This is a genomic window from Pseudacidovorax intermedius (assembly GCF_003350475.1).
Taxonomy (GTDB): Bacteria; Pseudomonadota; Gammaproteobacteria; order Burkholderiales; family Burkholderiaceae_C; genus Xenophilus; species Xenophilus intermedius.
In genome coordinates, this window is sequence record NZ_QQAV01000012.1 from 1 (window position 1) to 109,976 (window position 109,976).

Annotated in this window: 111 protein-coding genes and 1 other RNA gene (1 of these 112 running past the window's edge); 58 read left to right on the plus strand and 54 right to left on the minus strand. The window is 69.3% G+C overall.

From position 1 onward, the window contains the following. Positions 1-157: 157 nt before the first annotated feature. The gene (locus DFR41_RS22610) at positions 158-496 is read right to left on the minus strand and encodes a P-II family nitrogen regulator (RefSeq protein WP_017757297.1); all 339 of its coding nucleotides are present in this window, start codon (positions 494-496) and stop codon (positions 158-160) included. A gap of 184 nt (positions 497-680) precedes the next feature. On the opposite strand from DFR41_RS22610, the gene DFR41_RS22615 reads away from it, so the two are divergent. The 3 genes from DFR41_RS22615 to DFR41_RS22625 all read left to right on the plus strand — a co-directional run bounded on the left by DFR41_RS22615 (position 681) and on the right by DFR41_RS22625 (position 3,538). Then, positions 681-1,628, plus strand: coding sequence for a DMT family transporter (locus tag DFR41_RS22615; RefSeq protein ID WP_081682386.1), 948 nt, complete (start codon positions 681-683; stop codon positions 1,626-1,628). A gap of 7 nt (positions 1,629-1,635) precedes the next feature. Next, on the plus strand, positions 1,636-2,820 hold the full coding sequence (locus DFR41_RS22620; protein ID WP_114804387.1) for a GNAT family N-acetyltransferase: 1,185 nt from the start codon (positions 1,636-1,638) through the stop codon (positions 2,818-2,820). Positions 2,821-2,905: 85 nt separating this feature from the next. Next, positions 2,906-3,538 (plus strand): YitT family protein, encoded by a 633-nt coding sequence (locus DFR41_RS22625; RefSeq protein WP_114804388.1) that lies wholly within the window; start codon positions 2,906-2,908, stop codon positions 3,536-3,538. 85 nt (positions 3,539-3,623) lie between these two features. Here the strand turns inward: DFR41_RS22625 and ppa are convergent, their stop codons facing one another. Then, entirely contained in the window at positions 3,624-4,151 is a 528-nt protein-coding gene (gene ppa / locus DFR41_RS22630) for an inorganic diphosphatase (RefSeq protein WP_017757292.1), read from the minus strand. A gap of 234 nt (positions 4,152-4,385) precedes the next feature. On the opposite strand from ppa, the gene DFR41_RS22635 reads away from it, so the two are divergent. After that, entirely contained in the window at positions 4,386-6,530 is a 2,145-nt protein-coding gene (locus tag DFR41_RS22635) for a sodium-translocating pyrophosphatase (protein WP_244917843.1), read from the plus strand. Between the two features lie 3 nt (positions 6,531-6,533). On the opposite strand, the gene DFR41_RS22640 is transcribed toward DFR41_RS22635, so the two are convergent. Beyond that, positions 6,534-7,124 (minus strand): TetR/AcrR family transcriptional regulator, encoded by a 591-nt coding sequence (locus DFR41_RS22640; protein ID WP_211322645.1) that lies wholly within the window; start codon positions 7,122-7,124, stop codon positions 6,534-6,536. A gap of 137 nt (positions 7,125-7,261) precedes the next feature. Here DFR41_RS22640 and DFR41_RS22645 point away from each other — a divergent pair, with 137 nt between their 5' ends. Continuing rightward, entirely contained in the window at positions 7,262-8,083 is an 822-nt protein-coding gene (locus DFR41_RS22645; RefSeq protein ID WP_114804389.1) for a metal-dependent hydrolase, read from the plus strand. 95 nt (positions 8,084-8,178) lie between these two features. On the opposite strand, the gene DFR41_RS22650 is transcribed toward DFR41_RS22645, so the two are convergent. Then, positions 8,179-8,418, minus strand: coding sequence for a hypothetical protein (locus tag DFR41_RS22650; protein WP_017757288.1), 240 nt, complete (start codon positions 8,416-8,418; stop codon positions 8,179-8,181). Here DFR41_RS22650 and DFR41_RS27790 point away from each other — a divergent pair. Together DFR41_RS27790 and DFR41_RS22655 are read left to right on the plus strand one after the other, a co-directional pair. Next, positions 8,417-8,587 (plus strand): hypothetical protein, encoded by a 171-nt coding sequence (locus DFR41_RS27790; protein ID WP_170159443.1) that lies wholly within the window; start codon positions 8,417-8,419, stop codon positions 8,585-8,587. The two genes, DFR41_RS22650 and DFR41_RS27790, sit on opposite strands and share 2 nt — an antisense overlap. Further along, positions 8,578-10,011 carry an aldehyde dehydrogenase family protein gene (locus tag DFR41_RS22655; RefSeq protein WP_017757287.1) on the plus strand — a complete coding sequence of 478 codons (1,434 nt, stop codon included), beginning with the start codon at positions 8,578-8,580 and terminating at the stop codon, positions 10,009-10,011. Before DFR41_RS27790 ends, DFR41_RS22655 begins: the two co-directional genes overlap by 10 nt. A gap of 21 nt (positions 10,012-10,032) precedes the next feature. Here DFR41_RS22655 and DFR41_RS22660 read toward each other — a convergent pair whose 3' ends face one another. Next, positions 10,033-10,959, minus strand: a complete 927-nt coding sequence (locus DFR41_RS22660) for a ZIP family metal transporter (RefSeq protein WP_017757286.1) — start codon at positions 10,957-10,959, stop codon at positions 10,033-10,035. A gap of 301 nt (positions 10,960-11,260) precedes the next feature. Here DFR41_RS22660 and moaA point away from each other — a divergent pair, with 301 nt between their 5' ends. The 3 genes from moaA to moeA are packed head-to-tail and all read left to right on the plus strand — an operon-like array spanning position 11,261 to position 14,448. Then, the gene (moaA, locus tag DFR41_RS22665) at positions 11,261-12,394 is read left to right on the plus strand and encodes a GTP 3',8-cyclase MoaA (protein ID WP_114804390.1); all 1,134 of its coding nucleotides are present in this window, start codon (positions 11,261-11,263) and stop codon (positions 12,392-12,394) included. A 58-nt stretch (positions 12,395-12,452) separates the two neighbouring features. Continuing rightward, positions 12,453-13,106 (plus strand): molybdenum cofactor guanylyltransferase MobA, encoded by a 654-nt coding sequence (mobA, locus tag DFR41_RS22670; RefSeq protein ID WP_425326724.1) that lies wholly within the window; start codon positions 12,453-12,455, stop codon positions 13,104-13,106. Positions 13,107-13,152: 46 nt separating this feature from the next. Then, on the plus strand, positions 13,153-14,448 hold the full coding sequence (moeA, locus tag DFR41_RS22675; RefSeq protein WP_114804391.1) for a molybdopterin molybdotransferase MoeA: 1,296 nt from the start codon (positions 13,153-13,155) through the stop codon (positions 14,446-14,448). 51 nt (positions 14,449-14,499) lie between these two features. Here the strand turns inward: moeA and rnhA are convergent, their stop codons facing one another. Beyond that, entirely contained in the window at positions 14,500-14,949 is a 450-nt protein-coding gene (gene rnhA / locus DFR41_RS22680; protein ID WP_017761721.1) for a ribonuclease HI, read from the minus strand. After that, positions 14,946-15,722: a class I SAM-dependent methyltransferase gene (locus DFR41_RS22685; RefSeq protein ID WP_211322646.1), complete on the minus strand. Its 777-nt coding sequence runs from the start codon at positions 15,720-15,722 to the stop codon at positions 14,946-14,948. Before DFR41_RS22685 ends, rnhA begins: the two co-directional genes overlap by 4 nt. Between DFR41_RS22685 and gloB the strand changes: the two genes are divergently transcribed. Both gloB and DFR41_RS22695 read left to right on the plus strand, forming a co-directional pair. Continuing rightward, positions 15,721-16,509 (plus strand): hydroxyacylglutathione hydrolase, encoded by a 789-nt coding sequence (gloB, locus tag DFR41_RS22690; protein WP_114804393.1) that lies wholly within the window; start codon positions 15,721-15,723, stop codon positions 16,507-16,509. The genes DFR41_RS22685 and gloB overlap by 2 nt on opposite strands. Then, positions 16,506-18,098 (plus strand): transglycosylase SLT domain-containing protein, encoded by a 1,593-nt coding sequence (locus DFR41_RS22695; RefSeq protein WP_114804394.1) that lies wholly within the window; start codon positions 16,506-16,508, stop codon positions 18,096-18,098. The genes gloB and DFR41_RS22695 overlap by 4 nt, the downstream gene beginning before the upstream one ends. Positions 18,099-18,156: 58 nt before the next feature. On the opposite strand, the gene DFR41_RS22700 is transcribed toward DFR41_RS22695, so the two are convergent. The 5 genes from DFR41_RS22700 to dnaX all read right to left on the minus strand — a co-directional run bounded on the left by DFR41_RS22700 (position 18,157) and on the right by dnaX (position 22,767). Next, entirely contained in the window at positions 18,157-19,191 is a 1,035-nt protein-coding gene (locus tag DFR41_RS22700) for an ABC transporter substrate-binding protein (RefSeq protein ID WP_017759411.1), read from the minus strand. 213 nt (positions 19,192-19,404) lie between these two features. Then, positions 19,405-19,797: an MAPEG family protein gene (locus DFR41_RS22705; RefSeq protein ID WP_043118994.1), complete on the minus strand. Its 393-nt coding sequence runs from the start codon at positions 19,795-19,797 to the stop codon at positions 19,405-19,407. Between the two features lie 10 nt (positions 19,798-19,807). After that, positions 19,808-20,398: a recombination mediator RecR gene (recR, locus tag DFR41_RS22710; RefSeq protein ID WP_017759409.1), complete on the minus strand. Its 591-nt coding sequence runs from the start codon at positions 20,396-20,398 to the stop codon at positions 19,808-19,810. A 22-nt stretch (positions 20,399-20,420) separates the two neighbouring features. Next, the gene (locus DFR41_RS22715; RefSeq protein WP_017759408.1) at positions 20,421-20,753 is read right to left on the minus strand and encodes a YbaB/EbfC family nucleoid-associated protein; all 333 of its coding nucleotides are present in this window, start codon (positions 20,751-20,753) and stop codon (positions 20,421-20,423) included. 49 nt (positions 20,754-20,802) lie between these two features. Beyond that, entirely contained in the window at positions 20,803-22,767 is a 1,965-nt protein-coding gene (gene dnaX, locus DFR41_RS22720; protein ID WP_114804395.1) for a DNA polymerase III subunit gamma/tau, read from the minus strand. Between the two features lie 87 nt (positions 22,768-22,854). Between dnaX and ffs the strand changes: the two genes are divergently transcribed. After that, positions 22,855-22,951: signal recognition particle sRNA small type (gene ffs / locus DFR41_RS22725), an RNA gene on the plus strand. 246 nt (positions 22,952-23,197) lie between these two features. After that, a complete protein-coding gene (locus tag DFR41_RS22730; RefSeq protein WP_114804396.1) occupies positions 23,198-23,509 on the plus strand; it encodes a hypothetical protein in 312 nt (103 codons plus the stop codon). A gap of 39 nt (positions 23,510-23,548) precedes the next feature. Here the strand turns inward: DFR41_RS22730 and fliR are convergent, their stop codons facing one another. The 13 genes from fliR to fliF form a co-directional block, all read right to left on the minus strand. Then, positions 23,549-24,319: a flagellar biosynthetic protein FliR gene (fliR, locus tag DFR41_RS22735; protein WP_017757547.1), complete on the minus strand. Its 771-nt coding sequence runs from the start codon at positions 24,317-24,319 to the stop codon at positions 23,549-23,551. Positions 24,320-24,365: 46 nt separating this feature from the next. Then, positions 24,366-24,635, minus strand: a complete 270-nt coding sequence (gene fliQ, locus DFR41_RS22740) for a flagellar biosynthesis protein FliQ (protein ID WP_017757546.1) — start codon at positions 24,633-24,635, stop codon at positions 24,366-24,368. A gap of 20 nt (positions 24,636-24,655) precedes the next feature. Further along, positions 24,656-25,405 (minus strand): flagellar type III secretion system pore protein FliP, encoded by a 750-nt coding sequence (fliP, locus tag DFR41_RS22745; RefSeq protein ID WP_043115081.1) that lies wholly within the window; start codon positions 25,403-25,405, stop codon positions 24,656-24,658. After that, positions 25,398-25,691: a FliO/MopB family protein gene (locus DFR41_RS22750; protein WP_017757544.1), complete on the minus strand. Its 294-nt coding sequence runs from the start codon at positions 25,689-25,691 to the stop codon at positions 25,398-25,400. Before DFR41_RS22750 ends, fliP begins: the two co-directional genes overlap by 8 nt. Before the next feature lie 36 nt (positions 25,692-25,727). Further along, entirely contained in the window at positions 25,728-26,093 is a 366-nt protein-coding gene (gene fliN, locus DFR41_RS22755) for a flagellar motor switch protein FliN (protein WP_017757543.1), read from the minus strand. Beyond that, positions 26,083-27,024 (minus strand): flagellar motor switch protein FliM, encoded by a 942-nt coding sequence (fliM, locus tag DFR41_RS22760; RefSeq protein ID WP_017757542.1) that lies wholly within the window; start codon positions 27,022-27,024, stop codon positions 26,083-26,085. Before fliM ends, fliN begins: the two co-directional genes overlap by 11 nt. Before the next feature lie 27 nt (positions 27,025-27,051). Beyond that, positions 27,052-27,642 carry a flagellar basal body-associated FliL family protein gene (locus DFR41_RS22765; protein WP_114804397.1) on the minus strand — a complete coding sequence of 197 codons (591 nt, stop codon included), beginning with the start codon at positions 27,640-27,642 and terminating at the stop codon, positions 27,052-27,054. A 113-nt stretch (positions 27,643-27,755) separates the two neighbouring features. After that, on the minus strand, positions 27,756-29,189 hold the full coding sequence (locus DFR41_RS27510) for a flagellar hook-length control protein FliK (protein WP_147284415.1): 1,434 nt from the start codon (positions 29,187-29,189) through the stop codon (positions 27,756-27,758). Between the two features lie 80 nt (positions 29,190-29,269). Then, on the minus strand, positions 29,270-29,737 hold the full coding sequence (locus DFR41_RS22775) for a flagellar export protein FliJ (RefSeq protein ID WP_114804399.1): 468 nt from the start codon (positions 29,735-29,737) through the stop codon (positions 29,270-29,272). Between the two features lie 31 nt (positions 29,738-29,768). Then, on the minus strand, positions 29,769-31,142 hold the full coding sequence (gene fliI / locus DFR41_RS22780) for a flagellar protein export ATPase FliI (RefSeq protein ID WP_244917855.1): 1,374 nt from the start codon (positions 31,140-31,142) through the stop codon (positions 29,769-29,771). A 22-nt stretch (positions 31,143-31,164) separates the two neighbouring features. Next, complete coding sequence (locus DFR41_RS22785; protein ID WP_170159444.1) at positions 31,165-31,908, minus strand: FliH/SctL family protein; 744 nt, start codon at positions 31,906-31,908, stop codon at positions 31,165-31,167. A 40-nt stretch (positions 31,909-31,948) separates the two neighbouring features. Beyond that, positions 31,949-32,938, minus strand: coding sequence for a flagellar motor switch protein FliG (gene fliG, locus DFR41_RS22790; RefSeq protein ID WP_114804402.1), 990 nt, complete (start codon positions 32,936-32,938; stop codon positions 31,949-31,951). 6 nt (positions 32,939-32,944) lie between these two features. Next, on the minus strand, positions 32,945-34,762 hold the full coding sequence (gene fliF / locus DFR41_RS22795; RefSeq protein WP_114804403.1) for a flagellar basal-body MS-ring/collar protein FliF: 1,818 nt from the start codon (positions 34,760-34,762) through the stop codon (positions 32,945-32,947). A 159-nt stretch (positions 34,763-34,921) separates the two neighbouring features. Here fliF and fliE point away from each other — a divergent pair, with 159 nt between their 5' ends. Beyond that, positions 34,922-35,239, plus strand: a complete 318-nt coding sequence (gene fliE / locus DFR41_RS22800) for a flagellar hook-basal body complex protein FliE (RefSeq protein WP_114804480.1) — start codon at positions 34,922-34,924, stop codon at positions 35,237-35,239. A gap of 20 nt (positions 35,240-35,259) precedes the next feature. On the opposite strand, the gene DFR41_RS22805 is transcribed toward fliE, so the two are convergent. The 4 genes from DFR41_RS22805 to DFR41_RS22820 form a co-directional block, all read right to left on the minus strand. Then, the gene (locus DFR41_RS22805; protein WP_043114550.1) at positions 35,260-35,559 is read right to left on the minus strand and encodes a flagellar protein FliT; all 300 of its coding nucleotides are present in this window, start codon (positions 35,557-35,559) and stop codon (positions 35,260-35,262) included. Positions 35,560-35,581: 22 nt separating this feature from the next. Beyond that, positions 35,582-36,007: a flagellar export chaperone FliS gene (gene fliS / locus DFR41_RS22810; protein ID WP_017759946.1), complete on the minus strand. Its 426-nt coding sequence runs from the start codon at positions 36,005-36,007 to the stop codon at positions 35,582-35,584. A 68-nt stretch (positions 36,008-36,075) separates the two neighbouring features. Further along, the gene (gene fliD, locus DFR41_RS22815; RefSeq protein WP_114804404.1) at positions 36,076-37,527 is read right to left on the minus strand and encodes a flagellar filament capping protein FliD; all 1,452 of its coding nucleotides are present in this window, start codon (positions 37,525-37,527) and stop codon (positions 36,076-36,078) included. A 103-nt stretch (positions 37,528-37,630) separates the two neighbouring features. Further along, positions 37,631-38,533 carry a flagellin N-terminal helical domain-containing protein gene (locus tag DFR41_RS22820; protein ID WP_114804405.1) on the minus strand — a complete coding sequence of 301 codons (903 nt, stop codon included), beginning with the start codon at positions 38,531-38,533 and terminating at the stop codon, positions 37,631-37,633. Between the two features lie 552 nt (positions 38,534-39,085). Here DFR41_RS22820 and flhD point away from each other — a divergent pair. The 10 genes from flhD (at position 39,086) to DFR41_RS22870 (ending at position 52,885) form a co-directional block, all read left to right on the plus strand. Next, a complete protein-coding gene (gene flhD, locus DFR41_RS22825; RefSeq protein ID WP_017760131.1) occupies positions 39,086-39,418 on the plus strand; it encodes a flagellar transcriptional regulator FlhD in 333 nt (110 codons plus the stop codon). A 27-nt stretch (positions 39,419-39,445) separates the two neighbouring features. Beyond that, positions 39,446-39,991, plus strand: a complete 546-nt coding sequence (gene flhC / locus DFR41_RS22830; RefSeq protein WP_043114554.1) for a flagellar transcriptional regulator FlhC — start codon at positions 39,446-39,448, stop codon at positions 39,989-39,991. Positions 39,992-40,112: 121 nt separating this feature from the next. Further along, on the plus strand, positions 40,113-40,976 hold the full coding sequence (gene motA / locus DFR41_RS22835; protein ID WP_114804406.1) for a flagellar motor stator protein MotA: 864 nt from the start codon (positions 40,113-40,115) through the stop codon (positions 40,974-40,976). A 46-nt stretch (positions 40,977-41,022) separates the two neighbouring features. Then, complete coding sequence (motB, locus tag DFR41_RS22840) at positions 41,023-42,018, plus strand: flagellar motor protein MotB (RefSeq protein WP_017760134.1); 996 nt, start codon at positions 41,023-41,025, stop codon at positions 42,016-42,018. 130 nt (positions 42,019-42,148) lie between these two features. After that, a complete protein-coding gene (locus DFR41_RS22845; protein WP_147284416.1) occupies positions 42,149-44,587 on the plus strand; it encodes an HAD family hydrolase in 2,439 nt (812 codons plus the stop codon). Beyond that, a complete protein-coding gene (locus tag DFR41_RS22850) occupies positions 44,584-47,184 on the plus strand; it encodes a class I SAM-dependent methyltransferase (RefSeq protein ID WP_114804407.1) in 2,601 nt (866 codons plus the stop codon). The genes DFR41_RS22845 and DFR41_RS22850 overlap by 4 nt, the downstream gene beginning before the upstream one ends. Before the next feature lie 88 nt (positions 47,185-47,272). Then, a complete protein-coding gene (locus DFR41_RS22855; protein ID WP_114804408.1) occupies positions 47,273-48,439 on the plus strand; it encodes an EscU/YscU/HrcU family type III secretion system export apparatus switch protein in 1,167 nt (388 codons plus the stop codon). Positions 48,440-48,456: 17 nt separating this feature from the next. Further along, on the plus strand, positions 48,457-50,529 hold the full coding sequence (gene flhA / locus DFR41_RS22860; protein ID WP_114804481.1) for a flagellar biosynthesis protein FlhA: 2,073 nt from the start codon (positions 48,457-48,459) through the stop codon (positions 50,527-50,529). A gap of 62 nt (positions 50,530-50,591) precedes the next feature. Continuing rightward, positions 50,592-52,118 (plus strand): flagellar biosynthesis GTPase FlhF, encoded by a 1,527-nt coding sequence (gene flhF / locus DFR41_RS22865; RefSeq protein WP_114804409.1) that lies wholly within the window; start codon positions 50,592-50,594, stop codon positions 52,116-52,118. A 47-nt stretch (positions 52,119-52,165) separates the two neighbouring features. After that, positions 52,166-52,885, plus strand: a complete 720-nt coding sequence (locus DFR41_RS22870) for an RNA polymerase sigma factor FliA (protein WP_017759682.1) — start codon at positions 52,166-52,168, stop codon at positions 52,883-52,885. A gap of 111 nt (positions 52,886-52,996) precedes the next feature. Here DFR41_RS22870 and DFR41_RS22875 read toward each other — a convergent pair whose 3' ends face one another. The 3 genes from DFR41_RS22875 to flgA form a co-directional block, all read right to left on the minus strand. Continuing rightward, positions 52,997-53,398: a hypothetical protein gene (locus DFR41_RS22875; protein WP_114804410.1), complete on the minus strand. Its 402-nt coding sequence runs from the start codon at positions 53,396-53,398 to the stop codon at positions 52,997-52,999. 5 nt (positions 53,399-53,403) lie between these two features. Beyond that, positions 53,404-53,703 carry a flagellar biosynthesis anti-sigma factor FlgM gene (gene flgM, locus DFR41_RS22880; RefSeq protein WP_017757966.1) on the minus strand — a complete coding sequence of 100 codons (300 nt, stop codon included), beginning with the start codon at positions 53,701-53,703 and terminating at the stop codon, positions 53,404-53,406. A 108-nt stretch (positions 53,704-53,811) separates the two neighbouring features. Further along, a complete protein-coding gene (flgA, locus tag DFR41_RS22885; RefSeq protein ID WP_114804411.1) occupies positions 53,812-54,588 on the minus strand; it encodes a flagellar basal body P-ring formation chaperone FlgA in 777 nt (258 codons plus the stop codon). Between the two features lie 297 nt (positions 54,589-54,885). Between flgA and flgB the strand changes: the two genes are divergently transcribed. The 12 genes from flgB to DFR41_RS22945 all read left to right on the plus strand — a co-directional run bounded on the left by flgB (position 54,886) and on the right by DFR41_RS22945 (position 66,516). Continuing rightward, positions 54,886-55,323 (plus strand): flagellar basal body rod protein FlgB, encoded by a 438-nt coding sequence (flgB, locus tag DFR41_RS22890; protein ID WP_114804412.1) that lies wholly within the window; start codon positions 54,886-54,888, stop codon positions 55,321-55,323. A 160-nt stretch (positions 55,324-55,483) separates the two neighbouring features. Continuing rightward, positions 55,484-55,924: a flagellar basal body rod protein FlgC gene (gene flgC, locus DFR41_RS22895; protein WP_114804413.1), complete on the plus strand. Its 441-nt coding sequence runs from the start codon at positions 55,484-55,486 to the stop codon at positions 55,922-55,924. A 43-nt stretch (positions 55,925-55,967) separates the two neighbouring features. Beyond that, positions 55,968-56,633, plus strand: a complete 666-nt coding sequence (locus tag DFR41_RS22900) for a flagellar hook assembly protein FlgD (protein WP_114804414.1) — start codon at positions 55,968-55,970, stop codon at positions 56,631-56,633. 14 nt (positions 56,634-56,647) lie between these two features. Then, a complete protein-coding gene (flgE, locus tag DFR41_RS22905; protein WP_114804415.1) occupies positions 56,648-57,847 on the plus strand; it encodes a flagellar hook protein FlgE in 1,200 nt (399 codons plus the stop codon). A 22-nt stretch (positions 57,848-57,869) separates the two neighbouring features. Next, positions 57,870-58,604 (plus strand): flagellar basal-body rod protein FlgF, encoded by a 735-nt coding sequence (flgF, locus tag DFR41_RS22910; RefSeq protein WP_114804416.1) that lies wholly within the window; start codon positions 57,870-57,872, stop codon positions 58,602-58,604. 28 nt (positions 58,605-58,632) lie between these two features. Next, the gene (gene flgG, locus DFR41_RS22915) at positions 58,633-59,415 is read left to right on the plus strand and encodes a flagellar basal-body rod protein FlgG (protein ID WP_017757315.1); all 783 of its coding nucleotides are present in this window, start codon (positions 58,633-58,635) and stop codon (positions 59,413-59,415) included. Continuing rightward, the gene (locus tag DFR41_RS22920) at positions 59,415-60,101 is read left to right on the plus strand and encodes a flagellar basal body L-ring protein FlgH (protein WP_017757316.1); all 687 of its coding nucleotides are present in this window, start codon (positions 59,415-59,417) and stop codon (positions 60,099-60,101) included. The genes flgG and DFR41_RS22920 overlap by 1 nt, the downstream gene beginning before the upstream one ends. A 57-nt stretch (positions 60,102-60,158) precedes the next feature. Further along, a complete protein-coding gene (locus tag DFR41_RS22925) occupies positions 60,159-61,274 on the plus strand; it encodes a flagellar basal body P-ring protein FlgI (RefSeq protein ID WP_211322648.1) in 1,116 nt (371 codons plus the stop codon). 16 nt (positions 61,275-61,290) lie between these two features. Beyond that, positions 61,291-62,145 carry a glucosaminidase domain-containing protein gene (locus DFR41_RS27515; RefSeq protein ID WP_147284417.1) on the plus strand — a complete coding sequence of 285 codons (855 nt, stop codon included), beginning with the start codon at positions 61,291-61,293 and terminating at the stop codon, positions 62,143-62,145. Continuing rightward, the gene (gene flgK, locus DFR41_RS22935; RefSeq protein ID WP_170159445.1) at positions 62,142-64,025 is read left to right on the plus strand and encodes a flagellar hook-associated protein FlgK; all 1,884 of its coding nucleotides are present in this window, start codon (positions 62,142-62,144) and stop codon (positions 64,023-64,025) included. Before DFR41_RS27515 ends, flgK begins: the two co-directional genes overlap by 4 nt. Before the next feature lie 17 nt (positions 64,026-64,042). After that, the gene (gene flgL, locus DFR41_RS22940) at positions 64,043-65,239 is read left to right on the plus strand and encodes a flagellar hook-associated protein FlgL (protein ID WP_114804419.1); all 1,197 of its coding nucleotides are present in this window, start codon (positions 64,043-64,045) and stop codon (positions 65,237-65,239) included. A 101-nt stretch (positions 65,240-65,340) separates the two neighbouring features. Then, a complete protein-coding gene (locus DFR41_RS22945; RefSeq protein ID WP_114804420.1) occupies positions 65,341-66,516 on the plus strand; it encodes an HDOD domain-containing protein in 1,176 nt (391 codons plus the stop codon). A gap of 84 nt (positions 66,517-66,600) precedes the next feature. On the opposite strand, the gene ettA is transcribed toward DFR41_RS22945, so the two are convergent. Beyond that, on the minus strand, positions 66,601-68,262 hold the full coding sequence (gene ettA, locus DFR41_RS22950) for an energy-dependent translational throttle protein EttA (protein WP_017758469.1): 1,662 nt from the start codon (positions 68,260-68,262) through the stop codon (positions 66,601-66,603). Between the two features lie 326 nt (positions 68,263-68,588). Here ettA and DFR41_RS22955 point away from each other — a divergent pair, with 326 nt between their 5' ends. The 4 genes from DFR41_RS22955 (at position 68,589) to DFR41_RS22970 (ending at position 73,141) form a co-directional block, all read left to right on the plus strand. Beyond that, complete coding sequence (locus tag DFR41_RS22955) at positions 68,589-70,382, plus strand: DEAD/DEAH box helicase (protein WP_114804421.1); 1,794 nt, start codon at positions 68,589-68,591, stop codon at positions 70,380-70,382. 125 nt (positions 70,383-70,507) lie between these two features. Then, positions 70,508-70,987 (plus strand): MarR family winged helix-turn-helix transcriptional regulator, encoded by a 480-nt coding sequence (locus tag DFR41_RS27900; RefSeq protein WP_114804422.1) that lies wholly within the window; start codon positions 70,508-70,510, stop codon positions 70,985-70,987. 2 nt (positions 70,988-70,989) lie between these two features. Continuing rightward, positions 70,990-71,664 (plus strand): GNAT family N-acetyltransferase, encoded by a 675-nt coding sequence (locus tag DFR41_RS22965; RefSeq protein ID WP_114804423.1) that lies wholly within the window; start codon positions 70,990-70,992, stop codon positions 71,662-71,664. A 226-nt stretch (positions 71,665-71,890) separates the two neighbouring features. Continuing rightward, the gene (locus DFR41_RS22970) at positions 71,891-73,141 is read left to right on the plus strand and encodes an MFS transporter (protein ID WP_114804424.1); all 1,251 of its coding nucleotides are present in this window, start codon (positions 71,891-71,893) and stop codon (positions 73,139-73,141) included. A gap of 21 nt (positions 73,142-73,162) precedes the next feature. Here the strand turns inward: DFR41_RS22970 and DFR41_RS22975 are convergent, their stop codons facing one another. Genes DFR41_RS22975 through DFR41_RS22985 form a run of 3 tightly spaced genes read right to left on the minus strand, consistent with a single transcriptional unit; the run spans position 73,163 to position 77,071 of the window. Continuing rightward, positions 73,163-74,536, minus strand: coding sequence for an L-serine ammonia-lyase (locus DFR41_RS22975; protein WP_114804425.1), 1,374 nt, complete (start codon positions 74,534-74,536; stop codon positions 73,163-73,165). 7 nt (positions 74,537-74,543) lie between these two features. Beyond that, complete coding sequence (locus DFR41_RS22980) at positions 74,544-75,713, minus strand: M20 aminoacylase family protein (RefSeq protein ID WP_017758108.1); 1,170 nt, start codon at positions 75,711-75,713, stop codon at positions 74,544-74,546. A 14-nt stretch (positions 75,714-75,727) separates the two neighbouring features. Then, a complete protein-coding gene (locus tag DFR41_RS22985) occupies positions 75,728-77,071 on the minus strand; it encodes a DUF3100 domain-containing protein (RefSeq protein ID WP_017758109.1) in 1,344 nt (447 codons plus the stop codon). 177 nt (positions 77,072-77,248) lie between these two features. Here DFR41_RS22985 and DFR41_RS22990 point away from each other — a divergent pair, with 177 nt between their 5' ends. The 3 genes from DFR41_RS22990 (at position 77,249) to DFR41_RS23000 (ending at position 79,528) form a co-directional block, all read left to right on the plus strand. Continuing rightward, positions 77,249-78,193: a LysR family transcriptional regulator gene (locus DFR41_RS22990; RefSeq protein ID WP_052383676.1), complete on the plus strand. Its 945-nt coding sequence runs from the start codon at positions 77,249-77,251 to the stop codon at positions 78,191-78,193. 94 nt (positions 78,194-78,287) lie between these two features. Next, positions 78,288-79,049 (plus strand): aldolase, encoded by a 762-nt coding sequence (locus DFR41_RS22995; protein ID WP_017758111.1) that lies wholly within the window; start codon positions 78,288-78,290, stop codon positions 79,047-79,049. A gap of 149 nt (positions 79,050-79,198) precedes the next feature. Then, positions 79,199-79,528, plus strand: coding sequence for a hypothetical protein (locus DFR41_RS23000; RefSeq protein WP_017758112.1), 330 nt, complete (start codon positions 79,199-79,201; stop codon positions 79,526-79,528). A gap of 34 nt (positions 79,529-79,562) precedes the next feature. Here DFR41_RS23000 and DFR41_RS23005 read toward each other — a convergent pair whose 3' ends face one another. From DFR41_RS23005 to DFR41_RS23015, 3 genes are all read right to left on the minus strand, one after another. Further along, positions 79,563-80,996: an MATE family efflux transporter gene (locus DFR41_RS23005; protein ID WP_043115098.1), complete on the minus strand. Its 1,434-nt coding sequence runs from the start codon at positions 80,994-80,996 to the stop codon at positions 79,563-79,565. Between the two features lie 86 nt (positions 80,997-81,082). Beyond that, positions 81,083-82,330 carry an MFS transporter gene (locus DFR41_RS23010; protein ID WP_114804426.1) on the minus strand — a complete coding sequence of 416 codons (1,248 nt, stop codon included), beginning with the start codon at positions 82,328-82,330 and terminating at the stop codon, positions 81,083-81,085. After that, complete coding sequence (locus DFR41_RS23015; protein WP_114804427.1) at positions 82,323-82,793, minus strand: MarR family winged helix-turn-helix transcriptional regulator; 471 nt, start codon at positions 82,791-82,793, stop codon at positions 82,323-82,325. Before DFR41_RS23015 ends, DFR41_RS23010 begins: the two co-directional genes overlap by 8 nt. Before the next feature lie 50 nt (positions 82,794-82,843). Between DFR41_RS23015 and DFR41_RS23020 the strand changes: the two genes are divergently transcribed. From DFR41_RS23020 to gloA, 5 genes are all read left to right on the plus strand, one after another. After that, positions 82,844-83,389: a PaaI family thioesterase gene (locus DFR41_RS23020; RefSeq protein ID WP_114804428.1), complete on the plus strand. Its 546-nt coding sequence runs from the start codon at positions 82,844-82,846 to the stop codon at positions 83,387-83,389. Between the two features lie 160 nt (positions 83,390-83,549). Continuing rightward, positions 83,550-84,602: a Fe(3+) ABC transporter substrate-binding protein gene (locus DFR41_RS23025; RefSeq protein WP_017758117.1), complete on the plus strand. Its 1,053-nt coding sequence runs from the start codon at positions 83,550-83,552 to the stop codon at positions 84,600-84,602. Between the two features lie 22 nt (positions 84,603-84,624). Then, positions 84,625-86,298, plus strand: coding sequence for an ABC transporter permease (locus DFR41_RS23030; protein WP_114804482.1), 1,674 nt, complete (start codon positions 84,625-84,627; stop codon positions 86,296-86,298). Further along, the gene (locus tag DFR41_RS23035; RefSeq protein WP_114804429.1) at positions 86,295-86,987 is read left to right on the plus strand and encodes an ABC transporter ATP-binding protein; all 693 of its coding nucleotides are present in this window, start codon (positions 86,295-86,297) and stop codon (positions 86,985-86,987) included. The genes DFR41_RS23030 and DFR41_RS23035 overlap by 4 nt, the downstream gene beginning before the upstream one ends. A gap of 95 nt (positions 86,988-87,082) precedes the next feature. Beyond that, positions 87,083-87,499 carry a lactoylglutathione lyase gene (gene gloA, locus DFR41_RS23040; RefSeq protein WP_114804430.1) on the plus strand — a complete coding sequence of 139 codons (417 nt, stop codon included), beginning with the start codon at positions 87,083-87,085 and terminating at the stop codon, positions 87,497-87,499. 45 nt (positions 87,500-87,544) lie between these two features. On the opposite strand, the gene DFR41_RS23045 is transcribed toward gloA, so the two are convergent. Next, entirely contained in the window at positions 87,545-88,498 is a 954-nt protein-coding gene (locus DFR41_RS23045; RefSeq protein ID WP_114804431.1) for a LysR family transcriptional regulator, read from the minus strand. A gap of 127 nt (positions 88,499-88,625) precedes the next feature. Between DFR41_RS23045 and DFR41_RS23050 the strand changes: the two genes are divergently transcribed. Genes DFR41_RS23050 through DFR41_RS23065 form a run of 4 tightly spaced genes read left to right on the plus strand, consistent with a single transcriptional unit; the run spans position 88,626 to position 92,487 of the window. Continuing rightward, complete coding sequence (locus DFR41_RS23050) at positions 88,626-89,564, plus strand: dihydrodipicolinate synthase family protein (protein ID WP_114804432.1); 939 nt, start codon at positions 88,626-88,628, stop codon at positions 89,562-89,564. Between the two features lie 48 nt (positions 89,565-89,612). Beyond that, positions 89,613-90,578, plus strand: a complete 966-nt coding sequence (locus DFR41_RS23055; RefSeq protein WP_114804483.1) for a Bug family tripartite tricarboxylate transporter substrate binding protein — start codon at positions 89,613-89,615, stop codon at positions 90,576-90,578. Beyond that, complete coding sequence (locus tag DFR41_RS23060) at positions 90,568-91,278, plus strand: SDR family NAD(P)-dependent oxidoreductase (protein ID WP_114804433.1); 711 nt, start codon at positions 90,568-90,570, stop codon at positions 91,276-91,278. Before DFR41_RS23055 ends, DFR41_RS23060 begins: the two co-directional genes overlap by 11 nt. 42 nt (positions 91,279-91,320) lie before the next feature. Beyond that, positions 91,321-92,487 (plus strand): mandelate racemase/muconate lactonizing enzyme family protein, encoded by a 1,167-nt coding sequence (locus DFR41_RS23065; RefSeq protein ID WP_114804434.1) that lies wholly within the window; start codon positions 91,321-91,323, stop codon positions 92,485-92,487. A gap of 23 nt (positions 92,488-92,510) precedes the next feature. Here DFR41_RS23065 and DFR41_RS23070 read toward each other — a convergent pair whose 3' ends face one another. The 8 genes from DFR41_RS23070 to DFR41_RS23105 all read right to left on the minus strand — a co-directional run bounded on the left by DFR41_RS23070 (position 92,511) and on the right by DFR41_RS23105 (position 100,615). Next, positions 92,511-93,626, minus strand: coding sequence for an NADH:flavin oxidoreductase/NADH oxidase (locus tag DFR41_RS23070; protein ID WP_114804435.1), 1,116 nt, complete (start codon positions 93,624-93,626; stop codon positions 92,511-92,513). Positions 93,627-93,725: 99 nt separating this feature from the next. Further along, entirely contained in the window at positions 93,726-94,463 is a 738-nt protein-coding gene (locus DFR41_RS23075) for a haloacid dehalogenase type II (RefSeq protein ID WP_017762381.1), read from the minus strand. A gap of 40 nt (positions 94,464-94,503) precedes the next feature. Further along, positions 94,504-95,139, minus strand: coding sequence for a bifunctional 4-hydroxy-2-oxoglutarate aldolase/2-dehydro-3-deoxy-phosphogluconate aldolase (gene eda, locus DFR41_RS23080; RefSeq protein WP_114804436.1), 636 nt, complete (start codon positions 95,137-95,139; stop codon positions 94,504-94,506). A gap of 58 nt (positions 95,140-95,197) precedes the next feature. Further along, on the minus strand, positions 95,198-97,033 hold the full coding sequence (gene edd, locus DFR41_RS23085) for a phosphogluconate dehydratase (protein ID WP_114804437.1): 1,836 nt from the start codon (positions 97,031-97,033) through the stop codon (positions 95,198-95,200). Between the two features lie 112 nt (positions 97,034-97,145). Further along, the gene (locus DFR41_RS23090) at positions 97,146-98,156 is read right to left on the minus strand and encodes a TRAP transporter substrate-binding protein (protein ID WP_017759767.1); all 1,011 of its coding nucleotides are present in this window, start codon (positions 98,154-98,156) and stop codon (positions 97,146-97,148) included. A 62-nt stretch (positions 98,157-98,218) separates the two neighbouring features. Next, a complete protein-coding gene (locus DFR41_RS23095) occupies positions 98,219-99,499 on the minus strand; it encodes a TRAP transporter large permease (RefSeq protein ID WP_114804438.1) in 1,281 nt (426 codons plus the stop codon). A gap of 28 nt (positions 99,500-99,527) precedes the next feature. After that, on the minus strand, positions 99,528-100,055 hold the full coding sequence (locus DFR41_RS23100) for a TRAP transporter small permease (protein ID WP_114804439.1): 528 nt from the start codon (positions 100,053-100,055) through the stop codon (positions 99,528-99,530). Then, positions 100,052-100,615 carry a gluconokinase gene (locus DFR41_RS23105; RefSeq protein WP_244917844.1) on the minus strand — a complete coding sequence of 188 codons (564 nt, stop codon included), beginning with the start codon at positions 100,613-100,615 and terminating at the stop codon, positions 100,052-100,054. Before DFR41_RS23105 ends, DFR41_RS23100 begins: the two co-directional genes overlap by 4 nt. 187 nt (positions 100,616-100,802) lie before the next feature. Between DFR41_RS23105 and gntR the strand changes: the two genes are divergently transcribed. Continuing rightward, a complete protein-coding gene (gene gntR / locus DFR41_RS23110; RefSeq protein WP_114804440.1) occupies positions 100,803-101,828 on the plus strand; it encodes an HTH-type transcriptional regulator GntR in 1,026 nt (341 codons plus the stop codon). A 32-nt stretch (positions 101,829-101,860) separates the two neighbouring features. Here the strand turns inward: gntR and DFR41_RS23115 are convergent, their stop codons facing one another. The 3 genes from DFR41_RS23115 to DFR41_RS23125 are packed head-to-tail and all read right to left on the minus strand — an operon-like array spanning position 101,861 to position 104,268. Beyond that, the gene (locus DFR41_RS23115; protein WP_114804441.1) at positions 101,861-102,550 is read right to left on the minus strand and encodes a RelA/SpoT domain-containing protein; all 690 of its coding nucleotides are present in this window, start codon (positions 102,548-102,550) and stop codon (positions 101,861-101,863) included. Between the two features lie 13 nt (positions 102,551-102,563). After that, positions 102,564-103,670: a ParA family protein gene (locus DFR41_RS23120; RefSeq protein ID WP_114804442.1), complete on the minus strand. Its 1,107-nt coding sequence runs from the start codon at positions 103,668-103,670 to the stop codon at positions 102,564-102,566. Between the two features lie 46 nt (positions 103,671-103,716). After that, positions 103,717-104,268: an OmpA family protein gene (locus DFR41_RS23125; RefSeq protein ID WP_114804485.1), complete on the minus strand. Its 552-nt coding sequence runs from the start codon at positions 104,266-104,268 to the stop codon at positions 103,717-103,719. Between the two features lie 106 nt (positions 104,269-104,374). Between DFR41_RS23125 and DFR41_RS23130 the strand changes: the two genes are divergently transcribed. Continuing rightward, positions 104,375-105,079 carry a gamma-glutamylcyclotransferase gene (locus DFR41_RS23130; RefSeq protein WP_425326726.1) on the plus strand — a complete coding sequence of 235 codons (705 nt, stop codon included), beginning with the start codon at positions 104,375-104,377 and terminating at the stop codon, positions 105,077-105,079. Next, positions 105,076-105,633: a superoxide dismutase family protein gene (locus DFR41_RS23135; protein WP_114804444.1), complete on the plus strand. Its 558-nt coding sequence runs from the start codon at positions 105,076-105,078 to the stop codon at positions 105,631-105,633. The genes DFR41_RS23130 and DFR41_RS23135 overlap by 4 nt, the downstream gene beginning before the upstream one ends. A gap of 7 nt (positions 105,634-105,640) precedes the next feature. Here the strand turns inward: DFR41_RS23135 and DFR41_RS23140 are convergent, their stop codons facing one another. Further along, complete coding sequence (locus tag DFR41_RS23140; RefSeq protein ID WP_017758425.1) at positions 105,641-106,933, minus strand: amino acid deaminase; 1,293 nt, start codon at positions 106,931-106,933, stop codon at positions 105,641-105,643. 194 nt (positions 106,934-107,127) lie between these two features. On the opposite strand from DFR41_RS23140, the gene DFR41_RS23145 reads away from it, so the two are divergent. Then, on the plus strand, positions 107,128-108,021 hold the full coding sequence (locus DFR41_RS23145) for a 2-dehydro-3-deoxygalactonokinase (RefSeq protein WP_244917846.1): 894 nt from the start codon (positions 107,128-107,130) through the stop codon (positions 108,019-108,021). Between the two features lie 165 nt (positions 108,022-108,186). After that, the gene (locus DFR41_RS23150; RefSeq protein ID WP_114804446.1) at positions 108,187-108,831 is read left to right on the plus strand and encodes a 2-dehydro-3-deoxy-6-phosphogalactonate aldolase; all 645 of its coding nucleotides are present in this window, start codon (positions 108,187-108,189) and stop codon (positions 108,829-108,831) included. Here the strand turns inward: DFR41_RS23150 and DFR41_RS23155 are convergent, their stop codons facing one another. Both DFR41_RS23155 and DFR41_RS23160 read right to left on the minus strand, forming a co-directional pair. Next, the gene (locus DFR41_RS23155) at positions 108,832-109,395 is read right to left on the minus strand and encodes a nucleotidyltransferase family protein (RefSeq protein ID WP_114804447.1); all 564 of its coding nucleotides are present in this window, start codon (positions 109,393-109,395) and stop codon (positions 108,832-108,834) included. Continuing rightward, positions 109,392-109,976 carry the 3' portion of a bestrophin family protein gene (locus DFR41_RS23160; RefSeq protein WP_114804448.1) on the minus strand. It continues 327 nt past the right edge of the window, so 585 of the gene's 912 nt are visible here — the last part of the coding sequence; the start codon falls outside the window, past its right edge — the gene reads right to left on this strand; the stop codon is at positions 109,392-109,394. The genes DFR41_RS23155 and DFR41_RS23160 overlap by 4 nt, the downstream gene beginning before the upstream one ends.

Here is a 109,976-nt window from a genome sequence, read left to right on the forward strand (position 1 = left end):
GCCCTCAAGCGCCGCGCCGCTGCGCTGGGCTTCCAGATCCACCCCGTGGAGGCCGCTGCATGAAGTCAGCTGTCTTCAGTTCTGTTTCTTGAGAGGGACACGGATCAGCCCTCGTGCAGGCCTGCGGCGGGCGGCCCCGTTCGGGAGCGGCCCGCCCTCAGACGGCGCTCTCGTTCTCCTCGCCGGTCCGGATACGAACAATGCGCTGCACCTCGGTCACGAAGATCTTGCCGTCGCCGATCTTGCCGGTGCGGGCCGCCGTGACGATGGCATCGACGCAGTTCTCCACGTCGGCGTCGGCGACCACCACCTCGATCTTCATCTTGGGCAGGAAGTCGACCACATACTCGGCGCCGCGATAGAGCTCCGTGTGGCCCTTCTGGCGGCCGAACCCCTTTACCTCGGTCACCGTCAGGCCGGAGACGCCGACTTGACCCAGCGCCTCGCGCACGTCGTCGAGCTTGAAAGGTTTGACGATGGCAGTGATCTGCTTCATGGCGGTGTTCCTGTAATGAGAGTGATGCAAGAGACTGGGTGACAGGCCGCGCGCACGCAGACCCCTGGGGCACGAGGTGTCGCAAGCCGCTGAGGCGGCGCGAAGTTGCACCCACGCTCGGAAATTATGTCATTCGCACCATCGCCCAGCGCACAGGGCGGTCGGCTGCTACGCTCGCCGATCCATGCCTTCGACTTCCCCGCCTGCGCTTCACGGGATCGCCGCCGCGTACCGGCGCGCCAGCCACAACGCCACGCTGCTGCTCGTATTCACCACCCTGATGTGGGGATGCAATGCCGTCGCTGCGAGGCTCGCCGTCGGAAACATCTCGCCCATGATGCTGACCACGGCGCGGTGGACGATCTGCTGTGTGGCGCTGTGGTTCACCGCCCGGCACGAGATCGCCCGGCATTGGCGCACCGTGGCGCGATCCTGGCGCCTGATCGCCATCATGGGCACGGCAGGCTTCACTGCCTTCAATGCCCTCTTCTACGCGGCGGCACACCACACCTCGGCCATCAACATCGCCATCATCCAGGGGACGATCCCGGTGCTGGTGCTTCTGGGCAGCTTCGTGTTCGCGGGCCGGCGCTTCCGGCCCATGCAGGCGCTGGGGGTGGCCGTGACCCTGGCGGGCTGCGTCGTCGTGGCTTCGCGCGGCCAGCTTCACGTGCTCGCCACGCTCGACTTCAACGTCGGCGACCTCTGGATGCTGCTGGCCAGCCTCTTCTACGCCGGGTACATGCTCGGGCTGACCCGCCGGCCCCCCGTGCCGCCGATCGTCTTCTTCGCCGCCGCCGCGGGCGTCGCGGCGCTGACCTCCCTGCCCCTGCTGGCTTTCGAGGTAGCCACGGACCGCTTCTTCATGCCCACGGCGACCGGCTGGGCGTTGATGCTCTTCGTGGGCCTGCTGCCCTCCTTCGTGTCGCAGATCACCTTCATCCAGGCCGTCTCGCTGATCGGGCCGGAGCGCGCCGGAGTCTTCGTCAACCTGACGCCGATCTTCGGCCCTCTGCTGGCCGTGCTGGTGCTGGACGAGCCGCTGCGCCCCTTCCACCTCGTCGCACTGGCCCTCGTGCTGGGCGGTATCTGGATTGCGGAGCGGCGCCGACGTCCCGCCGTCATGGAGTGAAGTAACCATGGCTGGAGCGTCCCTCGAATTCAGGATCGTCGACGATCCGCTGCTGATCGATGCCTCGTCGTGGAACACCCTGCTTGCCCGACAGGCTGCGCCGGGTCCCTTCATGCGCCACGAGTATCTTGCGGCGCTCCACACGAGCGGAAGCGCAACGGCGCAGACAGGCTGGGCCCCCGCCTTCGCCACCTTGTGGCGGGCCGATGAGCTGGTCGCCGCCTGCCCGCTCTACCTGAAGTCCCACTCCTACGGCGAATACGTGTTCGATTGGGCCTGGGCCAATGCCTACGAGCAGCATGGGATGCGCTATTACCCCAAGGCGCTGGTGGCGGTCCCGTTCACGCCGGTGCCGGGTGCCCGTCTGCTGGCGGTCGACCCGCCCACACGACAGGCACTCATCCGATCGCTGGTGGCCTGGGCCGCGGACAACGAACTGTCGTCCCTGCACCTGCTGTTCGGCGACGACGAGGACATCGCGGCCTGCGAGGCGGCTGGCCTCATGCTGCGGCACACAGTGCAGTTCCACTGGGAGAACCAGCATCCGGCGGCGAAGGGTCAAGCGGGTCCATACCAGGACTTCGACGACTTCCTCGCGGCCCTCAACCAGGAGAAGCGCAAGAAGATCCGCCAGGAGCGCCGCAAAGTCGCCGAAAGCGGCGTTCGCTTCCGGTGGGCTCGTGGCACAGACATCCGGGACGCGGACTGGGACTTCTTCTATCGCTGCTACGCGCGAACCTACCGTGAGCATGGAAACCCGCCCTATCTGACCCGGGACTTCTTTCACCGAATGGCGACCAGCCTGCCCGACGCCTGGCTCATCTTCGTGGCCGAGCGCGAGGGCCGGGCCATGGCCTGCAGCCTGATCGGCCTGGGTGCCGATGCCGATGGGCGGGGCGTTGCCTATGGGCGGTACTGGGGTGCTTTGGAGCGGGTCGACTGCCTGCACTTCGAGGCCTGCTATTACCAGCCCATCGAATGGTGCATCGCGCACCAGATTCACCGCTTCGAGGGCGGCGCACAGGGCGAGCACAAGATGGCCCGCGCGCTCATGCCCGTCAAGACCACCAGCGCCCACTGGCTCGCTCATCGGGCCTTCGCGGATGCGGTGGAGCGCTTTCTGGCGCGTGAAGGCGAAGGCGTTTCGGCCTACCTGTCGGAACTCGGCGAGCGAAGCCCGTTCCGCGCCTAGCCGCTCCTCTGGCGCTGGCAGGCGACCGGACGTATCCCTGCGCAAGATCATGCGGGCCCGACCTGCCGCCCGCTAAGCTTGATCGATGACCGACGCCGCCGCACCCGCCTCCCCCGCAGCCCCGAGGACCCGCCATGCCTTGTGGGAGGACGCCCTGGCCATCGCCAGCGGCACCTTGCTCATCTCGATGGGCGTGGCGCTTTTCACCACGGCCGGACTGCTGACGGGCGGCACGGCGGGCATCGCCTTTCTGCTGCACTACGGCACGGGCGCCAGCTTCGGCACGCTCTTCTTCCTTCTCAACCTGCCCTTCTACTGGCTGGCCTGGCGCAAGCTGGGCGCGGCCTTCACCGTCAAGACCTTCCTGGCCGTCGCCTCGCTGTCCTTGCTGACGCTGTGGCAGCCGGGGTTGCTGCATTTCGACCGCCTGCAGCCGCTCTACGCCGCCCTGGCAGGCGGGCTGGTGACGGGCACCGGCTTCCTGATTTTGTTCCGCCACCGCTGCAGCTTGGGGGGCATCGGCATCCTTGCGGTCTGGCTGCAGGAGAAGAAGGGCTGGCGCGCCGGGCAGGTGCAGATGGGCTTCGACTGCCTCATCGTCGCCACCGCGTTCGCGTTGGTGGAGCCGCAGCGGGTGATGCTGTCCATCGCAGGCGCCATCGCGCTCAACGCCGTGCTGGCCATCAACCACAAGCCGGGCCGCTACCTGGGCTTCTGACAGGCCCGCCTCGCGAGGGCGCGTGCCGAACGCCCACAAAAAAGCCCGCCGAAGCGGGCTCATGATCGCAATCCGCGGCGGCGGATTACTTCTTGTACGCGGCGATGCCGTCGGTGATTTCCTTGTGGGCGGCCTCGACGCCGTCCCAGCCCAGCACCTTGACCCACTTGCCGGCTTCGAGGTCCTTGTAGTGCTCGAAGAAGTGGCTGATGGCCTTCAGGCGCATCGGGTTCACGTCCTGCACCGTCTTCCAGTGGCTGTAGATCGGCAGGATCTTGTCGGTGGGCACGGCCAGCACCTTGCCATCCACGCCTGCTTCGTCTTCCATCTTCAGGATTCCCAGCGCGCGGCACTTGACCACCACGCCCGGCAGCAGCGGATAGGGCGTGACCACCAGCACATCCACCGGGTCGCCGTCGCCCGACAGGGTCTGCGGCACGTAGCCGTAGTTGGTGGGGTAGTACATCGCCGTGGTCATGAACCGGTCGACGAAGATCGCGCCGGTCTCCTTGTCCACCTCGTACTTGATCGGATCGGCGTTCATCGGGATCTCGATGACGACGTGGAACTCTTCAGGGGCCTTGGCGCCCGGGGGGATTTTGTCGAAGGACATGCTTGTCTTTGGTTGGAGTGGCGTTCGCCCCGTGGGTCGGGACAAACCCCGAGTTTAGCCAGCGGGCCGACGCCAGCCTGACACCGGCGCGGTTTGCCTGTAAATTCGTTGCGTTGGCCAATCAATGCAAGGCGGGTTCTGCCCGGGCATCGAGGAAGCAACGCGGCGGCAGTTGGGCCCGACGCGTTGCGGCAGGGTCCCGGCTGGCGTCTTCACAACCACATGGAGACGGCAATGACTGGCAACTTCCCTTTGTATGCGGTGATCGCCTGCGGGCTGATCGCCGTCATCTACGGTGTCTGGGCGCGAAGCTGGATTCTTTCCCGCGATCCCGGTAACGCCCGCATGCAGGAGATCGCCGCGGCGATCCAGGCCGGTGCCTCGGCCTACCTGGCGAAGCAATACACAACCATCGGGATTGTGGGCTTGGTGCTCGCGGTGCTGATCGCGCTGTTCCTTGATGGACTGACGGCCGCGGGCTTCGTGGTCGGCGCCGTGCTGTCGGGCGCCTGCGGCTTCATCGGCATGAACGTGTCGGTCCGCGCGAATGTGCGCACGGCACAGGCGGCTGCGCAGGGCATCGGACCGGCGTTGCAGGTGGCGTTCCGGGGTGGCGCCATCACCGGGATGCTGGTGGTCGGGCTGGGGCTGCTGGGGGTCGCCGGCTTCTACGCCTTCCTGGGCGCGGGCACGGCCACGCCGCAGGCACTGAATCCGCTGATCGGCTTTGCCTTCGGCTCCTCGCTGATCTCCATCTTCGCCCGGCTCGGCGGCGGCATCTTCACCAAGGGAGCGGACGTCGGCGCCGACCTCGTCGGCAAGGTCGAAGCCGGCATTCCCGAGGACGATCCGCGCAACCCCGCCGTGATCGCCGACAACGTGGGCGACAACGTCGGCGACTGCGCCGGGATGGCGGCCGACCTCTTCGAGACCTACGCCGTCACGCTGATCGCCACCATGGTGCTGGGCGCCTTGATGGTCACGGCAGCGCCGGCGAATGCGGCGATCTATCCGCTGGCGCTGGGCGGCGTCTCGATCATCGCGTCCATCGTCGGCTGCTTCTTCGTCAAGGCGTCACCGGGCATGACCAACGTGATGCCGGCGCTCTACCGCGGCCTGGCGGTCGCCGGCGTGCTGTCGCTCATCGCCTTCTGGTTCGTCACGTCCTGGCTGATGCCCGACAACGCAGTGGTCGCCGCCGGCAGCCAGCTGCGCCTGTTCGGCGCCTGCTTCGTGGGCCTGGCCCTGACGGCCGCGCTGGTATGGATCACGGAGTACTACACGGGCACGCAATACAAGCCGGTACAGCACGTGGCCCAGGCCTCCACCACCGGCCATGGCACCAACATCATTGCCGGCCTGGGGGTGTCCATGCGCTCCACGGCATGGCCCGTGATCTTCGTCTGCGCCGCGATCCTGGCGGCCTACACGCTGGCCGGGCTGTACGGCGTCGCCGTCGCGGCGACCTCGATGCTCTCCATGGCCGGCATCGTGGTCGCGCTGGACGCCTACGGCCCCATTACCGACAACGCGGGTGGCATCGCGGAGATGGCCGAACTGCCGTCATCCGTCCGCGACGTGACGGACCCGCTGGATGCCGTCGGCAACACGACCAAGGCGGTGACCAAGGGCTATGCCATCGGCTCGGCGGGTCTGGCAGCGCTGGTGCTGTTCGCCGACTACACGCACAAGCTCGAAAGCTATGGCCAGGCCATCGACTTCAATCTGTCCGATCCGCTGGTCATCGTGGGGCTGTTCATCGGCGGGCTGATTCCCTACCTCTTCGGCGCCATGGCCATGGAGGCCGTGGGCCGCGCGGCCGGCGCAGTGGTGGAGGAAGTGCGGCGCCAGTTCCGCACCATTCCCGGCATCATGGACGGCACCGGCAAGCCCGAGTACGGCAAGGCGGTCGGCATGCTGACCGGCGCGGCCATCAAGGAGATGATGATCCCGTCGCTGCTGCCGGTACTCGTGCCCATCGTGGTGGGCCTGGCGCTGGGGCCGAAGGCCCTGGGCGGCCTCCTGATGGGCACCATCGTCACCGGCCTGTTCGTCGCGATCTCGATGTGCACTGGCGGCGGCGCCTGGGACAACGCCAAGAAGTACATCGAGGACGGCCATTTCGGCGGCAAGGGCAGCGAGACCCACAAGGCGGCCGTCACGGGCGATACGGTGGGCGACCCCTACAAGGACACGGCCGGGCCGGCGGTCAATCCGCTGATCAAAATCATCAACATCGTGGCGCTGCTCATTGTTCCGCTGGTGGTGCAGTTCCACGCGCCTGCGCCTCCGCGGGCGGCGGGCCTCGGTGCGCCCGTCTTCGGGCAAGTGGCCCAGGCGCAGCCGACCACTTCCAACCCAATGCCGACGCAACGCTGACCGTCAGCGCTGCGCCACGGCACGCACCAAGCGCGTGGCCGGCTCCACCAGCGCGGTGAGGTCGGCCTCCCGCCCCTCCTCCACCGCGAGCAGCACGAGTTCGTGGATGCCGCCCACGACCGTCATGGCCATCTGCCGGTCGAGCGGCTGGCCCTGCGCATCGGGAACGGCCGCGCCGATGAAATCGGCGATGGCCCGATGCGCCCGGCGCCGGACCGCGAGGCCTTCCAGGCCCAGGCCGAGGATCTCGACGAACAGCGTACGAAGAAGAACCGGATCGGAGGCCAGGCACTCCAGATAGGCCCGGACCGCACCGTCCACCTGGACCTGCCAGGGCCTCGACCGGTCGACCGACTCGACCAGCACCTTCAACGCCACGCCGCTGGCCGCTTCATACAGCGCCAGCAGGCACTCGGTCTTGCCGGCGAAGTGCTCGTAGAAGGTACGGCGCGACACCGCGGCCTCCCGCACGATGTCGGCGATGGAGGTCTGGGCGTAGCCACGCGCCGCCAGGGCGCGGGCCATGCCTTGCAGCAGGCGCTCGCGATGGCCGGTCTCTGTGAGGTTCTCTTCGGGTGGGGTGGAGGTGTTCATGCAATGCGTAGGCCGAGGGAACGCGGCCGGCACGGATCGTACAAAGCCCTGATCGAAGCTTGGTCGGTACTTGAGCGTACCGACTCTTTGAAGGATGATCGCGGTACGCCACCGTACCAACCTTTGAAAGCGTTTTGATGAGCCAGCTTGTGATTCGAAGACTGCTGATCGACCTGGACGCCCCGTTCGATCGCCAGTGGTGCGCGGGCAATGCCTTCCAGACGGCGTTCTTCAATGCGCTGTCCATGAGCTTTCCGTTCGGGGAGCAGTTCTTCATCGATGCCGTGCGGGGCGCTCTGCCGCTGCTGGCGTCCGATGCGCAACAGCGCTGCCAGGCCGAAGTGCGCGGCTTCATCGGCCAGGAAGCCACGCACAGGCGCATTCACGCCCTGTTCAACGGCCAACTCGAACGGCAGGGCCTCGAGGATTCCTGGACGCCACGCATGAAGCAACGGATGGCACTGCTCGAGGGCCAGGATCCGCGACACGCCCTGGCGATCACTGCCGCGACCGAGCATTTCACCGCCCTCTTCGCGGACTGGCTGCTGCGCCATCCCCGGACGCTGGAGGCGGTCGAGCCTCGTCTGCGCACGATGTGGATGTGGCATGCGGCCGAGGAGTCGGAGCACAAATGCACCGCCTTCGACCTCTATCGCGCCGTCGGAGGCGCGGAATCATGGCGGCGGCGCTGGATGCGGCGCGTCACCCTGCTCTTCCTGACCGACCTGCTTCGACAGACCGTGGCCAATCTGCGCCATGAAAAACAGCTGTGGAAGCGATCGACCTGGCGGCAGGCTTGGCAGACCCTGTTCAGTCGCGAAGGCCTGCTGACCAGCAATGTGCGCGCGTGGCGCGCCTACTTTCGCCCGACGTTCCATCCCTCCGAACAGGAGGGCACGCTTGCGCAACAGTGGCTGGCCGACCACCGTGACAGCTACACCCCTGTCGGCGCAAACTGAATATCGGCAAACGACGAAGGCGGAATGCCCCGCCTTCAGCCCCCTGGAGCACCGGTCCAGGCTTCAAAGCGCCCCATGCGGGGCGCCCCGTGGGTTCAGCCGCCGCCCTTGAGCGTCGCTTCCAGTTCCTTGCAAGACGGCGCACACACCGGCTGGGCCTTGCCCAGGACGCGCTTGGTCTGCATCAGGGAACGGGGGCGGTGCTTGCCGCACAGAAAGCACGACATCGTGGCGCCGCTGAAGGAGGACGAGGCCTTGAAAGGAGAACCCGGGGTCTTGGACTTGTAGCGCAGCCCAGCCTCGTCCATGGTCGTCTTGACATCAGAGCTGGCCATGAGCGCCTCCCTGTTGAACGAACACGCCGCGGACGGCAGAGAGAAGTGGGGAGTACATGCACGGCATGTCGTTATTTTCGGCGATTTCCGGATACCTGTTTTGACGGGGGACATTATCCCCGCCGACGCAATGGCGACGGCTCCTCCACAATTGGGGGCATGCAACTGAATTTCATCGCCAACGAGCATGCCGCCTCCGCCAGCGGCCGCGTGATTCCGGTCCTCGACCCCTCCGACGGCCAGGCCTTCGACGAACTGCAGCGCAGCGATGCGCGCGACATCGACGCCGCCGTGCAGGCCGCGCGCGCCTGCTACGAGGGCGCCTGGGCCCGCCTGTCGGCCGCCGACCGCGGCCGCCTGCTGTACCGCCTGTCGGTGAAGGTGGCGGAACACGCCGACGAACTCACGGCGCTGGAGCAACGTGACTGCGGCAAGCCGACCAAGCAGGCACGCGCCGATGCGCTGGCCTTGGCGCGCTACTTCGAGTTCTACGCCGGGGCATGCGACAAGTTCCACGGCGAAACCATTCCGTACCTGGACGGCTACAGTGTCATGACGTGGCGCGAGCCGCATGGCGTGACCGGCCATGTGATCCCCTGGAACTACCCCATGCAGATTTTCGGGCGAAGCGTCGGTGGCGCGCTGGCCGCGGGCAACTGCTGCGTGGTCAAGCCGGCCGAAGACGCCTGCCTGTCGCTCATCCGCGTGGCGCAACTGGCCGCCGAAGTGGGTTTTCCCGCGGGCGCCATCAACATCGTGACCGGCTACGGCCATGAGGTGGGCGACGCACTGGCACGCCACCCCGGCATCGACCACATCAGCTTCACCGGCAGTCCGCGCGTGGGGACGCTGATCCAACAGGTGGCCGCCGAGCGCCACTGCCCGGTCACCCTCGAGCTTGGCGGCAAGAGCCCGCAGATCGTCTTTGCCGATGCCGACCTGGATGCCGCCATTCCGGTGCTCATCAATGCCATCGTGCAGAACTCGGGCCAGACCTGCTCGGCCGGCTCGCGCGTGCTCATCGAAGGCAGCATCTACGAACCGCTGCTCGACCGCCTCGGCGCAGCGTTCGAGAAGCTGCGCGTCGGCCCCGCCGCCATGGACCTGGACCTCGGCCCGCTGATCCGTCAGACCCAGCAACAGCGCGTGTGGGACTTCCTCTCCGATGCCCAGACCGCCGGCATCCCTATGGTGGCCCAGGGCCAGGTCGTGGAGGAGGCGCCCGATTCCGGCTTCTACCAGGCGCCCACGCTGCTGCGCGACGTGCCGGTGGACCACCGCATCGCCCAGGAGGAAGTCTTCGGCCCCGTGCTGGCCGCGATGCGTTTCGATGGCGAGGACGACGCGGTCCGCCTGGCCAATGCCACCGAGTTCGGGCTCGTGGCCGGCGTGTGGACGCGCGATGGATCGCGGCAGTTCCGCATGGCGAAGCGGCTGCGCAGCGGCCAGGTGTTCATCAACAACTACGGTGCGGGCGGCGGGGTCGAACTGCCCTTCGGTGGGGTGAAGTCCTCCGGCTACGGTCGCGAAAAGGGCTTCGAGGCGCTCTACGGCTTCACCACGCTGAAGACGGTGGCCATCCGCCACGGCTGAGGCCGTCGGCGGGCACGGCACTCACCCGAGCGCCGTGTCCAGCAGCATCATCAGCACGAAGCCCACCATCAACCCGCCCGTCGCAAAGGCCTCATGGCCCTTGCGGTGGGACTCGGGAATGATTTCATGGCTGATGACGAAGAGCATCGCGCCGGCCGCAAATCCCAATCCCCAGGGCAGCAGCAAGGCGGAATGTTCGACGACCGCGGCGCCCAGCACGGCGCCCAGCGGTTCCACCAGGCCGGACGCCATGCCCAGCGCCACCGCGACGCCGCGCCCATAACCCGCAGCCAGCAGCGCCACCGCGACCACCAACCCCTCGGGCACGTCCTGGATCGCGATGCCCGTCGCCAGCGCGTTGGCACGCAGCCCATCGTTGCCCGCGTAGCCGACGCCGATGGCCAGTCCTTCGGGCAGGTTGTGCAGGGCGATGGCGATCACGAACAGCCAGGTGCGCCGCAACGTGCGCACGGCATCGGTGTCGCGTCCTTCGCGGCCCTTGATGAAATGTTCGTGAGGCAGCAGCTTTTCCATGGTCATCAAGGCCGCTGCGCCCAGCAGGATCGCGGCGCCGATCACGCCGCCCGCGGACCAGCGGCCGCCGCCGAACAGCGCCTGCTCCTTGGCCACCTCCAGCCCAGGCAGGATCAGCGAAAAAGCGCAGGCCGCCAGCATGACCCCGGCACCGAAGCCGAAGAGCGTGTCCTGTACGCGCTCGGAAAGCCGTTGGGAGAACAGCACCGGCAGCGTACCCAGCGCCGTGGCCAGGGCCGCGACCGAGCCACCCACCAGGGCCTGCCCCACCACCTCGCTGCTGGCAACCAGCGACCAGACCTGCCCTGCCAGCACCAACACGCCCAATCCCACGATGGCCAGGCCAAGCCAGCGGCGCGCGGTGCGCGGACGCCGGCGCGTGGCAGGCCAGGCAGCGGTTTCAGAGTCGTTCATGGTCGGTCCTTGCGGTTATGGCGGCGCTCCGGCACCGGGAGGACGCCCGCCCTCCAACGTTGGAGCGCTGCCAGTGAACCACCCGGCCCGCCCCGTCGATGTAGTCCGGGCGCCGGTCCGGCTACCAGCGGACGCAGGGGGTGTCCGCGGCTGGGCGTCGCCTGCCCGCGGGCAGCGCGCGGCCGTCCCCCCAGGGTTCTCCCGCAAGGTCAGACCCCACGCTGCGCCGGAATGCACCCCGTCGATAAACTGCAACGCCCACCGACGTCGCCCTTGCGAGGCGCCACTCCCCACACATCCCATGGCCTTTCGCGTGATTCCCCTCGTCGACCAGCGCCGCGATGCGCCCCTGCCCGCGCCGCGCGACGAAGACGGGGTGCGCGCAGGCCTGCTGCAGGACAGGCTCGGACGTCCCCTCACCGACCTGCGCATCAGCGTGACCGACCGCTGCAATTTCCGCTGCAGCTACTGCATGCCCAAGGAGGTGTTCGACAAGAATCATGTCTACCTTCCGCATTCGGCGCTGCTCAGCTTCGAGGAGATCACGCGTCTGGCGCGCGTGTTCGTCGACCAGGGCGTGCGCAAGATCCGCCTCACGGGGGGCGAACCGCTGCTGCGCAAGAACATCGAGCACCTGATCGAGCAACTCGCCGCGCTGCGCACGCCCGACGGGTCGCCACTGGATCTGACGCTCACCACCAACGGCTCGCTGCTGGCACGCAAGGCGCAGGCACTCAAGGCCGCGGGCCTGCAGCGCGTGACGGTCAGCCTCGATGCGCTTGACGACACCGTCTTCCGCCGCATGAACGACATGGACTTCCCGGTCGCGGACGTGCTGGCCGGCATCGATGCCGCGCGCGAGGCGGGGCTGGGGCCGATCAAGGTCAACATGGTGGTCAAGCGCGGCACCAACGAGCAGGAGATCCTGCCGATGGCGCGGCACTTCCGCGAGCGGCATGGCGGCGACGTGGTGCTGCGCTTCATCGAATACATGGACGTGGGCGCCACCAACGGCTGGCGCATGGACGAGGTGATGCCTTCCGCCGACGTGGTGGCGCACATCGCCGCCGAGTTGCCGCTGCGACCCCTGGAGGCCAGCGCGCCGGGCGAGACCGCGCAGCGCTGGGCCTACGCCGATGGCCGTGGCGAGATCGGCGTCATCAGCAGCGTCACGCAGGCCTTCTGCCGCGATTGCAGCCGGCTTCGCCTTTCCACCGAAGGCCGCGTCTACCTTTGCCTCTTCGCCTCCCAGGGCCATGACCTGCGGCAACTGCTGCGCGGCGGTGCCGACGACGAGGCACTGGCGCGCACCGTGCGCAGCATCTGGACGCAGCGGGGCGACCGCTATTCCGAGTTGCGGGCCCGCCGGCCTGCCGATGGCGTGGCCGAAGGCCCAGCCCCTCGCCGCGTCGAGATGAGCTACATCGGCGGATGACCGCCAGCCCTCTTGCCGCGTGGATGCGCACGCTGCCGGCCCGGCCGGAGGACCACCGTTGAGCGCCGCTGACGAGCCGCTGCATCACCCACCCGCCCCTCGGACGGCCGCCCTCACCGGCGCCGTGCTGGCCGGCGGCCAGGGCCGGCGGATGGGCGGCGCCGACAAGGGCCTCCAGCCCTATCGCGGCCAGCCGCTGGCGTTCAATGCGCTGCAGCGGCTGCAGCCGCAGGTGGACGCCTGCCTCATCAGCGCCAATCGCCATCTGCCCACCTACGAGACTTTCGGCGTACCGGTGGTACAGGACAGCATCGCGGGGTTTGCCGGCCCACTCGCCGGCATGCTGGCCGCCATGGAGCGCTGCACCACGCCATGGCTGCTGACGGTGCCGTGCGACGTGCCGGCATTCCCCCCCGACCTTGCCGCACGCCTGTTGCAGGCCGCCCGGTCCGCGGGAGCCGACATCGCCATCCCCACCGTTCGAAGCGGGCCCGGCGACGACGACGCGCGTCCGCAACCCGTGTTCTGCCTCGTGCACACGCGCCTGCACGCCAGCCTGTGCGACTGGCTGGCCCGCGGCGAGCGCCGCGTCATGGGCTGGGCACGCCAGCAGGGCGCGCAGCTGGTGCCCTTCGACCAGCCCGGCGACCCGGCCGCCTTCGCCAACATCAACACCCTGGAAGCGCTCGCCGCCCTCAACGACCAGCGCTGAGGCGGCCGATACTCGGCGGCCGCGCCCTGCCGGCACGCCTCCCGCCATGACCTCTTCGCCCAACCATCCCTCCCACGCCGACACCACGCCCGACCTGCATGTCGACGAAGTGCACCAGCGCATCGCCCGTCTGGTCGCGCGTGGCCGCAAGGACCTGCCGACCGAGCAGATCGCGCTGGGTGAAGCAGTGGGCCGCATCCTGGCGGCGGACGTCCTGTCGCCGGTTTCCGTTCCGCCGCACGACAACGCCGCCATGGACGGCTATGCCTTCTCCGGCGCGGCGCTGCAGTCCGCCGGCGCGGAGCTGGACCTGCGCGTGGTGGGAAAAGCCCGCGCGGGCGCACCGTGGAACGGCCAGCTGGGCCCGGGCGAAGCCCTGCGCATCATGACGGGCGCCGTGATGCCACGGGGCGCCGACACCGTGGTGCCTCAGGAGCTGTGCCAGCCGCAGGCCGACCGGGTGCGCTTCGACCGCCTCCGCGTCGTCGCCGGCGCGCACTGCCGCAAGGCGGGCGAGGACCTGCGGGCCGGGGGCTTGGCACTGGCTGCGGGGACACGCCTGGCGCCCGCGGCGCTCGGCCTTCTCGCGAGTCTCGGACAGGCAGAGGTGAACGTGCGGCGCAGGCTCCGGGTCGCCGTCCTGTCCACCGGGGACGAACTGCTCCAGCCCGGCGAGCCGCCACGCCCCGGTGCGATCTACGACAGCAACCGCACCACCCTCTCGGCGCTCGTGCGCAGCCTGGGCCTGGCGCCGCTCGACCTGGGCCCGGTGCCCGACCGGGCCGACGCCCTGGCCGCAGCGCTGACCGATGCCGGACGGCAGGCGGACGTGGTGATCAGCTCCGGCGGCGTGAGCGTGGGCGAGGCCGACCACACACGGTCCGCACTCGCAGCATCGGGCGAACTGGCCTTCTGGCACGTCGCGATGCGCCCCGGCCGCCCCTTTGCTGCTGGCGTGCTGACGGGCGATGCCGGCGCCCCGCTTCCCTTCTTCGGCCTTCCGGGCAACCCGGTGGCCGCGATGGTGAGCTTTCTGGTCTTCGTGCGGCCGGCGCTGCTGCAACTGGCCGGGTGCGGCGCAGCCGAGGCGGTCGCGCCGCCCCTGGTGCGTGCACGCACGAGCCGCGCGCTGCGCAAGCGCCCCGGCCGGACCGAGTACCAGCGCGCGGTGCTCCGCCGGGTGCCCGGCGCCCTGCCGGTGGTCGACGTCGCGCTCAACCAGAGTTCGGCGGTGCTCAGCGCGATGGTGGCGGCAGACGCCCTGGTCGTGCTGCCGCACGATCAGGGCCACGTCGACGCCGACGAGGAAGTCGACGTGCTGCTGCTGGACACGCTGTCCTGACGGCGGCGCGCGCCTGGCGCCCGGCGGTCGCCGTGAACAACGACGGAAAGCTCAGGCGCGCCCCTGCGCGTGCAGCACGCCACGGTTGGCGAGTGCGTCCGCGCGTTCATTGCCTGGATCGCCCGAGTGCCCGCGCACCCAGCGCCATTCGATCTGGTGCCCGCCGTCGGCCACCAGCTGATCGAGCCGCTTCCACAGCTCCACATTCTTGACCGGCTGACCGGTCGAGGTGCGCCAGCCCTTGGCCTTCCAGCTGCGGATCCAGGACGTGATGCCCTGGCGCACGTACTGGCTGTCCAGGAAGAGCACCACGCGGCAGGGCCGCTTGAGCGCGGCCAGCGCCTCGATCACCGCCATCAGCTCCATGCGGTTGTTGGTGGTGTCCAGCTCGCCGCCGAAGATTTCTTTTTCAAAGGTGCCGGACTTGAGCCAGGCGCCCCAGCCGCCTGGGCCGGGATTGCCCTTGCAGGCACCGTCGGTGTAGATCGTGACTTCGTTCAAAGGGTGTGTTTCTTTCCAGTTCTGGACGTCCGGCCGGCGATCGGGCGCGGTGCCGCAGCCATCGCCGGTCGCCGCTTCCAGTCGGCCGGCAGCAGACGCATGCCGCGCACGCGCTTGACCGCGACGACGAAATAGACGGCGCCGAAGATGGGCCACCAGCGCTCGCCCAGGTCGTCCATCCAGCGGTAGCGCTGCAGCCAGGCTTCACCGCGCGCGGCCGGCCGGTACAAGCCGAAGCGGCCGGACTCGACCTCGAAGCCCAGCAGACGCAGCCAGTCGCGCAGACGCCAGTAGTTGATGAGTTCGGAGGGGCCCGGCAAATAAAGTTCGCCGCCGCCCAGATGCCGGTACAGTCGGGCCCGGCGCTGCCGCAGGCCCCAGAGACTCGCCGGGTTCAGCCCGCACACGACCACGCGGCCTTCGGGCACCAGCACCCGTTCCACCTCGCGCAGCGTGGTGTGCGGGTCGGCCGCGAGTTCGAGCGTGTGGGGCAGCGTGACGAGGTCCAGGCTGTTGGCGCCGAAGGGCAAGGCCGAGAAGTCCGTCAGCAGGCGGGCCGAAGCGGCCGGCGTCTCCTCGGAACCACCGGCCAGCCAGCGATGCGGCATGCGGTTGGTGCGCAGCGTGTCGATCTCGGCACAGCCCAGCTGCAGTGCGTGATAACCAAAGATGTCGACCACCGCCTCGTCGAACTGCGACGCCTCCCAGGCCTGCAGCAGGCGGCCGGGCGGGGTCTTCAACCAATCGCCCAACTTTATAATTTGATCGGTCATGACCCTTGTTCCGTTGCCTGCTTTCGCCGACAACTACATCTGGATGCTCCAGATCGACGGGCAGGCCGCCGTGGTGGATCCAGGCGACGCCGGACCGGTGTTCGACGCCTTGGCCCGGGAGCCCGGGCTTGAACTGGCGGCGATTCTAGTCACACACCATCACGGCGATCACACGGGCGGCGTGGCTGCGCTGCGCGAGGCGACGGGGGCCCAGGTCTTCGGTCCCGCCACCGAAAACATCCCCCAGCCCTTCGCGCCGATGCGCGGTGGCGACCACGCGCAGGCACTCGGCCTGCGCTTCGATGTCATCGATGTACCCGGCCACACGGCCGGCCATATCGCCTACGTGCTGCGCGAGCCGCCGGCCCCGCTTTCCCACCCGCTGCTCTTCTGCGGCGACACCCTCTTCTCGGGCGGCTGCGGCCGCCTGTTCGAGGGCACACCGGCGCAGATGCTGGCCTCGCTCGATGCGCTGGCCGCCCTGCCCGACGACACCCAGGTGTGCTGCGCGCACGAGTACACCCTGTCCAACCTGCGATTCGCCCTCGCCGTGGAACCCGGCAATGGCGCGCTGATCGACTACGAGCGCCAATGCCAGGCATTGCGCGCCCAGGGGCGCCCCACCCTGCCGGCCCGGCTGGCGATGGAGCGCCGCACCAACCCCTTTCTGCGCTCGCGCGAAGGCACCGTCATCGCCGCCGTCCAGGCGCACGCGCCCGGCGTGCAGTCCGACGACGAGGTTGCCGTCTTCGCTGCCCTGCGCCAATGGAAAAACGACTTCCGATGAAGAGACTTCTCGCCGCCGCCATGGTGGCTGCCTCGCTGTTCCTGGCCGGCTGCGCCAGCACCCCGCCCGACTCCAAGGCGATCCAGGCCGCCGCAACGGCCTCCTCGTCCTCCGCCGCGCCGGTCTATCCCACAGGCCGGCTGACGCCGCTGGTGCCCGGCAGCCAGGAATGGACCGGCCACAGCGTGGTCACCCTCGCGCCGCCGGTGGACATGTGGGACCGCATCCGCCGCGGCTTCAAGATGCCCGACCTGGACAGCGACCTCGTGCGTGACCGCGAGCAGTGGTACGCCACCCGGCCCGACTACATCCAGCGGATGACCGAGCGCTCCAGCAAGTACATCTTCCACATCGTCGAAGAGCTCGAACGGCGCGGCATGCCCACCGAGCTGGCGCTGCTGCCCTACATCGAGAGCGCCTTCAACCCGCAGGCCGTCTCCAGCGCGCGCGCCACCGGCATGTGGCAGTTCATGCCGGCCACCGGCACCGACTACGACCTCAAGCAGAACCTGTTCCGCGACGACCGGCGCGACGTGGTCGCCTCCACCCGCGCCGCCCTCGACTACCTGCAGCGCCTCTACACCATGTTCGGCGACTGGCAGCTGGCGCTGGCGGCCTACAACTGGGGCGAGGGCAACGTGGGCCGCGCCATCGCGCGCAATCAGAAGGCCGGCCTGCCCACGGGCTACGCCGACCTGAAGATGCCCGACGAGACCCGCTACTACGTGCCGAAGCTGCAGGCGGTGAAGAACATCGTCGCCAACCCGCAGCAGTTCGGCGTCGACCTGCCCTTCATCGCCAACCACCCCTACTTCCAGACCGTCGAGCTCACGCGCGACCTGGACGTGGAACTCGCCGCCAAGCTGGCCGACGTGCGCATCGAGGACTTCCGGGCCCTCAACCCCGCCGCGCACAAGCCGGTGCTGCTGGCCGCCAGCGGCACGCCCATCCTGCTGCCCTGGGACAACGCCGCCGTCTTCAAGCGCAACTTCGAGGCCTACAACCAGGGCCAGTACGCGAGCTGGACGGCCTGGACGGTGCCCTCGACCATGACCGTGGCCGACGCCGCCCAGCGCGCCGGCATGAACGAAGCCGACCTGCGGGCGATGAACAACATCCCGCCGCGCATGCTGATCAAGTCGGGCTCCACGCTGATCGTGCCGCGCACCGCCCGCGTGAAGGAAGACGTGGCCGCGGTGGTGGCCGAGACCGGCCACCTGAGCTTCGAGCCCGAGATCGTCACCCGCCGCACCGTGGTCAAGGCGGGCCGCAACGACAGCGTCACCAGCATCGCCAACCGCTACAAGCTCAGCCCCGCACGCGTGGCGCAGTGGAACGACGTGGCAGCGGGCCACCGCTTCAAGCGCGGCTTCCAGGTCGTGGTGTACCTGCCCGTGCGGGCGGCGGCCGCCGAGAACGTGGGCAGCGGCGCCAAGCATGCCGTGGTCACCAGCAAACGCGGCGGCGGCGTGGCGCGGGCCGCGGTCGCACCGGTGTCCACGCGCGCGATCGCGCGCAGCACCACCGCCAGCTCGAAGAAGGCGGTCACGTCGCCCCGCGGCGGCTCGCCGTCCAAGAAGAAGCGCTGACCGCCCCGGTGCCCGTCCGCGGCGAGCCGCAACGGCCGCGCCCGCGGCGGGCCGCCGGTCAGGCCTTGTAGCGCTCCTTGGCGCGCTGGGCGAAGTCGTTGGTGTAGAGCCGGTCCAGCTCGATCCGCTCCGGCCTGAAGCTGGCGTCGAAGGTGGTCATGGCAGCCAGCGCCGTGCGCGGCCCTTCCGGGGGAACCAGCCCGTCCAGCGCGATCGACTCGCGCACCTTGTCGAACGCCGCCAGGTACAACGCGCGGTCGCCGAGCAGGTGGCTTTCGGGAAGTGTCTTGATGAGGTCGCCGGGCCCGGCCGTCTGCAGCCACTTGAGGCTGTGCACGACCGCATTGGCCACCGCCTGCGCCGTGTTGGGCGCGCGCCGCAGGAAGTCCTCGGACGCATAGAGACAAGCGGCCGGCATGGGACCGCCGAACACCTCGGCCGTGCCACGCAAGGTGCGGCAATCGGCGATCAGCTTCACATCGCCCTTCTGCTCGAGCATGGTCATCACCGGCTCGCTGTTGCTCATGGCATCCACCTGGCCCGTGCGCAGCGCGGAGAGCGCGCCCGCGGACGAGCCCACGCCCACATACTGCACGTCCGCCGGGCGCAGGCCGCCGCGGGCCGCCACCAGGCTGGCCATCATGTGCGTGGCCGATCCAACGGCCGACACGCCCACGCGACGCCCGCGCAGATCGGGCACCGCCTGATAGGCCGCGAAGCCCTTGGTCGACGTGCCCATGGCCACCTGGGGCGCGCGGCCCTGCAACACGAAGCAAGGGAAGAACTGGCCGCCGGCCTGCAGGTTCAACGTGTGCTCGAAGGCACCGGAGCAGATGTCGGCCGAGCCGCTCAGCAGGGCCTGCAGGGCCCGCGCGCCCGCCGCATGGTCCACCACCTCCACGTCCAGGCCCTCGGCCCGGAAGTAGCCCAGCTGCTCGGACAGCGTCAGGGGCAGGTAGTAGAACGACGCCTTGCCCGCGACGGCAATGACGACGCGGTTCTTTTCGAGCCGCGGCTGGGTGCGCACGCCAGGCGCGATGGCCAGCGCGGCACCTGCGGCGGCCGCGGCGCAGAAGGCGCGGCGGTGGAGCATGGCAGCGGTGGTTCCTCTCTGGCAAAGCTGTGGTGCTCGCTGACAGGGCCGCCGCCCCGTCGCATCGAGGGGGCCGCACCTGGCAGGAGAGCCCGGGCGTTTGCCACGAGCTTAGGAGGCGCCGACGCGCGGCAGCATCCGGACCATCCCCCACACGGGTTTCCACGGAACGCACCGCGGGCAGCGGCGGCCCCGTGCGGCCGGCGGGGCGGCTCAGCGCCCGACGAAGAGGATCGCGATGTTGACCAGCAGCGCCAGCGCGAACACGGCGCTGCGCATCGTGCTGCGTCCGCGGATGTAGAGCGACACGAACACCACCCGCAGCAGCACGTAGGCGACCGCGAGGGCATCGAGCCGAGCCTGCGCCGCGCCGTACTGGTGGGCGATGACCACCGCGCCGATGAAGAAGGGCAGGCTCTCGAAGCCATTGGCATGGGCCGCCATGGCCCGCGCGCGCCAGCCCTCCAGGCGACCGGCCCAGTCGCGTGGCGCATCGTTGTCGCGGCGGGCGAAGGCGCCCGCCTTGGCGATGTACGCCGTCAGGTAGGGCAGCAAGGCGGCCACCAGCACGCACCAGTAGGCCAGCGTCAGGTGGCTCGCGTTCATGCCTTGCGCCTCAACGGCGGTCGACCAGCGCATGCGCGATGGTGCCCAGGTCGACGTACTCCAGTTCGCTGCCGGCCGGCACGCCACGCGCCAGGCGCGTCACGGTCAGGCCGCGGCTGCGCAACGCCTCGGCGATCACATGCGCCGTCGCTTCGCCCTCGGCCGTGAAGTTGGTGGCGACGATCACCTCGCTCACGTGACCATCGGTGGCCCGCGCCACGAGCTGGTGCAGCCCAATGTCGCGCGGCCCCACGCCATCGAGCGGACTCAGCCGCCCCATCAGCACGAAGTAGTAGCCACGGAAGGCGCCGGTGCGCTCCAGCGCTGCCTGGTCGGCAGGCGTCTCCACCACGGCCAGCTTACTGGCATCGCGCTGCGGGTCGCGGCAGACCTCGCACAGCTCGGCCTCGGTGAAGGTGTTGCAGCGACTGCAGTGGTGCACCTGCAGCACCGCGTCCTGCAGCGCGCGGGACAGCACCTGGGCGCCGTTGCGGTCGTGCTGCAGCAGATGGAAGGCCATGCGCGAGGCCGACTTGGCGCCCACCCCCGGCAGGCGCCGCAGCGCCTCGATCAGCGTGTCGAGCGAGTGGGCGTCGGACATCGTGCGGCGGCGAAGGGCAGGCTCAGAAGGGGAACTTCATGCCACCGGGCAGGCCCGGCATGCCGGCCGTGATCTTGCCCATCTTCTGCTCGCTGGTCTCCTCGGCCTTGCGCACGGCGGCATTGAAGGCGGCAGCCACGAGGTCCTCGAGCATGTCCTTGTCGTCGGCCAGCAGGCTGGGGTCGATGGTCACGCGCTTGACGTCGTGCTTGCAGGTCATGACGACCTTCACCAGGCCGGCACCGGATTCGCCTTCGACCTCGATGTGGGCCAGCTCTTCCTGGGCCTTCTTGAGGTTGTCCTGCATGGCCTGGGCCTGCTTCATCAGGCCGGCGAGTTGTCCTTTGTTGAACATGGGGCGGGTTCCTTCCTAGGTCTGGAGATGAGGTTGTCGGTGAACGGAATCAGGCCGGCTTGAGGGAGCCGGGCACGATGCGGGCGTCCCACTGGCGCATGAGCGCCTGCACATCGGGATCGCCCATGATGGCTTGCTCGGCCGCGAGTTGGCGGGCCTCGGCAGCCGCCTTGTTGCGCAGCGCCGGGCTGTCGACCACGGCGCCGACCTCGATGACCAGCCGCACGGCATGGCCGGCGCCGGCCAGGGCATTCTGCAGCCGCTCGCGACTGGCGCCCTGGTTGAGGGTTTCGCGCTCCACGCGCAGCAGCCACTGGTCGACGTCACGCGCCACGAGTTGCGACTGCAGCGCCAGTTCGCGTGCCAGGGCATTGATCGCCTCGGCGGCCACGAGGCCCATCACGGTCTGGTGCCAGAAGTCGCCCTCTTCGCTGGGGCGGATGCGCCCTGCGGCGGACTCCCGCGGCGCCTCGCGCGCGCCCGGCGGCGGCTGCACGCGCAGCGGCACGGCGACCACCGGCGTGTCGGGCTCGCCGGTCGCAGGCGCCGGCCTGGGCGGCGGCGAAGGACTGCGGCCCGGCATGTCGACGACCGGCAACCTTTGCACGGGGTGCCCGGCTACGGGCGCCAAGGGAGCAGGACGTGCGACGGAGACGGCTTGCGTTTCGGCCTCGGCGCGCACGACCACGGGGGCCGGCGATGCCTGCTGCGCAGGGGGCATCCGCTCCGCCGGTAGCCGCTCGGAAGGCGTCTCCGGCAACTGTGCGGGCTGCGCATGCGCAGCCGGTGGCGCGGATGCAGACGCCTGCGCCACGGACGAGCCCCGCGGCGTCGCAGGCGCCACCGCCACGGCGGCCGTTGCCGGCCGCGCCTCAGCGTTCAGCGGACTTTTTTTTTCAGCCGCGCCCGCAGGCTTGAAGGCCAGCAGACGCAGCAGCACCATGGTGAGCCCGGCGTACTCGTCGGGCGCCAGACCCAGCTCCGCGCGGCCATGCAGGCAGATGCTGTAGAGCAGTTGCGTCTCGTCGGCGGGCATGGCGCCGGCCAGCCGCGCCACCTCGGCCGCATCCGGGTCGGCGGCATCGACGGCCGCGGCGCGGGCGGGCACGGCCTGCAGCACGGCCATGGCCTGGAGTACGGCCGTCATCTCCTCCAGCGTGGACGCGGCGGCCAGGCCGGCCACGCGCATGGCATCGACCGTCTCGACCACCGTGCCACCATCGCCACGAGCCAGGGCGTCGATCAAGGCATGCACATGGCCGCGATCGGCGCTGCCCAGCATCTGCCTCACGCCCGCCTCAGCCAGACTGCCGTTGCCATAGGCGATGGCCTGGTCGGTGAGGGACAGCGCATCGCGCATGGAGCCGCGCGCCGCACGCGACAGCAGGCGCAGCGCACCCGGCTCGGCCTCGATCTGCTCGGCGCCCAGGACACGCGTCAGGTGATCCAGCACCGTCTCGGGCGCCATGGGCCGCAGGTTGAACTGCAGGCAGCGGCTGAGCACCGTGACCGGCACCTTTTGCGGGTCGGTGGTGGCCAGGACGAACTTGAGGTACTCGGGCGGCTCTTCCAGCGTCTTGAGCATCGCGTTGAAGGCGGTGTTCGTCAGCATGTGCACTTCGTCGATCATGAAGACCTTGAAGCGCCCCTGCACCGGCTTGTAGACGGCCTGCTCCAGCAGGCCCTGGACCTCGTCCACGCCACGGTTGGAAGCCGCGTCCAGTTCGGTGTAGTCGACGAAGCGGCCGGCATCGATGTCGGTGCAGGCCTGGCACACGCCGCAGGGCGTGGCGGTGATGCCGCCCTGGCCGTCCGGCCCCTGGCAGTTGAGCGACTTGGCCAGGATGCGCGAGACCGTGGTCTTGCCCACGCCACGCGTGCCGGTGAACAGGTAGGCATGGTGCAGCCGCTGCTGCGTGAGCGCATTGCTCAAGGCCTGCACCACGTGCTCCTGGCCCACCATCTCGCCGAAATTGCGAGGACGGTATTTGCGGGCGAGCACGAGGTAGGACATCCGGTCGATTCTAAGAGGCGGTGCCATCGGCCCCGGGAAGGCCCGCCGCCGCGGGATGGCTTGCAAGCCTGGGTTATGATCGACCTCGACGGGCCTCCCCGCATGGTCAAGCGGCCAACCGGGTCAGGTGGGGAACCAAGCAGCCCTAACTGCGTAGCCAGTGCCGGGGGTAAGGCTCGTCACCTTCTTCTTCGATCGTCGTGTCCGCGCCAGCGGGCCTCGAACCCGCCGGGTTTGCGATCCCTCCCCCATCCTCCGCTGTGTCACCGCCGCGGGTCGGGCGCGTGCATTCGCGCCCTTTCCCCGGGTTTGTGAATGTTGCTTTGCAATTGTTAAGCGCTTGACAGCAGGCCGATCCGGCGCCTGCATCGATTCCTAGACTGCCGCCCAGAACCCCATCCCGGGGCTGTTGGCTCGACTGGAATACACCGTGAAGCGCTCGACTTTCCTGCTGCCCGTGCTCGTCCTCCTCACCCTGCAGGGCTGTGCCTGGATGGCCCGTCCCGGCGACCGCGAGGACGTGATTCCTCCCCGACTCGTCAAGGAAGGCGACACCTGGGTGTGGGACCGCCCCGGCGCATTCGGGCCGGTGCCCCAGAACCTTGCTTCTGCAGGCAACCGCGTTTGCGGCTCGCTCGACAAGAACGGCACGCACTGGAAGCCCACCGGCTACCACGCACGCGCCGAAGACGGCCTTGGCCGTCCCTTCGACGGCGGCGGCTACTTCTGCGTGCCGCAATAGGCTCTGCGCCACAGGGACTCGCGCGGCCACGCCCCGGCCTCAGCGACCGCCCACGAAGCCGCCCAGCATCCGATCGATCAGGCCCAGTAGCGGCGACTCCAGCGTCGGCAGCACCCACGCCATGGCCGCCATGCCGGCCGTGAGCGTGACCGGAAAGCCGATGGCGTAGATGTTCATCTGCGGCGCCACGCGCGAGATGATGCCCAGCACCAGGTTGACGAAGAGCAGCAGACCGACCATCGGCAAGGCGATCCACAGTGCGCTGGCGAAGAGCTCGGCGCCCAGCTCGTGCACACGCACCCGCATCAGCGCATCCATGAGGCCGCCGCCGATGGGGAACACCTCGAAGCTCTTGATGACGGCCATCAGCACCGCGAGGTGGCCATTGACCACCACGAAGAGCAAGGTGGCCAGCGTGCCGAAGAAGCGCGACACGGCGCTGGCCTGCGTGTTGTTGATCGGGTCGAAGAAGCTCGCGTAGTTCAGACCCATCTGCAGCCCCGCCAGTTCGCCCGCCAGTTCCACCGCGGCCAGGATCAACCGCGCCGCGAAACCGATGGCCATGCCGATGCCGGCCTGCTGGACCAGCGCCCCCAGGGCCAACGGGCTGTCCACGCCGATGGCGGGGGCCGGTGGCAGCACGCCCTGAGCGCACAAGGCGATGACAAAGGCCAGACCGATGCGTGCGCGCACGGGCAGCGCACGCGAGGAAAACACGGGGGCCGTGGTGAACAGGCCGAGCACCCGCAGGAAGGGCCAGAGCATCGGCGTGATCCACGCCGTGAGCTGGGCTTCGCTGAAGGTCAGCATGCGCGGCCCTGCACGGCCCGCCGCCCGATGGGTGCCGTGCAGAAAATCAAGCGACGACGCTGGGCAGCGACTCGATGATGCGGCGCAGGTAGTCCACCAGCATCGTCAGCATCCAGGGCCCGGCGATGGCAAGCACGGCCACGGCCGCAACCAGCTTGGGCACGAAGGCGAGCGTGGCCTCGTTGATCTGCGTGACGGCCTGGAAGATGCTCACCACCAGGCCGACTGCCAGCACGGCCAGCAGCACAGGGGCGGAAACCATCAGCAGCAGCAGCAACGCATCCTGGCCGGTCGTCAGCACCATCTGGGCGTTCATGGAAATGATCCTTGGCGAAATCAGGTGATGAAGCTGGCGGCCAGCGAGCCCAGCAGCAGGTTCCAGCCGTCGGCCAGCACGAAGAGCATGAGCTTGAAGGGCAGCGCCACCAGCACCGGCGACAGCATCATCATGCCCAGCGACATCAGCACGCTGGACACCACGATGTCGATCACCAGGAAGGGGATGAAGATCATGAAGCCGATCTGGAAGGCCGATTTCAGCTCGCTGGTGGCGAAGGCCGGGATCAGCACGCGCAGCGGCGCCGTCTCGGCCGTGGTCTCCGAGGGCAGCTTGGCCAGCCGCGCGAACAGCGCGAAGTCCGATTGGCGCGTCTGCTTGAGCATGAACTGGCGCATCGGCTGCTCGGCGCGCGAGAGCGCTTCGTCGAAGGCGATGGCGTTGCGGCTGTAGGGCTCGTAGGCCTCGGCGTAGACCTTGTCCAGCGTCGGCCCCATCACGAAGAGCGTGAGGAAAAGCGAGAGGCCGATGATGACCTGGTTGGGCGGCGCGGCCTGCGTGCCCATCGCCTGACGCAGCAGCGAGAGGACGATCACGATGCGGGTGAAGCCCGTCATCATCAGCACCACGGCTGGCAGGAAGCTCAGCGCGGTGAAGAAGAGCAGCGTCTGGATGGGTACCGAATAGCTGGTGCCACCCGCGCCCTGCCCGATCAGCAGCGGCAACTGGCCAGCCGCGGGCGCCTGCTGCGCGAGCACCGGCGCGATGAGCGCCAGGCCAAGGCCCGCGCCCGCCATCCACTTACGCATCGCCGAGCTCCTGCGCAGGAAGGACGCTGGCCGCAGGCAGGGTCTGCAGGCAGTTCACCGCCTGCGCCGTCACGCCCAGCACGAGCCAGGTCCGCGCGTGGGCCGGCCCGACTTCCACCGTGACCACGCGCTGCTGCGGGCCCACCGCCACGGCCGACACCACGCGCGAGGCGGCGTCGGCAGCGCCGGGCGCCAGCAGCTGGCGCGCGCGGATGCGACGCAGCACAAGGGGCAGCGCCGCGATCAGCGCGATGAACAGGGCGATGGTGAGAAGGCTCTGGGTCACGCGGCAAGCATCCGGGTCGAATCGAACGAAAGATGCTCAGGCGCGATGCACACGACGCAGCCGCTCCGAGGGCGTCACCACATCGGTCAGCCGGATGCCGAAGCGGTTGTTGACCACCACCACCTCGCCTTGCGCCACCAGGTAGCCGTTGACCAGCACGTCCATGGGCTCGCCGGCCAGCGTGTCCAGCTCGACGATGGTGCCCTGCCCCATCTGCAGCACCTGCTTGATCGGCACCTTCTTGCGGCCCAGCTCCACCGAGAGCTGTACCGGGATGTCCAGCACGCGCTGGATGTCCTGTGCCATGGCCGCCGCATCCGGCGCGGCCGCGGCGGCACCGGGCTCGCCGGGCTCCAGCGGCTCGGCCCAGGCGGCGGAAGAGGAAGAGGTGTCATTGCTCATGGAAAGCTCCTTGGCTGCCGAGGTGCTGCTCGATGCGCAGCGCATAGCGGTCGTTGTGCGTGCCGTAGCGGCAGGCGAAGACGGGGGCGCCTTCGACGGTGGCCAGCACCATCGGCTGGCGGTCCAGCTGGATGAAGTCGCCGGGCTTCATGGCCAGCAGGTCGGCCACGCTGAGCTCGGCCTGGGCCAGTTCGGCCACCAGCGTGACCTCGGCGGCCTGGATCTCGCGTGCCAGCTGGCTGACCCAGCGCCGGTCCTCCGCCAGCGCGGTGGCCTGTTGCGGCCCATAGAGCACGTCTCGGATCGGCTCGAGCGCCGCATAGGGCAGGCACAGGCGCAGCTGGCCTTCGTAGGTGCCGAGCGCGACGGACAGCGTGGTCACCACCAGCGCGTCCTGCGGCGTGGCGACGCCGGTGAACTGCGGCAGCCGCTCGTGGCGCACATAGCTGGGCACCAGTGGATAGACATCCTTCCAGGCGCGGGCGTACTCCTGGCCCAGCAGCACCATCAGCCGCTGGATCACGCGCTGCTCGGTGGGCGAGAAATCGCGGTCGATGGGGGTGTGGACCGTGCCGCCGCCACCGTACAGCGCATCCACCAGCGCAGAGACGAAGCCGCTGTCGCAGGCGAACAGCGCCTGGCCGCGCAGCGGCTGCAGGCCATAGACGCCGAAGCAGGCGGGCATGGCCAGCTCGCCGGTGTAGTCGGCCATGACCTCTTCCCAGCGGCGGACCTGCACACTCGCGGCGCCCAGCTGCGCACTGCGGCGCGACAGCTGGAACAGCCCCTGGCCGAGGTGACGCACGAAGCGTTCGTTGACCACGTCCAGCATGGGCAGCGGCTGGCGCACGCGCCGGTCGCTGGGCAGCAGCTCCAGCACGCTCGGCGGCGTGGCGGCCTGCGCCGGGTCGGAAAGGGTGTCCTCGCTCATCGCTTCACCTCCGGGCACGGCACGCGCTCACTGCACGATGAAGCTGGCGAACAGCACGGCGCGGATCGGGCCGGTGTAGCGCTGGGTCAGCGGTCGCTTGTCGCCCTCGCCTTCTGTGCGGATGGGGCGCGGCGTGCGCAGCCCGGCCACGCGGGAGACCTCCATGACGATGTCCTGGGCCAGCTTGTCCTTGCCGTCGCGCCGCAGCAGTTCCTCCGCAGTGCGTTGCGAGACCAGCATCAGGATGCTGCTGCGCACGGCCGGCAGGCGCTGCTTGATCTGTTCGCCCAGCTTCTCGTCGCTGAGTTCGAGTGTCACGCCGATCTGCGCGAAGCGGTCACCGCCGGGGTCGGCCAGGTTGACCACCATGTTCTCCAGGGCCATGTAGATCGGGGCGGGCTTCTTCGCGGACGATGGCGCCTCGTCGTCTTCCTCGTCGCCGGTGGTCGCCTCGGCATGGGTGTCCTTGCCCTTGGCATGGCTGCCACCCTTCATGAAGAACCAGGTGCCGCCCGCCGCGCCGCCCACCAGCACGAGCACGGCCACGACGATCAGCACGATCTTGATGAGGTTGCTCTTGGGCTTGGCGGCCCCTTCGGCGGCGGCATTGGCGGACACGGATCATTCCCCTCGGTTTGCAGGGCCCGGCACCGGACCTTGGGGGAATTATTCGGCGCACCCACCCGGGCCGAGCCGCGGAACAAAGGCAGGAAAACCGGCTTCTTTCCGGATTACACGAAGAGGTCGAGCGCGCCCTGGCCCGGCCTGCGCGTGCCGGCCGATGCCGCCGCGGGGGGCAGGTCGACCGGGTCGGCCGAAGACCGCCCTGCCCCGGACTCCGCCGGCGGCGAGCCGCCGCCCTGCGCCTGCGCGCCGGCGCCCTGCCCCTGGCCCGGTGCGGTCCCCACGCTGGCCGAGCCCAGGCTCAGGCCCTGGCCGGCAAGCATCTGCTCGAGCTGCGGCAGCGACTGGTGGATCAACTGGCGCGCCTGCCGGTCGTCGCTCTGGAAGAGCACCTGCGCCTCCTGCCCCTGCAGCCGCAGTTGCACCGAGACGGGTGCGTCGCCCGGCCCCGCGACCGTGAGCTGGGCGCCCTGCACCTGCTGCGCCGCCCACCAGCTGATCGGGTCGAGCAGTGCATCCGAGGCGTCGCCCAGGGTGGTACCCGCATGCGCGGCGGCCGAGGGCGCGGTGATGGGCAGCGTGCCGCCGAGATCGGCCACCCCGCCACCCGACCAGCCATGCAGCGCGACCGTCGCCGAAGCCGTCTGGGGCGCCTCGGCATCGCGCACGTCGACACGCTTCCAGCCACCGGCCAGGGCCGCCTCTGCCGACACTACGGTGGGCTGCGGCTGGACCGCCGCCTCCGGCGCCGTCCTTGGTGGTGTCGAGGCCCCATGTTGTGCAGCCAGCACCGCATCCGACGGTGGCTGCGGGACTGTGGCGACCGCAGAACCGGCCGGCCCCTGCGCGGACGCGGCGGCGGGATGCACGGACGCGCCCGCCTCGGTCACAGGTGGACGATCGGCAAGGGTCTGGCCCAGCATGCGGGTCTGCCAGCGGGCGGACCCGGCCGCTGCGGCAGCTTCGGCGGGTGTCTGGTCAACAGGGGTTGCGGCGCTTCGCTCGCCGTGCGCCGCCGTTGGACTCTCGAGCGCCGTGCCAGCGCGATCCGGGACGATGCCGCTCGATGCTGCGGTTGAGGTCATGTCGCCGGGCACCGGCATCCCCGCCGCGTGGCCTGCCAGTCTGGCCGTACGCACGTCGCCCACCGCCTCGACGCCAGGCTGCGCCACCGCCGATGCCGTCGCGCCCGCCGCAGCTGCATCGGGCTTCTGCTGCAGCTGAGCGAACATCAGTGCCATGTCCTGCGCAGTGGCGCTGGCAGGCCTGTCGTCCAACATCGGCTCCGTTGCATCCCTGTCGTGCGGGCGCATGTCAGCCGCGGCATCCGGCTCTTCGGCGGGACCGGCCATTGGTGCATCGACCTCCGCAGTGGATGCCGCCTCCCGATGCGGTCCTTCCGAAGACCGCTTCGCACTCTCAGTCCGGGCGCCCGCATCGCCCTCTTCGCCGGACTCATCCTGTGCCTGCGCTTCGGCCCTGGCGGTGCCGGCTTGCCGAAGCAGCGAGGCGAATCCGCCCTCGGCCGTCTGCGTCTGCAATGCCGGCTCACCACCAGCAACCGGCAGCCGTGGCGGTGCCTTGGCAGCGGAGGCCCCGGCCGTCGAGGGAGGCACAGCGGTCACCGACCCTCCCACGGCGCACGACCCTGGCCGCGCCGGTGCACCTGCGCCGCCAGCTCGTCGGCGGCCTTCTGTTCGCGTCGCTGCTCGGCCTGCCGTGCCTTGGCGTCGCGGCTGGCGATCACCTGGCGCAGCGCCTCCAGCTTCTGCTCGGCCTCGCGCACCTTGGCGGAGATCCGCGAGACCGCCTGCGCATGCTGCTCCAGGATGCCGGTCTGCATGCGGATGGTGTGGTGCAGCCGGTCCATGAACTGGTAGTGGTGACGCATGATCTCGGGCGCATGCCGCGCGTCGGAGGCGCCCCAGCGGACGGTGGTTTCCTGCGCATAGCCCTCCAGCTGGTCCAGCTGCAGTTGCGCCGCGACCCAGGCCTGGCGCACCACGGCCAGCTGCTGCGCCACGGCATCGCGCCGGGCCCGGGCCATCTGCTCGGCCATGGCCAGCGCGTCGGTCTTGGGTGCGGACATGGAAATCCTTCGAAGTTGTTCAGGGCGCCGGTCAATTCGCCTGCACGGCGTCGGCGATGTACTGCAGGCCGGCAACGCTCTCGTCCAGGGGCGCGCCTTCGCGCATGTCCTGCTGCAGGAAGGCGCTCATCACCGGCTGCAGGCGGATCGCCTCGTCCAGCACCGCATCGCTGCCCGCCGCGTAGGCGCCCACCCGCACCAGGTCGCGGCTGCTGCGGTAGCGGCCGTAGAGCGTGCGAAAGCGCCGGGCCGCCTCCAGGTGTTCCGGCGTGGCCACGTTGTGCATCACGCGCGACGCCGACTGCTCGATGTCGATGGCGGGGTAGTGCGCCTCTTCGGCCAGCGCGCGAGACAGCACGATGTGCCCGTCCAGGATGGCGCGGGCCGCATCGGCGATCGGGTCCTGCTGGTCATCGCCTTCGGACAGCACGGTGTAGAAGGCGGTGATCGAGCCCACGCCGTTGAGGCCATTGCCGCTGCGCTCCACCAGCTGCGGCAGCCGCGCAAAGCAGGACGGCGGATAGCCCTTGGTGGCCGGCGGCTCGCCGATGGCCAGCGCGATCTCGCGCTGCGCCATGGCATAGCGGGTGAGCGAATCCATGAGCAGCAGCACATGCTGGCCCCGGTCGCGGAAGTGCTCGGCCACGGCCGTGGCATAGGCGGCGCCCTGCATGCGCAGCAGCGGCGGTGCATCGGCCGGCGCGGCCACCACCACCGAGCGGGCGCGGCCCTCCTCGCCCAGGATGTCCTCGATGAATTCCTTGACCTCGCGGCCGCGCTCGCCGATCAGGCCGACCACGATGACGTCGGCCGCGGTGTAGCGGGCCATCATGCCCAGCAGCACGCTCTTGCCCACGCCGGAGCCGGCGAACAGGCCGATGCGCTGACCACGGCCGACAGTGAGCAGCGCATTGATGGCCCGCACGCCCGTGTCCAGCGGCAGGCGCACAGGGTCGCGGTCCATGGCGTTGATGGGGCGGCGGTCCATGGGCTCGGCGACCACGTCCTGCAGGGGCCCCTGCCCGTCCAGCGGAATGCCCTGGGGATCGACCACGCGCCCCAGCAGTCCCTGCCCCTGCGGCAGGCGCAGCATGCCGCTGCGCGCCCGCACATCGCGTTCGGGCTCGCCCAGGCGAGGCACAGGCACGTAGGGAGCGGCGGGCACCACGCTGGCACCGGCCGACAGCCCGTGCACATCGCCGGCGGGCATCAGGTAGGCCAGCTCGCCGGAAAAGCCCACCACCTCGGCCAGCACCGGCGGGCTGCCAGGCATCACCACCTGGCACTGGGCGCCGATGGGCTCGCGCACGCCGCGCGCCTCCAGCACCAGGCCGGCCACGCGCGTGAGCGTGCCCCGCACCTCCAGGCCGGGCGCCTGCTCGACGCGGCGGCGCGCGTCGTCCATGAAGCGTTGCCAGACGGCGCGCTCAGGCGGCATCACGGTCGGGCTCCTGTTGGCCGGCGTCTCGGGCATCGGCCGTGGCGGGTGCCTCCCAGGGCACCGTTAATCCCAGGCTGGCCACGGCGCGGGCCCAGCGCGGAGCGATGCCGCCATCGACCACGGCACCGGCCGACTCCAGTCGGCAGTCGCCCGGCAACATGCCGCGCTCGGCCACCACGCTCAGACCGCGGCTGGCGAATTCCTGTTCCAGCGCGCCCGCCAGCCAGGCATGGTCGTCGGGCGAGAGCACCACGCGCACGCTGCGGCCGTCGGCCACCAGCAGGTCGATGGCCTCGCGCACCACGGGTTCCAGCAGTTCGGGGTGAGTGGCCAGTTCCTGGCGCAGCACCTGGCGGGCCAATGCGCAGGCGATGTCCAGGGTGCCGCGGGCGATGTCCTGCTGCGCCGCGTCCAGCCCTTCGCGTGCCGCATCGAGCATGGCCGCGAAGCGCTGCGCCTGCTCTTGCAACTGGCCCTCGGTCAGCGCACGCAGGGCTGCATCAGCCTCTTCCCGGGCCTCGGCGGTACCGGCCGCATGGCCATCGGCATAGGCCTGGGCACGGGCCTCGGCCAGCAGGGCCTCGATGTCGATCGGCGGCTCGGGCGGCGGACTCTCTTCTTCGGCGATGGCGGGCGGCGGTGCATCCATGCGCTCGAAGGCCCAGGGCGCGGCCGTGCCGCCAGCCAGCACGGCCAGGCGCTCGGCGCTGATCAGTCGGGATCGGCTCATGGACGGAAGCAAGGCCAGCGACATGGCAGGGCAGCCGGTCTCACACCATGCCCGCGCCGCCGCCCAGCACCACCTGGCCTTCTTCGGCCAGGCGGCGCAGCGTCTTGAGGATTTCCTTCTGCTGCGCCTCGACCTCCGAGACGCGCATCGGGCCGCGGGCCTCCAGGTCCTCGCGCAGGGCCTCGGCGGCGCGCGAGGACATGTTCTTGAGGAACTTGTCCCGCAGCGGATCGGCCGCACCCTTGAGCGCGACGATGAGCGTCTCGGTGGCCACTTCCTTGAGCAGCAGCTGCACCGAGCGGTCGTCGAGCTTGAGCACATCGTCGAAGACGAACATCAGGTCCGCGATCTCCTGCGCCAGGTCCGGGTCCTGGATGCGGATGGCGTCCAGGGCGGAGGTGTCGTTGCCGGCGCCCAGCAGGTTGATCATGCCGGCCGCCGTCCTGGTGCCGCCCGGCGAGGGCTTGCGCACCTTGCCGCCGCCGGCCAGCACGCGGAACATGACGTCGTTCAGATCCTCCAGCGCGGCCGGGTGGATGCCCTCCAGCTTGGCCACGCGCAGCAGCACGTCGCCGCGCATGTCCTCGCCGAGCTGCACCAGGATGGCGGCGGCCTGCTCCAGCTCCAGGTGGGCCAGGATGGCGGCCACGATCTGCGGATGCTCGTTGCGCAGCACCTCGGCCACGGCCACGGCGTCCATCCACTTGAGGTTCTCGATGCCGGTGAGGTCGCTGGTCTGCAGGATGCGGTCGGCCAGGATGCCGGCCTTCTCCTCGCCCAGCGCATGCTGCAGCACGGTGCGCACGTACTGGTGCGTGTCGGCGGCGTATAGGCCCTGCCCCGAAGTCGCGGCGATGAAGCGCTCCGCCACCGCACCCAGGCGCTCGCGCGACACCACATGCGTGCGCGCAATGGTCTCGCCGATCTTCTGCACCTCACGCGGCGACAGGTGGCGCAGCACTTCGCCGGCCTCCTGCTCGCCCAGCGACATGAGCAGCACGGCGGCGTCTTCGAGTCCTTGTTCGTCCATGGCGGCTCAGGCCTTCTCGGCTTCGGGGTTGATCCAGCCGCGCACGATGTTGGCGACGGCGGCAGGGTTCTGGCGGGCCATGACACGGGCGCCTTCCAGCTGGGCCTGCTCCAGCAGCAACTCCGGACGCGGCAGGGCGATGGGCTCCGGGCCGTCCTCGGCGCCCGGGGCTTCCAGCGACGGGCGCCCGGGGTCGTCACCCACCACGGCGTCCAGCGCGCCGCCAGGGCCCGGCAGGGCAGCGGCGACGGGGCCGCCCTCCAGGGCGAGGGGCTCCTGCGGCGCCTTGTCCTTGACGGCCTCGGGCTTGGGCGGGGCCAGGGCCTTGAGCGCCGGGCGCACCAGGCCGAAGAGCACGGCCAGGCCCAGCACGGCCAGCGCCGCCGGCCAGGCCAGGCTGCGGGCCAGCTCGTACAGCTCGGGCCGCTTCCACAGCGGCAGATCGGGCGCCACAGCCCCGTCGGCCATGAAGGCGGCGTTCATCAGGTTGACCGAGTCGCCGCGCTCCTTGCTGAAGCCGATGGATTCGCGCACCAGCGCGGTCATCTGCTCCAGCTGGGCCGCGGGCAGCGCGGTGGGCGTGACCTTGCCCTGCGCATCGGGCACGCCCTGGTAGTTGACGACCACGGCGGCCGACAGGCGCTTGACGGTGCCCACCGCGCCGCGCACGGTGCGCACGGTCTTGTCGACCTCGTAGTTGGTGATGGACTCGCGCTTGCCCGGCGGGCGCTGGCCGGCCTGGGCCTGGCCTTGTGCCTGGGCACCGTTGGGGGCCAGCGGGGCGGCCTGGCCGTTGATGGGCGCGGCCGGCGCCCCGGGCGGTTGCGGCTGGTTGGAGGCCGCCCCCGGCACGCCCGAGGGCTGGGCCGGCGTGGCGCCCACCGTCTCGATGGTCTGCTGGCTGCGCACCGCGCTGGCGTCCTGCGACAGGTTGGGCCGGTGCTCCTCGCTGGTGGCCTCGGTCTGGGAGAAGTCCACGTCGGCCGTCACCTGGGCCTTCACGTTCTGCTTGCCGACCACCGGCTCCAGCATGTCCAGGATGCGACGGGTGTAGAGCTGCTCCAGCTGCTGCACATAGGCCAGTTGCTGGGCATCGACGCTGCCGTTGGCATTGGCGTCGCCGGTGCTGGACAGCAGCTTGCCGCTGTCGTCCACCACGCTGACGGCCGCGGAGCTGAGCTCGGGCACGCTGGAGGCGACCAGGTGCACGATGCCGGCGATCTGCGCGCGGTCGAGCGTGCGGCCCGGATGCAGCGTCAGCAGCACCGAAGCCGAGGGCTTCTGCTGCTCGCGGAAGAAGCCGTTCTGGTTGGGCAGCGCCAGGTGCACGCGGGCCGACTGCACGGCCGCCAGGGCCTGGATGGAACGCGTAAGTTCGCCCTCCAGCCCGCGCTGGAAGCTCAGCTTCTCCTGGAACTGCGTCATGCCGAAGCGGTTGGCATCGGTCAGCTCGAAGCCGGCGACCGAGCCTTTGGGCAGGCCCTGCGAGGCCAGGCGCAGCCGCACGTCGTGCACCTTGTCGGCCGGCACCATGATGGCGCCCCCGCCCTCGGTGTACTTGTAGGGCACGTTCATCTGCGCCAGCTGGGCGACGATGGCGCCGCCGTCCTTGTCGCTGAGGTTGGAGAACAGCACGCGCCAGTCGGCCGAGCGCCCCATGACGAGGGCGGCGATGGCCACCGCCGCCAGCAGCACGGCGCCCAGCGCCAGCTTCAGGCGCTGGCTGCGGTCCAGGGCGGCGAAGCGGCTGGCCAGGCCGGCCGGCACCAGGGCATTGCCGGGCAGGGGGCTGGTGGCGGGAAGCTGGGCGGCAGCGGCGGACATGAGGGAGGCGGCGGCATTGGAAGACGGACGCCAGGACAGCCTCCGCATGGCCGCCGATTATTCGAAGCACCGCCGCCGCCAAGCCTTGGATAAGGCCCCGGATTCGGCCTCAATTCCTGCCATGGCGTGCCGATGAGGGACCGTAGCATCCTGGCCACCATGGAACTGCGCCTGAACACCGTCACCCCTTCGGCCGCGGGCCTGCGGCCGGCAGGCACGGCCCGCCCCGCGGCCGGCGTGGACGCCGCGGCCGGCGGCGGCTTCTCATCGGCACTCTCGGGCGCGCTGCGCGAAGTGAGCAACGCCCAGAACGAGTCGTCGCGACTGCAGAAGGAAGTGCAGATGGAGAACCCCCAGGTCAGCCTGGAGCAGACCATGGTCGCCATCCAGAAGGCCCAGGTGGGCTTCCAGGCGACCCTGCACGTGCGCAACCGGCTGGTGCAGGCCTACACGGACATCATGAACATGCAGGTGTGAGGCGCCGCTGGCCTCTGCCCTCAGTGCATGGTCTGCAGGCGGGCGTCGAAGAGCTGGGCCACGTCCGACAGCCAGGGCTCGGCCAGCACGCGGATCTCGGCATCGTTGCGCAGGATGCGCTGCATGATGCGGGCCTTCTCGGCCCGCTCGGTGCGCTCCAGCTTCTCGCTGCGGCCCTTGAAGCGCAGTTGCTCGATCAGCACCGCACAGGCGCCCTCGCAGCGCACCACCTCGTCCCAATCCTCGCGGCGTGCGGCCTCCAGCATGCGTACGCTCGCGTCCTCGATCGCCTTGTAGTAGTCCAGCAGTCGATGGGACATCGCGAGCTCCTGCATAGCGGCTTCAGGCCGGTTGGGGGGCCACTGCATGCGCCTGCGGACCGATTTCTCGCCAGGCCTGCGCCACCGGGCCGATCAGGGCGGCCACCTCGGCCACGATGGCCGCGTCGTTGCGCAGGTTGGCCGTGGTGAGGCGGCCGATGCAGTAGTCGTACAAGGCGCGCAGTCTACCTGCCAGCTCGCCGCCGCGCGACAGGTCCAGGCCTGCCTTGAGCCCTTCTTCGAGCAGGCGGACGGCGCGTCCGATCTGCTCGCCCTTGGCGGCGATGTCGCCGCGCGCCAGGGCGCCCTGCGCGGCCAGCAGCGACTGGCCGACGCCTTCGTAGAGCATCTCGACCAGGCGGTGGGGGCTGGCACCGCCTTCGATGCTGGATTCGACCGCGACGCGCTGATAGGCACGGGCGACGCGGGCGGCGGGAGGTGTGTACATGGCGGCTCCTGATTCGATGCTTTCCTTCTTTATCGGCCGCCGCCGCCCGAAATCAAGTCAGTTACACGTCAACTGCCCGACTTGTTCCACTGCGCGATCTGCTGCTTGACGTAGGTGTCCAGCGTGGTGAGCGTGCTGAGCTTGGCGTCCAGCGCCGAGTACTGGGCGCGCAGGCGCGATTCCGTCAATGTCAGTCGATCGGTCTGCTTGGTCTGATCGTCGGAGTTCGCCTTCAGCTGCTTCTGCAGCGATGCGGTGCGGGTATCGAGCGATCCATCGGTTCCCACAGCGCCCTGGGTGAACGTCGAGAACCGGCTCGCCCAGCCATCGGTGGCGTCGGTCGCTCCGGCGCCACCAGCCCCCATGAAGAACGTCTTGACCGCATCCGGATTGGCCAGCGCCGCATCGAGCTTCGCGCTGTCCACCGTCAGGCTGCCATCGGCCGACTTGCTCACACTGATGCCCAACTGCGACAGCGTCGTGTACGTGCCACTTGCATTTGGCGTTCCGACCAGACGGCGCATCATGGTCTGCAGCCCTGTCACCATGCTGTCGCCCTGCATCAGCCCGGCCTTCTTGCTGGTTGCGTCGTAGGAGGTCAGCGAATTGATCTGCGTGTTGATGTTGTTGAAGGCATTGACGAAGCCTTGGACCGCATTGGTCAAGGTCGTGGTGTCGATGCTGGAGGTGACTGTCACTGGGTCTGTGCTGATCTGCGAGAGGGTCAAGCTCAGCCCTGGGAGTGCGCCGGTCACGGTGTTGGTGGCCGACGTGACGGTCACGCCATCCACCGTCGCCACCGAGTTGGCCGCCCATTGGACGCTGTTGGCAGCCATGCCCGCACCCGTTCCGGGTGCATCGAAGGCCAAACCGCCAAGTGACGTGCCGCTGCCGGAGCCGGCGGCAGACACCTTGAAGCCGGCGGCGTCACCGGTGCCCGAAGAGCGCATGACCAGCCGTTGTCCACTGAGGTCGGTCACCACGCTGGCCGTTACCCCGGCGCCCGCGGCATTGATTTTGGACGCCACTGTCGACAGCGTGTCGCCCTCGCTGATGGCGACATCCACCGCCGATGTACTGCCTGCGGCAAAGCCGGGGCTGGATCCAGTCGTTCCGCTCCATGTGCCCAGCTGTATCGACAGCGTCCCGGCCTGAAAGCCGTCGGTCGAAGCCATGGCAGACGATGACACCGACTGCGAGCGCGCGAGTTGCGACACTGTCACCCGGAAGCTTCCGGTCGAAGCAAGGCTCGAGTCGGACACCTTCACCCCAACGGCCGAGGCCGACGCACTCGCTGTCTTGGTGGCCCACAGAGCCGGCTGGGTCAGCGCCGTCGCTGCGTCCGACAAGGTAGACAGCAGCGATTTAACCGTGCCCACCGCCGACACCTGGCTCTGGATGGCGCTCGCCTGGTTCTGCAGCTTGGTGACCGAGGTCTGCTCGATCGACATCAGCTTGCTGACGATGGAGTCGATGTCGATGTTGGTGCCGCTCGACGTCACGGTGCCGGTGCTGGCCATGTGCGGTGCTCCTCAATGGTTGAAGGCGGCGGGCGAAGAATCGCCAGCCGCCTCGGTGGAGACGCCCTGCCGGGCGGCAGCGCGCCCCTCGTCCGGTGAACGATCAGCCCAGCAGCTTCAGCACGGTCTGGGGCATCTGGTTGGCCTGCGCCACCATCGAGGTGCCGGCCTGCTGCAGGATCTGCGCCCGCGACAGGTTGGCCGTCTCGACGGCGAAGTCGGCGTCGGTGATCCGGCTCTTGGCGGAGCTGGTGTTCTCGGCCGCGGTCTGCAGGTTGGTGATGGTGGCCTCGAAGCGGTTCTGGGCGGCGCCGAAGGTGGAACGCGCCGACGAGATCTTCGAGATTGCGGCGTCGACCGCGTCGATCGCATCCAGTGCCTCGTTGGCGGAGCTACCGAGCGAAGCGGCGCTGCCCGTGGTTGTCAGCTGAGTAGCAGCCGTGCCCTTCGCGCCTGCAGCAGCCGGCGCACCGATGCCACCGCTCGCCGCTGCGGCGCCGATGTTCGTGGTGGTGACCGTGATCTGGTTGTCGGAGCTCGTGTTCGAGCCCACCTGGAAGCTGAAGCTGCCGCTGGTTCCACCAGCGCCGGTCAGGAGTTCCTGGCCGTTGAACTTCGTGTTCTTGATGATCCGGTCGTTTTCCAGGGCGAGCTGCTTGTATTCGTTGTTCAGGGCGGAGCGGTCGCTGCTGGTGTTGGTGTCGTTGGCCGACTGCACCGCCAGTTCGCGCATGCGCTGCAGGTTGTTGCCGATCTGGGCCAGCGCGCCTTCAGCCGTCTGCGACAACGAAATGCCGTCGTTGGCGTTGCGGGCCGCGACGTTCATGCCGCGCACCTGCGCATCCATTCGGGAGGCGATGGCGAGGCCGGCGGCGTCGTCCTTGGCGCTGTTGACGCGCAGGCCGGACGACAGGCGCTGGATCGAGGTCGCCAGCGAGTTCTGGCTCGCGGCCAGGTTGCGCTGGGCGTTGAGCGAGCCGATGTTGGTGTTGATGATCGAGGCCATGGTGACTACTCCTGTTGCAAGCCGGTGGATCCGGCATCCGTTGCCAATGTCTGCCAGTGCCGACACTGGCTGCCAGACGGACCGGTGAGGCCCGTTGCCTGGATTTCGGGTCTGGCGGGGCTCGACTTGAGCACTTTATTTTTCGGTGCGGACCCTAAAGATTCCGGCCCTGGGCAAGACAGTCGGACCTGCCCCCGCCCGCTTTCCAGGTGTCGCGAGACCTGCATACGTGTTGTTACGTATCTCACGCCTTTTGTGCGGCAACTGTTACGACATAGAACTTTTGCAGACTCGACACGAAAACGAGACACCGTCCTTGACAGACATGCAGGCACCGGTGACGCTGTCAGAACGACGGAAAAACTTAAGGCGTAGGCACTAGATGCAACCGGCATCTGCCCGGAAATGTCAGATTGAATACTTTCCGTGTAACCAAAAGTCTCGTCGTCACGGCCGTTGGATGACATGAAGTACCGCCCACTTCGCATTAAGTTTTTTGTTACCAATCTCACAATTACTTCCATCGACTGACACAGTTCTTGGGGGCCCACAATGACCAGCGACCAGATCCTTTCCGAGATCAAGGAAGCCAACCTCACCTACCTGATGCTGGCCCAGAGCCTCATCCGCGAGGACCGCGCGCAGGCGCTCTACCGCCTCGGCATCTCGGGCGAATCGGCCGATCTGATCGCGGCGCTGTCGCCGGCCCAGCTGATGAAGATCGCCTCCGGCAACATGTTGCTGTGCACCTTCCGTGCAGACGACGACATGGTCTGGAGCCTGCTGACCAACCACAACGTCGGCCACCGCACCATCAACGAGGCCACGGCCCGGCTGCATGCCAACATCGTCATGTCCAGCCGCATCGCGGAGCAGGGTCTCTGAACCTGGCGCCTCGTGGAAAGCAAGAAGATGCCTACCCCCAAGAGCGTGCTCGACGAGTCGCGCCAGATCGACCGGGCCGTCAGCCTGATCGAAATGGGCGCCCGGCTGCAGGTGCTCGAGAGCGAAACCGATCTGTCCTACGAGCGGCTGCTGCGCCTGTACAAGGAAGTGGCCGGCCGTTCGCCGTCGAAGGGACAGCTGCCCTTCTCGACGGACTGGTTCCTCACCTGGCAGCCCAACATCCACGCCTCGCTGTTCCAGAACATTCACGCCTACCTCAGCCGCTCCAGCGCGGATCTGGAGAACGTCGACGTGATGATCAAGGCCTACGGCCTGTACTCCGAACAGGTGGGAGCGCAGGGTCTGGAGCCGCTGCTGACCATCACCCGGGCCTGGCGCCTGGTGCGCTTCGTCAAGAACAACATGCTGAAGATGGTGCCCTGCACGCGCTGTGGTGGCCACTTCGTTGCCGACGCCTACGAGAACCCGCGCCACTTCGTGTGCGGTCTGTGCGAGCCGCCGGCTCGGGCAGGCAAGGGGGCGGGCGCGGCCAACGGTGTGCATCTGCAGTGAATTGAACCCCAGGCACGCCGCCTCCGAACTGTCGATATGGGCCCGCGATCGGGCCCTTTTTGCGGGACCGGCTCAGCCCGTCGTCAGGCCCAATAGCACCACCTGATCTTCGCCCTCCACCATGTTCGTCATCCTCGGTTACCTGGTCGCCCTGGGCTGCATCTTCGGCGGCTTCATCGCGCACGGCGGCAACATCGGCGTGGTGTTGCATGCCCTGCCCAACGAGATCCTGGTGATCGGTGGCGGCGCCATCGGCGCCTTCGTGGTCAACAACCAGCCCAAGGTACTCAAGGCCACGCTCAAGGCGCTGCCCGCCTCGCTCAAGGGCTCCAAGTACACCAAGGCACGCTACATGGAGCTGATGGCGCTGCTCTACGACATCCTGCAGAAGGCGCGCAAGGACGGCCTGATGTCCATCGAGAAGGACGTGGAGTCGCCAGCCGAGTCGCCCATCTTCCAGGCCTATCCCAAGGTGGGCAGCGACCACCACGTGGTGGAGTTCACCACCGACTACCTGCGCATGATGGTCTCGGGCAACCTCAACGCGCACGAGATCGAATCGCTGATGGACAGCGAGATCGAGACCCACCACCAGGAGGCCCATGGCCCCGTGGCCGCCCTCACCCGCCTGGCCGGCGGCCTGCCGGCCTTCGGCATCGTGGCCGCCGTGCTGGGCGTGGTCAACACCATGGGCTCGGTCGGCCAGCCGCCCGCCGTGCTCGGCGCCATGATCGGCTCAGCGCTGGTGGGCACCTTCCTCGGCATCCTGCTGGCCTACGGTGTGGTGGAGCCGCTCGCGGGCCTGCTGGAGCAGAAGGCCGAGGACGCGGGCAAGGAGCTGCAGTGCATCAAGACCACGCTGCTGGCCAGCATGCAGGGCTACAACCCGACCACGGCCATCGAGTTCGGCCGCAAGGTGCTGTTCTCGACCGAGCGGCCGACCTTCAGCGAACTGGAAAGCCACGTCAAGAAGAAGCCAGCTTGAGTCCACTGAACGCCGCGCCGCCCCTCACTGAAGCACGAACGCAACCATGGCCACCGGCTCGTCGGGGCGCAAGCTCCAGCCCATCATCGTCAAGCGCGTCAAGAAGACGGTGCATGCGAGCCATGGCGGCGCGTGGAAGATCGCGTACGCCGACTTCGTGACGGCCATGATGGCCTTCTTCCTGCTGATGTGGCTGCTGGGCTCGACCACCAAGGGCGACCTGCAGGGCATCGCCAACTATTTCAACTCGCCACTGAAGGTCGAGATGGCCGGCGGACCGGGTACGGGCAGCAGCTCCAGCATCGTGACTGGCGGCGGCAACGACCTCACCCGCACCACCGGCGAGATGCGCCGCAGCACCGAGGTGGGCAAGGACCCGACCCGCTCGCACACGGCCGAGGCCCGCGCCCAGGCCGCGCGCGAGGATGCACGCAAGCTCGAGGCCCTGCGCGGCCGCATCGAGGTGCTGATCACCAGCGACGTGAAGCTGCGCGAGTTCCGCTCGCAGATCCGCCTGGAGACCACGCCCGACGGCCTGGAGATCCAGATCGTCGATGCCCAGCAGCGACCCATGTTCGACACCGGCAGCGCGCTGGTGAAGCCTTACATGCGCGACATCCTGGGTGCCATCGGCGGCTCGCTCAAGGGCATCGAGAACAAGGTCAGCCTGGCCGGCCACACCGATTCCACGCCCTACGGCAACGGCGAGCGCGGCTACAGCAACTGGGAGCTGTCGGCCGACCGCGCCAACGCCTCGCGCCGCGAACTGGTGGCGGCCGGCATGCCCGAGGACAAGCTGATCCGCGTGGTGGGCCTGGCCGCCAGCGATCCGCTGGACAAGAACGACCGCACCGCCGCCATCAACCGCCGCATCAGCATTACCGTGCTCACCCGCGAGGCCGAGGCCCGCATGGACGGGCGACGGAGCATGGAGGCCGGCGACGCCGTGAAGGCGCTGCAGGAGCAGGCGGCTGCCGCGCCCGCCGCCACCGTCAGCGCGCCGGCTGCGCCCCGCCAGAACGTGGCGGACGCCAAGCCCTGAGCCTGCACACGCACGGGCCAGGCGGCCCGCCGAAGGCGAGAACAGCCGCCCCCCGCCGCCGCATATCGGGCCTTCGACGCACGGGTGCCGCACCTACAGTGGCAATGCCCCGATTGCGTCGAAAGCGACCATGCCTCCTTCCACTCTCCGGCCCGCCGAGTTGCCCGAACTGCCGGCTCTGCTGCCCCCCGGCGTGCGCACGCTGTCGCTGGACTGCTTCGACACGCTGCTGTGGCGCCGCGTGGCGCAGCCCATCGATGTGTTCTATGCCCTGCAGCAGCGCCCCGCCGCCTTGGCGCTGGGCCTGACGGCCGCGTGGCGAGCCGCCAGCGAGACCCAGGCCCGGCGCCGCAAGGAGCTGCGCAGCGGCCTGCCCGAGGTGACGCTCGACGAGATCTACAGGCAGGCCCTGCCCCATGCCACGGCCGAGCAGCGACAGGCGCTGTGCGACGCCGAGTTCGACTGCGAGGCCGAAGCGGGCTTCATCCATCCCTGCACGCTCGCGCTGATCCGCCAGGCCAAGGCCCGCGGCCTGCGCGTCATCGTCGTGAGCGACACCTACTGGAGCGCCGCCGAGCTGCGCCGCCTGCTGTGCCGCGTCATGGACGACCCCGGCTGCGCCGGCATCGACGCCATCCATTGCTCCAGCGAATTGGGGCGTGGCAAGAGCGCCGGGGGCTGGAAGGAAGTGCTGCGGCGTGAAGGCGGCAACCCGGCCCACCTCTTCCATGTGGGTGACCATCCGGTGGCCGACGCCGAGGCCGCACGGCAGGCGGGTATCGGCGCGGCCCAGCTGACACCGCTCGACGAAGCCACCGCGGCACAGGCGGGCGACCGCCTGCAGGCCGCGCTGCAGCTGATGCCGCAGCTGCGGGCGGAACGGCCCGTGCCCAGCCTCTTCCACGGCGTTCTCTCGCTGGGCGACGACCAGGGGGGCACGACGGCCGATCGCATCGGCCATGGCGCGGTCGGCCCGATCCTCGCGGCCTTTGCCGAATTCATCCTTCAGCAGCAACAGGTCCTGGCCGCGCGCGGGCCGCGGGTGCGCACGGCATTCCTGATGCGCGACGGGCATCTGCCGCAGCAGGCCTGCGAGGCCCTGGCGCCGGGCGTGCTGGACGCCAGCGCGCTGCATATCTCACGCTTCGCGGCCATCGCCGCATCGCTGCGCACGCAAGACGACGTGCTGGGCGTGCTGGCCAGTTCGCTCAACGTACATACGCTGGACATCCTGGCGCGCCAGCTGCTGCTGCCGCCCGACATGGCGCGCCAGCTGGTGGCGCAGGCCAGACGGCAGCCGGACCCGGCCCGCGCCTTCGCCAACGCCGTGCAGCAGCCGGCCGTGCTGAGCACCATCGTTGCGCAATCGCAGGCCTACTGCCGCCGGCTCGTCGCGCATGTCCGCAGCCGAACTGGCGTGCAGCCTGGCGAGCTGTTGATGCTGGTGGACCTGGGCTATGCGGGCTCCGTGCAGAACGCACTGGCCCCGCTTCTGCATGAGGCCCTCGACGTGGAGGTCTTCGGTGCCTACCTGCTCGCACGCAACGCCACGCTGCACGGGACGGACCGCCGGGCCCTCATCGATGCGCACTGGGCCGATGAACGGCTGGTGGTCGCACTCACCGCGTTCATCGGCATCTTCGAAAAGATCTGCGCCCTGGCGGCCACCAGCACGGAGGACTACGACGACCACGGCGCGCCGCTGGCGGCGGCTGGTGCGCGCCCGCGGGCGGCCTTGCCGCAGGTCGAGCACATGCAGGCCGCCTGCCTGCGTTTCGTCGCGCAGTGGCGCCACTGGCCCGCCGCCTGCCGCGGCCCGGCGGACCTGGTGGCGCTGGGCATCAATGCCGCCGCCGACCTGGGGCGGCTCGTCTACTTTCCCTCGCCCGAAGAGACGGAATGCCTGGCCGGCCTGCAGTTCGACATGAACCTGGGCACATCGCTCGCCAACCGGGTGATCGACCTGGCCGCGGCAGCGCAGGAGTTCCGCCGAGAGGGCTTCGCCATGCTGACGCACGACTTCCGCGACCTTCGCGTGGGACACCCTGCCGAATTGCGGCACCTGGACGCGGGCCTGTCCAACCTGCTCCTGAACTCCGTGAGGCTCGGCTTTGCGCTGGACACCGCGCACAGCGGCCAGCGTCGGCAGCGGCTGACCGTGCTGCTGGCCGACCGGACGCAGCATGCCGTGCAAGAGGTGGAAGCCACGGCGACCTGCGACGGCTATCAGCAACTGCTGCTGCCGTTCAGCACCAGCTTCGACATGAGCGTGCTCTGGGGCCGCCACCTGCGCTGCATCCAGCTCGATGCGATCCAGCGCCTGACCCTGGGCACGCTGCAGGACGCGCCGGTCGACGTTCGGGTCGGCCTGGACGTGCTGCTGGACCAGGCCGCCTTCGATGACGACGGCCTGCTGCACTTCGAGCCGGGCGGGATGATGTACGTCCCCGCCGCCCGCGCCCCCGTGGCCCCGGGCACCGTGCTGCGGATCGTTTACCGCCCGCTCGTCGAGCGCGCCGCCCTGCCGGTCCCAGGCCCTTACCCCGCCGCCCCGGAGCTCGTCTCGTGAACGCCCCGCTTGCCACCCTGTCGGCCCCCCCGCCCGCCCTGCGCGTTGCGCAGCTCTGCCTGGGCCCGGTCCCGCCGCTGTGTCTCGGCAGCTCGGCCGAACTGCTCGCCGAGCTGCTGGGCCCTGCCGACCCCGGCGCCCCGCGTCTGGTGGGCATCGAGGCCGCGACGGATGTGCAGGCGCTGCGCAGCGCCCTGCGCGAATGGCCGCGCGCACGCGGCGCCGCCACCCCTGGCATCGCCTGGGCCCTGCGCTGGAAAGATGCGGAGGGCCCGGGTCTGCGTGCCAGCCTGGATGCCCTGCGCGCGGCAGGCGCGCAGGATCTGCTGGCCCTCGTGGCCGAACCGCCCGCCGGGCTGCCGGTCGCCGCGGCCCGCGCCCACATCGAGACCCAGGCCTTCGCCGCAGGATTTCGCAAGCACCCGGCCTACCACCTCTGCCTGTCCTACGAGGCGCTGGACGCGGATGCGTGGCCGCTCGTCGTGCCGTTGCAGCGGATTCCCGACGCGGCGTTTGCCGCCTATCCCCAGGAACAACTGCTGGCCGAGCGCGACCTGCACATGGACATGCTGCGCGAGACCGGCGAGCGCGCGGATGCCCACCTGATCCGCTACCAATGGGCGGCCAGCCTGGCCCGCGCTGGCGACCGCGTGCTCGACGCGGCCTGCGGCCTGGGCTACGGCAGCTACATCCTGGCCCGGCACAGCACCTGCGCCAGCGTCAACGGCATCGACGGCAGCGCCTATGCCATCGACTATGCGCAGCAGAACTTCGCCACGCAGGACGAGCGCCTGGCCTTCCACGCCGGCTACCTGCCGCGCGACCTGGCGCAGCTGCCCGATGCGAGCTTCGAACTCATCGTGTCCTTCGAGACCCTGGAGCATGTCGAAGAGCCGCAGCAGACGCTCGCTGCCTTCGAGCGCCTGCTGGCGCCGGGCGGCCGCATCGTGGTCAGCGTGCCCAACGACTGGAGCGACGAGACCGGCGAGGACCCCAACCCGCACCACCTGCATGTCTACACGCTCGACCGGCTCCGACGCGAGTTCTCGACGCATTTCGTGCGCGACGCGCTGGTGCAGCAGATTGCCAGCGGCTGCAAGTCCGGCCTCAGTGGAGGCCAGTGGATGCGCATGCCGCGCACCTGGCGCGAACTGCCAGCCGAGACACGCATGCCGCCTGACAGCGAGTGGTGGATCATGGGTGGCCACAAGCCGGCGCTGCAGCCGGCGGTCGACCTGTCCCACATCAGCTATGCCACGGCGCCGCGCCCCTGGAGGCGCAATGCCGAGACGGTCGATGCACCCATCGCCCGCGGCCTGGTGCTGGCCATGCACTGCGTGCCAGCGAGCGTGGACCCGCGCATCGAGGCCTTCTGGCTGGCGCTTGCGGATGAGTTGGCCAACCAGGGCATGCGCCTCGTCCTGCTCAGCACCACCACCGTCCAGACCCCGGGACTGGACGCCCTGCCCATCCCCTTTGCGCTCACCGACTTCGCCAGATGGCGGGGTCAGCCGTCGGCGGGCATCGCCATCGACGAGCAGGACATCCTCGACACCGTGGCCTGGTACCGCTGCAGCTATGCCGAGGCGCAGGACGCGCAGCGCGTCGCCCATGAATTCCTGGGCGATGTACTGGACCAACTGCGGCCCTGCGCCGTGCTGGGCTGGCAGAGCCTGAACCCGGTGACGCGCCGCCTGCGCCACCTGAGCCGTGCGCGCGACATCCCCTTCTGGTCGGTGGAGCGCGGCTGGCTCAAATACACGCTCATGGTCGACACGGGCGAGAACAACGGCCTGAGCGAGCAGACCACCAGCCTGGCGCTGGGCCATGCCCTCGCCACCTGCGCCGAGGAGCCTGCGCAGGTCGCTGCGCTGGCCGCGCGCATGCGGACCATCGACTCGCCCGACCGCTACGACGCACCCGCCGTCCTTGACCGGGCGGCCGCAAGAAACGCCTGGGGCATCGGCGACGAGGACTGGGTGCTTGCGCTCTTCACCCACGGGGAGCCCAGCCTGCACGGCCGCGACCAGGACTGCCTGGCCGACCTGCACGACTGCAGCCACGCCAGCCTGCAGGCGCGCGTGGACGCGCTGTGCGAGCGGGTGATGGCCGAGGGCCACTGGCTGCTGGTCCAGGAGCATCCCTTCAACCTCGCGGCCGGCCGCGAGCTGGCGTTGCCCGCGCATCCGCGCATCCTGCGTGTGCAGCAGAGCACCGCCACCGTCTTCGGTGCGGCCGATGCCCTGCTCTTCACCCTCAGCACGCTGCAGTTCGACGCCGTCTTCACTGGCAAGCCCTTGGGCCTGCTGGCGCGCAGCCTGCTCGCCCCGGTGCAAGGCATGCCCTGGATGCGCGAGGCTGCGCAGGCCCCGGCCTTCCTCGAACTGCTGCGCGACACCGCGGCCTGGCCGGCCACGCGGCAGCGGCTGCTGCAGCGCCTGGCCCACTGGCACACACAGGCGCTGCTCGATCTGCACGGCGACGCGCTGGCACCGGCAGCCGGTCGCCTGGCCGCGCACCTGGCGCAGTTCGAGCGGCCGCTGGACAGCGGCTTCGACCAGCGCGTGGACCGGCTCCTCCAGCGCTGGGGCGGCTGAATAAGGGGCACGGGCCGCCCCTTATCCGGCTTTTGAAACACCACCCGCTGCCGAGAATGCCCCGAACCGCCCATCGCCGTTCGCGCCCATGTCATCCAGCAGCCAGGACAAGAAGCTCCCCGCCACGCAGCGGCGCCTGGACCAGGCCCGTCGTGACGGGCAGGTGCCCCGCTCGCGGGACCTGACCCACCTGGCCGTGGTGGGCACCGGCGCCGTGGCATTGCTGCTGCTGGCGCCCACCGCCTTCGGTGCGCTGCGCGATGCGCTGGCCGCGGCACTGCACTTCAACGCTGCCGAGGCCATGCGGCCCGCCGCCATGGGCGAGCGGCTGATGCACCTGGGCCTGCTCGGCATCGCGGCCTGCGTGGGCTTTGCAGCCATCGTCATCGCGGCCGCCGTGATCGCCACGCTGGCGACAGGCGGCTGGGTGATGAGCGCCAAGGCCATCACGCCCGATCTCAACCGGCTCAACCCCTTCTCCGGCCTCGGCCGGCTCTTCAGCAAGCAGCAGGCGAGCACCGTGCTCAAGCTGGTGCTGCTGTCGGCCATCCTGGCCGGCGTGGGCTTCGTGTATGTGCGCGGCTCCATGGATGCGCTGGCGCGCATGGTGCTGATGCCGGCCCCCAGCGCCCTGCCCTACTTCGCCGACTGGCTGGTGCAGGGCACCGCGCTGGCCATGCTGGTGCTGGTGGCCGCCGCCATCGCCGACGTGCCACTGCAGGGCTGGCTGCACCGCTCGCGCCTTCGCATGTCGCATGAGGAAGTGAAGCAGGAGCACAAGGAGACGGACGGCAACCCGCACGTCAAGGGCCAGCAGCGCAAGGCCGCCCGCGCGATCCTTCAGCGCGCCAGCATCACGGCCGTGCCGCGTGCCGACTTCGTGGTGATGAACCCGACCCACTTCGCCGTGGCGCTGCGCTACGACGAGGCCGACATGGCCGCGCCGCACGTCATCTCCAAGGGCTCCGACCTGCTGGCCATGAAGATCCGCGACATCGCCAAGTCGCACGACATCCCGGTGATCCAGTCGCCGATGCTGGCCCGCGCGCTGTACGCGCATGCCGAGATCGATCAGCCGATTCCGAGCCAACTCTTCACCGCCGTGGCGCAGATCCTGGCCTACGTCTATCGCCTGAAGGCCGCCATTGCCGGTCGCGGCGCCTGGCCCCAGACCGTGCCCGAGCCGGTGGTTCCGGCCGAACTCGATCCGCTCAACGATCCCCAGGCCATGGCCGCGCTGGAGGATGAGGCATGAACGCGATCCAGCGCACGATGCAGGGGCTGTTCGGCGACGGACCCGACTCCGCCGGCCTGCAACGCCTGGCCGCGCCGCTGCTGGTCATCGCCATCCTGGCGCTGATGGTGCTGCCCATTCCCGCCTGGCTGCTGGACGGCTTCTTCACCCTCAACATCGCCGCCGCGCTGATGGTGATGATGGTGGCGGCCTACATGACGAAGCCGCTGGACTTCGCCGCCTTTCCGACGGTGCTGCTGCTGACCACGCTGATGCGGCTGTCGCTCAACGTGGCCTCCACGCGCGTGGTGCTGCTCGAAGGCCACACCGGCCCCGGCGCGGCCGGCGCGGTGATCGAGGCTTTCGGCCATTTCCTCATCGGTGGCAACTTCGCGGTCGGCCTGATCGTGTTCGCCATCCTGGTGGTCATCAACTTCGTGGTGGTGACCAAGGGCGCGGAGCGGATCGCCGAGGTGTCGGCCCGCTTCACCCTGGACGCCATGCCCGGCAAGCAGATGGCGGTGGATGCCGACCTCAATGCCGGCACCATCAACGAGAAGGAAGCCCGCCGACGCCGCGCCGAAGTGGCGGAGGAAGCCAACTTCTTCGGCGCCATGGATGGCGCCTCCAAGTTCGTGCGCGGCGACGCGATGGCCGGCATCCTGATCCTGGTGATCAGCGTCATCGGCGGCTTCACCGTCGGCGTCCTGCAGCACGGCATGCCTGCCGGCGAAGCGGCCAACAGCTACGTGCTGCTGGCCGTGGGCGATGCGCTGGTGGCGCAGATCCCGGGCCTGCTGATCTCCGTGGCCGCGGCCATGGTGGTCTCGCGCGTGGGCAAGGAAGAGGACGTGGGCCGGCAGATCGTGCAGCAGGTGTTCACCTCGCCGCGTGCGCTGGGCCTGACAGCGGCCATCCTGCTGCTGCTGGGCATCGTGCCCGGCATGCCGCATGTGGTGTTCCTGGGCATGGCCGCGCTGCTGGGCTGGGGCGCATGGACGATGGCGCGCCGCCGCCGCATCGAGGCCGAGACGCCCAAGCCCAGCGAGCCGCCGCCCGAGGCCGATGCCACCTGGGCCGACCTGCAGCCGGTGTCGCTGCTGGGCCTGGAACTGGGCTACCGCCTGATCACGCTGGTCGACAAGAACCGCCAGGGCGACCTGCTCACCCGCATCAAGGGCGTGCGCCGCAAGTTCGCCCAGGAAGTGGGCTTCCTGCCGCCGGCCGTGCATGTGCGCGACAACCTCGAGCTCAAGCCCAGCGCCTACCGCGTGACGCTGCGCGGCGTGGTCGTGGCCGAGGGCGAGGCCTTCCCGGGCATGTTCCTGGCCATCAATCCCGGCGGCATCGGCACGCCGCTGATCGGCACCGCCACCACCGACCCGGCCTTCGGCCTGCCCGCCACCTGGATCGAGGCGCGTTACCGCGACAGCGCACAAATGGCGGGTTTCACGGTCGTTGATCCAGAGACCGTGATGGCCACCCATCTGTCACATTTGATGCAGACCCAGGCAGGCCGCCTGCTCAGCCGATCCGAAACCCAGCAACTCGTGGAACACGTCAGCCAGTACAGCCCCAAGCTGATCGAGGAAGTGGTGCCCAAGCTCATCCCGATCGCCACCTTCCAGAAGGTGCTCCAGCTGCTGCTGGAGGAAGGCGTGCACATCCGCGACATCCGCACCATCGTCGAGACCCTGGCAGAACAGGCGGCCACCGTGACCGACGCCGTCGAACTGGCCCGCCGCGTGCGCGTGGCGCTGGCGCCAGCCATCGTGCAGCAGATCTACGGCCCGGTGAAGGAGCTGGATGTGATCGCCATCGAGCCCGGCTTCGAGCGCCTGCTGATGCAGGCCCTGGGCAATGCACAGGGCCCGGCGCTGGACCCGGGCGTGGCCGACACCTTCACCCGCAGCGCGGCCGACATCGCCAACCGGCAGGAAGAGCGCGGCGTGCCCGCCTGCCTGCTGGTGCCCGATGCCATCCGCGGTGCCATCGCCCGCCTGGTGCGCCGCACGGCGCCTCGGCTGGCGGTGCTCTCGCACAGCGAGATTCCCGAGACCCACACCATCCGCATCGGGCCCATCCTGCGCGGTGGCGGCGCTGCCGCCTGACGCGCGCCATGCCCTTCCGCTGCACGCTCTCGATCCGCCTTCAGCCGTTGCCCGCCTGAATCATGAACATCCAACGCTTTCTGGCCCCGACCGCACGCGAAGCCATGGCCATGGCCCGGGCTGCCTTTGGGGATGACGCGCTCATCCTGTCCAACAAGCAGACCGAACAGGGCGTGGAGGTGATGGCCGCATCCGAGGAATCGCTCGCGGGCCTGCAGCAGGCGGCCACCAACACCGCCGCCACGCCAACGTCCGCTGCCGTCGGCGTCCCGGCCAAGGCGAGCACGGCCGCCGCTGCCCCGTCGGCCGCCCGCCTGCCCGATCTGGCGGAGAGCTCGGTCGAGGAAGACGCCAACCGTCTGGCGATGAGCACGCTCTCCTTCCAGGACTTCGTGCGCGAGCGCATGCTGCGCAAGCAACTGGGCGATGCGGCCGTCTCGGCCGCTGCGAGCCAGCCCGCGGGCCCCGCCCCGATCGTCACGCCCCTCCAGGCAACCAGCGCCCGCGCAGCGGCCCCCGTGGCCGCGATGCCATGGAACCCCGCCGCCGCACAACGCCCCGCGCCCTTCGCCGGCATTCCCTTGCCGACCGAGCGCGCAGCCGCTCCTGCCACCGCCGAGCCCGCACCGGCCGGGGCGATGGTTCCCGCCCAGGCCCTCTCCGAGGTGATGGCCGAACTGCGCGCCCTGCGCCAGATGGTCGAGACCCGCTTCGAGGCCCTTTCCTGGCTGGGCCGCGCGCGCCAGGACCCGGCGCTGGCCGACCTGATGCTGCGCCTGGTGCGCGCGGGCTTCTCGGCGCCACTGGTGCGCGCCGTGCTGCAACCCATCGCCGCCGGCACCGACGCCGCCGCGGCCGAGGCCCATGTGCTGGCCACGTTCACCCGCCTGCTGGCCATCGACGAGCAGGCGGTGCCGCTGGAAGACGAAGGCGGCATCCTGGCCCTGGTCGGCGCCACCGGCGTAGGCAAGACCACCGCCATCGCCAAGCTCGCCACGCTGTGCGCGCGCAACCATGGCGCCGCCAGCGTGGGCCTGATCACGCTCGACACCCAGCGCGCCGGCGCCCACGAGCAATTGCGCGCCTTCGGCCGCAGCATCGACGTGGTGGCGCACCAGGCCCATGACACCGCCGCGCTGCAGGAGCTGCTGGCCCTGCTGGCGCACAAGCGGCTGGTGCTGATCGACACCGCGGGCCATGCCTCGCACGATCCGCGTCGCCAGCAGCAGATGGCGCAACTGGACCTGCCCGGCGTGAAGCCGCTGGTCGTGCTCAATGCCGGCGCCCAGGGCGACGCGCTGGACGAAGTGGCGCAGGCCTTCCGCGAGGACGGCGCCCGCCACGCGCTGCTTACCAAGGTCGACGAGGCCGTCAAGCTCGGCCCCGCGCTGGACGTGCTGATGCGCCATGGCCTGCAGCTGCGCGGGCTGGGCTGCGGCCAGGTGGTGCCGGACGACTGGCGCATGCCGCGCACCGCCGAGCTGCTGCGCGAGACCTTCAATGCCCCGCTGCGCGGCGCCTTCGAGCCCCGCTGCGTGGACGACCTCGACCTTCTGCTTTCCCCGGCACAATGCAGCACTCGGCGCTGAACCACGGGGACCGACCCGCCATGCTCGCTGCCGCTGCTCTCCAGAAGATGTACACCGCCAAGGGCCGCCTCGACCGCGACGCATTGATCCGCCAGTATGTGCCGCTGGTGCAGCGCCTCGCCCACCACATGGTGGCCAAGCTGCCACCCAATGTGGAGGTGGACGACCTGATCCAGGTGGGCATGATCGGCCTGGTCGACGCCCTCTCCCGCTTCGACGCCACGCAGGGCGTGCAGTTCGAGACCTTCGCCACGCAGCGCATCCGTGGCGCCATGCTCGACGAGCTTCGCGACGGGGACTGGATGTCGCGCGGTTCGCGCAAGAGCCAGAAGCAGATCGAGCAGGCCGTGGTGCGGCTGGAACACCGGCTGGGCCGCGCCCCGCACGAATCCGAGATCGCCGCCGAGCTGAACATGCCGCTGGCCGAATACCAGTCGCTGCTGGGCCGTGTGCGCGGCACCCAGCTGCTCTACCTGGAGGACATGGGCGGCGAGGGGCGCGACGACGAGGAGGCCTTCCTCGAACGCCATGTGGCCGACAACGAAGCCGACCCCATGAGCGTGCTCAAGGACCAGCGCCTGCGCAGCGCGCTGGTCGCGGCCATCGAGTCGCTGCCCGAGCGCGAGCGCTACATCATGGGCATGTACTACGAGCACGACATGAACCTCAAGGAGATCGCGGCCGTGCTCAGCATCACCGAATCGCGGGTGTGCCAGCTGCACAGCCAGGCCGTGGCGCGGCTGCGCGCAAAGATGCGCGGGCACTAAAGCTCTTTCACCCCCATGCCGCTGACGCGGCTGCCCTGAAAAGAAAAACGCCCCGGCCGCTCTGCGGACCGGGGCGTTTTTCCAGGAGTGGTGGTTGGGTGGCGTTCGGGCTCAGTGCATGCCGCTGGCGGCGCTGCGCATGGCGGGGGCGCCAAACATGCTGCGCTGGCCGACGGCGCCGTAGGTGGGCGTGTCCTGCGTGCCCAGCAGGGTGGCCAGGCTGCGCTCAACGGCGGCGGCGCGGCGGGCGATGCCGGCACGCAGCACGCGCAACCGCTGGGCGACGCCTTCGATGCGGTCGCGGAAGTCGGCATCGAACACCTCGGCCGACAGGGCCGACTCCAGCACGTTGCTGAAACCGCTGGCAACCTGGCGCATGCCGTTGCAGGCGGCTTCCAGCGCCGGCGCGTCGCCTTCGAGCAGGCGGGCATCCACGGCGTCGAGCTGGCGCTCGACTTCCTGCAGCAGCTCTTCGGTGGACTCGCGGGTGTCGATCATCAGGGGGGCGTGCATGGCGTTCAACCTCTTGTGCGGCTCAGCATTTCCTGAGCGTTGGCGAGCATCTTGTCGGCCACGGCGCCGGCATCGACGGTGAAGGTGCCGTTGGCGATGGCTTCGCGCATCGAGGCGACCTTGGCCTCGTCGATGCCCGAACCCGAACCCGTACGGCCGAGCGACTGCACCGTGGACGACACGTCGACCGACACCCCGGCTTCCGCGCGGGTGGCACCCGACTCCGCCGCGGTGGTGGCGGCACGGTCCGACCGCACCGCACCGGTGGCGATCAGGCCGACTTCATTGCTTGCACCGACTTTCATGACTGGACTCCATGCGCCCTTGGAAGGGCGGCGTCACTGTTTTTCGGCGGCCTCCCGGGGAACTTGAGGACTTTTTTCGACTTTCTTCGTCAGCCGGCTGCGGGCGGTCTACAGCGCCATGCGCACCGTCCCGGCGTCGACCACCTGACCGGTGGCGATGCGTCCGTTGGGCATGCGCACGCGCACCGCTTCGCCCACTCCGCCCGCACTCAGGGCCTGGCCCTCTGTGCTGACCTCGAAACCGCGACCGCCCGCCAGGATCCGGACCGACGCGCCCGCCTGCAGCACCTGCTGGGTGCGCACCATGGCTTGGCGGATCGGCTGGCCGGCCGCCAGTGCCCGGGTGGCGACGCGGCCCACCCACTGGGCCGGATCCGCCACCACCGGCGAGGCATCCGCGGCCCAGTCGGCCTCGGCCTGCACGGCGTCGCCCGCTTGCAGCACCGCCCCCGGCGCCACGCCGTCGCGCAGCACCCAGGCGGGGCCGATGGCCTTGACCGTCACGGGCAGGAAGACGTTCCAGCGCACGGCGCCGTCCACACAGCGCAGGCCGAGCCGGCTGCGACCCCACAGGCGCTGGCCGGGTGGCAGGTAGGGCTCCACGCTGGCGCAGGGCGCCAGGCGCAGCCGGCTGTCCAGCGTGCCGATGCTCACCTCCATGCGCAGCGGCGCCATGTCGGTGCCGGCGGCGCCGCGGCCCTGGGCCACGGCATCGTCCACCCAGTGCTGGGCGGCGGCCACGAAATCGGCGCCCATCTCGCCGCCGATGCCCGGCAGCGTGCCGGTGGCGCCAGGCGTCTGCGCCAGCGCCGGGGCCGTGACAGCCAGGGCCAGCACGACGGCGGTGGCCAGGTTCTTCAGGAAGCAGCGGTGCGAGCGGGGCATGGCATGACGGCGGCAAGAGGTCGGCGGGCGCCAGAGGGCAACAAAGGTGAGGCGCCGACGCGGCGCGTCGGCTCCGGCGGCGTGGCGCCATGGTCGCGGCACGCAGGCCGGCCTTTGGCGGGATGCGATGCACTGTAGACAGGGGCCGGCATGCCAAAGCCGGAAACAGCCCTGAAAAGCCGCCTTTGTTCCCGCCATTCGCGCGAGGGCCTCCCGCCCACAATTTCCGCACGGTGGCGTCCGTCCCCTTCCAGGGCGGCACACCGCACTCCCCCTTCGCCACACCAAGGATCACGCATGCTGGACAAGCTGACACAGTCGATGGACTTCCAGGGCCAGGCACTGATGCTGCGCGCCGAGCGCCAGCGCGTGATCGCCGGGAACATCGCCAATGCCGACACGCCCGGCTACGCCGCGCGCGAGTTGGACTTTGCCGCCGCGCTGTCCGAGGCCACCGCAGGCGACCGACGCGGCACGGACGGCAGCCCGGCGCAGGCGGCCGCGGCCGACGATGGCCGAAGCGACGGCCGGCACTTTCGGCTGGGGCCGCGCACCAGCGATGCAGGCGGCAGCCTGGCCTACACCGCCCAGGTGCAGCCGGCCATGGATGGCAACAGCGTGGACCTGGACCGCGAGCGCGCCGCCTTCGCCGACAACGCCGTGCGTTACGAGGCGACGCTGCGCTTCATGAACGGCCAGGGCAAGACGCTGCTGGCAGCCATCCAGGGCCAGTGATATGGAACACCCCCAGTCTGCGCGCTTCGCGCTCCGCCAACCCCCTCAAGGGGGCGCTCCCAGCGGCCCGGCAAAGCCGGTTCCGCGGGCGCTCTGGCGTGGCCTGCTCCGCGGCCGCTCGATCCACCCGACAGACCACGAAAGATAGGGCGCGACCGCCATGTCCATGTTCTCCATCTTCGGCATCTCCGGCAGCGCGGTGAGCGCGCAGTCGCAGCGCCTGAACGTCGTGGCCAGCAACCTGGCCAACGCGGACGCGACGGCCGGCCCGGACGGCAAGGCCTACAAGGCGCGCCAGGTGGTCTTCCAGACCGTCGACCTGGGCGATGCAGGCGCCGAGGGCGACCCCACGACCGCGGGCAAGCGCTATTCGGCCGGCGTGCGCGTCGACGCCGTCACCGAGCGGCAGGACCCGGGCCGTCGCGTGCACGAGCCCGGCAACCCGCTGGCCGACGCCGACGGCTATGTCACCTATTCCAACGTGAACGCGGTGGAGGAGATGGTCAACATGATCTCGGCCTCGCGCTCGTACCAGAACAACGTCGAAGTGATGAACACGGCCAAGAACCTGCTGCTCAAGACGCTGCAGCTGGGCCAGTGATCCATCCCTGTCGTCCCATCGCCATCGCCGAAGGAACACCCGCATGAGCACCGTCACCGGCACCACCGCCAGCAACAGCACCACCGGCAGTACCGGCGGCGCGTCGTCGCTCGCCTCCACCTCGGCCTCGGACCTGCAGGACCGCTTCCTGAAGCTGCTGGTCGCCCAGCTGAGCAACCAGGACCCGATGAACCCGATGGACAACGCACAGCTGACCTCGCAGATCGCGCAGATCAACACCGTCACCGGCATCGAGAAGCTCAACAGCACCGTCAGCGGCCTGGCCACCCAGGCCTCGACCACCCAGACCCTGCAGGCCGCGGCCGTGGTGGGCAAGAACGTGCTCACCGAAGGCAAGACGCTGGCCTACAGCAGCGACGGCAAGACCGCCATGGGCGCCGTCGTGCTGGACGCGGCCGCCACCGAGGTGACGGTCAAGGTCACCAACGCCGCGGGCCAGGTGATCGACACCAAGTCGCTGGGTGCGCTGCCGGCCGGCGAGCACGACATCACGCTCGACGCCTCCGGCTACCCCAGCGACCAGGAGCTGACTTTCAACGTCACCGCCACCAACAAGGGCGATGCCGTGGGCAGCACCACGCTGATGTACGACAGCGTGACCTCGGTGAGCACCACCAGCGACGGGCTGACGCTCAACCTCAGCCGCAACGGCAGCAAGCCGTATTCCGCCATCTACTCGATTCTCTGACCCAGGAGCCTTCCATGAGCTTTCAGCAGGCCATCGCCGGACTCAACGCCGCCAGCCGCAGCCTCGACGTGATCGGGCACAACATCGCCAATGCCGGCACCACGGGCATGAAGTCGTCCCGGGTCGAATTCGCCGAGGTGTATGCGGCCGCCGCGGCCGGCACCAACAGCGTGACCGGCGGCATGGGCGTGATGGTGGGCAACGTGTCCCAGCAGTTCACGCAGGGCAACATCAACGCCACCAACAACGCGCTCGACCTGGCCATCAACGGCAACGGCTTCTTCCAGGTGACGATGCCGGACGGCAGCGCCGCCTACACCCGCGCGGGCAACTTCAAGAAGGACGCCACCGGCACCATCGTGACGGCCACCGGCGCCAAGCTGATGGGCTATCCGACGGACGCCAAGGGCAACCGCACCAGCTCCACCCTCCAGACGCTGGTCGTGCCCACCGGCACCGTGCCGGCCAAGCGCACCTCGGCCATCAGCGCCGACATCACGCTGGACGCGTCGGCCGCCGTGTCCACCAGCACCGCCGACCTGTCCAAGTACAGCACCTCGATGACCGCCTACGACGCCCAGGGCCTCAAGGTGGAGGTGGGCATGTATTTCCAGAAGACGGCGAACAACACCTGGAACGTCTACACCAGCGTCAACGGCAGCACGCCATCGGCCTCCACACCCTTCCAGATCGGCTTCGACGGCTCGGGCAACCTGGTCAGCGGCGGCACGCAGACGCTCACGCTGTCGTCGCCCAACGATCCCACGCAGACCTTCACCGCCTCGCTGGACCTGAGCAAGCTCAAGCAGGTCAGCTCCACCTTCACGGTCAACGACCTGACGCAGGACGGCTACACCGCCGGCCAGCTCACCAGCCTGACCATCGACGACACCGGCACGCTGATGGCGACCTATTCCAACAACCAGACGCAGGCGGCCGGCCAGGTCGCACTGGCGGACTTCCGCAATCCGCAGGGCCTGGGCATCACCGATTCCGGCTACTGGTTCGAGACCACCGCCTCGGGCCAGCCGCTGCTGGGCGCGCCGGGCGAAGGCGTGTTCGGCTCGATCCAGAGCAAGGCGCTGGAAGACTCGAACGTGGACCTGACCGCCGCGCTGGTCGACATGATGACCACGCAGCGCGCCTACCAGGCCAATGCCCAGACGATCAAGACGCAGGACCAGGTCCTGCAGACGCTGGTCAATCTCCGCTGATCGACGGACAGGCTGAGCACGCATGGACCGCCTGATCTACACCGCGATGACCGGCGCCAGCGCCGCGGCGCAGCGCCAGTCCGTGCTCGCGAACAACCTGGCCAATGCCTCGACGCCGGGCTTTCGCGCCGAGCTGACCAACTTCCGCGCGGTGCCGCTGCGCGGCGACGGCGCCACCACGCGCGTGTTCGCCATGGAGACCACCACCGGCTACGACAGCCGCCCCGGCGCGCTGCAGCGCACCGGCCGCGACCTGGACATGACCGCGCAGGGCAACGCCTGGTTCGCCGTTCAGGGCCTGGATGGCACCGAGGCCTACACCCGCAGCGGCGCCTTCCAGATCTCGCCCGAAGGCGCGCTGACCACGAGCAGCGGGCTGCTGGTGCTCTCCGACGGGGGCTCGCCCATCGACGTGCCGGCCGGCGCCAGCCTCACCGTGGGCGCCGACGGCACGATCAGCGTCCAGCAGACGGGCCAGCCGGCCGCGGTGCTGGGCCGCATCAAGCTGGCCACATCGGAAACGCCGCTCACCCGTGGCACCGACGGCCTGTTCCGCCCGGGCGAAGGCGAGGTGCTGCCCGCCGACGCCAATGCGCGCCTGGAGACCGGCGCGCTCGAGGGCTCGAACGTGAACCCGGTCGAGACCATGGTCGGCATGATCGCCGCCGCCCGCCAGTTCGAGCAGCAGATGCGCCTGCTGCAGACCACCGAAACCGCCGACAAGTCCGCCGCCCAGCTGCTGAGCGTGCAGGGCTGATTCCACCTCTTACCGCAGGCACACTGCCATGATCAATTCGCTCTGGATCTCGAAGACCGGCATGGAGGCCCAGCAGACCCAGCTGGACGTCATCTCCCACAACCTGGCCAACGTCTCGACCACCGGCTACAAACGCGCCAACGCGGTGTTCCAGGACCTGATGTACCAGAACCTGCGCCAGGTGGGCGCCAACGCCAACGAGCAGACGCAGCTGCCCACCGGCCTGCAGCTGGGCCTGGGCGTGCGCACCATCGCCACCAGCCGCTCGTTCACCCAGGGCAGCCTGCAGTCGACCACCAACCAGTTGGACATGGCGATCAAGGGCAACGGCTTCTTCCAGGTGACCCTGCCCGACGGCAGCACCGGCTACACGCGCGACGGCTCCTTCCAGGTCGATGCGCAGGGCCGCATCGTGACCTCCTCGGGCCTGCCGATCGCCAACGGCATCACCGTGCCCACCACCGCCACCAGCGTGAGCGTGGCCACGGACGGCACCGTCACGGCGACGCTGCCCAACAACGCGACGCCACAGAACATCGGCACCATCGCGCTGGTCAACTTCATCAACCCGGCCGGCCTGGAGCCGCGTGGCGACAACCTCTTTGCCGAGACGGCGGCCTCGGGCCAGCCCAACGGCGGCACGGCGGGCACCAATGGCCTGGGCACGGTGGTGCAGGGCATGCTGGAGACCTCGAACGTCAACGTGGTCACCGAGCTGGTGTCGATGATCCAGACGCAGCGGGCCTACGAAATGAATTCGAAGGCGATCCAGACCAGCGACCAGATGCTGCAGAAATTAGGACAGCTCTGATGCACCGCCTGCTTGCCCTGATCGCCGCAGCGCTGGCCGTCGCCACACTGGCGGGCTGCTCGACCCTGGCCAACACGCCGCAGGTGGACATCCCCGACACGCGCCCGCAGATCACTTATCCCACGCAGCTGCAGACGCCGCGCGCGGCCACCGGCAGCCTGTACCACAACGCGAGCTACCGGCCGCTGTTCGAGGACCGGCGCGCACGCATGGCCGGCGACACGGTCACCATCAACATCGTGGAGACGCTGACGGCCAGCCAGAAGTCGACCTCGACGGTGGCCAAGAAGGACAGCCTGAGTGCGGGCGTCACCGCCCTGCCCTTCATCAGCGCCAACTCCTTCACCCGTGCGAGCGCGGCCGGCAATTCGGCCACCGACTTCGCCGGCAAGGGCGGCACCGAGGCGGCCAACACCTTCTACGGGACCATCACCTCGACGGTGGTGGACGTGCTGCCCAACGGCCACCTGGTGGTGGTGGGCGAGAAGCAGATCGGCGTGAATCAGAACGTGGATGTGCTGCGCTTTTCGGGCACGGTGGATCCGCGCGCCATCGGCCCGGGCAGCGTGGTCAATTCCACGCAGGTGGCCAATGTGCGCATCGAGTCGCGCGGCCGCGGCGCGCAGGGCGAGGCCCAGGTCATGCCCTGGCTCAGCCGCTTCTTCATGAACGTGATGCCCTTCTAGCGGCAGGCCGAACGCACGACCGATGACGCACGACAGGATCGAGGGGAAATGAACACCATGACGAAGACCATCCACCGCCTTCTGGCGGGTGCCGCGTTGGGCCTGGCCCTGCTGGCGCCGGCACAGGCGGTGCGCATCAAGGAAGTGGCCGCCGTGCAGGGCGTGCGCAGCAACCAGTTGACGGGCTATGGCCTGGTGGTGGGCCTGGACGGCACCGGCGACCAGACGACGCAGATGCCTTTCACCACGCAGAGCGTGGCCAACTACCTGCAGCAGCTGGGCATCACGCTGCCCGACAACCGGGCCAGCCAGCTGCAGCTCAAGAACGTGGCGGCCGTGATCGTCACGGCGCAGCTGCCTGCCTTCGCACAGCCGGGCCAGGCCGTGGACGTCACGGTCGCGTCGATGGGCAATGCCCGCTCGCTCAAGGGCGGCATGCTGGTGGCGACCCCGCTGCGCGGCGCCGACGGCGAGATCTACGCCATCGCCCAGGGCAACGTGGTGGTGGGCGGCGCGGGTGCCGCGGCCGCCGGCAGCAAGGTGCAGATCAACCACCTGAGCGCCGGCCGCGTGCCCGAGGGCGCGCAGGTGGAGCGCGCCGTGCCCACGCCGCTGCTCGATGGCGACACCATCAACCTGGGCCTGAACGCGGCCGACTTCCAGACCGCGAGCCGCGTGGCCGAGGCCATCAACCGCCGCATGGGCGCCGGCATGGCCCGCGCGATGGATGGCCGCACGGTGCAGGTGCGCGCACCCGGCGACTCGGACGCGCGCGTGAGCTTCATCGCCCAGCTCGAGGAACTGACGCTGGAGCAGGCCGCGCCCGCCGCCAAGGTGGTGATCAACGCGCGTACGGGCTCCATCGTGCTCAACCAGGCCGTGACGCTGAACCCCTGCGCCATCGCCCACGGCAATCTGTCGGTGACGATCAGTTCTCAGCCGGTGGTGAGCCAGCCGGCGCCCCTGTCGGGTGGACAGACGGTGGTGGCCCAGCAGGCCGCCATCCAGATCAAGCAGGAGCCGGGCATCCTCTACCAGGTGCCGGCCTCGCCGCAGCTGGCCGACGTGGTGCGCGCCCTCAATGCCCTGGGTGCGACGCCACAGGACCTGCTGGCGATCCTCCAGGCCATCAAGGCCTCGGGTGCGCTCAATGCCGAGCTGGAAGTAATCTGACGCGGCCCGCATCGCCATGAGCATCGGCACCTCCACCTCCAACAGCCTGGCCGCCGACGCGCGTTCGCTGGACGCGTTGAAGTACGCCACGGGCAACGACCCGAAGGCGGTGCGCGAAGCCGCCAAGCAGTTCGAGTCGCTCTTCATGCGCGAGCTGATCAAGAGCATGCGCGAGGCGACGACCAAATCGGGCCTGCTCGACAGCGATGGCGAGAAGCTGGGCACCGACCTGCTGGACCAGCAGCTGTCGGTGCAGCTGTCGGGCCTGCCCGGCGGGCTGTCGGACGCCATCACGCGGCAGCTGACGCAGCAGATCCAGGGCAGGCAGACGCCGTCGACGCTCTCGTTGGCAGCGATGGGCGGCATCGGCAAGGCGCCCATCGGCACGACCGCCAGCCAGGGCAACTTCGTCGCCCGCCACCAGGATGCGGCCGAACGGGTGGCGCAGGACACGGGCATTCCCGCCGCCTTCATGATCGGCCAGGCCGGGCACGAGACCGGCTGGGGCCGCAGCGAGATCCGCAATGCCGACGGCAGCAGCGCCAACAACCTGTTCGGCATCAAGGCCACGGCAGGATGGACCGGCAAGGTCGCCACCGTCACCACCACCGAGTACATCCACGGCGAGCCGCGCAAGGTGAAGGCGAAGTTCCGGGCCTACGACTCGCCCGAGGAATCCTTCCGCGACTACGCGCGCCTGATCGGCGAGAGCCCGCGCTATGCCCAGGCCCGCGCCAGCACGCATTCCGCCCAGGCTTACGCGGCGCAGCTGCAGAAGGCCGGCTATGCCACCGACCCGGCCTACGCCCGCAAGCTGGGCCGTGCGATCCAGGCCACGCAGGCCCTTCAGCAGCGGCTGCAGACCACATGAGCTCCCTTCTCAACATCGGCCTGTCGGCCCTGCAGGCCAACCAGGCGGCGCTGACCACCACCGGCAACAACGTGGCCAACGCGGGCAGCGTGGGCTACTCACGCCAGTCGGTGGTGCAGCAGCAGGCCATCACCACACCCACGGGCAGCGGCTACCTGGGCAACGGCGTGCGCGTCGTCACGGTGGAGCGTGCCTACAGCAGCTACCTCACGCAGCAGGCCAACCAGACGGCCGCCGTGTCGGCGGCGGATTCGGCCCGCTCGGACCAGCTGGCCTCGCTCGAGTCGGTGTTCCAGACCGGCAGCGCCGGCCTGGGCGCGGCGATGAACTCGCTGCTCAATGCCTTCACCAACGTGGCGAGCGCGCCCACCGACCTGTCGGCGCGCACAGTGGTGCTGACCCAGGCGGGCGCCCTGGCCTCGCGCTTCTCCAGCGCGCAGAGCCAGCTCGACGAGATGGGCAAGTCCACGCTGGAACAGCTGGGCACCGCGGCCGACACCGTCAACCGTCTGGCTGCCTCCATCGCCAAGATCAACGGCCAGATCCAGCGCGCCCGCGGTACCGGGCAGGAGCCCAACGACCTGCTCGACCAGCGCGACACCCTCATCACGCAGCTCAACGCCCAGGTGCAGACCAGCACCGTGCAGGCCGACGACGGCACGCTGTCGATCTTCGTCGGCAACCAGGCGCTGGTGCTGGGCAGCAGCGCTGGGCAGGTGTCGGTGGGCACGGCGGCCGACGGCAGCACCACGCTCGACATCGCGCGCGGCAGCGTGGTGGCGCACCTGGATGCCGACGCGCTCGGCGGCGGCGCCGCAGCGGGCCAACTGCGCTTCCTGAACGAAGACCTTCCGGACACCCGCAACCTGCTGGGCCGGCTGGCCCTGACCATGACCACCACGGTCAATGCCCAGCATTCGCTGGGCGTGGGCCTGAACGGCGAGACCGGCAACAAGCTCTTCGGCGACATCGGCCTGCCCGCCTCGACGCCGGCCGCCACCAACACCGGCAACGCGGTGTTCGCGGCCACGGTGAGCGACGTGTCGGCGCTCGTGCCCTCGTCCTATGCGCTGAGCGTGCAGCCCGACGGCAGTTACCAGGTGCGGCGCCTGTCGGACAACACGGTGAGCAGTTTCGCCAGCTTGCCCGCGCAGATCGATGGGCTGTCGCTCAACCTGCAGTCGGGTGCCGGCGCGCCGGGCGACGTCTACCGCATCGAACCCTTCGCGCAGGCCGCGGGCAAGGTGGCGGTGGCGCTGGGCTCGGCCAGCGCGGTGGCGGCCGGCAGCCCGGTGCAGGCCAGCACCGGCACCGCCAACACGGGCAGCCTGGCCGTGTCGGGCGTGTATGCCAGCGCGCAGAACGCCAACCTCAGCGCCACGGCGACCCTGACCTTCAATGCCGATGGCACCTACAACATCAGCGGCAACGGCACGGGCAACCTGAGCAACCAGCCCTACACCGCGGGCGAGGCGATCTCGGTCAACGGCTGGTCGCTGACGCTCACCGGCGTGCCAAAGGCGGGCGACACCGTGACCGTGCAGGCGGCCACCGCGTCGATGACGGCGCAGAACAGCGGCAACGCCAAGGCCCTGCAGGCGCTGGCCGACCAGAAGGTGATCGACGGCTCCCCGCTGTCGGACGGCTACGCCGGACTGATCGCGCGCGTGGGCGTACGGGCCCAGGGCGCCAAGTACGCGGCGCAGGTCTCCTCGGCCATCGCCACCAGCACCGAGACGGCCCGGGCCAACAGCACCGGCGTGAACCTGGACGAAGAAGCCACCAAGCTGCTGGCCTACCAGCAGGCCTACCAGGCCTCGGCCCGGGTGATCCAGATCGCGCAGAACATCTTCGACTCGCTGCTGTCCAGCGTGCGCTGAGGGCAAGGGGCCACCGCATGACCATCCAACGCATCTCCACCCCCAACCTGCGCGAGACGGCCATCCAGCGCCTGGCCGAGCGTCAGGCGCAGATCGCCGACCTGCAGGAGCAAGTCAACACCGGCAAGAAGATCAACCGGCTCAGCGACGATCCTCTGGCCGCCGCGCAGGCCGAGCGCGCCACCACCCGCGTCGCGCGCGTGGAGACCCAGCAGCGCGCCCTGCAGGCCCAGACGGCCTCGATGACCAGCGTGGAGTCGACGCTGGGCGATTCGGTGACCGCCCTGCAGTCCTTCCGCTCGCTGCTGGTGCAGGCCGGCGGCGGTGCGCTGTCGGCGACCGATCGCCAGTCCATCGCCCAGCAGATGACTGCGCTGCGCGACCAGTTGCTTTCATATGCCAACACCACCAACGCCGACGGCCTGCCGCTCTTCGGCGGCCTGGGCAGCACCGCCCGCCCTTTCACCGATGCGGGCGGCACGGTGAGCTACCAGGGCGTGTCGGGCCAGGCTGCCGCCTCGGACAGTAGCGTGCCCGGCGTGCTCGACGGCTTCGCGACCTGGATGGACGTGCCGACCGGCAACGGCGTGTTCGAGGTGAACCAGGCCGCCGGCACGACCCAGGTGCACACCGACACCGGCCAGGTGCTGGACCCGGGCGCACTCACCGACCATGGCTACCAGGTGAAGTTCTCCGTGGCCACCGACGGAACGGCCACCTACGACGTGGTCGACACCAACAGCCAGCAGGCGGTGGTCTCCGGAGCTGCGTACAAGAGCGGCCAGGCGATCAGCTTCGGCGGCATGTCCTTCACGGCCAGCGGCACGCCTGCCAATGGCGACACGCTGGAGGTCAAGCCCTCGGGCAGCCAGAGCGTCTTTGCGGTCATGGACCAGGCCATCGCCGGCGTGCGCAGCGCGGCCAGCGGCCAGGTCACGCAGGCGGTGTCGCGTGGGCTGGCGCAGGTGGATTCGGGCCTGGCCAAGCTCTCCGCGGCACGCAGCCAGGCCGGCGAGTTGCTCAACCGTGCCGACACCATCGGCGACCGCCTGACCACCCGCAGCGACCAGCTCGAGAAGGTGCGCGCCGACGCCGAGGACTCCGACCCTGTCAAGGTTCTCTCGGATATCAGCAGCCAGCAGACGATGTACTCTGCCGCCCTGGGCACCTATGCCCAGATCCAGAAGCTCTCCCTGTTCAACTACATCAGCTGAGGCCTGTCGTCAGGTCCCATCTCCACCTCTTCATCGTGGCCCAATCCGTTCTCGGCAGTCTGACCCTTTGCTACCAGCTTCTTTGGAATCGCAAGCGCGACATGGCGGGGGTACGACTGCTGGCCTATGAGGATGGGGAGCAGGCAGACGGCGGCCATCTGCTGCGCAGCTTGACCGAGATGTGGATGGCCGAGTCGCCCCGGCTGCTGGTGGCACCGCGCTCGCCCCGGCTGTTGCATGGCGTGCTGGAGCAGGCCGACGGCGATTCGCCGATGGTCGAGGTGCCGGTCGACTGGCTGGCCGACGAGGCCATGGCGCAGGCGGCCACCGAGGCCCGACGCCGCGGCGCCGCATTGATCGCCTCGGCGGGCCCCGGACCGCGGCGCACGGACTTTCCGGGCCGCAGTTCGCCGCGCGTGATGGAGCTGGAGGTCGACCATGCGGCGGCGGCCCTGCAGGCCGTGCTGCGCGCACGCGATGCCGATCCGCGCCACCCCGCACAGCGCGCGGCCGCGCAGGCGCAGCTGGCCGCCAGCCCCATCGAGCCCGAGCAGATCGTGGTGGGTGCCGCCAGCATGGCACTGGTCGAGCATGCCCTGGACCAGCGTGCTGCCTGGGCCGTAGCCGGCTGGCCCATCGAGGACGTGCTCCATCGCAACAAGGGCCAGCCGCTGCCGCCCACGCGCCGCGCGGTGGTCCGCACCATGCAGGCGCTCGAATCCGAGCAGTCGCTCGACCAGCTGGAACTCCAGTTCGGCCAGGAGCCGGCGCTGGCCTATCGCCTGCTGCTGCATCTCAACTCCGCCAGCCTGGGCCTGCGGCGCCGCATCACCTCGCTGCGCCACGGCGTGATGATGCTGGGCTACCGCACGCTCGACGCCTGGCTGGCCGAGCAGTTGCCCCACACCAGCGACGACCGCAACCTGCAGCCTGCCAACGCCAGCATGGTGCTGCGGGCGCACCTGACCTCACAGCTGATGGAGGCGGGGGTGGAAGAGGAACTGCGGCGGGAGGTCTACCTGTGTGGGCTCTTCGCCCAGCTCGACCTGGTGATGGACGAGCCCATGCGCACGGCCGTCGGCCGGGTGGCCCTGCCTGAGCGGGTGGTGGAGGCGGTGCTGCGCGGCACCGGACCCTACGCCAGCGTGCTGCAGGTGGCCCAGGCGTTGGGCCAGGACAATCCGGGGGTGGTACGTGCGACCCGCGCACGCTTCGACATGAGTGCCGAAGAAATCAACCGCTCGCTGCTGCGCACGCTGGCGGTGGCGACAGTCTGAGCGCGGGCGCTGGCGTAGCCCCCCGGACCTGCATTGCGCAGGCGGGCTCGCCAGGCCGCAGGGCCCGGCGAGCAGCGCGCCGGTTTACTTGAGCGCCTTGAAGCGCACCCGCTTGGGCGCCGCGCCTTCCTCACCCAGGCGCTTCTTCTTGTCGGCCTCGTATTCCTGGTAGTTGCCGTCGAAGAACACCCACTGCGAGTCGCCTTCAGCGGCCAGGATGTGGGTGGCGATGCGGTCCAGGAACCAGCGGTCGTGGGAGATGACCAGCACGGTGCCGGCGTACTCCAGCAGCGCGTCTTCCAGGGCGCGCAGGGTTTCCACGTCCAGGTCGTTCGACGGTTCGTCCAGCAGCAGCACGTTGCCGCCCTGGATCAGCGTCTTGGCCAGGTGCAGACGGCCGCGCTCACCGCCGGACAGATTGCCGACCTTCTTCTGCTGGTCCTGTCCGTTGAAGTTGAAGCGGCCGGCATAAGCCCGGCTGGCCATCTGGAACTTGCCGACGTTGATGATGTCCAGGCCGCCCGAGATGTCTTCCCACACGGTCTTCTCGTTGGCCAGCGCGTCGCGCGACTGGTCCACATAGGCCATCTTGACGGTCTGGCCGATCACGACCTCACCGCTGTCGGGCTGCTCGCGGCCGGCGATCAGCTTGAACAGCGTCGATTTACCCGCACCGTTCGGGCCGATGATGCCGACGATGGCACCGGCCGGGATGTTGAAGGACAGGTTGTCGATCAGCACGCGGTCGCCGAAGCTCTTGCTCACGCCCTTGAACTCGATGACCTGGCTGCCCAGGCGGTCGGCCACAGGGATGAAGATTTCCTGTGTCTCGTTGCGGCGCTGGTATTCGTAGTCGCTCAGTTCCTCGAAGCGCTGGATACGGGCCTTGCTCTTGGCTTGGCGGCCCTTGGCGTTCTGGCGCACCCACTCCAGTTCCTTCTTCAGGGCCTTGGCGCGGGCCTCCTCGCCCTTCTGCTCGGCCTCCAGGCGGTTCTGCTTCTGCAGCAGCCATTCGGAATAGTTGCCCTTGTAGGGAATGCCGCGACCGCGGTCCAGCTCGAGAATCCACTCGGCGGCGTTGTCGAGGAAGTAGCGATCGTGGGTGATGGCCACCACGGTGCCGGTGAAGCGCTGCAGGAAGATCTCCAGCCACTCGACGGATTCGGCGTCCAGGTGGTTGGTGGGTTCGTCGAGCAGCAGCATGTCGGGCTTGGACAGCAGCAGCTGGCACAGCGCCACGCGGCGCTTCTCGCCGCCGGAGAGCATGCCCACCTTGGCATCCCAGGGCGGCAGGCGCAGGGCGTCGGCGGCAATCTCGATCTGGTGCTCGCTGTCGGTGCCGGCGGCGGCGATCACCGCCTCCAGCTCGCCCTGCTCGGCGGCCAGGGCGTCGAAGTCGGCATCGGGCTCGGCATAGGCGGCGTAGATCTCTTCGAGGCGCTTCTTGGCGTTGTTGACCTCGCTCATCGCCTCTTCGATGGCCTCGCGCACGGTGTGCTCAGGGTTGAGCTTGGGTTCCTGCTCCAGGTAGCCGATGGACAGGCCGGGCATCGGCAGGGCTTCGCCCTCGATCTCCTTGTCCACGCCGGCCATGATCTTCAGCAGCGAGGACTTGCCCGAGCCGTTGAGGCCGAGCACGCCGATCTTGGCGCCGGGAAAGAACGAGAGGGAGATGTCCTTCAAGATCTGCCGCTTGGGCGGCACGGTCTTGGAGACATGATTCATGGTGTAGACGTACTGGGCCATGGCTTCTTGTCGGTGCGGGGTGGGGAACGCGCTCGGATGAGGGAGGGGCCCGGTGCCGGGCGAGCGCGAAAACCATCGATTATCCCTCCTCGACGCGGCCGACGGGCACGCTGGCCCGGAACTCGTGCCACAATCGGGGCGTTGCCGGGCACAGTCACCCGCAACACGGCTCTTCGCCGGGGACGACGGATTCGCATCCTTCCAGGCTCCCGCCTTACCTCCCTTTCCACCTCGACTGGCCCGGTTCGCGCCCAAGCAGCGCCATCGCGGCGGGTGGACGCAAGAAGAACACCGCGCCGTGCATGGCGCCCGCAAGTAACTACCGAATGAACTTCGACGAACTGAAGCTGGCTCCGGCCATCCTCAAGGCCGTGCGCGAGCAAGGCTACGAATCTCCCACCCCCATCCAGGCCCAGGCCATCCCGGCCGTCCTCGAAGGCCATGACCTTCTCGCCGGTGCGCAGACCGGCACCGGCAAGACCGCCGCCTTCACCCTGCCCATGCTGCACCGCTTGTCCAAGGGCGAGGGCAAGACCAACAAGTTCGGCAAGGACGGCATCGCCGCCCTGGTGCTGACCCCCACGCGCGAACTCGCCGCCCAGGTCGAGGAATCCGTGCGCACCTACGGCAAGTACCTGCCGCTGACCTCCACCGTCATCTTCGGCGGCGTGGGCATGAACCCGCAGATCGAGCGCATCAAGCGCGGCGTGGACATCCTGGTGGCCACGCCCGGCCGCCTGCTCGACCTGCAGCAGCAGGGCCATCTGGACCTGTCCACGGTCGAGATCCTGGTGCTGGACGAAGCCGACCGCATGCTCGACATGGGCTTCATCCACGACGTGAAGAAGGTGCTGGCCCTGGTGCCCAAGGACAAGCAGAGCCTGCTGTTCTCGGCCACCTTCAGCGACGACATCCGCGAGCTGGCCAACAGCCTGCTGCGCAACCCGCAGAGCATCCAGGTCACGCCGCGCAACACCACGGTGCAGCGCATCACGCAGGTGGTCCATCCCGTGGGCCGCGGCAAGAAGAAGCAGCTGCTGGCCCACATCATCCAGCAGCACGACTGGAGCCAGGTGCTGGTGTTCACGCGCACCAAGTTCGGCGCCAACCATGTGGCCGAATTCCTAGAGAAGAACGGCATCACCGCCATGGCGCTGCATGGCAACAAGAGCCAGAGCGCCCGCACGCAGGCGCTGGCCGGCTTCAAGAGCGGCGAGATCCGCGCCCTGGTCGCCACCGACATCGCGGCCCGCGGCATCGACATCGACGACCTGCCGCATGTGGTGAACTACGAGATCCCCAACGTGCCCGAGGACTATGTCCACCGCATCGGCCGCACGGGCCGCGCGGGCAAGGAAGGCCAGGCCGTGAGCCTGGTCTGCCTGGACGAGGAAGGCTTCATGCAGGAGATCGAGCGCTTCACCAAGCAGCAGATCCCCGTCGAGACGCTGGAAGGCTTCGGCCCCGACGAAGGCGAGATTGCCGAGCCCATCGCCATGGGACGCCAGACCCTGTGGGGCGGCGCCGGCAAGCCGCCGAGCCGCGAGGTGATGGCCGCCGCAGCCCGTGCCGCGCGCCAGGAAATGATGACCCGCATCCGCGAGAACAAGGCGGGCCAGGGTGAGCGTGGCGGCCAGAAGAAGGCCGGCGGCCAGGGTCAGGGCCAGGGCAGCCGTGGCCAGCAACCCCAGCAGCAGCGCGCTGGCGGCCAGCCCTCGGGTGGCGGCAATGGCGGCCAGCGCCCGCCGCGGCAGAACAACGGTCCCAAGCGCCACCATGGCGGCGCGGGCGGCCACGGCGGCGGCAATGCCCCGGCGCATGCCCTGTACGAGGACCGTCCGGAGCGCCAGCCCAAGCACTACGGCAACACGACGAGCCCCTCGCATGCCGACGTGGTCGCGCATCGCCGCGCCGAGTCCTACGGCGGGCCGTCGGGCCAGCCCGATCCGCTGCGCACCAGCGTCGAGGCGACCTTCGGCCGTGGCCGTCGCAATGGCGGCGGCGGCGGTGGTGGTGGCAACGGCGGTGGCGGTGGTGGCAATCGCCGCCGTGGCGGCGGTGGCGGTGGCTACTCCGGCGGTGGCGGTGGCGGCTACTCCGGCGGCGGCAAGCGCTACTGATCGAGTCCTGCCTGCACAGGCGAAGAACGAAGCGGCCCATCGGGCCGCTTTTTCTTTGGCTGCTCGATTGACGCGGCCAAGCCGTTTGCATAGCATGATATGGAAATAGCCATGATGGAGACCGCATGATCGAGGACGTCGTCAAGGAGCTGGGCCACCTGACGCTCGGCACCCGCCTGAAGCGAACCGGCGAGTTGCTGCAGGCGCAGACGCAGGCCGTTCTCGCCAGCTACGGTTTCGAACAGCCGGCCGCGCACTTCCCGCTGCTGGCGGCGCTGGACCGGTTGGGCGCCTTGAGCGTCGGCGAGTTGAGCCAGGCCGTGGGCGTGAGCCAGCCCGTGGTCACCCGATCGCTCAAGGGGCTGGAGGACGAAGGCCTCGTGCAGTCGGAGACGGGCGACGAAGACCGCCGCGTGCGCCGCGTGACCTTGAGCCGCAAGGGCAGAAGCCTGGTGCAGCGTGCCCGGCGCGAAGCCTGGCCGGCCATCGAGTCCGCTGTCGCGCAGGCCTGCGCCCGAAGCCGGGGCGATCTGCTCTCGCAGCTCGCCGCACTCGAAGACGCGCTGGCCACCACCCCTCTGTTGCAGCGCATCCAGGAGTCCTGACCATGTCCGCACTCGACCGGCCCGTCTGGGCCAGCCTGCAGCATCAGCCGCATTGGGCACTCGGGGGTGAGCACGCCCGGCGCTTCGTGCCCGATCTCCACGGCTTTGCCGCCACGGTGGATGAAAGTGCGGCCAGCCTCGACGCACTCGCCGGCCTTCTCGGCGCCGCCAGCGACAGCGTGTATCTGCTGCAGGTGCCGGCCATCGCCGTTCCTCCGGGCCTTGAAGTCGTGAAAGCAGCCGCAGGCGTGCAGATGGTGGCCACACGCCGCCTCCACGCCGATGACAACGTGGTGGTGCTGGGCGATGCGGATGTTGACGAGATGCTGGCCCTGGCCCGGCTCACCGAGCCCGGCCCTTTCTTCGCCCGCACGCACACGCTGGGGCGCTTCATTGGCGTGCGCATCGGCGGCCGTCTGGCCGCGATGGCAGGCGAGCGCATGCGCTTTCCCGGGCATGTCGAGATCAGCGGCGTCTGCACGCATCCGGACTTCCGTGGACAGGGTCTGGCGCGCCGACTGTCGGCCGCCGTGGCAGCCGACATCCAGCAGCGCGGCGACCTGCCCTTCCTGCATGCGTGGACGACGAACACCGCCGCGATCTCGCTGTACGAGGACCTCGGCTTCGTCGCGCGCACGCCGGTCCATGTCGCGGTGCTTCGGCGAAAGCCGTCCTGAGACCTTGCACGCGCGGTCGAGACGATCGACCTCCGCACAGAAAGGCATTCCCCGGCGACCCGGGGCGCATCCTTAGGCCAGCCTTAAGAGGCCCACCAGAAGGCCCCGTCCGACTGGCTTCGCCCGCGCCATCGGCCTAGAGTGGCTTCACGCTGCACACCGACACCGGCGGTCGTTCCTCCTCCGTGCCAGGCGCAACGCTTGCACAACCCAAGGAGAACACACCATGACCTGGACCCGCGAGCAGATCCACGTGACCACCGCCAGCTACCTCGGCTGGACCCTGGACGCCTTCGACTTCTTCCTGATGGTCTTCATCCTGAAGGACATCGCCGCCGAGTTCCACGCGCCGCTGCCCTCCGTGGCGCTCGCCATCACGCTCACGCTGGCCATGCGGCCGGTGGGCGCGCTGATCTTCGGGCGCCTGGCCGATCGCTTCGGTCGCCGGCCGACCATGATGGCCAACATCCTCTGCTATGCGGTGCTGGAGCTGCTGTCGGGCTTCTCGCCCAGCCTGGCGACGCTGATCGTGCTGCGCGCGCTGTTCGGCATCGCCATGGGCGGCGAATGGGGCGTGGGCTCGGCGCTGACCATGGAGACGGTGCCGGCGCGCTCGCGCGGCTTCGTCTCGGGGCTGCTGCAGGCGGGCTATCCCACCGGCTTCCTGCTGGCCTCGCTGGTGTTCGGCCTGTTCTATTCGCACATCGGCTGGCGCGGCATGTTCTTCGTCGGCATCCTGCCCGCGCTGCTGGTCATCTACGTGCGTTCGCATGTGCCCGAATCGCCCGCATGGAAGCAGATGGCCAGCCAGCCGCGGCCGAGTCGGTTGGCGGGCCTGCGCCAGCAGTGGAAGCTCGCGCTCTACGCCGTGGTGCTGATGACCGCCTTCAACTTCTTCTCGCACGGCACGCAGGACCTGTACCCCACCTTCCTGCGCGTGCAGCACGGCTTCGACGCGCACACCGTGTCGCTCGTGACCATCGTGCTGAACATCGGCGCCATCGTGGGTGGACTGGCCTGCGGCACGCTGTCGGAGCGCATCGGCCGCCGGTGGACCATCTTCGGCGCCGCCCTCTTCGCGCTCCCCGTGCTGCCGCTGTGGGCCTATTCGCACTCGGCGGCCGCGCTGGCCGCGGGCGCCTTCCTGATGCAGCTGAGCGTACAGGGCGCCTGGGGCGTGATCCCGGTGCACCTCAACGAGATCTCGCCGCCCGCACTGCGCGCCACCTTCCCGGGCCTGGTCTACCAACTGGGCAACCTGCTGGCTTCTGTCAACGCGACGATGCAGGCATCGCTCGCGACCTCACGCGGCAACGACTATGCGTTTGCAATGGCGGTGGTGGCGGGCACGGTCGCGGTGGTCATCGCCGGCCTGATCCTGTTCAGCCGCGAACACCGCGGCGTGGACATGGGCGTGCAGGCGCCCCTCGCTCCGGCCAGCGGCGGTGGCGTGCATCCCGCCCTCGCCCACCGCTGACGACTGCGCGGCGGATGGCGGTCAGCACTCGACCACGTTCACCGCCAGGCCGCCCAGCGAGGTTTCCTTGTAGGTGGACTTCATGTCCTCGCCCGTCTGCTTCATGGTGCGGATGACGGTGTCGAGCGACACGCAGTGCTGCCCATCGCCACACAGGGCCATGCGCGCCGCGTTGATGGCCTTGACCGCCCCCATGGCGTTGCGCTCCACGCAGGGGATCTGCACCCGGCCGCCCACCGGGTCGCAGGTGAGGCCCAGGTTGTGTTCCATGCCGATCTCGGCCGCGTTCTCCACCTGCTGAGGCGTGCCGCCCTGGACCGCGGCCAGTGCGCCGGCGGCCATCGAGCAGGCGACGCCCACTTCGCCCTGGCAGCCGACCTCGGCCCCGGAGATCGAGGCATTGGTCTTGTAGAGCATGCCGATGGCTGCGGCGGTGAGCAGGAAGTCGATGACGCCCTGCTCCGTCGCCCGCGGCACGAAGCGCCAATAGTAGTGCAGGACGGCGGGCACGATGCCGGCCGCTCCGTTGGTGGGCGCCGTCACCACGCGGCCACCCGCGGCGTTCTCTTCGTTGACGGCCATGGCGAAGGCATTGACCCAGTCGATGGCGGCCAGCGGATCCTGGTCGCCCTGCTCCTGCATGAGACGCCGGTAGAGCGCCGGCGCCCGGCGGCGCAGCCGCAGCGGCCCAGGCAGCGGCTGGCCCGCCGCCTCGTGACCGACGCCCAGTCCCCGGGCCACGCAGTCCTGCATCACGCGCCAGATGTGCAGGAGCCCCTGGCGCACCTCGGCCTCCGGCCGCCAGGCACATTCGTTGGCCATGACCAGGGCGGCGATGCTCTGCGGCCTTGCCTGCCCCAGCAGTTGCTCCGCGCTGGCGAAGGGATGCGGCACGGGCGCCAGCACGTCCGCGGCCGGACCATCGGCCCCAGCCTCGACCACGAAGCCGCCGCCGACCGAAAAGTAGTGCGCCTCCCGCAACAGCCCGCCCTGGGCGTCGAAGGCCGCGAGACGCAGGGCATTGGGATGCTCGGGCAGCGACCGCTCGCCCAGGAAGACGATGTCCTGCAAGGCGTCGAAGCGGATCGGCCGCAGCCCAAGCACGGGCAGCAGGCCGTCGCGCCGCACTGCGGCCAGGCGCGGGGCGACCTGTTGGGGCTCCACCGTATCGGGCGCCTCACCCATCAGGCCGAGCATGACGCCGATGTCGGTGTCGTGCCCCCGGCCGGTGGCACCGAGCGAGCCATAGAGATCGACCTGCAGCCGCGCCAGCGTATTCAGCAGCCCGGCGGCCTGCAGCCCGCGCGCGAACAGAAGCGCCGCACGCATGGGCCCGACGGTGTGCGAGCTGGAGGGACCGATCCCGATCTTGAAGATGTCGAAGACGGAAAGCATCGGCCGATCATGCCGCGGGCAATTGCTGCTGCACCAGGGCAACCCAGTAGGCGGCCCCCAAAGGTAGGACTTTGTCGTTGAAATCGTAATAAGGGTTGTGCACGGGCGGGTCGTCGGCGCCCTCGCCCGCGCCGATCCCGATGTAGGCGCCGGGTCGCTTCTGCAGCATGAAGGCGAAGTCCTCCGAGCCCATTGCCGGCGCAATGTCCGTGTGCACCTGCCCCTCACCGACCAGGCTGGCCGCAGCGGCGATGGCCGCCTGCGTCTCGGCCGGCGTGTTGACCACGCCCGGATAGCCGCGCATGTACTTCAGCGACGCCGTCGCGCCGTGCGTGCGGGCGACGCCTTCGCAGATCTGGCGCATGGCGGCCTCTGTGCGGTCCTGCACGGCCGCGTCCAGCGTGCGAACGGTACCGCGCAGCACGACCTCTTCGGGAATCACGTTCCAGGTGTCGCCACCGTGGATCTGCGTGACGCTGACCACGGCCGACTGCGTCGCCGCGGTGCGACGGCTGACGATGGTCTGCAGGGCGTTGATCAGCTGGGCAGCCACGACCACCGAGTCGATGCCGGTTTCGGGCATGGCGCCGTGGCTGCCCTTGCCGGTGACCACGATCTCGAAGGTGTCGAGAAAGGCTGTCATGGTGCCGGTACGGATGGCGAAGTGCCCACGCGGCAGCTGCGGGAAGTTGTGCATGCCGTAGACCGCGTCGGCCGGGAACTGGTCGAACAACCCTTCTTCCACCATCACGCGGCCGCCGCCCTCGTTCTCCTCCCCTGGCTGAAAGACGAAGTGCACCGTGCCCCGGAACGGCTTGTGCCGCGCCAGATGGGCCGCCGCCCCGAGGAGCATGGCAGTGTGGCCATCGTGGCCGCAGGCGTGCATCTTGCCGTTGCAGCGCGAGGCATGCGGCTGGCGGCCCAGCTCCTGCATGTTGAGCGCGTCCAGGTCGGCACGCAGCGCGATGCTGGGGCCCTCGCCATTTCTGAGCGTGGCGACCACGCCGGTCACGGCCAGGCCCCGGTGCACCGGCAGGCCCATCAGCGTCAGCGCCTGCGCCACCACGTTGGCGGTACGGTGCTCCTCGAAGGCGGTCTCGGGATTGGCATGGATGTCGCGGCGCCAGGCAACCATGCTCTGGCGGATGTCGTCGGCGATCTCGGGGTCTCGGTACATGGTGGGGAGGTGGTTCAGTGGAAGAACTCGGCGATCAGCGTCGCGCCGAGGAAGGTGCCGGCCGTCGCCATCAGCGACACCACCACGATGCGCCAGCCCAGTTGGCGGAACAGCGGCAGGTCCTTGGCGACCGAGAAGCCGGCCATGGCCAGCACGGGCGTGGTGAAGGCCAGGAAGTTGAGCTTGCCGGTCAATGCCAGCACGGTGTCGGAAAAGGGAAAGAGGCCCGGCACGCCGATCGCCGTGGCCAGCACCGACAACGCCAGCACCATCGGCAGCCGCGGCATCACGCGCTTGAGCGCCTCGACGACGGCGACGATCAGCACCACCACCAGCATGCCCTCCAGCGACGTCAGCATCGGCACCTTGTACGACAGCAGGTTGCCCACCGTCACGCCGCCGGTCATCACCACCCAGGCCAGGGCAGTGTCGCGCAGGCCAAGGGCGCCGTGGGCGGGCATGGCGGCTTGCGCCGCACCTGCTTGCGCTTCGGCGGCCGGGCGGCGACCGCGCACCGTCACACGGCCGAGCAGCGGCTCGAGCCGCCCATAGAGCCAGGAACAGGCGGGCAGCGACAGGAAGAGCGTGAAGTAGAAGCCCACCACCGAGGTCAGCAGGTTCGAAGCGGCTGCAATGGCGGTGAGCTGGGGCACCAGGTCGGCCGGCTGCTGCGCGGTGATCGCGCCCAGCGCTGCTGCCATCAGGCTGCCCGAACCCACACCCGCGCCCATGGCCAGCGAGCGCGGATCGAAGATGTGCAGGCTGGCGATGAACCCCGCCAGCACTGCGATGAACAGTGCACCGAGCACGGTGCCGGTGATGTATTCGGCCAGAACGCCCCGACCCTCGGGTGAGGCCATGCCGTATTTCTCTCCGATGATGACCAGGTTGCCTTCGCGGCCCACCGAGAAGGTGGCGCCCACGGCTTCGCGCTTGATGCCCAGCAGCAGCGCCAACGGCAATCCCAGTACGAGGGTGCCGAAGGCATGACCGAATTCCTGGAAGAACAAGGCCCAGCCGGCCTGCCGCACCATCGGCAGCGCCGCGCCCACGGTCAGCCCCAGCTTGACGACGAAGAGCAGCAGGCCGGCGTTCAGGAGTCCGCTGGCCAGCCCCTGCAGGCCGCGATCCACACGCAGCATCCGGGGCAGTCGGGCCTGCGCAATGCCCAGCCCCGCGGCGATGAGCAGCGCCCACAGCATGGGCAGCAACACCACCTTGCCCGGCCCCAGCTTGAACTGCGCCGCACCGATCCACTCGGCCGCGGCCACGACGGCCAGGATGACGACCACCAGGCGGAGCTTGCCGCTCGCAGTGGGCATGGAGATGGCGGCCGGTATGGCCGTGGAAGGTGGCATGGCTGGATTCATCGGCTTCGGCTCCCTCGCCAGGGTCGGATATGGGTTGAAGAAAACACCGCTCCCCCAGCGGCGGCCGCCAGTCTCCGCAGTTGCCGCCGTTGCATCAATGACCGGCGAATGGGATATTCGTTGCATGGAATGCAACACTCACAGGAGGCTCCGATGCTGAACGCCATGGACGACCGCCTGGACGCCCGGCGCATGCGCTACTTCATGCAGGTGCTCGACAGCGGCTCGGTGCGCGGTGCGGCCGAAGTGCTGGGCATGGACCCGTCCGCCGTCAGCCGCGCCATCGGCGTGCTGGAGGAGGAATGCGGCACCCGCCTGCTCGAGCGGCGCGGCCGCGGCGTCGTGCCCACCGACGCAGGCGAGCTTCTGGCCACCTACGTGCGCCGTCAGCACACCCAGAAGCAGCAACTGCTGGCCCAGCTCGACGACATCCAGAAGGTCGAGCGCGGCCACATCGACATCGTGGCCGGCGAAGGCTTCGTCGACTGGCTCATGCGCCACAGCCTGCAGCGCTTCCTGGCGGCCCACCCCGGCATCACGGTGGACCTGTCGGTGGGCAGTACCGACGCCGTCGTGCGCGAGATCGTGGAGGAGCGGGCCCACATCGGCATGCTCTTCCAGCCGCCGCGCGACGAGCGGCTGCGCTCGCACCATTCGCACCCGGAGCCGATCCTCACGCTGGTGCTGCAGACCCATCCGCTCGCGCAGCTCGGCCGGCCGCTGCGGCTCGCCGATCTGCTGCCCTACCGCGGCGCCACGCTGCATCGCGACTTCGGTGTGCGCCAGCACATCGAGGCCACCGAGATCAGCGAAGGCGTGCGCCTGCCCACGCAGCTGAGCACCACCTCGTTCCATGCGCTGGGCCAGTTCGTGATGGCGGGACTGGGCTACGCGCTGTCGGCTCGCCTGCCGGTGCCCGCGGCGCCAGATGGCAGCCGCATGGTGGCCCTGCCGATGCGCAATCCACTGCTGTCGCAGGGCCGGGTGCATGTGGTGTCACGCCACGGACGCGTGCTGCCGCCGGCGGCATCGCTCCTGCTGCGGATGATCCTGGAGGACTTTCGCCCGTCCGCCATCAACGCGGTGGGCGTGGCGATCCCTCCGGGCTGAGTCGGGACGGCAGCGCGCAGAGCGCATCCGGCCGCCCCGCCACAATGCGCACGGGCCGCGCGGCCCGTCTTCCCGCCCCAATTCCCCTCTTCAGATGACCCACGACGCCACCACCGACTTCCACAGCCCCACCGTGCGCCAGTTGCGCGCCGACCTCGCCCTGGCCCTGCGTGCCGCGGCGCACCACGGCCTGGGCGAAGGCGTCTGCAACCACTTCAGCGTGATGCTGCCCGGCGAGCCGGCGCGCTATCTCATCAATCCGCGCGGCCTTCACTGGAGCGAAGTGGGGCCGGACGACATCGTGATGATCGACGTGCAAGGGCAGGTGCTGGCGGGTCGCCATCGCGTCGAGCCCACGGCGCTGTTCATCCACGGCGCCATCCATCGGCTGACCGGCCATGCGGTGGTCATGCATGTGCACGCGCCCTACGCCACGGCCCTCACGCTCACGGCCGACCGCGCGCTCGACCCCACGCTGAGCCAGAACGCGATGCGCTACATGGACCGCATTGCCATCGACCCGCACTACAACGGCCTGGCGCTTGACGATGCCGAAGGCGAGCGGATCGCCCGCACCATGGCCGCCGACCAGGGCAAGGACGTCGCCTTCCTGGCCAACCATGGCGTGATCGTGGCGGGTGCCACCGTCGCCCATGCCTACGACGACCTCTACTACCTGGAGCGCGCCTGCCTGCACCAGGTGCTGGCACAGAGCACAGGTCGCCCCCTGGCGCCCGTGCCTGCAGAAATCGCCAGGCGCGTGGCTGCCCAGGTGCAGGGGGAAAGGGAACAGTCGGACCTGTTCTTCGAGGCGCTGCGCCGCATGCTTGCGGCACCCGCGACCGTCACACCCTGAAACGGCTGTCGCATTCGGCGGGCTTTCGTTTCAGGGCCACAGCCAAATGCTCACAACTTCTTTCCTAGCTTCTTGGGCGGCTTACACGGCATTGACAAGCGGCGGCGACCATTGCTTCACCAACAACCGACAGGAAGCAAGGAGTCGTGATGAACAAGTTGACCATGGCCTTCTCGGCAGGTGCGCTGGCGCTGGCCGGACTCGCCGTCCCGGCCCTCGCGCAAGCCAGCGGCCCGAGCATCCAGGCGCAGGTGTACCTGGGTGGCCCGCCGCCGGCACCCGCCTATGTGCCGGTACCTGCGCCTGTGTATTACCCGCCGCCGCCGCGGCAGTACTACGGACCGCCCCCGCGGTACTACGGCCCGCCGCCGCACCACTATCACCGGCCGCCGCATCACCGCCATGGTTGGCGGGATTCCGACCGGGACGGCGTACCCAACCGGTACGATCGCCGGCCGCACAATCCCTACCGCTACTGACGTCAGCTGATCGCCGGCGGCCAACCCCCGCCGTTCACCGGTCCGACGGAAGCGCCACCCCCGCGAGGGTGGCGTTTTCGCGTCCGGGCCAGCGAGGCCAGCCAACCCGGCCGAACCAGGCGCCGCCGGCAATGCTCCAGGCAATGACCAAGCCGTACACCACCAGTGCTGCGGCCTGGGCCGCGAAAACCTGGGCCAGCGTGCCACCCCAGGCGACAACGATGAGACCACCCGCCCCCGCCACCAGCAGGCGCAGCAGGTTGCCCAGCACCGGCCACATCAACCGGCCCGCGCCCTGCGAGGCGAAATACAGCACCAATCCCACGCCGAAGAAGCCATAGAAGGGCCCCACTGCACGCAGGTAGGAAGTCCCCGCCTCCAGCATCGCCGGATCCTGGCCGAACAAGCGCAGCCAGGCCAGCGGCCAGAGCGCAGCCGCCACGCCGATCACCGTCGTCATGCCGAAGGCCAGGGCCGCGCCGATGGCCGCCGCGCGCAGTGCGCGCTCCGGGCGACCGGCGCCCATGCTCGTGCCCACCATCGCCACCAGCGGCGCCCCCAGGCCAAAGACGAGCGGAACCAGCAGGTATTCCAGCCGCGCGCCGGTACCGTAGCCGGCAATGGCACCCGCCCCCCAGTGACCGGCCAAACCGGTGGCGATGCCGATGCTGAGGTTGGTCGCCGCCGTGGAGACCGCACCCAGCAAGCCCACGCGGAGCACGCCGCGCATCAGCGGCCAGTTCAGTTGCGCCTGCGACCACGCGGGTTGCAGCAGGCTGCGCCGGGACCGCAGATAGAGCGCCAGCGCCACCGTGCCGCCCAGGTAGTACAGCAGCAGCGCAATGGCCCCGCCTGCGATACCCAGCGGCGGGATCGGTCCCCAGCCGGAAATCAACATGGGCGACAGCGGCACGGCCACCACCACGCCGGCGATGGTCACCAACGCCGGCAGCGCCATGTTGCCCGTGCCGCGCACCACGGCCGCCAGCGAGTTGAACAACCACACCAGCACGGCACCGCCGAACACCCAGTGCGAATAGGTCAGCGCCGCGGCCAGCACCGGGCCTTCCCCGCCCATGCGGGCGTAAAGCCAGCCGCCCGCCAGCCACATCGCTGCCGTGCAGGCCACGCCGAATCCGAGCGCGATGGCCACCGCCTGCCACACCAGCCGATGCGCGTCTTCCCGCCGGCCCGCCCCCAGTGCACGCGCGATGGCGGAGGCGATGCCGCCTCCCATGGCGCCCGCGGACGTCATCTGCATCAGCATCACCAGCGGGAAGACCAGCGCCATGCCAGCCAGCGCATCGGTGCCGAGCCGGCCGACGAAGTAGGTCTCGACCAGGCCGATGGCCGCCTGCGCGAACATCACCGCGATGTTGGGCACGGCCAGGCGCAGCAGCGTGGGCGTGATGGGGGCGTCGAGCAGCATTCGGGTGCGCGGGTCGAGCCGGGGGGGAGTCGATGTCATGGCAAAGTCCTGAAAGCGGGCATGCGGCGGCGGCACCGCTTGGGGCGGCACCCGTGCCACGAAGGAAAGTGAAGGAAAACGCTGGCTCAGGCCGGCGCCATGGCGCGCGTGGGTGGCGACTCGCGGATCGGCAGGTTGACCAGCGCCGCGCCAGCGGCCAGCGCGATGTCGATCCACCACATGAGGTCATAGCTGCCGGTGCGCTCAAACACCCAGCCGCCCATCCAGGCGCCCAGGAAGCCGCCGATCTGATGCGACAGCATCACGAGGCCGAAGAGCATGGCCATGTTGGCCGGCCCGAACATCTTGGCCACCAGCCCCGCGGTGGGCGGCACGGTGGATAGAAAGCTCACCCCCATCACCGCCGCAAACACGAGCATCACCACCACCGTCTTGGGCGCCAGCAGGAAGGCCAGCACCGCCACAGCCCGCGTCGCATACACCAGCGACAACAGCGACTTCATGCGCCAGCGCCCCACGGCCCAACCCATGGCCAGGCTGCCGACGATGTTGAACAGGCCGATCACCGCCAGTGACCAGCCGCCCACCGCCGGCGGCAGACCGCAGGCCGCCACCACGCTGGGCAGATGCGTGGCCAGGAAGGCGACGTGGAAGCCGCAGACCAGGAAGCCCGCCGCCAGGTAGCGGTAACTGGGCGTGGCCAGGGCCTGGCCGATGGCCTCGCGCACCGTCAGGGCCCGCGGCCCGCCGGCGGCCGCCTGCTGCGCCACCAGCGCGCGCGAATTGCCGCGCAGCACCCAGGCCGCCGGCAAGGCCAGCAGCACCAGCACGCCCAGCCACTGCATCGACGCCGCCCAGCCCACCGCCGCCGTCAGGCCGATGGCCACCGGCGCCAGCGCGAACTGGCCGAAGGAGCCGCCGGCATTCACCACGCCGGTCGCCAATCCGCGCCGAGCCGGCGGGACCAGCCGCATGGTGGCACCCATCATGACGGAAGGCCCGGCCATGCCCGCTCCGCCCGCGGCCAACACGCCCACGGCCAGGATCAGCCCCAGCGTGCTTGTCATGTAGGGCGTGATGAAAGTGCCGATGGCCACCAGCACCACGCCGAGCAAGACGGTGCGCGCGGTGCCGACGCGGTCGGCCAGCGCACCGGCGAAGGGCTGCGTCAGCCCCCACCACAGCTGGCCGAAGGCGAAGGCCAGGCTGATGCTGCCCAGGCCCAGATGCGTCGCCGTGTTGAGCGAGGGCAGGTACAGCCCCATGGTCTGGCGCACGCCCATCGTCAGCGCGAAGGTGCCGGCGGCGGCCAGCAGCACCAGCCAGAGCGCGGGCAGGCGCGCCGCGCCGGTGGCGGATGTCGAATCACTCATGCTCTTCTCCTTCGTCGGCATCGCCGTCCTCGTTGACGCGCAGCAGGTCGATGGCTTCGTCCAGCAGCGCATGCAGCGCCAGTACCCGATCCAGGCCCAGCACTTCATTCAAATGCTCCTGCGCTGCGCGCCAGCGACGCTGCGCTTCGGCCCGCTTCTCGCGGCCCGCGTCCGTGATGTGCAGCAGCCGGCTGCGCGCATCGGGTCCCTCGGCCTGCTCGATCCAGCCCGCGCCCAGCAATGGCTGCAGGTTGCGCGTCAGCGTCGAGGCCGTGAGGCCCATGGCGCGCGCCAGATCGACGGGGCGCAACGGCCCCAGCTTGAGCACATGCGACAGCAGCGAGTACTGCGTGGTCTTGAGGCCAACCTGCGCCAGCTGGGCGTCATACAGGCGCGAAACGCGCCGGCCCAGCTGGCGCAGCTTGAAGTTGGTGCAGCCCTGCGGCTTGACGGTGATGCTCATGGCCTATGATTGTAGCTGCAACTATTGCATATGCAATCAAAGGAGATGCGATGAGCGAGAGCACGAATGAACTGCAGCGCTGGCTGGACGACGAGGCCACGGTGCGCGCCCGCCTGGATGCCGGTGCCGGCCCCGGCGTGGCACGGCCCGAGCAGGTGATGGGCCGCAGCGGCCTTGAGGTGATGCAGGCGATGCTGGCCGGCGAACTGCCCTATGCCGAGATCGCTCGCACGCTGGACTTCGTGCTGATCGAGGCCGAGGCCGGGCGCGCGGTCTTCCAGGGTCAGCCGCAGGTGCAGCACCTCAACCCGCTGGGCACGGTGCACGGCGGCTGGTTCGCCACCCTGCTCGACTCCGCCCTGGGCTGCGCCGTGCACACCAGCCTTCCCGCCGGCCGCAGCTACACGACCGCGGAGCTGGGCATCAACATGGTCCGCGCGATCACGCCGCAGGTGCCGCGCGTGCGGGCCATCGGGCAGGTGATCCACTGCGGCCGTCAGCTGGCCACCGCCGAGGCACGGCTGGTGGGCCCGGACGGCACGCTCTACGCGCATGCCACGACCACCTGCCTGGTGTTCGACCTGCGCCCGCGCTGAACCCGCGCAAGAGCAACCCGACGTTCCATCCAGGTTTGATGAAGACGCCGCAGGCCGGCGTTGATAATGCTTCTCAGCCCGCAAGCACAACAACGACGAGAAGCGCGGCGCCCGTCGGCTGACCGGTCGACCTGTTCAAAAACCTGGAGTGGGAATCCCAATGAAAGCATCGATCGCGCCCCGTGGCGCCTGGGCGCGCCGCGCCGTGCTCGCCGGCCTCATCGGCACCGCCGCCGTCGCCGCACAGGCCCAGGGCGAAGTCACCCTCTACACCACCCGCGAGCCCGGCCTCATCCAGCCGCTGCTGGCCGCCTTCACGCAGCAGACGCAGATCCAGGTCAAGACCGTTTTCGTCAAGGACGGCCTGGTCGAGCGGGTCAAGGCCGAGGGCCAGCGCTCGCCGGCCGATGTGCTGATGACGGTGGATGTGGGCAACCTTTTGGATCTGGTGGAGGCCGGCACCACGCAGCCCGTGCAGTCGGCCGCGCTGAATGCCGCCATTCCGGCCAACCTGCGCGGCAGCGACGGCCAGTGGTATGCCCTGTCGATGCGGGCCCGAGTGCTGTATGCGGACAAGGGCCTGAAGCTGCCCACCTTCCGCTACGAGGACCTGGCCGATGCCAAGTGGAAGGGCAAGGTCTGCATCCGCGCCGGCCAGCATCCCTACAACACGGCCCTGGTGGCGGCCATGATCGCCCACCACGGCGAGGCGAAGACCGAGCAGTGGCTCAGCGGCGTCAAGGCCAATCTGGCGCGCAAGCCCACGGGCGGCGATCGCGACGTGGCGCGCGACATCCTGGGTGGCATCTGCGACGTGGGCCTGGCCAATTCCTACTACGTGGGCCAGATGAAGGGCTCCAAGGAAGGCAGCGACGCCCGCAAGTGGGGCGACGGCATCCAGGTCGTGCGGCCGGTGTTCGGCGGCACGCAGCCGGGCGGCACGCACGTCAACATCAGCGGAGCCGCGGTGGCCAGGCATGCGCCGCAGAAGGCCAATGCGGTCAAGCTGCTGGAGTTCCTCGTCTCCGAGCCGGCGCAGGCCATGTACGCCCAGGCCAACTACGAGTACCCGGTCCGCAAGGGTGTGGCGCTCGACCCGATCATCGGCCAGACGATCGGCGAGCTGAAGGTCGACCCGCTGCCGCTGACCGAGATCGCCAAGCACCGCAAGCAGGCCAGCCTGCTGGTGGACAAGGTTGGCTTCGACAAGTAAGCCGCTGCGCTTCGTGCCCTTCATGCGCCGCCCCGCGGGCCTGCGTCCCGTCGGGCGGCTTTGGCATGCGGCCACGGTCGCCATCGCCCTGGGCGTGCTGGCGCCGGTGGTCAGCCTCGTCTGGCTGGCCCTGGGCGCCGACCTGACGCACTGGACGCACCTGGCCACGCATGTGCTGCCCGAGGCCGCGCTCAACACCGCGCTGCTGCTGGCGGGCGTGGGCGCCCTTACCCTGCTGGTGGGCACCGGCTGCGCGTGGCTGGTGGCCACCTGCGACTTTCCGGGCCATCGCTGGCTGCAGTGGGCGCTGCTGCTGCCGCTGGCCATGCCGACGTACATCGTGGCCTTCGCCTACCTGGACCTGCTGCATCCGCTCGGGCCGGTGCAGGGCGCCATCCGCTGGGCTCTTGGCTACGACAGCCCGCGGCAGTTCCGCCTGCCCGACCTGCGCTCCATGGGCGGCGCGGTGTTCGTGCTGGGCATGGTGCTGTACCCCTATGTCTACATGACGGCGCGGGCCATGTTCGTGACCCAGCCCGCGCACCTGATGGAGGCCGCGCGCCTGCTGGGCGAAGGGCGCTGGGGCGCCTTCCGGCGCGTGGCGCTGCCGCTGGCCCGCCCGGCCCTGGCGGTAGGCCTGAGCCTGGCGCTGCTGGAGACGCTCAACGACATCGGTGCCTCGGAGTTCCTGGGCGTCAACACGCTCACCGTGGCGGTCTACACCACCTGGATCACGCGCTCCGACCTGGCGGGCGCCGCACAGATCGCCATCGCCATGCTGCTCATGGTGGTCGCGCTGGTGCTGCTGGAGCGCCACGGCCGCCGGCACCAGCGCTTCGGCTCGGCGCAGCGCATGCGCGCGGTGACACCGCGGCGCCTGCAGGGGCCGGCCGCCCTGGGCGCCACGCTGGCCGCGCTGCTGCCGGTGCTGATCGGCTTCGTGGCGCCCGCCGCCTACCTGGTGTGGGAAACCATCAAGCGCCTGCGGCTGGGCGGCGGCGTCTCGCCCGCTCTCATTGGCAGCCTGGGCAACACGCTGGCCGTGGCGCTGGGCGTGACGGTGCTGGCCGTGGCCGCCGGGCTGGTGGTGGCCTGGGCCACGCGGCAGCCGCCCGGTGCGCTGACGCCGCGCCGCTGGCCCGCACGCGCCGCCAGCCTGGGCTATGCGCTGCCCGGCACCGTGCTGGCCATCGGCCTGCTCACACCGGCGCTTGCGGCCGATGCCGGCGTTGCCACGCTCTTCGGCCTGCCTGGACTTCCGCTGATGAGCCTTGGCGTGGTGCTGGTGGTGGCCTGCACGATCCGCTTCCTGGCCATGCCCGTGGGCGGCATCGAAGCCGGGCTGTCGCGCATTCCCGCCTCGCTCGAACAGGCGGCGCGCCTGCTGGGCGAAAGCCCGCTGGGCACGCTGCGCCGCGTACACCTGCCACTGCTGCGCCCTGCCCTGTCGGCCGGCGCGTTGCTGGTCTTCGTGGACGCCATGAAGGAACTGCCCGCCACGCTGCTGCTGCGCCCCGCCGACTTCGACACCCTGGCCACCTGGCTTTATGCCGAGGCCGCCCGCGGCACCTACGAGGAAGGCGCCATCGCCGCCCTGTTGATCGTGCTGGCCGGCCTGCTGCCCGTGGCCCTGCTGGCCCGCACGCCCGTCAGCGGCGCGGCGGTGCAGGCCGACGACATCACGCCCCATCCATGACCGCTGCCGACCTGCACATCGACCACCTCCGCCTCGGCTACGACACGCCGCGCGGCCTCCACACCGTGGTGGACGGCTTCTCGCTGACGCTCGAGGGTGGCCACATCGGCTGTCTGCTGGGCCCCTCGGGCTGCGGCAAGACCACGGTGCTGCGGGCCGTGGCCGGCTTCGAACCGGTGCGCGGCGGGCACATCCGGCTGGGCGACCAGCTGCTGTCGGCACCCGGCGTGCATCTGGCGCCGGAGCGGCGACAGGTGGGCATGGTGTTCCAGGAATACGCGCTCTTTCCGCACCTCACGGCCGCGCAGAACGTCGCCTTCGGCCTGCGCCGGCAGCCGCGGCCCGCGCAGGAGGCGCGCGTGCGCGAGCTGCTGGGCGTGGTCGGCCTGGCCGAGGCTGCCAGCCGCTATCCGCATGAACTGTCCGGCGGCCAGCAGCAGCGCATCGCCCTCGCCCGCGCTCTGGCGCCTGCGCCCGCGCTGCTGCTGATGGACGAGCCCTTCTCCAACCTCGACGGCGCCACGCGCCAGAACCTGACGGTGCAGGTGCGCGACATCCTGCGCGCCGCGGGACAGACCGCCATCCTCGTCACGCACCACGAGGCCGAAGCCCACACCATGGCCGACCGCATCGGCGTGATGCACAACGGCCGGCTGGCGCAATGGCGGGAGATGGCGCGGCCCGTCTGATCGCGGGGGGGCAACAGCGGGCTTTCGCCGCGAGGCGGGACGACGAATCGGCCACACCGGAGAATCCGGGCTTTCGTTCTCTCCCCCACGACACCATGCGACTGCTGCACACCATGCTGCGCGTTGGCAACCTCCAGCGCTCCATCGACTTCTACACCCAGGTGCTCGGCATGAACCTGCTGCGCACCAGCGAGAACCCCGAATACAAGTACAGCCTGGCCTTCCTGGGCTTCGGCAACGGCAACCCGGAGCAGGCCGAGATCGAGCTGACCTACAACTGGGGCACCGACAGCTACGAGATGGGCACCGCCTACGGCCACATCGCCCTGGGCGTGCCAGATGCCTACGCCGCCTGCGACAAGATCAAGGCGGCCGGCGGCAACGTGACGCGCGAACCGGGGCCGGTGAAGGGCGGCACGACGGTCATCGCATTCGTGACGGATCCGGATGGGTACAAGATCGAACTGATCCAACGCAAGGACGACGCCGGCACCGGCCAGGGCCTGCGCTGACCGCTGTGCGGTGCGGCGCACTGTCGCATCGCATTGCCCGCCGACTCACTGGCCGGCTGCTTCGCCCGGCAGGCTCACCAGCCGCCACAGCGACTCCGCCAGCTCCGACATCGCCGCGGGCTGGCGGTACAGCCGGATGTCCACCGGCACCCGCCATTCGCCATCGCCTGCATCTACCAACGCGCCGCTGTGCAGCTCGTCCTGCACCAGGCTGGCCGGCAACCAGGCCACGCCCTTGCCTTCGCGCACCATGGCCTTGAGCAGGATGGCGTGGTGGGCCGTGAAGACGATGGAGGCGCGGGGTTCAACGGCGGCTTGCGCCTCGTCGCCAAACCACTCGCGCAGTTGGGCACGCAGGATGCGCCCCAGGCCCGAAGCCTCGCTGTAGGCCAGCACGGGCAGCGGGCCACCCGCGGCCAGGTCGTGCAGCGGCCGGCCCTGCGCATCCGGGGCCGACAGCGGCAGCAGCACATCGCCATCCAGCCGCAGCCACGGATGCTGCGCCTCGTCCAGCCGGCCCGCCACCTCGGCATGGCCATGGCACAGCACGAACTGCACGCGCCGCTGAAGCGCCAGGTCCTCGCAGGCCAGGGAGCTGTCCGACAGCGTCTGCACCGGGCCGATGCGCAGCCGCCCTTCCAGGCCAGCCAGCCAGGTCGGGAACCAGGTCAGCGACAGCACATGCGTGGCCGCGAAGCGCAGGCTGGCCGCGGCCGATTCATGGGCCGCCCGCGCCTTCTGCCGCGCCGCCTCCAGCCCGGCCAGTACGCCGCGCAGCAGCGGCAGAAAGCGCTGGCCCGCCGCCGTGAGCGCCACCGGATGGGCGCTGCGGTCGCACAGCTCCACGCCTGCCCATTCCTCCAGGGACCGGATGTGCCGGCTGAACGCCGGCTGCGCGATGTGCCGCACCTCGGCCGCGCGCGAGAAGCTGCCGGTGTCGGCCAGCGCGACGAAGTCTTCCAGCCAATCGAGGTCGAGGGGGCGGTTGCCCGGGCCCATGGGCGTCTCCTGCGAGGCCGCACGGCCCGCGATAGTTGTATGCGATTCGAGTATTGGACGGTCAGCGGGCCGGCGCGGAATCATCCGCTCCGCTTCCTTCACCCATCGCACCGCACGGAGACCTGCAATGCCGTCCATCGAAAATTATCGGGGGATCATCCCCGCCATCGCCTGCCCCTTCACCCCCGACCATCGCATCGACGAGCCGGCCCTGCGCCAGCTCGCCAGCTGGCTCGGCGGCCATGAGGGCGTGGTGGCCGTGATGACCAACGGCCACACGGGCGAGGTGTTCTCGCTCACCCCCGCAGAACGGGCCGAGGTCACGCGCATCGTGGCCGACGAACTGCGCGGCCGTCTGCCGGTGATCTCGTCCATCGTCTGCGAAGGCCTGGCCGAGGCGGCCGAACATGCACGCGCCGCCCAGGCCGCCGGCGCCGCGGCGCTGGACGTGATGCCGCCCCACCACTGGCTGCGCTTCGGCTTCACGCCCGGCCATGCGCTGCAGTACTTCGAGGCCATCCACCGCGCCGCGCCCGAGCTGGACCTGGTCTGCCACGTCTACCCCGCCTGGACACGCGCTTCGTACAGCTCGCAGCTGCTCGCCGAGCTGGCCCGCCTGCCCTACCTGCAGGCCTTCAAGGTCGGTCAGCGGGACATGAACAAGTACGCCCGCGACATCCAGGCCATCCGCGAGGCCAACCCGGCCAAGGCGATCCTGACCTGTCACGACGAATACCTGCTCGCCTCCATGGTGCAGGGCGTGGACGGCGCGCTGGTGGGCTTCGCCACCTTCATCCCGCAGCTCATCATCGACCTGTGGGCCGCGGTGAAGGCCGGCGACCTGAAGAAGGCGATGGCCATCCAGGCCGTGATCACGCCGTTGAAGGACGCCGTCTACGGCGGCGGCGAGCCCACGGGCGAGGCCCACGCCCGCATGAAGGGCGGCATGTACCTGGCCGGCGTGCTGGAGCGCGCCACCGTGCGGCCGCCCACCGAGGCGCCCAACCCGCAGGAGATGGACGCCCTGCGTGCCGCCTGCCGCCAGGCCGGCCTGCTGCGCCGCTGAGCCGTCCGCACGGCTCCTCGGAACAACGACACCGGAGACAACACCATGCTGCAACGCAGACGCTTCTTGCACGGCGCCCTGGGCGCCGCCACGCTGGCCGCCGCCGCGCCCGTGATGGCGCAGGGCTGGCCCAACCGGGTGGTGCGGGTGATCATTCCCTTCCCGCCCGGCGGCACGCTCGACACGGTCGGCCGCATGCTGGCCCAGAAGCTGGGCGAGCAGATGGGCCAGACCTTCCTGGTCGAGAACCGTCCGGGCGGCAATGGCGCCATCGGCGCCGAGGTGGTGGCCAAGGCGGGCAACGACGGCTACACGCTGCTGTTCAACGCCTCGACCTTCACCACGGCGCCGATGACGATGAAGTCGGTGCGCTACGACGTGGTGCGCGATTTCGCGCCGGTGGCGCTGGTGGCCAAGGCGCCGCTGTCGGTGGCGGTCAACAAGAACCTGCCGATCACCGACGTGCGCTCGCTCATGGCCTACGCCAAGTCCAACCCCGGCAAGATGACCTTCGCCGTGGGCTCCATCGGCTCGGCCGGCCACCTGGCCACGGAGCTGTTGCGCCGCGCCGGCAATCTGGACTACCTGATCGTGCCCTACAAGGGCACGGCGCCCGCCTTCCAGGACCTGATCGGCGGGCAGATCGACGGCTTCATCGACCCGATCCTCGGCTCGCTGCAGTACCACAAGAGCGGCATGCTGCGCGTGGTGGCCGTCACCTCGGCCCAGCGCGCGGCCAGCCTGCCCGATGTGCCGACGGTGGCCGAGACGCTGCCGGGCTACGAGTTCTACAGCTGGTACGGCCTGTGGGCGCCGGCCGGGACGCCGGCCGACATCACCCGCCGCCTCAATGCCGAGACCAACAAGGCCCTGTCCGGCGAGATGAAGACGCTGCTGGGTTCGCAGGGCCTACTGCTCACGCCGGGCACGGCGGAGGAATTCGCCGCCTTCCAGCAGGCCGACATGGAGCGCTCGCGCAAGATCATCACGGAGGGCAACATCCGTGTCGATTGAAGGCAGCACCGCGCAGCCGCATGCCGTGGTCAGCGGCAGCAGCAGCGGCATCGGGCGCGCCATCGCCATGGCGCTGCTCGATGCCGGCTGGCAGGTCAGCGGGCTGGATGCCGCGCCTGCGTCGATCGCGCACGCGGCCTTCGCGGGCCACGCCATCGATCTGCGCAACGGCGCCGCCATCGCCCGCCTGTGCGCCACGCTGTCGCCCGTCCAGGCCCTGGTGCATGCGGCCGGCGTGCTGCGCGTCGGCCCGCTGGGCCAGCTCGATGCCGAGGCCGGCGAGCTGATGTGGCGCCTTCATGTGGACGCCGCCAGCCGCCTGGCCGATGCGCTCGTGCCCGGCATGGCCGAGCGCGGGCTCGGGCGTGTCGTCTTCATCGGCAGCCGCGTGGCGCAGGGCATGCCCGGCCGCAGCCAGTACGCGGCCACCAAGGCCGCGCTGGTGGCGCTGGCCCGCAGCTGGGGCGCCGAGGTGGCGACGCAGGGCGTGACGGTCAACGTCATCTCGCCCGCCGCCACGGCCACCGGCATGCTGCAGGACCCGGCCCGCGCCGGCAGCGCACCGCGGCTGCCGCCCATCGGCCGGCTGATCGAGCCGGCGGAAATCGCCGCCCTCGCCACCTTCCTCCTCTCGCCTCAGGCGGCGGCCATCACCGGGCAGGACATCGCCATCTGCGGCGGCTCGTCGCTGCCGCGCTGAGCCTGCTCCTTTTTTCTTTGACCTTTTACCCACGCGCTTGCCATGAAGATCGTCAACATCCTCGAATCCACGCGGCCCATCAAATCCAACATCCGCAACGCCTACATCGACTTCTCGAAGATGACCCTGAGCCTGGTGGCCGTGGTCACCGACGTGATCCGCGACGGGCGGCCGGTGATCGGCTACGGCTTCAACTCCAACGGCCGCTACGGCCAGGGCGCGCTGATGCGCGAGCGCTTCATCCCGCGCGTGCTGGAGGCCGACCCGGCCAGCCTGCGCGACGAGACGGGCGACAACCTTGACCCGCACCGCATCTGGGCCTGCATGATGAGCAACGAGAAGCCGGGCGGCCATGGCGAGCGCTCGGTGGCGGTCGGCACCATCGACATGGCGGTGTGGGACGCCGTGGCCAAGATCGAGGGCAAGCCGCTCTTCCAGCTGCTGGCCGAGCGCTACGGCAACGGCCAGGCCAACCCGCGCGTCTTCGTCTACGCGGCCGGCGGCTACTACCACCCGGGCAAGGGCCTGGATGGCCTGCGCCAGGAGATGGAGGGCTACCTGGCCCGCGGCTACTCGGTGGTCAAGATGAAGATCGGCGGCGCGCCGCTGGCCGAGGACTGCGAGCGCATCGAGGCGGTGCTCAAGATGCTGGCGCCCGGCCAGCAACTGGCGGTGGACGCCAACGGCCGATTCGACCTGCCCACGGCGCTCGACTACGGCCGCGCCCTGTCGCAGTACCCACTCTTCTGGTACGAAGAGGCCGGAGATCCGCTGGACTACGAGTTGCAGGCCCGCCTGGGCGAGGCCTATGCCGGTCCGCTGGCCACGGGCGAGAACCTGTTCTCCATGCAGGACGCGCGCAACCTGATCCGCCATGGCGGCATGCGGCCCGACCGCGACTGGCTGCAGTTCGACTGCGCGCTGAGCTATGGCCTGGTCGAGTACCTGCGCACGCTCGACATGCTCAAGGACCATGGCTGGTCACCCAGCCGCTGCATTCCGCACGGCGGGCACCAGATGTCGCTGGCCATCGCGGCCGGCCTGGGCCTGGGTGGCAACGAAAGCTACCCCGACCTGTTCCAGCCCTACGGCGGCTTTCCCGATGGCGTGAAGGTGGACAACGGCCATGTGCACCTGCCCCCGCTGCCGGGCATCGGCTTCGAGGGCAAGGCCGACCTGATCGCCGAGATGCACGCGCTCGCGCGCTGAGTGGCCAGCCGCGGGCGCGCCCCTCAGCGCTGGGCGATGCGCGCGCCGGTGAACAGGTCCTTGAACTCGCGCGGCTGCGAACGCCAGTACTGCCGCGGCGCGTTCACCTGGGCACCGAGTTCGGCGGCGGCATGCCAGGGCCAGCGCGGGTCGTACAGCATGGCGCGCGCCAGCGCCACCGCATCCGCTTGGCCTTCAGAGATGGCCGCCTCGGCCTGGCGAGGCTCGGTGATCAGGCCCACGCCCAGGGTCGGCAAGCCGACGCGCGCCTTGACCTCGCGGGCAAAGCCGAGCTGGTAGCCGGGGCCCACCGGAATCTTCTGCCGGGGCGACACGCCACCACTGGAGACGTGGATCGCGCTGCAGCCGCGCGCCTTGAGCGTCTCGGCGAAGGCCACCGTGCTGGGCAGATCCCATCCGCCGTCGACCCAGTCGGTGGCCGAGACGCGCACCCACACCGGCATCTCGGCCGGCACAGCCGCGCGCACGGACTCGAACACTTCCAGCGGGAAGCGCATGCGGTTCTCCAGGCTGCCGCCGTAGGCGTCGCTGCGCGCATTGGCCAACGGAGACAGGAACTGGTGCAGCAGATAGCCATGGGCCGCATGCAGCTCGATGCCCTGCAGGCCCACGCGCACGGCGCGCCGTGCAGCGGCCACGAAATCGTCGCGGACCTTGGCCAGGCCCGCTTCGTCGAGCGCCGCGGGCGGCACCTCGCCCTCGCTGTGCGGCAATGTGCTGGGCGCCACCGCCAGCCAGCCGCCGGGCTCGTCGGGCCGCAGCTGGCTGCCGCCGTCCCAGGGCGCGCGGCTGGAGGCCTTGCGCCCGGCATGGGCCAGTTGCACGGCGATCGGCATGTCGGAGTGCCCACGTACCGTGCGGAGCATGTCGGCCATCGCCGCTTCGGTCGCCTCGTCATAGAGGCCCAGATCGGCCGGGCTGATGCGGCCTTCGGGGGAGACGGCGGTCGCCTCCAGGATCAGCATTCCGGCGCCGGACAGGGCCAGGTGCCCGTAGTGGATGCGGTGCCAGTCGGCCGCCCGCCCGTCCTCGGCGGAGTACTGGCACATGGGCGCGATGACGATGCGGTTGGGCAGCGTCAGTGCGCCCAGGCGCAGGGGTTCGAACAGGGGACTCATCCGGAAGGCTCCTCGGTGCGCAACGAAAGGACGGAAGCCTAGCGGAGCGCTCCAGCGGCTGCCGCCGTGGGGCCAATGGCGGCCCTACGCACGGCGTACTCAGCAGCCCAGCAGGTCCGCCAGATGCCCGATGTCGCGCGTGTGCAGGTCGTTGTCCGGCTGGGGCGAGACGTCCTTGGGACGCGACGGGCCGAACTCCGCGGGGCGCTCGATGTACGCGGTGGCCAGACCGCAGTGGCGCGCGGCCGCCAGGTCGTTGTGGTGGGCCGCGGCCAGCATCACGCGGTTGGGCGGCAGGTCGAACACGCCGGCCACGCCCAGGTAGGTGCGCGGATCGGGCTTGTAGGCCTTGAAGACTTCGGCCGAGAGCACGCAGTCCCAGGGCAGGCCCGCACGCTTGGCCATGTTGGTGAGCAGGCCGATGTTGCCGTTGGACAGCGGGCAGATGGTGTAGCGACGCTTGAGCCGCGTGAGCCCCGCCACCGCATCGGGCCAGGCCGGCAGCCGGTGCCAGGCGCGGTTGAGTTCGCGCTTGGCCGCGCGGTCCAGCCGCTCGGAGCCGATGGAGAAGTCGGCCAGCACGGTCTCCAGGATGCTCAGGTGCAGCTCGTCGAGCAGGGTGAAGCCGCCCTCGCCTTCTGCCAGGCGTTCCATCACGGCCTTCATCGCCGGCTGATAGCCGGCGCGCCAGGCGAGGGCGAAGGCGCTGCCGTCGGTGCCGGGCAGCAGCCGCTCGACCTCGGCGGCGATGCCGCTGTGCCAGTCCACGACGGTACCGAAGACGTCGAAGGCGATGACCTCGATGGAGGCGGGATCGAAAACGTTGGATGCAGTCATGACCAGCGACTCTAGCGCCCCGTGGCGCCAGCGTCCTGCATCAGCGGGACAGGGCCTTGGCCTCGCGGGCCAGGGTCTCGATGCGGGCCCAGTCCTTCTTGGCGATGGAATCGGCCGGCACGATCCACGAACCGCCGACGCAGGCCACGTTGGCCAGCGACAGGAACTCCGCCGCGTTGCCGGCATGGATGCCGCCGGTCGGGCAGAACTTGACGTCGCCGAAGGGTCCCTGCCAGGCCTTGAGCATGGGAGCGCCGCCCGCCTGCAGCGCCGGGAAGAACTTGAGCTGCTGGTAGCCATCCTCCTGCGCCATCATGATCTCGCTGCCGGTGGCCACGCCCGGCAGCAGCGGCATGCCGAGATCGTGGCAGGCCTTGCCCACGGCGCGGGTGTAGCCCGGGCTGACGCCGAATCGGGCACCGGCCAGCGCGGCGGCCTGCGCGTCGGCGGCGCTGCGGATGGTGCCGGCGCCGGCCACGGCCTCGGGCACTTCCTTGGCGATGCGCTCGATGCACTCCAGCGCCACCGGCGTGCGCAGCGTCACCTCCAGCATGCGGATGCCGCCGGCCGCGAGCGCGCGCGCCAGGGGCACGGCGTCCTGCGGGTCCTGCAGCACGATGACGGGAATGACGGGTGCGTCGTGCATCACGTCGAGGGCGGTGAGGGTCTGGTTCATGGCAGTGGGCCTTGGCAAGGCGTAAAGAAGGGTCGCAAACAGAGAGCCGGTGCCGGGCTTACAGCCAGGTGCAGGCGCCCTCTTCCGCGGTCGTGGCGTTGCGGCGCATGCCGGCGAAGAGCTCGCGGCCCAGGCCGCGGCCGTCGGCGGTGCGCTGCTCGGCCGACATCACGGCCGCCTCGCGCTGGGCCCATTCGTCCTCGGGCACCAGCACGGCCAGCGTGCCGGCCACGGCGTCCAGGCGGATCAGGTCGCCATCGCGCACCTTGGCCAGCGGGCCGCCGGCAGCGGCCTCCGGCGAAACGTGAATGGCAGCCGGCACCTTGCCCGACGCGCCGCTCATGCGGCCGTCGGTGACCAGCGCCACCTTGAAGCCCTTGCCCTGCAGCACCGACAGCGGCGGCGTGAGCTTGTGCAGCTCGGGCATGCCGTTGGCCTGCGGGCCCTGCCAGCGCACCACGCAGACCACGTCGCGCTCCAGCTCGCCGGCCGCGAAGGCCTTCTGCAGCGCGGCCTGCGAGTCGAAGACCTGCGCCGGCGCCTCGATCACATGGCGGTCGTCGGGCACCGAAGACACCTTGATCACGCTGCGGCCCAGGTTGCCGGTGAGCAGCTTGAGCCCGCCGGTGGCGCTGAAGGGGTTGCCGGCCGGACGCGCCACGTCCACGTCCTTCGACGGCCAGGCCGGCACCCAGTGCAGGCCGCCGCCGTCGGCGCCCTGCGGAATCTGCGCGTACTCGGCCAGGCCGCCGGGGCGCACGGTGCGCACATCGGCATGCATGAGGCCGGCCTCCATCAGCTCGTGGATCACGAAGCCGGGGCCGCCCGCCTGCTGGAAGCCGTTCACATCGGCCGTGCCGTTGGGATACACGCGGGTCAGCAGCGGCACCACGTCGGACAGTTGCGAGAAGTCGTCCCAGTCGATCAGGATGCCGGCCGCGCGCGCCACCGCCACCCAGTGGATCAGGTGGTTGGTCGAGCCCCCGGTGGCCAGCAGCGCCACCATGGCATTGACGATGCAGCGCTCGTCCACCAGCTCGCCGATGGGCGGCACCGCGTAGCCGTCGGCGGCCGTCCTGCCGAGCACGGTGCGCACGGCCTCGCGCGTCAGGTGCTCGCGCAGGCCGTCGTGCGGCTGGATGAAGGCGGTGCCCGGCACATGCAGGCCCATGGCCTCCATCAGCATCTGGTTGCTGTTGGCGGTGCCGTAGAAGGTGCAGGTGCCCTGGTCGTGATAGGCGGCCATCTCGGCCTCCATCAGGCCTTCGCGGCCCACCAGGCCTTGCGCGGCCTGCTCGCGCACCTTGGCCTTGGCGCTGTTCGACAGGCCCGAGGGCATGGGGCCGGCCGGCACGAACACGGTCGGCAGGTGACCGAAGTGCAGCGCGCCGATCAGGAGGCCCGGCACGATCTTGTCGCAGATGCCCAGCATGAGCGCGGCATCGAACATGTCGTGCGTCAGCGCCACTGCGGTGCCCATGGCGATGGTGTCGCGGCTGAACAGCGATAGCTCCATGCCCGGCGTGCCCTGCGTCACGCCGTCGCACATGGCCGGCACGCCGCCGGCCACCTGGGCCGTGGCGCCCAGCTTGCGAGCCTCGTCCTTGAGGACTTCGGGGTACGTACGGAAAGGCGCGTGGGCCGACAGCATGTCGTTGTAGGCCGTCACGATGCCGATGTTGGGCGCGCGCTCGGCCACGATGCGCAGCTTGTCGTTGGCGGGCACGCCGGCCACGGCATGGGCCACGTTGGCGCAGCCCATGCGGTCGGAGCCGCGCTGGCGACCGCCGATCTCGGCGATCTGCTGCAGGTAGGCCGTACGCAGCTCGCGGCTTTTCTCGCGGATGCGTTCGGTGACGGCGTGGAGCGTGGGGTGCAGGGAGGTGCGGGGCATGGCGGGCGCGTGGGGCTGGGGAAACTACGGAGTCAATCGTACGTCGCAACCGACCCGGCACGCGCGTCGGATTGCAACGCCCGCCCCGCGCGCCGGGCCGATGCGGCGAGCCTTACTTGCCGCCGCGGGCCTTGGCGACCGCCGCGTTGACCGAATCCCAGGTTTCCTGGCCCACCGACTTGGCGATGCCGGCGTGCACCGACGTGAGCTTCTCGCGCATGCGGTTGGCCTCGGCGGCGGGCAGCTCGTTGACCTGCATGCCCTTGGTCTTGAGCTCGGCCAGGGCCTGGGCAGCCTCTTCGCGCGTGTCCTTGCGCTCGAAGTCGCGGCTCTTGACGGCGGCGTCCTGCAGCACCTTCTTCTCGGCCGGGCTGAGGGTGTCCCACCACTTCTTGCTCACCGTGACGATCCAGGGGCTGTAGACGTGGTTGGTGACTGTCAGGTACTTCTGCACTTCATAGAACTTGCTCGAGAGCACCGTGTTGTACGGGTTCTCCTGGCCGTCGACGGCGCGCGTCTCCAGCGCGGTGAACAGCTCCGAGAAGGGCAGCGGCACCGCGTTGGCGCCCAGCGTCTTGAAGCTGTCGAGGAACACGTTGTTCTGCATCACGCGCAGCTTGACGTCGTTCAGGTCCTCCAGCTTGGTGACCGGCCGCTTGCTGTTGGTGAGGTTGCGGAAGCCGTTCTCCCAGTACACCAGGCCGACCATGCCCTTGGGCTCCAGCTTGGCCTTGACGGCCTCGCCGGTGGGGCCGTCGAGCACCGTGTCGGCCTCCTTGGCGGTGGAGAACAGGAAGGGCGTGTCCCACACGGCCATCTCGGGCACCAGGCCGACCAGGGTGGCGGTGGAGCCGACCATCATCTCCTGCGCACCGCCGATCAGGGCCTGCTGCATCTGGGTGTCTGAACCGAGCGAGGCATTGCCGATGCCGCGGATCTTCATCTTGCCGCCGGTGGCCTTCTCGACCTCCTGGGCGAAGAAGCGCACGGCGCGGCCCTGGTTGGAGTTGTCGACCAGTCCGTAGCCGAAGCGCACGATGCGCGGCTTGAAGTCCTGGGCGTGGGCGGCACCGGTGGCCACGAGCGCGGCGACGAGGCCGGCGAGAGCGAAACGCATGCGCATGGTTGTCTTCCTTTGGATTGGGATGAGGGAACGAAGAGCGGGTGAGCGGTGGGCGGCGCGGATCAGTGCATCCACGCCAGCGGCGCCGTGATGAGCTTCGGAAAGATCACCATCAGCACCAGCAGCAGCACGTACATCAGCAGGAAGGGCGTGGTGCCGCGGATGACGGTCTCCATCCGCAGCCGGCCCACGCCGGCGACCACGTTCTGCACCGTGCCCACGGGCGGGGTGATCAGGCCGATGCAGCCCACGTAGATGAACATGAAGCCGAAGTACACCGGGTCGATGCCGGCCTTGACGGCCAGCGGCGCGCACACCGGGCCGAAGATCAGGATGGTGGGCGTCAGGTCCATCGCGGTGCCCACGGCCAGCAGGAAGACCATCATCAGCGCCATGAAGACCACCGGGTTGCCCATGACGCCGGCGAAGCTGTCGGCCAGCAGGTTGGGCAGATCGGCCAGCGTGATCATGTAGGCCGTGACGGTGGCCGCGCCGCACAGGAACATGACCACGGCGGTGGTCTTGCCGGCGGCCAGGAACACGTCGTACAGGCGCGCCAGCGTCAGCTCGCGGTAGATGAAGGTCGACACCAGCAGCGCATAGACCGCCGCCACGACGGCCGCCTCGGTGGGCGTGAAGATGCCGCCCTTGAGGCCGCCGAGGATGATGACCGGCATCATCATGGCCCAGAAGCTGTGGCCCAGCGCCTTCACGCGTTGGCCCCATGGCACGCGCGGCAGTGCCGCCAGCTGGTGCTTGCGCGCGATGAAGGCCCAGGCCGCGATCAGGAAGATGCCCATCAGCAGGCCCGGCACCACGCCCGACAGGAAGAGCTTGCTGATCGAGGTGTTGGTCGTCACCCCGTAGATCACGAAGGGCATCGACGGCGGGATGATGGGCGCGATGATGCCGCCCGAGGCCAGCAGGCCCGCGCTGTAGCTGGACGGGTACTGCTGCTCGCGCATCATGGGCAGCAGGATGGTGGCCAGCGCCGCCGTGTCGGCGATGGCCGAGCCGCTCATCGAGGCCAGCAGCACCGCCGCGCCGATGGCGACGAAGCCCAGGCCGCCGCGGATATGGCCCACGAAGGCGCGGGCCAGGTCGATGATGCGGCGCGACAGGCCGCCCGCATTCATCAGCTCGCCCGCCAGGATGAAGAAGGGCACGGCCAGCAGCGGGAAGTTGTCGAAGCCCGCCTGCAGGTTCTGCGCCAGCAGCTGTGAGTCGAAGAAGTCCAGGTGCCACATCAGCGCCACGCCGGTGAGCACCAGCGCCTGCGCAATGGGCATGCCGATGGCCATGCCGCCGATGAGCACGGCCAGGAAGATGAAGGTGACGATCATGTTCTGCTCGGGAGGTGGGGCCGGGGCGTCATTCGAGGATGGCTTCGTCGTCGGCGCCTTCCAGCGGCCTGCCGCGGCGCAGTTCGACGGCCAAGGCCACCAGCAGCCCCAGGCCGAGCACCAGCGTGGCCGCCGCACCCAGCGCGAGCGGATAGCCCAGCACGGTGCTGTAGCTGTTCATGCCCGCCTTGACCTGCCCCCAGGAGCCGATCACCAGCAGCACCAGGCACAGCCCGATCAGCAGGCGGCTGCCCCAGAACAGCAGCCGCGCCGGCGTGCCCGAGAGCCGCGACGTGAGCATGTCGAAGCCCAGGTGCTTGGCCTCGAAGGCCGACACGATGGCACCGACGGCCACCAGCCACACGAAGAGCAGGCGCGAGATCTCCTCGTACGACACGATGCTGGTCGAGAAGACGTAGCGCAGCACCACGTTGACGAACACCGCCACGACCATGCCGGCCAGGGCCAGCACCATGAAGTGCTCGGCCAGGCGTTTGAGCAGGGGCGCGCGGAAGGGGCGCGAAGGCGTGGGGGAAGAAGAGGAAGAGGTCGTCATGCGATGTCTCCAGCGTGTCGGTCGGCGGCCCGGGGCGCGGCGGGCCGGGCCCAGGCGGCGATCTCGGCGACCAGATCGGCCAGCGGCCGCGTGGCGTCGAGCGTGAGCACGCCGGCCTCACCCGTGGGCGACTCCAGCGTGGCGAACTGGTTGGCCACCAGCGCGGGCGAGAAGAAATGGCCGGGCCGGGACTTCACCCGTTCCAGCGCCTGGTCGAAATCGAGCGACAGGAAGGCGAAGCCCAGGCGCGGATTGGCAGCGCGCAGCCGGTCGCGGTACTTGCGCCGCAGGGCCGAGCAGGTGAGCACCACACCGCCGGTGGCGGCCTCCGGCGTGAGCAGCGCGGCTAGGCGATCCAGCCAACCCGCGCGGTCGGCATCGTCCAGGGGAATGCCGGTGCTCATCTTGGCGATGCTCTCGGTCGCGTGGTACGCATCGCCCTCGCAAAGCGGCCAGCCCAGCGCGTCCGCGCAGCCCTGGCCCACGCTCGATTTGCCGCAGCCGGAGACGCCCATCACCACGATGGCGGACGGCCGGAACGATGAGATAGCGCTATCCATTCGAATCCAAAAAAAGCTGCGCAGCATCAAACCACGCAGCCGACGAAAGAGAGAGAACAAACTCCCCCCCACATGAAGAGCCAGTCGATCAGCCCGGGGGAGTGCACCGCACAAACCCTGCTGGTCGAACCGACTGGATAGCGCTATCTTATTGAACAATGATTTCTCGCCCGCCTAGGACAAACCCTTGACCGACGCCATCCGCCGCTCCCGCCGCTCCAGCGGCCGCCTCACCCTCGAAGACGTCGCCCGCGCCGCCGGCGTGAGTCCGATCACCGTCTCCCGGGCGCTGCGGGGCGAGCGCAGCGTGGATCCGGTGCTGGTCGAGCGCGTGCGCGAGGCAGCCGCCCGCCTGGGCTACGTGCCCGACCCGGCCGCCCGCGCCCTGGCCTCGCAGCGCAGCACGCATGTGGCGGTGCTCATCCCCCTGCTCACCAACACCCTGTTCGTGGATCTGCTGGAGGCCGTGCAGCGCACGCTGCGCGCCCAGGGCTTCCAGACGCTGATCGGTGTGACCCACTACGACCCGCGCGAAGAAGAGCAACTGCTGCGCGAGCAGCTCATGCACCGGCCGGCCGGCCTGATCGTCACCGGCTTCGAGCGCAGCGAGGAGACCCGCGCCCTGATCCAGGCCAGCCGTGTGCCCTGCGTGCATGTCATGGAGACCAGCCGTGCCCCGGGCGTGCACTGCGTGGGCTTCTCGCAGCAGGACGCCGGCCAGGCGCTGACGGAACACCTGCTGGCGCGCGGCGCACGCCGCATCGCGTACGCCGCCGCCCAGCTCGACGCCCGCGTCATGCAGCGCGCCGAGGGCTACCGCCGCGCCCTGCAGGCCGCCGGCTGCTACGACCCGGCGCTGGAATTCCTGCGCCCCGAGCCCTCCTCCTTCGCCCTGGGCGCGCAGATGTTCGGCCGCATCGTGGCCGAGGCGAAACCCGACGCCATCTTCTTCTGCAATGACGACCTGGCCCAGGGCGCCCTGATGGCCGCGCCGCGGCTGGGCATCTCGGTGCCGCGCGACGTGGCCGTGGCCGGCTTCAACGACCTGCCCGGCAGCGATCAGTTGCTGCCCAGCCTGACCAGCGTGCGCACGCCCCGGCGCGAGATCGGCGAGGAGGCGGCGCACATGCTGCTGCAGTTGATGCGGGGGGAGGCGATCAGCACTAGTTGTGTTGAATTGGCTTGGTCAGTCGTAACGCGGGAGAGCAGCTGAGATCTGCCCACTCTACAAAAATACAAGAGGAATTAAGAGGACTGACTATTATGTATTTTGAATATTGAATCAGCCAGCCGAGATCCAGTGGATACTAGGCGAGAAAGGACGCGCAGTTGCTCAATATTCGCAATTTTATCAGTTGGATTTGGATAATTTATCGAATGATCAATCTCTCCCCATGCCTCTTCAAAAAGCGTCCTAACTTGAACTTCGCAGCAAACGTGATTCTCATCATTGGCCGGCGAAATGAGATAATGAACGCTGGTGTAATACGACGGCTTCAAATCAGTACGCAATTTGAACTGCTTAAAATACGTTACTGAATCGGGATCCCAGGTGTAAGCCACCGGTTTTTCAAGCAAAGCCCAGGTCTTATTTTTTATCTTTTTTTCAACAAATTTGTGTATTGCCTCAAACTGGCTTTGATGGAGATGAAGCACACGCAGACCAGCAAAATCAGTTATCTCTTGAAAGAGATTAGAGGCACCAATGACCCGCCCATCTTGCCTCTTGCGGTTAATTTTCTCCGCTAGATGCTCGTCATCTTTTAGACGACTCTTGGTCGAATGAATTACTGCAGGGGTACCTGAGTTTAGAGCGTGCTCAGAAGTAAAAGCAGCTTCGACAGACTTCAAAAATAGTTCATATATCCTCTTCTTCTTTCTGTAGTGTCCAACTAAATCCTCGACGGTATCTGGCGTTTCAGGTTGCGGCGGCATCTATGGTCCCCAACTAATTTAAAAACTCCACCCTTTTTATCAGCGCCTTGGCGAACACTTCGTAGCTAGCTTTGGTTGCAGAGATCTCCTTACGCTGGCCGTTTACGGTGTTCTGATGTTCCTTCTCGATGTTAGTTAAAGATGGAATCTGCCACATTGGGACCCTGTAATGCTGGGCTAATGTTGGAAATGTGTTATGCCCGTGCATAATCGCTTCCCCCCCAATGGGATCCGCAATAATTCTGTCAGAAATATTTTTTCTGAGACTTTTACCGATGTAATCGTTAATTATCTGAGGAATAAGAAGCGCATATTGCAGATGGGCTTGAGCAAGATTCCATTGAGCATTGGGCTTTGTATACCGCTTCGCGTTGTAAATCGTATAGCCGAGAAATTGCACAAAGTTGGCGGGGAAAAGCTTTCTTTTATCTTTAGAAATTAATTTGAAGATGACATCGAATTCTTCTTGCCACTTATTCAGGCTACTGCCGATGTTCCTTATCCCATACAATGAAAACATATCCGGCGCGGCAGGAACAAAGAAACCATCAACTGTTGAAATAATAGTCTTGTTAAAGACGCCTAGACTTGGTGACGTATCTATGACGACGTAGTCGTATCCATTGCTCTTCGCATAATCCTCGGCAATTGCTCTAATTCTCGTAATGGTTCTAATTGCAAGAGCGTCGCCTCTGTATGCATCACTCCACCGAGAGGATATTTTTTCCTCGTACTCATGAATCGAAAGACGCCCCGGTATGATATGGAGATTACGAGAAAGCTCCAAAGGCGGCGGCATTCTTTTGTACTCGCCTGTACCTTCAATGGTAGGCTGAAGAAGATAATGTAGCGATCTTGCGCTTCTATTAATTTTAGCAAGAGCACCGCTTCCATTTTTCCTTGTGAACTCCTCAATTCCCATGTCTAAACATTCATCTTCTTCTTCCCATATTTTATGAATCTTCTCTACGCTAATCGAATAAATGGTTAAATTGCACTGAGGATCAGCATCCAACATTAAAACTTTTTTCCCCAAAGCACTCAGCGCTTGGGCAAGATGGAACGTAAGGGTTGTTTTTCCTACCCCACCTTTATTATTGAAAACAGATAATATTTTCATCGCGAAAATAATTACTTGGACAGTTGAAAATTGAGCTTTAAACGCGTCAGTCGACCAGCTTGACCTCGACGCGACGCGCCCCCGCGTCGTCGCCCTGACCTGCGGCTGCGACGGCCGGCTTCTCCAGCGTGACCTTGTCCTCGGCCACGCCCAGCCCCACCAGCACGTCGCGCACGGTGATGGCACGCTGCTTGGCCAACTCTTCGTTCTTGGCCGGGTCGCCCGTGGTGTCGTGGTAGCCCGAGATGACCGCCTTGCGGCCGTTCTGCACGCCCTGCAGCACCAGGGCCAACGCCTCGGCGGCGCCCGGGGCAATGTCGGCGCTGCCGGTCGCAAAGTAGAACTTCACCACGCCGCCTTCCACGCGCACGCTGGCCCCTTCGGGCACCACCGCCACCACCGTCTCGGTGATGACGGCCACGCCCGTGGCGGGGGCCGCCGGTGCGGGGCTGGCGGTGCCGGCTGCATCGGCATCACGGCCGGGCATGCCGTAGTGGTAGACCGCGGCGCCGATCGTCGTGGCGACGATCAGGGCGATGAGAACGAACACCAGGCCAAGGGCAAAGCGTTGCTGGGAGTCGTCGTCGGGGGTGGACATGAGGCTGCGTCTCTCGGGATGTTGAAGGGTGGCCATGGAGGATGCCTTGGCAATAATGGGCCGCGTGAAGCCCGTTTCAGAAGCCGAAATTCTAGGTGCCACGTCCCTGCCACCCCTTGTCGGCGCGCATCCTCCGCCCGTGCGCGACCCCGGCCCGTTGCTCGAACGCACGATTGCCGAATGGGGCGGCCACGATGACCTGTGGCTGTTCGGCTATGGCTCGCTGATCTGGAACCCGGGTTTCGACCACAGCGAGGCGCGGCCTGCCCAGGTGAGCGGCTGGCACCGGGCTTTGAAGATGTGGAGCCGCGTCAACCGCGGCAGCATCGAGAAGCCCGGCCTGGTCTTCGGCCTGCTCAGCGGCGGCAGTTGCCGCGGCATGGTGTTCCGCATTCCGCAGGCCATCGCGCTGGAGACGCTGGGCCGCCTCTGGCTGCGCGAGATGCCCACCGGCGTGTACGACCCGCGCTGGCTGCACTGCCGCACCGCGCAAGGGCCCGTGCGGGCCTTGGCCTTCACGCTGTCACGCAAATCGCCAAACTTCACCGGCACACTCAGCGAGGAGCGATACCGCGAGATCTTTGCGACCGCGGTGGGCCGCTACGGCAGCTCGCTGGACTATGCGCGGCAGACGCTGGAGGCGCTGCAGCGCCATGGCATCCGTGACTCCGCGCTGGCCCGTCTGTTGCGTCTGGCAACCCATGCACCGGGAGAAATGGCGACCTCCGCCGACAGCCAGGCACTCGCCGCATCGTTACACCTGAGCCCGTCCGATTCCTCTTCCTCATCCTCCAAAGGAACAATGCCATGACCCTCCGCTCCGCTCTGCCCTCTGCCCGCATGCTGGCCGCCTGCTCCCTCGCCGGCTCCAGCCTGCTGCTTGCCGCCTGCGCCGGCATGGGCATGGGCGCCTCGCGCGCCACGGCCACCCTGGCGCCGACCGGAGCCGTGTCGCCCAACCCCACCATGGGGCAGGTCACGCTCACCGCCCTGGACCACGGCGTGCGCGTGGCCGGCGAGGTGCGCGGCCTGGCGCCCGGTTCGGAGCATGGCTTCCACATCCACGAGAAGGGCTCCTGCGCCGACAACGGCAATGCCTCGGGCGGCCACTTCAACCCGGCCGGCGGCACGCACGGCAAGTTCGGCGCACCGGGCAGCCATGCCGGCGAGCTGCCCAGCCTGGTGGCCGATTCCAACGGCGTAGCCCGCTTCAGCGTGGACATCCACGCCATCTCGCTGACCGACGGTGCCGCCAACAACGTGGTCGGCCGCGCCATCGTCGTCCACAAGGACCGCGACGACTACACCACGCAGCCGGCCGGCAACTCCGGCCCTCGCATCGCCTGCGGCGTGATCACCCGCTGAGGCGGCCTCAGAACGCGGTGGTGATGGCGTCGACGACGTTGTAGGCCTCGTCCACCACCGGCATCCAGCGCCACTTGTCGAAGGTGGTGCAGGGATGCGAGATGCCCAGACCGACGCGCTCACCCACCACCGGGGCGAGCGCGTCGTCGCTTTCGTCCCAGCGCAGGTAGGCGTGCTGGTCGTTGAGGGCGGTGATCTTCCAGCTTGCCGGCACGCCCGTCGGGGCCTGCACGCCTCGCACGGCACGCGCGAAGGGAATCGGCATGGTGATGTCGAAGGAGACATCGCGCCGGCCGGCCGTGAGGATCGCAAGCCGCGGCTCGGGGCACGACTGGACGGCCGCCCAAACCTCCATGGCGGGGCGTAGCCCGTCTTCGGCGCAGTCGCAGCCGATGCGCGCGTTCACCTGGCCCACCATGCGCGTGTAGAAGCCATGGTCGTGCGTCACGTAGCAGCCCGAGCGCAACAGGCCGCGCACCGGCCGCCCGAGCGCCGGCCGAAGGCGGCCGGCCACCAGGTCGAAGACGGCCGAGCCGCCGGCCGAACACAGCACCTCGTCGGTGTCGAACAGGTTCTCGTCGGCGCACAGGCGGGCGACGGCCTGCACGCGGTCCATCAGGGCCGTGGCCAGCGCGGCGTCGGCGGCCGAGTCGCCCGTGGCCCACAGGCCTTCGTAGCACTCGATGCCCACGAGGCGCACGGCCGGGCTGGCGCCCAGCGCGCGGGCCAGGGCGATGGCCTCTTCCTGCGTACGGCAGCCGGTGCGGCCGCCGTCCAGACCGATCTCCAGCATCACCTCGAAGGGCCGGGCATCGGCCTGCGCGGCAGCCCACGCCCCGATCAGCGCCAGTTGCGCCGTCGAATCGACGAGGAAAACGACGCGCAGGCCCTCGTGCGCCACCAGCATCTGCTGGATGCCGGCCAGATCCTCGTCCTGCATCACCTGGTTGGCGATGAGGCAGCGGCGCACGCCGGCCGCCACGCCGATGGCCAGTTGCGCGACGTTGGCGAAGGTGATGCCCCAGGCGCCCGCATCGATCTGCCGCGCGAACAGCTGCGGCGACATGGTGGTCTTGCCATGCGGCGCCAGGTCGATGCCCTGGCTTTGCACATAGCGCTGCATCCAGGCCAGGTTGTGGGTCAGGGCCTCGCGGCGGATCAGGGCCAGGGGCAGCGGCAGGTCGCCCGCCAGCACGTTCCAGCCGGCAGCGCCGACGGCGCTGAGGGCGCGCGGCGCCTGGGTGCGGGGATAGCCCTTGAAGGAGGCATCGAGAAGAGGATCGAGCAGTTCGGCAGTCATGATGGAAGAAAAGGCGCGCCCCGGACGCGGCGGCAGGAATGCCGGCGCGGACCGATGCGGCAGCCCTCCATTCTTGCCGGCCCCGCACGGCGCCGCCTGACCGGTCGCCGGGGCGCAGGGGCATGCGAGACTGCGCGGCCATGGCGGCGCACTGCCCGCCACGCTTGGCCGTCCGTGGCGCAAAGGAAGAACTCATGAGCTTCGTCGCCCTCGATTGGGGTACCACTTCGCTGCGCGGCGCGCTCCTCGCCGAGGACGGCCGGGTGCTGGAAGAGCGCAGCGCCCCGCGGGGCATCCTGCACCTGGACGGCGCCAGCTTCGCCGAGGTGTTCGAGGCCTTCACCCTCGACTGGATGGCCGTGCCCGGCCGCCGCTGCCTGATCGCCGGCATGGCCGGCAGCCGCCAGGGCTGGGTCGAGGCACCCTACTGCGCCTGCCCCTGCGGCGCCGAGGACATCGCGCAACAGGTCGTGCCGGTGGTGCCCGGCCGCATCGACATGGTGCCGGGCCTGGTGGACCACCAGTCCGGCGTGCCCGACGTGATGCGCGGCGAGGAGACGCAGATCCTGGGCGCCATGCGGCTCACCGGCCTGCGCGAAGGCCTCTTCGTGCTGCCCGGCACGCACAACAAGTGGGCCCGCATGGCCGATGGCCGGGTGACGGGCTTCCGCACCTTCATGACGGGCGAGTTCTATGCGCTGCTGTCGCAGCAGTCGATCCTGGCGCGCACGCTGCAGGCCGATGCGCCACTGGTGCGGCAGGCCTTCCTCGATGGCGTGGACCGCGCGCGCCGGGCCGACTCGCCCGGCCTGCTGCACCTGGCGTTCGGCATGCGGGCGCTGTCGCTCTTCGACCGCCTGGCTCCTGCCGCGGCGGCCAGCTATCTGTCGGGCCTGCTGATCGGCGACGAACTGCGGGCGCAGCCGCTGCAGCCCGGCGTGCCCGTCGTGCTGGTGGGCAGCCCGACGCTGACCGAGCGCTACGCCCTGGCGCTGGACAGCGTGGGCGTGCCGGCCCGGTTGCTCGACGCCCAGGCCACCTGGGCCGGCGCACATGCCTTGTGGCGCGCGCGGCAGGCCGTTGGCTGACATGCGTCGCGAACGCACCGCCCTACTTCCAATGCGGACCAGTGACCCCCTGCCCGTTCTGGCTGAGCCTGTCGAAGCCTGGGCACGCGCCCTTCGACAGGCTCAGGGCGAACGGGCTGGCTGACTGGCATCGCGGGCTTTCTTTCCCTTCCGACCTCCATCTCCATGACCGACCTGCTCCCCGCCTTCCAGCGCGCGCTGGCGCAACTGCCCCTCGTCGCCATCCTGCGCGGCCTCACGCCCGCCGAGGCGCCCGCCATCGGCCAGGCGCTCGTGGCGGCCGGCTTCGACCTGCTGGAGGTGCCGCTCAATTCGCCCGAGCCGCTGCAGAGCATCCGCCTGCTGCGCGAACAGTGCCCCGGTGCGCTGGTGGGCGCAGGCACGGTGCTGACGCCGCAGCAGGTGCGCGAGGTGCATGCGACGGGCGGTCAGTTGATCGTCTCGCCCTGCTTCGATGCCGCGGTGGTGCGCGAGAGCGTCGCGCTGGGCATGGTCGCCCTGCCCGGCGTGCTCACGCCCACCGAGGCCTTCGGCGCGCTGGCAGCGGGCGCCCGTGCGCTCAAGCTCTTTCCGGCCGAGATGGCCTCCCCCGCCGCGGTGAAGGCGCTGAAGGCGGTGCTGCCGCGCGGCACGCCGCTGCTGCCGGTGGGCGGCATCACGCCCGAGGGCATGGCCGCGTGGCATGCCGCGGGGGCGGACGGCTTCGGTATCGGCTCGGCGCTCTACAAGCCGGGCAAGGCGGCGGCGGCGGTGGGCGAGACGGCCCACGCCTTCGTGGCCGCCTGGCGCGCCTGCGCCGCCCAGGCCTGATCAGCCGCCGCGCGAACGCAGGAGCGACTCGGCGCGCGCCAAGTCGTCCAGCGTGTCGATGTCGGTCACCACGCCGGCATCGTCCACCGCCAGTTCGCGCACCGCGCCCCCCGCCCGCAGGGCCTTGAGCACGGGCGCGGCGCCCTGCTCGCCCGCCAGCGCCATCAGGGCCGGCCCGCTGGCCGCGCCGAAGCCGACCGGATGGCCGCGCTCGCCCTGGAACACCGGCTGCGCCGCGCCGCGGTTGTCCAGCGCCTCGGCCACCGCACGCAGCGTGGCCGGCAGCACCAGCGGCAGATCCGCCGGCAGCACCAGCCAGCCCGGCGCATCGGCTGTCGCACGCACGGCGGCGGCAATGGAGTCGCCCATGCCCGGATGGCCCATGTCCTCCACATGCCAGGGCAGCCCGCTCGCGCGGACGGCATCCAGCGTGCGGTCGATGACGCGGCGGCCGGCCAGCAGCGCCTGCAGCTTGTGCACCGCGCCGCCCGAAGCGCGGAAGCGTTCGCCCCGGCCGGAGGCCAGCACCAGCACGACGGGCAGGCGTTCGGGATTCATGGTCATGTCAAGACGTGATCGCGGGGTTGCGGCTGCGGCGGCCAGTCGGCGTCGCCGATGGATTCGCGCACCGAGGTCTCGATGCTCCAGCAGATGGCGTCGAGCGCCAGGTCGTTGGGCGCCTCGCCGAAGGGCTCCTCGATCTCCGAGCCCAGCGCCTCCAGCGCGAAGAAGGTGTAGGCGACCAGCACCACGATCACCGGCGTCATGGGCCCGATGGCGTCCACCAGCCCGAAGGGCAGCAGCAGGCAGTACAGGTAGATGGTGCGGTGGATGATGACGCTGTAGGTGAAGGGGATGGGCGTGTTGGCCAGACGCTCGCAGCCGCCGATGGCCGCGCCGATGCGGTCCAGCGGGCCTTCCAGCGCCGGCACGATGGCGGCCTCAGCCCGGCCCTGGGCGCGCAGGTCGCGCAGCCATTCGCCCGCCATCAGCAGCAGCATGGCCGGCCGGTAGCGTGCCGCCATCACGCGCTGGGCCTCGGCGGCCGGCAGCAGGCGCGCCAGGTCGGCGGCAGGGTCGGTACCGCGCAGCTGGTGGCGCAGCGCATGCACCAGCGCGATGAGCCGCAGCGCCAGCACCCGCGC

Bases quoted from the DNA above. Each gene is read 5' to 3' on its own strand.
- DFR41_RS22610 (WP_017757297.1), bottom strand. From the start codon at position 496: ATGAAGCAGATCACTGCCATCGTCAAACCTTTCAAGCTCGACGACGTG.
- DFR41_RS22615 (WP_081682386.1), top strand. From the start codon at position 681: ATGCCTTCGACTTCCCCGCCTGCGCTTCACGGGATCGCCGCCGCGTAC.
- DFR41_RS22620 (WP_114804387.1), top strand. From the start codon at position 1,636: ATGGCTGGAGCGTCCCTCGAATTCAGGATCGTCGACGATCCGCTGCTG.
- DFR41_RS22625 (WP_114804388.1), top strand. From the start codon at position 2,906: ATGACCGACGCCGCCGCACCCGCCTCCCCCGCAGCCCCGAGGACCCGC.
- ppa (WP_017757292.1), bottom strand. From the start codon at position 4,151: ATGTCCTTCGACAAAATCCCCCCGGGCGCCAAGGCCCCTGAAGAGTTC.
- DFR41_RS22635 (WP_244917843.1), top strand. From the start codon at position 4,386: ATGACTGGCAACTTCCCTTTGTATGCGGTGATCGCCTGCGGGCTGATC.
- DFR41_RS22640 (WP_211322645.1), bottom strand. From the start codon at position 7,124: ATGAACACCTCCACCCCACCCGAAGAGAACCTCACAGAGACCGGCCAT.
- DFR41_RS22645 (WP_114804389.1), top strand. From the start codon at position 7,262: ATGAGCCAGCTTGTGATTCGAAGACTGCTGATCGACCTGGACGCCCCG.
- DFR41_RS27790 (WP_170159443.1), top strand. From the start codon at position 8,417: ATGAGCGCCTCCCTGTTGAACGAACACGCCGCGGACGGCAGAGAGAAG.
- DFR41_RS22650 (WP_017757288.1), bottom strand. From the start codon at position 8,418: ATGGCCAGCTCTGATGTCAAGACGACCATGGACGAGGCTGGGCTGCGC.
- DFR41_RS22655 (WP_017757287.1), top strand. From the start codon at position 8,578: ATGCAACTGAATTTCATCGCCAACGAGCATGCCGCCTCCGCCAGCGGC.
- DFR41_RS22660 (WP_017757286.1), bottom strand. From the start codon at position 10,959: ATGAACGACTCTGAAACCGCTGCCTGGCCTGCCACGCGCCGGCGTCCG.
- moaA (WP_114804390.1), top strand. From the start codon at position 11,261: ATGGCCTTTCGCGTGATTCCCCTCGTCGACCAGCGCCGCGATGCGCCC.
- moeA (WP_114804391.1), top strand. From the start codon at position 13,153: ATGACCTCTTCGCCCAACCATCCCTCCCACGCCGACACCACGCCCGAC.
- gloB (WP_114804393.1), top strand. From the start codon at position 15,721: ATGACCCTTGTTCCGTTGCCTGCTTTCGCCGACAACTACATCTGGATG.
- DFR41_RS22685 (WP_211322646.1), bottom strand. From the start codon at position 15,722: ATGACCGATCAAATTATAAAGTTGGGCGATTGGTTGAAGACCCCGCCC.
- DFR41_RS22695 (WP_114804394.1), top strand. From the start codon at position 16,506: ATGAAGAGACTTCTCGCCGCCGCCATGGTGGCTGCCTCGCTGTTCCTG.
- DFR41_RS22700 (WP_017759411.1), bottom strand. From the start codon at position 19,191: ATGCTCCACCGCCGCGCCTTCTGCGCCGCGGCCGCCGCAGGTGCCGCG.
- DFR41_RS22705 (WP_043118994.1), bottom strand. From the start codon at position 19,797: ATGAACGCGAGCCACCTGACGCTGGCCTACTGGTGCGTGCTGGTGGCC.
- recR (WP_017759409.1), bottom strand. From the start codon at position 20,398: ATGTCCGACGCCCACTCGCTCGACACGCTGATCGAGGCGCTGCGGCGC.
- DFR41_RS22715 (WP_017759408.1), bottom strand. From the start codon at position 20,753: ATGTTCAACAAAGGACAACTCGCCGGCCTGATGAAGCAGGCCCAGGCC.
- dnaX (WP_114804395.1), bottom strand. From the start codon at position 22,767: ATGTCCTACCTCGTGCTCGCCCGCAAATACCGTCCTCGCAATTTCGGC.
- fliR (WP_017757547.1), bottom strand. From the start codon at position 24,319: ATGCTGACCTTCAGCGAAGCCCAGCTCACGGCGTGGATCACGCCGATG.
- fliQ (WP_017757546.1), bottom strand. From the start codon at position 24,635: ATGAACGCCCAGATGGTGCTGACGACCGGCCAGGATGCGTTGCTGCTG.
- fliP (WP_043115081.1), bottom strand. From the start codon at position 25,405: ATGCGTAAGTGGATGGCGGGCGCGGGCCTTGGCCTGGCGCTCATCGCG.
- fliN (WP_017757543.1), bottom strand. From the start codon at position 26,093: ATGAGCAATGACACCTCTTCCTCTTCCGCCGCCTGGGCCGAGCCGCTG.
- fliM (WP_017757542.1), bottom strand. From the start codon at position 27,024: ATGAGCGAGGACACCCTTTCCGACCCGGCGCAGGCCGCCACGCCGCCG.
- DFR41_RS22775 (WP_114804399.1), bottom strand. From the start codon at position 29,737: ATGTCCGCACCCAAGACCGACGCGCTGGCCATGGCCGAGCAGATGGCC.
- fliI (WP_244917855.1), bottom strand. From the start codon at position 31,142: ATGGACGACGCGCGCCGCCGCGTCGAGCAGGCGCCCGGCCTGGAGGTG.
- DFR41_RS22785 (WP_170159444.1), bottom strand. From the start codon at position 31,908: ATGAGCCGATCCCGACTGATCAGCGCCGAGCGCCTGGCCGTGCTGGCT.
- fliG (WP_114804402.1), bottom strand. From the start codon at position 32,938: ATGGACGAACAAGGACTCGAAGACGCCGCCGTGCTGCTCATGTCGCTG.
- fliF (WP_114804403.1), bottom strand. From the start codon at position 34,762: ATGTCCGCCGCTGCCGCCCAGCTTCCCGCCACCAGCCCCCTGCCCGGC.
- fliE (WP_114804480.1), top strand. From the start codon at position 34,922: ATGGAACTGCGCCTGAACACCGTCACCCCTTCGGCCGCGGGCCTGCGG.
- DFR41_RS22805 (WP_043114550.1), bottom strand. From the start codon at position 35,559: ATGTCCCATCGACTGCTGGACTACTACAAGGCGATCGAGGACGCGAGC.
- fliS (WP_017759946.1), bottom strand. From the start codon at position 36,007: ATGTACACACCTCCCGCCGCCCGCGTCGCCCGTGCCTATCAGCGCGTC.
- fliD (WP_114804404.1), bottom strand. From the start codon at position 37,527: ATGGCCAGCACCGGCACCGTGACGTCGAGCGGCACCAACATCGACATC.
- DFR41_RS22820 (WP_114804405.1), bottom strand. From the start codon at position 38,533: ATGGCCTCGATCATCAACACCAACATCGGCTCGCTCAACGCCCAGCGC.
- flhD (WP_017760131.1), top strand. From the start codon at position 39,086: ATGACCAGCGACCAGATCCTTTCCGAGATCAAGGAAGCCAACCTCACC.
- flhC (WP_043114554.1), top strand. From the start codon at position 39,446: ATGCCTACCCCCAAGAGCGTGCTCGACGAGTCGCGCCAGATCGACCGG.
- motA (WP_114804406.1), top strand. From the start codon at position 40,113: ATGTTCGTCATCCTCGGTTACCTGGTCGCCCTGGGCTGCATCTTCGGC.
- motB (WP_017760134.1), top strand. From the start codon at position 41,023: ATGGCCACCGGCTCGTCGGGGCGCAAGCTCCAGCCCATCATCGTCAAG.
- DFR41_RS22845 (WP_147284416.1), top strand. From the start codon at position 42,149: ATGCCTCCTTCCACTCTCCGGCCCGCCGAGTTGCCCGAACTGCCGGCT.
- DFR41_RS22855 (WP_114804408.1), top strand. From the start codon at position 47,273: ATGTCATCCAGCAGCCAGGACAAGAAGCTCCCCGCCACGCAGCGGCGC.
- flhA (WP_114804481.1), top strand. From the start codon at position 48,457: ATGCAGGGGCTGTTCGGCGACGGACCCGACTCCGCCGGCCTGCAACGC.
- flhF (WP_114804409.1), top strand. From the start codon at position 50,592: ATGAACATCCAACGCTTTCTGGCCCCGACCGCACGCGAAGCCATGGCC.
- DFR41_RS22870 (WP_017759682.1), top strand. From the start codon at position 52,166: ATGTACACCGCCAAGGGCCGCCTCGACCGCGACGCATTGATCCGCCAG.
- DFR41_RS22875 (WP_114804410.1), bottom strand. From the start codon at position 53,398: ATGCACGCCCCCCTGATGATCGACACCCGCGAGTCCACCGAAGAGCTG.
- flgM (WP_017757966.1), bottom strand. From the start codon at position 53,703: ATGAAAGTCGGTGCAAGCAATGAAGTCGGCCTGATCGCCACCGGTGCG.
- flgA (WP_114804411.1), bottom strand. From the start codon at position 54,588: ATGCCCCGCTCGCACCGCTGCTTCCTGAAGAACCTGGCCACCGCCGTC.
- flgB (WP_114804412.1), top strand. From the start codon at position 54,886: ATGCTGGACAAGCTGACACAGTCGATGGACTTCCAGGGCCAGGCACTG.
- flgC (WP_114804413.1), top strand. From the start codon at position 55,484: ATGTCCATGTTCTCCATCTTCGGCATCTCCGGCAGCGCGGTGAGCGCG.
- DFR41_RS22900 (WP_114804414.1), top strand. From the start codon at position 55,968: ATGAGCACCGTCACCGGCACCACCGCCAGCAACAGCACCACCGGCAGT.
- flgE (WP_114804415.1), top strand. From the start codon at position 56,648: ATGAGCTTTCAGCAGGCCATCGCCGGACTCAACGCCGCCAGCCGCAGC.
- flgF (WP_114804416.1), top strand. From the start codon at position 57,870: ATGGACCGCCTGATCTACACCGCGATGACCGGCGCCAGCGCCGCGGCG.
- flgG (WP_017757315.1), top strand. From the start codon at position 58,633: ATGATCAATTCGCTCTGGATCTCGAAGACCGGCATGGAGGCCCAGCAG.
- DFR41_RS22920 (WP_017757316.1), top strand. From the start codon at position 59,415: ATGCACCGCCTGCTTGCCCTGATCGCCGCAGCGCTGGCCGTCGCCACA.
- DFR41_RS22925 (WP_211322648.1), top strand. From the start codon at position 60,159: ATGACGAAGACCATCCACCGCCTTCTGGCGGGTGCCGCGTTGGGCCTG.
- DFR41_RS27515 (WP_147284417.1), top strand. From the start codon at position 61,291: ATGAGCATCGGCACCTCCACCTCCAACAGCCTGGCCGCCGACGCGCGT.
- flgK (WP_170159445.1), top strand. From the start codon at position 62,142: ATGAGCTCCCTTCTCAACATCGGCCTGTCGGCCCTGCAGGCCAACCAG.
- flgL (WP_114804419.1), top strand. From the start codon at position 64,043: ATGACCATCCAACGCATCTCCACCCCCAACCTGCGCGAGACGGCCATC.
- DFR41_RS22945 (WP_114804420.1), top strand. From the start codon at position 65,341: ATGGCGGGGGTACGACTGCTGGCCTATGAGGATGGGGAGCAGGCAGAC.
- ettA (WP_017758469.1), bottom strand. From the start codon at position 68,262: ATGGCCCAGTACGTCTACACCATGAATCATGTCTCCAAGACCGTGCCG.
- DFR41_RS22955 (WP_114804421.1), top strand. From the start codon at position 68,589: ATGAACTTCGACGAACTGAAGCTGGCTCCGGCCATCCTCAAGGCCGTG.
- DFR41_RS27900 (WP_114804422.1), top strand. From the start codon at position 70,508: ATGATCGAGGACGTCGTCAAGGAGCTGGGCCACCTGACGCTCGGCACC.
- DFR41_RS22965 (WP_114804423.1), top strand. From the start codon at position 70,990: ATGTCCGCACTCGACCGGCCCGTCTGGGCCAGCCTGCAGCATCAGCCG.
- DFR41_RS22970 (WP_114804424.1), top strand. From the start codon at position 71,891: ATGACCTGGACCCGCGAGCAGATCCACGTGACCACCGCCAGCTACCTC.
- DFR41_RS22975 (WP_114804425.1), bottom strand. From the start codon at position 74,536: ATGCTTTCCGTCTTCGACATCTTCAAGATCGGGATCGGTCCCTCCAGC.
- DFR41_RS22980 (WP_017758108.1), bottom strand. From the start codon at position 75,713: ATGTACCGAGACCCCGAGATCGCCGACGACATCCGCCAGAGCATGGTT.
- DFR41_RS22985 (WP_017758109.1), bottom strand. From the start codon at position 77,071: ATGCCACCTTCCACGGCCATACCGGCCGCCATCTCCATGCCCACTGCG.
- DFR41_RS22990 (WP_052383676.1), top strand. From the start codon at position 77,249: ATGGACGACCGCCTGGACGCCCGGCGCATGCGCTACTTCATGCAGGTG.
- DFR41_RS22995 (WP_017758111.1), top strand. From the start codon at position 78,288: ATGACCCACGACGCCACCACCGACTTCCACAGCCCCACCGTGCGCCAG.
- DFR41_RS23000 (WP_017758112.1), top strand. From the start codon at position 79,199: ATGAACAAGTTGACCATGGCCTTCTCGGCAGGTGCGCTGGCGCTGGCC.
- DFR41_RS23005 (WP_043115098.1), bottom strand. From the start codon at position 80,996: ATGACATCGACTCCCCCCCGGCTCGACCCGCGCACCCGAATGCTGCTC.
- DFR41_RS23010 (WP_114804426.1), bottom strand. From the start codon at position 82,330: ATGAGTGATTCGACATCCGCCACCGGCGCGGCGCGCCTGCCCGCGCTC.
- DFR41_RS23015 (WP_114804427.1), bottom strand. From the start codon at position 82,793: ATGAGCATCACCGTCAAGCCGCAGGGCTGCACCAACTTCAAGCTGCGC.
- DFR41_RS23020 (WP_114804428.1), top strand. From the start codon at position 82,844: ATGAGCGAGAGCACGAATGAACTGCAGCGCTGGCTGGACGACGAGGCC.
- DFR41_RS23025 (WP_017758117.1), top strand. From the start codon at position 83,550: ATGAAAGCATCGATCGCGCCCCGTGGCGCCTGGGCGCGCCGCGCCGTG.
- DFR41_RS23030 (WP_114804482.1), top strand. From the start codon at position 84,625: ATGCGCCGCCCCGCGGGCCTGCGTCCCGTCGGGCGGCTTTGGCATGCG.
- DFR41_RS23035 (WP_114804429.1), top strand. From the start codon at position 86,295: ATGACCGCTGCCGACCTGCACATCGACCACCTCCGCCTCGGCTACGAC.
- gloA (WP_114804430.1), top strand. From the start codon at position 87,083: ATGCGACTGCTGCACACCATGCTGCGCGTTGGCAACCTCCAGCGCTCC.
- DFR41_RS23045 (WP_114804431.1), bottom strand. From the start codon at position 88,498: ATGGGCCCGGGCAACCGCCCCCTCGACCTCGATTGGCTGGAAGACTTC.
- DFR41_RS23050 (WP_114804432.1), top strand. From the start codon at position 88,626: ATGCCGTCCATCGAAAATTATCGGGGGATCATCCCCGCCATCGCCTGC.
- DFR41_RS23065 (WP_114804434.1), top strand. From the start codon at position 91,321: ATGAAGATCGTCAACATCCTCGAATCCACGCGGCCCATCAAATCCAAC.
- DFR41_RS23070 (WP_114804435.1), bottom strand. From the start codon at position 93,626: ATGAGTCCCCTGTTCGAACCCCTGCGCCTGGGCGCACTGACGCTGCCC.
- DFR41_RS23075 (WP_017762381.1), bottom strand. From the start codon at position 94,463: ATGACTGCATCCAACGTTTTCGATCCCGCCTCCATCGAGGTCATCGCC.
- eda (WP_114804436.1), bottom strand. From the start codon at position 95,139: ATGAACCAGACCCTCACCGCCCTCGACGTGATGCACGACGCACCCGTC.
- edd (WP_114804437.1), bottom strand. From the start codon at position 97,033: ATGCCCCGCACCTCCCTGCACCCCACGCTCCACGCCGTCACCGAACGC.
- DFR41_RS23090 (WP_017759767.1), bottom strand. From the start codon at position 98,156: ATGCGCATGCGTTTCGCTCTCGCCGGCCTCGTCGCCGCGCTCGTGGCC.
- DFR41_RS23095 (WP_114804438.1), bottom strand. From the start codon at position 99,499: ATGATCGTCACCTTCATCTTCCTGGCCGTGCTCATCGGCGGCATGGCC.
- DFR41_RS23100 (WP_114804439.1), bottom strand. From the start codon at position 100,055: ATGACGACCTCTTCCTCTTCTTCCCCCACGCCTTCGCGCCCCTTCCGC.
- DFR41_RS23105 (WP_244917844.1), bottom strand. From the start codon at position 100,615: ATGGATAGCGCTATCTCATCGTTCCGGCCGTCCGCCATCGTGGTGATG.
- DFR41_RS23115 (WP_114804441.1), bottom strand. From the start codon at position 102,550: ATGCCGCCGCAACCTGAAACGCCAGATACCGTCGAGGATTTAGTTGGA.
- DFR41_RS23120 (WP_114804442.1), bottom strand. From the start codon at position 103,670: ATGAAAATATTATCTGTTTTCAATAATAAAGGTGGGGTAGGAAAAACA.
- DFR41_RS23125 (WP_114804485.1), bottom strand. From the start codon at position 104,268: ATGTCCACCCCCGACGACGACTCCCAGCAACGCTTTGCCCTTGGCCTG.
- DFR41_RS23135 (WP_114804444.1), top strand. From the start codon at position 105,076: ATGACCCTCCGCTCCGCTCTGCCCTCTGCCCGCATGCTGGCCGCCTGC.
- DFR41_RS23140 (WP_017758425.1), bottom strand. From the start codon at position 106,933: ATGACTGCCGAACTGCTCGATCCTCTTCTCGATGCCTCCTTCAAGGGC.
- DFR41_RS23145 (WP_244917846.1), top strand. From the start codon at position 107,128: ATGAGCTTCGTCGCCCTCGATTGGGGTACCACTTCGCTGCGCGGCGCG.
- DFR41_RS23150 (WP_114804446.1), top strand. From the start codon at position 108,187: ATGACCGACCTGCTCCCCGCCTTCCAGCGCGCGCTGGCGCAACTGCCC.
- DFR41_RS23155 (WP_114804447.1), bottom strand. From the start codon at position 109,395: ATGACCATGAATCCCGAACGCCTGCCCGTCGTGCTGGTGCTGGCCTCC.